This is a genomic window from Amycolatopsis tolypomycina (assembly GCF_900105945.1).
In the GTDB taxonomy this organism is placed as follows: domain Bacteria; phylum Actinomycetota; class Actinomycetes; order Mycobacteriales; family Pseudonocardiaceae; genus Amycolatopsis; species Amycolatopsis tolypomycina.
In genome coordinates, this window is record NZ_FNSO01000004.1 from 5118294 (window position 1) to 5232056 (window position 113763).

General features: G+C 72.0%; 105 protein-coding genes and 3 pseudogenes (1 of these 108 cut by a window edge). 54 read left to right on the forward strand and 54 right to left on the reverse strand.

Features of this window, described 5'->3' with window-relative positions; translation table 11 throughout:
• Positions 1–67: 67 nt before the first annotated feature.
• The 6 genes from BLW76_RS32920 (at position 68) to BLW76_RS32945 (ending at position 7893) form a co-directional block, all read left to right on the forward strand.
• Complete coding sequence (locus BLW76_RS32920) at positions 68–451, forward strand: STAS domain-containing protein (RefSeq protein WP_091314791.1); 384 nt, start codon at positions 68–70, stop codon at positions 449–451.
• Positions 448–2031: a PP2C family protein-serine/threonine phosphatase gene (locus BLW76_RS32925; protein WP_091314793.1), complete on the forward strand. Its 1584-nt coding sequence runs from the start codon at positions 448–450 to the stop codon at positions 2029–2031. Before BLW76_RS32920 ends, BLW76_RS32925 begins: the two co-directional genes overlap by 4 nt.
• On the forward strand, positions 2028–2453 hold the full coding sequence (locus BLW76_RS32930) for an ATP-binding protein (protein ID WP_091314795.1): 426 nt from the start codon (positions 2028–2030) through the stop codon (positions 2451–2453). Before BLW76_RS32925 ends, BLW76_RS32930 begins: the two co-directional genes overlap by 4 nt.
• Before the next feature lie 70 nt (positions 2454–2523).
• Positions 2524–6624 (forward strand): SpoIIE family protein phosphatase, encoded by a 4101-nt coding sequence (locus tag BLW76_RS32935; RefSeq protein WP_091314798.1) that lies wholly within the window; start codon positions 2524–2526, stop codon positions 6622–6624.
• Positions 6621–6923 (forward strand): STAS domain-containing protein, encoded by a 303-nt coding sequence (locus BLW76_RS32940; protein WP_091314800.1) that lies wholly within the window; start codon positions 6621–6623, stop codon positions 6921–6923. The genes BLW76_RS32935 and BLW76_RS32940 overlap by 4 nt, the downstream gene beginning before the upstream one ends.
• A gap of 241 nt (positions 6924–7164) precedes the next feature.
• Positions 7165–7893, forward strand: coding sequence for an ANTAR domain-containing response regulator (locus BLW76_RS32945; RefSeq protein ID WP_091314802.1), 729 nt, complete (start codon positions 7165–7167; stop codon positions 7891–7893).
• A gap of 7 nt (positions 7894–7900) precedes the next feature.
• Here BLW76_RS32945 and BLW76_RS32950 read toward each other — a convergent pair whose 3' ends face one another.
• Entirely contained in the window at positions 7901–8311 is a 411-nt protein-coding gene (locus BLW76_RS32950) for an ATP-binding protein (RefSeq protein WP_091314805.1), read from the reverse strand.
• Between the two features lie 124 nt (positions 8312–8435).
• On the opposite strand from BLW76_RS32950, the gene BLW76_RS32955 reads away from it, so the two are divergent.
• From BLW76_RS32955 to BLW76_RS48910, 5 genes are all read left to right on the forward strand, one after another.
• Positions 8436–11696 (forward strand): glucodextranase DOMON-like domain-containing protein, encoded by a 3261-nt coding sequence (locus BLW76_RS32955; protein WP_091314807.1) that lies wholly within the window; start codon positions 8436–8438, stop codon positions 11694–11696.
• 13 nt (positions 11697–11709) lie between these two features.
• Complete coding sequence (locus BLW76_RS32960) at positions 11710–12279, forward strand: DinB family protein (RefSeq protein WP_091314809.1); 570 nt, start codon at positions 11710–11712, stop codon at positions 12277–12279.
• A gap of 134 nt (positions 12280–12413) precedes the next feature.
• Positions 12414–12926 (forward strand): YbaB/EbfC family nucleoid-associated protein, encoded by a 513-nt coding sequence (locus tag BLW76_RS32965; RefSeq protein ID WP_091314811.1) that lies wholly within the window; start codon positions 12414–12416, stop codon positions 12924–12926.
• Entirely contained in the window at positions 12923–13234 is a 312-nt protein-coding gene (locus tag BLW76_RS32970) for a hypothetical protein (protein ID WP_091314813.1), read from the forward strand. Before BLW76_RS32965 ends, BLW76_RS32970 begins: the two co-directional genes overlap by 4 nt.
• Positions 13234–14778, forward strand: coding sequence for a hypothetical protein (locus BLW76_RS48910; RefSeq protein ID WP_167384811.1), 1545 nt, complete (start codon positions 13234–13236; stop codon positions 14776–14778). Before BLW76_RS32970 ends, BLW76_RS48910 begins: the two co-directional genes overlap by 1 nt.
• On the opposite strand, the gene BLW76_RS32980 is transcribed toward BLW76_RS48910, so the two are convergent.
• The 3 genes from BLW76_RS32980 to BLW76_RS32990 all read right to left on the reverse strand — a co-directional run bounded on the left by BLW76_RS32980 (position 14775) and on the right by BLW76_RS32990 (position 17290).
• Positions 14775–15146 (reverse strand): Rossmann-fold NAD(P)-binding domain-containing protein, encoded by a 372-nt coding sequence (locus BLW76_RS32980; protein WP_341866521.1) that lies wholly within the window; start codon positions 15144–15146, stop codon positions 14775–14777. The genes BLW76_RS48910 and BLW76_RS32980 overlap by 4 nt on opposite strands.
• A gap of 203 nt (positions 15147–15349) precedes the next feature.
• Complete coding sequence (locus tag BLW76_RS32985; protein ID WP_091314815.1) at positions 15350–15721, reverse strand: DUF742 domain-containing protein; 372 nt, start codon at positions 15719–15721, stop codon at positions 15350–15352.
• A gap of 207 nt (positions 15722–15928) precedes the next feature.
• A complete protein-coding gene (locus BLW76_RS32990) occupies positions 15929–17290 on the reverse strand; it encodes an NAD-dependent succinate-semialdehyde dehydrogenase (protein ID WP_091314817.1) in 1362 nt (453 codons plus the stop codon).
• Between the two features lie 105 nt (positions 17291–17395).
• Here BLW76_RS32990 and BLW76_RS32995 point away from each other — a divergent pair, with 105 nt between their 5' ends.
• Together BLW76_RS32995 and BLW76_RS33000 are read left to right on the forward strand one after the other, a co-directional pair.
• Positions 17396–17830 (forward strand): hypothetical protein, encoded by a 435-nt coding sequence (locus tag BLW76_RS32995; RefSeq protein ID WP_091314820.1) that lies wholly within the window; start codon positions 17396–17398, stop codon positions 17828–17830.
• The gene (locus tag BLW76_RS33000; protein ID WP_244170434.1) at positions 17827–18270 is read left to right on the forward strand and encodes a hypothetical protein; all 444 of its coding nucleotides are present in this window, start codon (positions 17827–17829) and stop codon (positions 18268–18270) included. The genes BLW76_RS32995 and BLW76_RS33000 overlap by 4 nt, the downstream gene beginning before the upstream one ends.
• Here BLW76_RS33000 and BLW76_RS33005 read toward each other — a convergent pair.
• Positions 18225–18662, reverse strand: a complete 438-nt coding sequence (locus tag BLW76_RS33005; protein WP_091314822.1) for a L,D-transpeptidase — start codon at positions 18660–18662, stop codon at positions 18225–18227. The genes BLW76_RS33000 and BLW76_RS33005 overlap by 46 nt on opposite strands.
• A 66-nt stretch (positions 18663–18728) precedes the next feature.
• Positions 18729–19634, reverse strand: a complete 906-nt coding sequence (locus tag BLW76_RS33010; protein ID WP_091314825.1) for a hypothetical protein — start codon at positions 19632–19634, stop codon at positions 18729–18731.
• A gap of 122 nt (positions 19635–19756) precedes the next feature.
• Between BLW76_RS33010 and BLW76_RS33015 the strand changes: the two genes are divergently transcribed.
• On the forward strand, positions 19757–20062 hold the full coding sequence (locus BLW76_RS33015; RefSeq protein WP_091314827.1) for a hypothetical protein: 306 nt from the start codon (positions 19757–19759) through the stop codon (positions 20060–20062).
• A 162-nt stretch (positions 20063–20224) separates the two neighbouring features.
• Here the strand turns inward: BLW76_RS33015 and BLW76_RS33020 are convergent, their stop codons facing one another.
• Positions 20225–20659, reverse strand: coding sequence for a hypothetical protein (locus tag BLW76_RS33020; protein ID WP_091314830.1), 435 nt, complete (start codon positions 20657–20659; stop codon positions 20225–20227).
• Between the two features lie 315 nt (positions 20660–20974).
• Between BLW76_RS33020 and BLW76_RS33025 the strand changes: the two genes are divergently transcribed.
• Positions 20975–21850 carry a helix-turn-helix domain-containing protein gene (locus BLW76_RS33025; RefSeq protein WP_091314832.1) on the forward strand — a complete coding sequence of 292 codons (876 nt, stop codon included), beginning with the start codon at positions 20975–20977 and terminating at the stop codon, positions 21848–21850.
• 29 nt (positions 21851–21879) lie between these two features.
• Positions 21880–22584, forward strand: coding sequence for a 2OG-Fe dioxygenase family protein (locus BLW76_RS33030; RefSeq protein ID WP_091314834.1), 705 nt, complete (start codon positions 21880–21882; stop codon positions 22582–22584).
• A gap of 3 nt (positions 22585–22587) precedes the next feature.
• On the opposite strand, the gene BLW76_RS33035 is transcribed toward BLW76_RS33030, so the two are convergent.
• Positions 22588–23037 carry a nuclear transport factor 2 family protein gene (locus tag BLW76_RS33035; protein WP_091314837.1) on the reverse strand — a complete coding sequence of 150 codons (450 nt, stop codon included), beginning with the start codon at positions 23035–23037 and terminating at the stop codon, positions 22588–22590.
• A gap of 112 nt (positions 23038–23149) precedes the next feature.
• On the opposite strand from BLW76_RS33035, the gene BLW76_RS33040 reads away from it, so the two are divergent.
• Positions 23150–24016 (forward strand): LysR family transcriptional regulator, encoded by an 867-nt coding sequence (locus BLW76_RS33040; protein WP_091314838.1) that lies wholly within the window; start codon positions 23150–23152, stop codon positions 24014–24016.
• Positions 24017–24019: 3 nt separating this feature from the next.
• Here the strand turns inward: BLW76_RS33040 and BLW76_RS33045 are convergent, their stop codons facing one another.
• Positions 24020–24397, reverse strand: a complete 378-nt coding sequence (locus tag BLW76_RS33045) for an STAS domain-containing protein (protein WP_091314841.1) — start codon at positions 24395–24397, stop codon at positions 24020–24022.
• A gap of 140 nt (positions 24398–24537) precedes the next feature.
• Here BLW76_RS33045 and msrA point away from each other — a divergent pair, with 140 nt between their 5' ends.
• From msrA to BLW76_RS33070, 5 genes are all read left to right on the forward strand, one after another.
• The gene (gene msrA, locus BLW76_RS33050; RefSeq protein WP_091314843.1) at positions 24538–25053 is read left to right on the forward strand and encodes a peptide-methionine (S)-S-oxide reductase MsrA; all 516 of its coding nucleotides are present in this window, start codon (positions 24538–24540) and stop codon (positions 25051–25053) included.
• 322 nt (positions 25054–25375) lie between these two features.
• On the forward strand, positions 25376–27652 hold the full coding sequence (locus BLW76_RS33055; protein ID WP_091314845.1) for a M4 family metallopeptidase: 2277 nt from the start codon (positions 25376–25378) through the stop codon (positions 27650–27652).
• Positions 27653–27720: 68 nt separating this feature from the next.
• Complete coding sequence (locus BLW76_RS33060; RefSeq protein ID WP_091314847.1) at positions 27721–28236, forward strand: OsmC family protein; 516 nt, start codon at positions 27721–27723, stop codon at positions 28234–28236.
• Positions 28237–28299: 63 nt separating this feature from the next.
• Complete coding sequence (locus tag BLW76_RS33065) at positions 28300–29268, forward strand: ATP-binding cassette domain-containing protein (protein WP_167384812.1); 969 nt, start codon at positions 28300–28302, stop codon at positions 29266–29268.
• Positions 29265–30068: an ABC transporter permease gene (locus tag BLW76_RS33070; protein ID WP_091314849.1), complete on the forward strand. Its 804-nt coding sequence runs from the start codon at positions 29265–29267 to the stop codon at positions 30066–30068. Before BLW76_RS33065 ends, BLW76_RS33070 begins: the two co-directional genes overlap by 4 nt.
• A gap of 21 nt (positions 30069–30089) precedes the next feature.
• Here BLW76_RS33070 and BLW76_RS33075 read toward each other — a convergent pair whose 3' ends face one another.
• Both BLW76_RS33075 and BLW76_RS33080 read right to left on the reverse strand, forming a co-directional pair.
• Positions 30090–30530 carry a nitroreductase/quinone reductase family protein gene (locus tag BLW76_RS33075; RefSeq protein ID WP_244170435.1) on the reverse strand — a complete coding sequence of 147 codons (441 nt, stop codon included), beginning with the start codon at positions 30528–30530 and terminating at the stop codon, positions 30090–30092.
• Entirely contained in the window at positions 30527–31072 is a 546-nt protein-coding gene (locus tag BLW76_RS33080) for a DUF6069 family protein (protein ID WP_091314851.1), read from the reverse strand. Before BLW76_RS33080 ends, BLW76_RS33075 begins: the two co-directional genes overlap by 4 nt.
• Positions 31073–31174: 102 nt before the next feature.
• Between BLW76_RS33080 and BLW76_RS33085 the strand changes: the two genes are divergently transcribed.
• From BLW76_RS33085 to BLW76_RS33100, 4 genes are all read left to right on the forward strand, one after another.
• Positions 31175–32140, forward strand: coding sequence for an SDR family NAD(P)-dependent oxidoreductase (locus tag BLW76_RS33085; RefSeq protein ID WP_091314853.1), 966 nt, complete (start codon positions 31175–31177; stop codon positions 32138–32140).
• A gap of 37 nt (positions 32141–32177) precedes the next feature.
• Positions 32178–33677: a serine/threonine-protein kinase gene (locus tag BLW76_RS33090; protein WP_244170436.1), complete on the forward strand. Its 1500-nt coding sequence runs from the start codon at positions 32178–32180 to the stop codon at positions 33675–33677.
• A gap of 212 nt (positions 33678–33889) precedes the next feature.
• Positions 33890–34165, forward strand: coding sequence for a hypothetical protein (locus tag BLW76_RS33095; protein ID WP_091314855.1), 276 nt, complete (start codon positions 33890–33892; stop codon positions 34163–34165).
• 20 nt (positions 34166–34185) lie between these two features.
• Complete coding sequence (locus BLW76_RS33100; RefSeq protein WP_091314857.1) at positions 34186–34737, forward strand: YciI family protein; 552 nt, start codon at positions 34186–34188, stop codon at positions 34735–34737.
• On the opposite strand, the gene BLW76_RS33105 is transcribed toward BLW76_RS33100, so the two are convergent.
• The gene (locus tag BLW76_RS33105; protein WP_167384813.1) at positions 34715–35200 is read right to left on the reverse strand and encodes a GNAT family N-acetyltransferase; all 486 of its coding nucleotides are present in this window, start codon (positions 35198–35200) and stop codon (positions 34715–34717) included. The two genes, BLW76_RS33100 and BLW76_RS33105, sit on opposite strands and share 23 nt — an antisense overlap.
• Positions 35197–35940, reverse strand: a complete 744-nt coding sequence (locus tag BLW76_RS33110) for an SIR2 family NAD-dependent protein deacylase (protein WP_091314862.1) — start codon at positions 35938–35940, stop codon at positions 35197–35199. The genes BLW76_RS33105 and BLW76_RS33110 overlap by 4 nt, the downstream gene beginning before the upstream one ends.
• Before the next feature lie 610 nt (positions 35941–36550).
• On the opposite strand from BLW76_RS33110, the gene BLW76_RS33115 reads away from it, so the two are divergent.
• Genes BLW76_RS33115 through BLW76_RS33125 form a run of 3 tightly spaced genes read left to right on the forward strand, consistent with a single transcriptional unit; the run spans position 36551 to position 39631 of the window.
• The gene (locus tag BLW76_RS33115; protein ID WP_091314864.1) at positions 36551–37417 is read left to right on the forward strand and encodes an alkaline phosphatase family protein; all 867 of its coding nucleotides are present in this window, start codon (positions 36551–36553) and stop codon (positions 37415–37417) included.
• Positions 37418–37421: 4 nt separating this feature from the next.
• On the forward strand, positions 37422–38660 hold the full coding sequence (locus BLW76_RS33120) for an MFS transporter (protein ID WP_167384814.1): 1239 nt from the start codon (positions 37422–37424) through the stop codon (positions 38658–38660).
• Complete coding sequence (locus tag BLW76_RS33125; protein WP_091314866.1) at positions 38657–39631, forward strand: TolB-like translocation protein; 975 nt, start codon at positions 38657–38659, stop codon at positions 39629–39631. The genes BLW76_RS33120 and BLW76_RS33125 overlap by 4 nt, the downstream gene beginning before the upstream one ends.
• On the opposite strand, the gene BLW76_RS33130 is transcribed toward BLW76_RS33125, so the two are convergent.
• Positions 39632–39976 carry a MerR family transcriptional regulator gene (locus tag BLW76_RS33130; protein ID WP_091314868.1) on the reverse strand — a complete coding sequence of 115 codons (345 nt, stop codon included), beginning with the start codon at positions 39974–39976 and terminating at the stop codon, positions 39632–39634. It abuts the gene before it with no gap.
• 58 nt (positions 39977–40034) lie between these two features.
• On the opposite strand from BLW76_RS33130, the gene BLW76_RS33135 reads away from it, so the two are divergent.
• Positions 40035–40829: an aminotransferase class IV family protein gene (locus BLW76_RS33135; protein ID WP_091314870.1), complete on the forward strand. Its 795-nt coding sequence runs from the start codon at positions 40035–40037 to the stop codon at positions 40827–40829.
• 3 nt (positions 40830–40832) lie between these two features.
• On the opposite strand, the gene BLW76_RS33140 is transcribed toward BLW76_RS33135, so the two are convergent.
• Positions 40833–41246 (reverse strand): hypothetical protein, encoded by a 414-nt coding sequence (locus BLW76_RS33140; RefSeq protein WP_091314873.1) that lies wholly within the window; start codon positions 41244–41246, stop codon positions 40833–40835.
• Positions 41247–41555: 309 nt separating this feature from the next.
• On the opposite strand from BLW76_RS33140, the gene BLW76_RS33145 reads away from it, so the two are divergent.
• Entirely contained in the window at positions 41556–42518 is a 963-nt protein-coding gene (locus BLW76_RS33145) for a glycoside hydrolase family 6 protein (RefSeq protein ID WP_091314875.1), read from the forward strand.
• Here the strand turns inward: BLW76_RS33145 and BLW76_RS33150 are convergent.
• Complete coding sequence (locus BLW76_RS33150; RefSeq protein ID WP_244170437.1) at positions 42505–43860, reverse strand: alpha/beta hydrolase family protein; 1356 nt, start codon at positions 43858–43860, stop codon at positions 42505–42507. The two genes, BLW76_RS33145 and BLW76_RS33150, sit on opposite strands and share 14 nt — an antisense overlap.
• Positions 43861–44034: 174 nt before the next feature.
• On the opposite strand from BLW76_RS33150, the gene BLW76_RS33155 reads away from it, so the two are divergent.
• Positions 44035–45216: an extracellular catalytic domain type 1 short-chain-length polyhydroxyalkanoate depolymerase gene (locus BLW76_RS33155; protein ID WP_091314877.1), complete on the forward strand. Its 1182-nt coding sequence runs from the start codon at positions 44035–44037 to the stop codon at positions 45214–45216.
• Positions 45217–45495: 279 nt separating this feature from the next.
• On the opposite strand, the pseudogene BLW76_RS50060 reads toward BLW76_RS33155, so the two are convergent.
• From BLW76_RS50060 to BLW76_RS50695, 3 genes and pseudogenes are all read right to left on the reverse strand, one after another.
• Positions 45496–45696 (reverse strand): annotated as a pseudogene (locus tag BLW76_RS50060) (HNH endonuclease signature motif containing protein); the annotation flags it as partial.
• A 109-nt stretch (positions 45697–45805) separates the two neighbouring features.
• The gene (gene ltrA, locus BLW76_RS33165) at positions 45806–47263 is read right to left on the reverse strand and encodes a group II intron reverse transcriptase/maturase (RefSeq protein ID WP_167384815.1); all 1458 of its coding nucleotides are present in this window, start codon (positions 47261–47263) and stop codon (positions 45806–45808) included.
• Positions 47264–47850: 587 nt separating this feature from the next.
• Positions 47851–48877 (reverse strand): annotated as a pseudogene (locus BLW76_RS50695) (HNH endonuclease signature motif containing protein); the annotation flags it as partial.
• Positions 48878–49184: 307 nt separating this feature from the next.
• Between BLW76_RS50695 and BLW76_RS33175 the strand changes: the two are divergent.
• Positions 49185–49388 (forward strand): annotated as a pseudogene (locus BLW76_RS33175) (pyridoxamine 5'-phosphate oxidase family protein); the annotation flags it as partial.
• 218 nt (positions 49389–49606) lie between these two features.
• Here the strand turns inward: BLW76_RS33175 and BLW76_RS33180 are convergent.
• From BLW76_RS33180 to BLW76_RS33195, 4 genes are all read right to left on the reverse strand, one after another.
• Positions 49607–51457, reverse strand: a complete 1851-nt coding sequence (locus BLW76_RS33180) for a helix-turn-helix domain-containing protein (RefSeq protein WP_091314885.1) — start codon at positions 51455–51457, stop codon at positions 49607–49609.
• A 1-nt stretch (position 51458) separates the two neighbouring features.
• On the reverse strand, positions 51459–52784 hold the full coding sequence (locus BLW76_RS33185; RefSeq protein ID WP_091314887.1) for an MFS transporter: 1326 nt from the start codon (positions 52782–52784) through the stop codon (positions 51459–51461).
• A gap of 47 nt (positions 52785–52831) precedes the next feature.
• On the reverse strand, positions 52832–53581 hold the full coding sequence (locus tag BLW76_RS33190) for a 3-hydroxybutyrate dehydrogenase (protein WP_091314889.1): 750 nt from the start codon (positions 53579–53581) through the stop codon (positions 52832–52834).
• Between the two features lie 87 nt (positions 53582–53668).
• Positions 53669–54061, reverse strand: a complete 393-nt coding sequence (locus BLW76_RS33195) for a VOC family protein (protein WP_091314891.1) — start codon at positions 54059–54061, stop codon at positions 53669–53671.
• A gap of 111 nt (positions 54062–54172) precedes the next feature.
• Here BLW76_RS33195 and BLW76_RS33200 point away from each other — a divergent pair, with 111 nt between their 5' ends.
• The 3 genes from BLW76_RS33200 to BLW76_RS33210 all read left to right on the forward strand — a co-directional run bounded on the left by BLW76_RS33200 (position 54173) and on the right by BLW76_RS33210 (position 58097).
• Positions 54173–54727: a toll/interleukin-1 receptor domain-containing protein gene (locus BLW76_RS33200; RefSeq protein WP_091314893.1), complete on the forward strand. Its 555-nt coding sequence runs from the start codon at positions 54173–54175 to the stop codon at positions 54725–54727.
• A 72-nt stretch (positions 54728–54799) separates the two neighbouring features.
• Positions 54800–55738 (forward strand): helix-turn-helix transcriptional regulator, encoded by a 939-nt coding sequence (locus tag BLW76_RS33205; RefSeq protein ID WP_091314895.1) that lies wholly within the window; start codon positions 54800–54802, stop codon positions 55736–55738.
• A gap of 292 nt (positions 55739–56030) precedes the next feature.
• Entirely contained in the window at positions 56031–58097 is a 2067-nt protein-coding gene (locus BLW76_RS33210) for an AMP-binding protein (RefSeq protein WP_091314898.1), read from the forward strand.
• Positions 58098–58114: 17 nt separating this feature from the next.
• Here BLW76_RS33210 and BLW76_RS33215 read toward each other — a convergent pair whose 3' ends face one another.
• From BLW76_RS33215 to BLW76_RS33225, 3 genes are all read right to left on the reverse strand, one after another.
• Positions 58115–59506: an SH3 domain-containing protein gene (locus BLW76_RS33215; RefSeq protein WP_143060731.1), complete on the reverse strand. Its 1392-nt coding sequence runs from the start codon at positions 59504–59506 to the stop codon at positions 58115–58117.
• 156 nt (positions 59507–59662) lie between these two features.
• Positions 59663–60265: a GyrI-like domain-containing protein gene (locus BLW76_RS33220; protein WP_091314903.1), complete on the reverse strand. Its 603-nt coding sequence runs from the start codon at positions 60263–60265 to the stop codon at positions 59663–59665.
• The gene (locus tag BLW76_RS33225; RefSeq protein ID WP_091314906.1) at positions 60262–60771 is read right to left on the reverse strand and encodes a PadR family transcriptional regulator; all 510 of its coding nucleotides are present in this window, start codon (positions 60769–60771) and stop codon (positions 60262–60264) included. The genes BLW76_RS33220 and BLW76_RS33225 overlap by 4 nt, the downstream gene beginning before the upstream one ends.
• A 107-nt stretch (positions 60772–60878) precedes the next feature.
• On the opposite strand from BLW76_RS33225, the gene BLW76_RS33230 reads away from it, so the two are divergent.
• From BLW76_RS33230 to rpmJ, 6 genes are all read left to right on the forward strand, one after another.
• Positions 60879–62183 (forward strand): SWIM zinc finger family protein, encoded by a 1305-nt coding sequence (locus BLW76_RS33230; RefSeq protein WP_244170438.1) that lies wholly within the window; start codon positions 60879–60881, stop codon positions 62181–62183.
• A gap of 43 nt (positions 62184–62226) precedes the next feature.
• Positions 62227–63612: a DUF5691 domain-containing protein gene (locus BLW76_RS33235; RefSeq protein ID WP_091314911.1), complete on the forward strand. Its 1386-nt coding sequence runs from the start codon at positions 62227–62229 to the stop codon at positions 63610–63612.
• A complete protein-coding gene (locus tag BLW76_RS33240; protein ID WP_091314914.1) occupies positions 63609–64694 on the forward strand; it encodes an ATP-binding protein in 1086 nt (361 codons plus the stop codon). Before BLW76_RS33235 ends, BLW76_RS33240 begins: the two co-directional genes overlap by 4 nt.
• On the forward strand, positions 64691–66871 hold the full coding sequence (locus tag BLW76_RS33245; RefSeq protein WP_091314917.1) for a DUF5682 family protein: 2181 nt from the start codon (positions 64691–64693) through the stop codon (positions 66869–66871). Before BLW76_RS33240 ends, BLW76_RS33245 begins: the two co-directional genes overlap by 4 nt.
• Entirely contained in the window at positions 66868–68031 is a 1164-nt protein-coding gene (locus BLW76_RS33250) for a VWA domain-containing protein (protein WP_091314919.1), read from the forward strand. Before BLW76_RS33245 ends, BLW76_RS33250 begins: the two co-directional genes overlap by 4 nt.
• 72 nt (positions 68032–68103) lie before the next feature.
• Entirely contained in the window at positions 68104–68226 is a 123-nt protein-coding gene (gene rpmJ / locus BLW76_RS33255; protein ID WP_043775060.1) for a 50S ribosomal protein L36, read from the forward strand.
• A 119-nt stretch (positions 68227–68345) separates the two neighbouring features.
• Here the strand turns inward: rpmJ and BLW76_RS33260 are convergent, their stop codons facing one another.
• The 8 genes from BLW76_RS33260 to BLW76_RS33295 all read right to left on the reverse strand — a co-directional run bounded on the left by BLW76_RS33260 (position 68346) and on the right by BLW76_RS33295 (position 79343).
• Positions 68346–68780 carry a DUF6294 family protein gene (locus tag BLW76_RS33260; RefSeq protein WP_143060732.1) on the reverse strand — a complete coding sequence of 145 codons (435 nt, stop codon included), beginning with the start codon at positions 68778–68780 and terminating at the stop codon, positions 68346–68348.
• A 127-nt stretch (positions 68781–68907) separates the two neighbouring features.
• Positions 68908–70350 (reverse strand): flavin-containing monooxygenase, encoded by a 1443-nt coding sequence (locus BLW76_RS33265; RefSeq protein ID WP_091314923.1) that lies wholly within the window; start codon positions 70348–70350, stop codon positions 68908–68910.
• A 65-nt stretch (positions 70351–70415) separates the two neighbouring features.
• Positions 70416–72797: a polysaccharide lyase 8 family protein gene (locus tag BLW76_RS33270; protein WP_208613443.1), complete on the reverse strand. Its 2382-nt coding sequence runs from the start codon at positions 72795–72797 to the stop codon at positions 70416–70418.
• Positions 72798–72985: 188 nt separating this feature from the next.
• The gene (locus BLW76_RS33275; protein WP_091314927.1) at positions 72986–74440 is read right to left on the reverse strand and encodes an aldehyde dehydrogenase (NADP(+)); all 1455 of its coding nucleotides are present in this window, start codon (positions 74438–74440) and stop codon (positions 72986–72988) included.
• 15 nt (positions 74441–74455) lie between these two features.
• Positions 74456–75586: a hypothetical protein gene (locus tag BLW76_RS33280; RefSeq protein WP_091314930.1), complete on the reverse strand. Its 1131-nt coding sequence runs from the start codon at positions 75584–75586 to the stop codon at positions 74456–74458.
• A 4-nt stretch (positions 75587–75590) separates the two neighbouring features.
• Positions 75591–76847 carry a glucarate dehydratase family protein gene (locus tag BLW76_RS33285; RefSeq protein WP_091314933.1) on the reverse strand — a complete coding sequence of 419 codons (1257 nt, stop codon included), beginning with the start codon at positions 76845–76847 and terminating at the stop codon, positions 75591–75593.
• Entirely contained in the window at positions 76847–77782 is a 936-nt protein-coding gene (locus tag BLW76_RS33290; protein ID WP_091314936.1) for a 5-dehydro-4-deoxyglucarate dehydratase, read from the reverse strand. The genes BLW76_RS33285 and BLW76_RS33290 overlap by 1 nt, the downstream gene beginning before the upstream one ends.
• 52 nt (positions 77783–77834) lie before the next feature.
• Positions 77835–79343: a sodium:solute symporter family protein gene (locus BLW76_RS33295; RefSeq protein ID WP_091314938.1), complete on the reverse strand. Its 1509-nt coding sequence runs from the start codon at positions 79341–79343 to the stop codon at positions 77835–77837.
• A 153-nt stretch (positions 79344–79496) separates the two neighbouring features.
• Between BLW76_RS33295 and BLW76_RS33300 the strand changes: the two genes are divergently transcribed.
• Entirely contained in the window at positions 79497–80300 is an 804-nt protein-coding gene (locus BLW76_RS33300; RefSeq protein WP_091314941.1) for an IclR family transcriptional regulator, read from the forward strand.
• Positions 80301–80323: 23 nt separating this feature from the next.
• Positions 80324–81130 (forward strand): NAD-dependent epimerase/dehydratase family protein, encoded by an 807-nt coding sequence (locus BLW76_RS33305; RefSeq protein ID WP_091314943.1) that lies wholly within the window; start codon positions 80324–80326, stop codon positions 81128–81130.
• 127 nt (positions 81131–81257) lie between these two features.
• Here BLW76_RS33305 and BLW76_RS33310 read toward each other — a convergent pair whose 3' ends face one another.
• Positions 81258–81920: a Clp protease N-terminal domain-containing protein gene (locus tag BLW76_RS33310; RefSeq protein WP_091314946.1), complete on the reverse strand. Its 663-nt coding sequence runs from the start codon at positions 81918–81920 to the stop codon at positions 81258–81260.
• The gene (locus tag BLW76_RS33315) at positions 81920–82129 is read right to left on the reverse strand and encodes a helix-turn-helix domain-containing protein (protein ID WP_091314948.1); all 210 of its coding nucleotides are present in this window, start codon (positions 82127–82129) and stop codon (positions 81920–81922) included. The genes BLW76_RS33310 and BLW76_RS33315 overlap by 1 nt, the downstream gene beginning before the upstream one ends.
• 111 nt (positions 82130–82240) lie before the next feature.
• On the opposite strand from BLW76_RS33315, the gene BLW76_RS33320 reads away from it, so the two are divergent.
• The gene (locus BLW76_RS33320) at positions 82241–82972 is read left to right on the forward strand and encodes a polysaccharide deacetylase family protein (RefSeq protein ID WP_167384816.1); all 732 of its coding nucleotides are present in this window, start codon (positions 82241–82243) and stop codon (positions 82970–82972) included.
• Here BLW76_RS33320 and BLW76_RS33325 read toward each other — a convergent pair.
• Entirely contained in the window at positions 82914–83903 is a 990-nt protein-coding gene (locus BLW76_RS33325) for a sensor histidine kinase (protein WP_091314950.1), read from the reverse strand. The two genes, BLW76_RS33320 and BLW76_RS33325, sit on opposite strands and share 59 nt — an antisense overlap.
• A 22-nt stretch (positions 83904–83925) precedes the next feature.
• On the opposite strand from BLW76_RS33325, the gene BLW76_RS33330 reads away from it, so the two are divergent.
• Positions 83926–84504 (forward strand): LuxR C-terminal-related transcriptional regulator, encoded by a 579-nt coding sequence (locus BLW76_RS33330; protein ID WP_091314952.1) that lies wholly within the window; start codon positions 83926–83928, stop codon positions 84502–84504.
• A 93-nt stretch (positions 84505–84597) separates the two neighbouring features.
• Positions 84598–85074, forward strand: coding sequence for a hypothetical protein (locus BLW76_RS33335; protein ID WP_091314955.1), 477 nt, complete (start codon positions 84598–84600; stop codon positions 85072–85074).
• Positions 85075–85116: 42 nt separating this feature from the next.
• Here the strand turns inward: BLW76_RS33335 and BLW76_RS50570 are convergent, their stop codons facing one another.
• A complete protein-coding gene (locus BLW76_RS50570; protein WP_091314958.1) occupies positions 85117–87207 on the reverse strand; it encodes an AfsR/SARP family transcriptional regulator in 2091 nt (696 codons plus the stop codon).
• A 79-nt stretch (positions 87208–87286) separates the two neighbouring features.
• Here BLW76_RS50570 and BLW76_RS33345 point away from each other — a divergent pair, with 79 nt between their 5' ends.
• Positions 87287–88558, forward strand: coding sequence for a chondroitinase-B domain-containing protein (locus BLW76_RS33345; RefSeq protein WP_091314960.1), 1272 nt, complete (start codon positions 87287–87289; stop codon positions 88556–88558).
• On the opposite strand, the gene BLW76_RS33350 is transcribed toward BLW76_RS33345, so the two are convergent.
• Positions 88548–89165 (reverse strand): TetR/AcrR family transcriptional regulator, encoded by a 618-nt coding sequence (locus tag BLW76_RS33350; protein ID WP_208613444.1) that lies wholly within the window; start codon positions 89163–89165, stop codon positions 88548–88550. The two genes, BLW76_RS33345 and BLW76_RS33350, sit on opposite strands and share 11 nt — an antisense overlap.
• 56 nt (positions 89166–89221) lie before the next feature.
• Here BLW76_RS33350 and BLW76_RS33355 point away from each other — a divergent pair, with 56 nt between their 5' ends.
• Positions 89222–89842 carry an MSMEG_1061 family FMN-dependent PPOX-type flavoprotein gene (locus BLW76_RS33355; RefSeq protein ID WP_167384817.1) on the forward strand — a complete coding sequence of 207 codons (621 nt, stop codon included), beginning with the start codon at positions 89222–89224 and terminating at the stop codon, positions 89840–89842.
• Positions 89843–89852: 10 nt separating this feature from the next.
• Positions 89853–90719 (forward strand): PDR/VanB family oxidoreductase, encoded by an 867-nt coding sequence (locus BLW76_RS33360; protein ID WP_208613592.1) that lies wholly within the window; start codon positions 89853–89855, stop codon positions 90717–90719.
• Positions 90720–90802: 83 nt separating this feature from the next.
• Here BLW76_RS33360 and BLW76_RS33365 read toward each other — a convergent pair whose 3' ends face one another.
• The 9 genes from BLW76_RS33365 to BLW76_RS33405 all read right to left on the reverse strand — a co-directional run bounded on the left by BLW76_RS33365 (position 90803) and on the right by BLW76_RS33405 (position 105828).
• Positions 90803–91657, reverse strand: coding sequence for a peptidylprolyl isomerase (locus BLW76_RS33365; RefSeq protein ID WP_091314970.1), 855 nt, complete (start codon positions 91655–91657; stop codon positions 90803–90805).
• A gap of 58 nt (positions 91658–91715) precedes the next feature.
• Positions 91716–93980, reverse strand: coding sequence for a glycosyl hydrolase family 95 catalytic domain-containing protein (locus BLW76_RS33370; protein ID WP_091314974.1), 2265 nt, complete (start codon positions 93978–93980; stop codon positions 91716–91718).
• A 26-nt stretch (positions 93981–94006) separates the two neighbouring features.
• Positions 94007–96298, reverse strand: coding sequence for a glycosyl hydrolase family 95 catalytic domain-containing protein (locus BLW76_RS33375; RefSeq protein WP_091314977.1), 2292 nt, complete (start codon positions 96296–96298; stop codon positions 94007–94009).
• A 125-nt stretch (positions 96299–96423) separates the two neighbouring features.
• Complete coding sequence (locus BLW76_RS33380; RefSeq protein ID WP_091314980.1) at positions 96424–97827, reverse strand: M1 family metallopeptidase; 1404 nt, start codon at positions 97825–97827, stop codon at positions 96424–96426.
• Between the two features lie 80 nt (positions 97828–97907).
• On the reverse strand, positions 97908–101792 hold the full coding sequence (locus BLW76_RS33385) for a Pls/PosA family non-ribosomal peptide synthetase (RefSeq protein ID WP_091314982.1): 3885 nt from the start codon (positions 101790–101792) through the stop codon (positions 97908–97910).
• A gap of 327 nt (positions 101793–102119) precedes the next feature.
• Complete coding sequence (der, locus tag BLW76_RS33390; RefSeq protein WP_091314985.1) at positions 102120–103580, reverse strand: ribosome biogenesis GTPase Der; 1461 nt, start codon at positions 103578–103580, stop codon at positions 102120–102122.
• 16 nt (positions 103581–103596) lie between these two features.
• Positions 103597–104256, reverse strand: a complete 660-nt coding sequence (locus BLW76_RS33395; protein ID WP_208613445.1) for a lysophospholipid acyltransferase family protein — start codon at positions 104254–104256, stop codon at positions 103597–103599.
• Positions 104253–104957, reverse strand: a complete 705-nt coding sequence (cmk, locus tag BLW76_RS33400) for a (d)CMP kinase (protein WP_091314990.1) — start codon at positions 104955–104957, stop codon at positions 104253–104255. The genes BLW76_RS33395 and cmk overlap by 4 nt, the downstream gene beginning before the upstream one ends.
• 277 nt (positions 104958–105234) lie before the next feature.
• A complete protein-coding gene (locus BLW76_RS33405; protein WP_091314993.1) occupies positions 105235–105828 on the reverse strand; it encodes a TetR/AcrR family transcriptional regulator in 594 nt (197 codons plus the stop codon).
• Between the two features lie 92 nt (positions 105829–105920).
• Here BLW76_RS33405 and BLW76_RS33410 point away from each other — a divergent pair, with 92 nt between their 5' ends.
• Genes BLW76_RS33410 through BLW76_RS33425 form a run of 4 tightly spaced genes read left to right on the forward strand, consistent with a single transcriptional unit; the run spans position 105921 to position 108738 of the window.
• On the forward strand, positions 105921–106289 hold the full coding sequence (locus BLW76_RS33410) for a DUF4267 domain-containing protein (protein ID WP_091314996.1): 369 nt from the start codon (positions 105921–105923) through the stop codon (positions 106287–106289).
• Positions 106290–106324: 35 nt separating this feature from the next.
• Positions 106325–106807 carry a cation:proton antiporter regulatory subunit gene (locus BLW76_RS33415; RefSeq protein WP_167384818.1) on the forward strand — a complete coding sequence of 161 codons (483 nt, stop codon included), beginning with the start codon at positions 106325–106327 and terminating at the stop codon, positions 106805–106807.
• Between the two features lie 7 nt (positions 106808–106814).
• Positions 106815–108008 (forward strand): cation:proton antiporter, encoded by a 1194-nt coding sequence (locus tag BLW76_RS33420; RefSeq protein ID WP_091315002.1) that lies wholly within the window; start codon positions 106815–106817, stop codon positions 108006–108008.
• Between the two features lie 4 nt (positions 108009–108012).
• Positions 108013–108738, forward strand: a complete 726-nt coding sequence (locus BLW76_RS33425) for a hypothetical protein (RefSeq protein ID WP_091315005.1) — start codon at positions 108013–108015, stop codon at positions 108736–108738.
• On the opposite strand, the gene BLW76_RS33430 is transcribed toward BLW76_RS33425, so the two are convergent.
• The 6 genes from BLW76_RS33430 to BLW76_RS33455 all read right to left on the reverse strand — a co-directional run.
• Positions 108735–110576 (reverse strand): Xaa-Pro dipeptidyl-peptidase, encoded by a 1842-nt coding sequence (locus BLW76_RS33430; protein WP_091315007.1) that lies wholly within the window; start codon positions 110574–110576, stop codon positions 108735–108737. The genes BLW76_RS33425 and BLW76_RS33430 overlap by 4 nt on opposite strands.
• A gap of 114 nt (positions 110577–110690) precedes the next feature.
• Positions 110691–111443, reverse strand: a complete 753-nt coding sequence (locus tag BLW76_RS33435) for a pseudouridine synthase (RefSeq protein ID WP_091315010.1) — start codon at positions 111441–111443, stop codon at positions 110691–110693.
• Positions 111430–112266 (reverse strand): SMC-Scp complex subunit ScpB, encoded by an 837-nt coding sequence (scpB, locus tag BLW76_RS33440; protein WP_091315012.1) that lies wholly within the window; start codon positions 112264–112266, stop codon positions 111430–111432. Before scpB ends, BLW76_RS33435 begins: the two co-directional genes overlap by 14 nt.
• Positions 112263–113159, reverse strand: coding sequence for a segregation and condensation protein A (locus tag BLW76_RS33445; RefSeq protein WP_091315015.1), 897 nt, complete (start codon positions 113157–113159; stop codon positions 112263–112265). Before BLW76_RS33445 ends, scpB begins: the two co-directional genes overlap by 4 nt.
• Positions 113159–113569 (reverse strand): cobyrinic acid a,c-diamide synthase, encoded by a 411-nt coding sequence (locus BLW76_RS33450; protein WP_091315017.1) that lies wholly within the window; start codon positions 113567–113569, stop codon positions 113159–113161. Before BLW76_RS33450 ends, BLW76_RS33445 begins: the two co-directional genes overlap by 1 nt.
• On the reverse strand, positions 113566–113763 hold the final stretch of the coding sequence (locus BLW76_RS33455) for a ParA family protein (RefSeq protein WP_091315020.1). The gene runs 774 nt beyond the window's last position; the window shows 198 of its 972 coding nt (coding positions 775–972); its start codon lies off the right edge, out of view; its stop codon occupies positions 113566–113568. Before BLW76_RS33455 ends, BLW76_RS33450 begins: the two co-directional genes overlap by 4 nt.

Sequence of the window (113763 nt, forward strand, 5' to 3'; positions counted from 1 at the left end):
CGACACGCCGCCGCGTCAGCACCCCTCGCGCTTCCCGCCGCGCCCGCGAGCAGGCAGGATGGGCGCCATGGGTGAACGGGACGTGACCGGGGACTCACTCGAAGACGCCGCCAGTTCCGCCGGATCGGTGGCGTTGGAGAACCGGGACGGCGTGGCGGTGCTGCGCGTCGACGGCGCCCTCGACCTCGCGCTCGCCCCGAAACTGCGCCGATTGGCCGAACGGGCGGGCCGCCTGCGGCCCGCCCTGCTCGTCATCGACCTCACCGGCGTCACCTTCCTGGCCTCGGCGGGCATGGCCGAGCTCGTCCGGGCGCACCGCGGGCCCGCCGCCGTGGCGCCGCTGCGGGTGGTGGCCACCGGCCGGATCACCCTGCGGCCGCTGGAGCTGACCCGGCTGGTCGACGAGCTCGCCATCTACCCGTCGCTGTCGGAAGCACTGGCTCCCCGATGACGTCCCCGCCGGAGTTCGACGCCGTCCTCGCCGCCGTGCGCGGGACTTTCGTCGACGGCGCCGGGATTCCGGCGGCCACGGAGGTCCGGCCGCTCGGCCCGGCCGAGGTGCGGGCGACGCTCGGCGACCACGTCGCGGTCGCCGTGACCGACCCCGCGGTGCTCGCGGAACTGGTGCCCGGCAAGGAGATCACCCGCGCGATCGCCGTCGCGGCCGACGGCGGCGAGCGCGGCACTTTGGTCTATACCACCGAGAAGGTCGCCGCGCTGCCCGTGGACGTCGCCGCCGCCATCGACGCCGCCACCGCCGGCCTGGCCGCCACCGTCCGGCGGCTGCGCGGCGAAGCCGTCGTCCTGGACGCGCTGCACTCCACCGGCCGCGAGCTGACCGCGCAGCTCGACATCGACCGGATCGTGCAGGACGCGACCGACGCGGCCACGGAAGCGACCGGCGCCGGCTTCGGCGCGTTCTTCTACAACCTCGTCGACGAGTTCGGCGAGTCGTACACGCTGTATACGATCTCGGGTGTCCCGCGCGAGGCGTTCGCCGCGTTCCCGATGCCGCGCAACACCGAGGTGTTCGCGCCGACCTTCGACGGCGCCGGCACCGTCCGCAGCCCCGACATCACGAAGGACCACCGGTTCGGGAAGAACGCGCCGCACCACGGGATGCCGGAAGGGCACCTGCCGGTGTGCAGCTACCTGGCCGTCCCGGTGCTCAGCCCGACCTCCGGCGAGGTGCTGGGCGGGTTCTTCTTCGGCCACCCCGAACCGGACCGGTTCACCGCGCGGCACGAGTACCTGGCCGAGGGCATCGCCGCCTACTCGGCCATCGCGCTGGACAACGCCCGGCTCTACGAACGCGAACGCACCCTCGCCTCGGAGCTGTCCCGCAGCATGCTGCCGGTCGCCCCGCCCACCCCGGGCCTCGACGTGTTCACCCGGTACCTGCCCGCGGCCACCGGGAGCAAGGTCGGCGGCGACTGGTTCGACGTGATCCGGCTGCCCTCGGGCGCCACCGCGTTCGTCATCGGGGACGTCGTCGGCCACGGCGTCACCGCCGCGACCGTGATGGGCCAGGTCCGGACGGCCATCCGCAGCTACGCCCTGCTGGAGCTGCCGCCGTCGGAGGTCCTGCGCAACGTCTCCGAGCTGGCCGTCGGGCTGTTCGGCGAGAGCTTCGTGACCTGCTTCTACGCGGTCCACCGGCCGGCCGACGGGACGCTCGCCTACGCGAACGCCGGCCACCTGCCGGCCATCCTGATCCGGCCGGGCGAGCCGCCCGAGCAGATCGGCGAGGCGCTGGCCCAGCCGCTGGGCGTCGGCTCGGTCTTCCCGCAGCGCACCGCGGGCTTCCCGGTGGGCGCGGACCTGGTCCTCTACACCGACGGGCTCGTCGAAAGCCGCACCCGCGACCTCACCCTGGGCGTCGAATGGCTCCTGGCGGGTATCCCGGGGCTGCTGACCGCGACCGACCTCGAGACGGCGTGGGACAAGCTCGTCGACGAACTGACGCGCGGCCGGCACGACGACGACATCGCCGTGATCCACGTGCGCCACCGCGGAGAGGACGCCCCATGACGGACTCGCACCCGCCGGGCGCGCCCGCTCCCCCGGCCTCGTTCCACCGGCGCACGGCCGCGGTGGCCGGCCGGCTGCCGGAACTGCGGGAAGCGCTGGCCCGGTGGCTGGCCGCGCTCGGCCTGGATCTCGAACGACGGGAGGACATCGTCCTCGCGGGCTACGAGGCGATGGCCAACTCGGCCGAGCACGCCTACCCCGGCGGGGCGGAGGGTCCGATCGACGTCCGGGCCGAAGCGCTGCCCGGGCGGGTGATCGTGACGGTCACCGACTACGGCACCTGGCGGCCCCCGGCGGCCTCGAACGGGCTGCGCGGCCGCGGCCTGCTGCTCATCGACACCCTCGCCGACCACTGCGCGCAGGTGCACCGCGACGACGGCACCACCGTCACCATGACGTGGCTGACTCACCCGGGCGCGTGAAGCTCGCGCGCCCGGCGGGGCCGTGCCCGGTCGAGTAGGCTCGGCCGGGGCCGCGTGAACCTGGAGTGTGATGAGCGTCGGGGAAGAGGCCGGCCAGCGTGCCGTGTTTCCCGGGACCAGCAGGATGGCCGCCCGGATGCGGGACTTCGACTGGGCGTCGTCCCCGCTCGGCGAGCCGCGGGACTGGCCGGCCAGCCTGACGACGGCGGTCCGGATCTGCCTCACCTCCCGCTTCCCGATGATCGTCTGGTGGGGCCCGGAGCTGCGGTTCCTCTACAACGACGCCTACCTGCCGCTGCTGGGCACCAAGCACCCGGCCCTGGACAAGCCGGGCGCGGAGGTCTGGAGCGAGATCTGGCACATCATCGGGCCGATGCTCGACAGCGTGATGACCACCGGCGAGGCGACCTGGTCGGAGGACCTGCTGCTGCCGATGAATCGGCACGGCTACTGGGAAGAGACCTACTGGACGTACTCCTACAGCCCGGTGCACGACGACGAAGGCACCGTGCGGGCGGTGTTCACCGCGGTCTCCGACACGACCGAGCGTGTGATCGGCGAACGCCGGCTGGCGACGCTGCGCGAGCTCGGCGCCCGAGCCGGCGTCGCCCGCACCGTCGACGAGGCCTGCGAGCTGGTCGCGGGCGTGCTGGGCCAGGCCGGCGCCGACGTCCCCTACGCCACGATCCACATCCGCGACGGCGACGGCGCGCTCACGCTCGCGGCCGTCACCCCCGGCGGCGAAGGCGCGGCCGACGCGGCCGCCTGGCCGCTGAAGGACGTGCTCGCCGACGGCGTCGCGCGGACGGTGTCGGGCGAGGCGCTGGGCGAGCTGCCGTCGGGTGGCTGGTCCACCCCACCCGCCGAGGCGGTGGTGCTGCCGCTGCGCGGTGACGCCGGGGACGCGGCCACCGGCGTGATCGTGCTGGCCGCGAGCGCCGGGCGCGCGCTCGACGAGTCCTACCGGACCTTCCTCGGCCTGGTCGCCCAGCAGACGGCGGCGCTGGTCAACGGCGCCATCGCCTACCAGGTCCAGCAGCGGCGCGCCGAGGAGCTGACCGCGCTGGACGCGGCGAAGACCACGTTCTTCGCCAACATCAGCCACGAGTTCCGGACCCCGCTCACGCTGATCCTGGGCCCGGCCGCCGAGCTGCGGGAAACCCTCGACGGCGCCGGCGAGCGGGTGCGCGAAGAGGTCGACGTCATCCAGCGCAACGCACTGCGGCTCGGGCGGCTGGTCAACAACCTGCTCGACTTCTCCCGGATCGAAGCCGGCCGGATGCAGGCGCGCTTCGAACCGGTGGACCTCGGGACGTTCACCGGAGAGCTGGCGAGTGTCTTCCGGGCCGCCGTCGAACGGGCCGGTCTCGTGTTCGAGGTCGACTGCCGCCCGTCGGCCGAGCCGGTGCACGTCGACCGCGGGATGTGGGAGAAGGTCGTCTTCAACCTGCTGTCCAACGCGGTCAAGTTCACCTTCGACGGCGCGATCCGGGTGACGAGCACGGTCGACGGCGGAGACGCCGTGGTCGCCGTGTCCGACACCGGGATCGGCATCGACGCCGCCGAACTGCCGCGCCTGTTCGAGCGGTTCCACCGGATCCCGTCGGCCCGGGCGCGGTCGAACGAGGGCAGCGGCATCGGCCTGGCGCTGGTGCGCGAGCTCGTCGGCATGCACGGCGGCAGCGTCGCCGTGGAGAGCGCGCCGGGCGCCGGGACGACGTTCCGGGTCCGGCTGCCGGTGGGCACCCGGCACCTGCCCGCCGAGCACGTCGTCACCGAACCCACCGTCACCGAGCCCACGGCAGGCGGGCTCGGCAGTGGCGTGCCTTACGGCGAGGCCGCGGAACCGTACGTGCAGGAGGCCCTGCGCTGGCTGCCGGACGAGGAGCAGGCCGCGCGGCCCGCGCCCGCGGGCACCCGCGTGCTGGTCGCCGACGACAACGCCGACATGCGCGACTACCTCGTCCGGCTGCTGCGCGACGACTACGCGGTGACCGCGGTGCGCGACGGCGTCGAAGCGTTCGCCGCCGCCTGCGCCGACCCGCCCGAACTGATCATCAGCGACGTCATGATGCCGCGGCTGGACGGCCTCGGCCTGCTCGCCGAGCTGCGCGCCGACCCGCGCACCGCCGCCGTGCCCGTGCTGCTGCTGTCGGCGCGGGCCGGGCAGGAGGCCGCCGTCGACGGGCTGGCCGCCGGCGCCGACGACTACCTCGTGAAGCCGTTCTCGGCGCGGGAGCTGCTCGCCCGCGTCCGCACGACCGTCCAGCTGGCGCGACTGCGGACGCAGCATTCCCGGTGGCGCACGGCGATGATCGAATCCCTGCAGGAAGGGTTCTTCGTCTGCGACGACGAGGGCCGGGTCGTCGAGGTCAACGCGGCGTTCGGCGAACTGCTGGGCTTCGGCACCGGCGGGCTGCCCTACGCCCCGCCGTTCCCGTGGTGGCCGGACCCCGAGACCGACGCCGTCGCCCACCGCCAGGTCACCGAGGCGTCCGAGCGTGCGTGGGGCGAGCCCACCGGCAGCCTGGTCCTGCCGATGCGGCACCGGGACGGGCACCGGGTGTGGATCGCGCTCTCCTACAACCAGCTGCGCGACGACGAGGGCAGCCGCCGGGTGGTGGGCACGATCCGCGACGTCACGGCCGAGCGGTACGCCGTGCAGCGCGAAAGCGCGCTCGCCGCGATGAACCAGAGCCTGGCCGGCATCAGCGGCGTCCCCGAGGTGCTGCGCACCGGGCTGGAGCTGCTGCGCGAACTGTGGGACGGCCGGCGTGCGCTCGCGGTGACCTGGCCGCGGGACGGCGAACCGGAGCTCGCGTCCACCGATCCCGCCGACCGGCGCTGGGCGGACCTCGCCGCGCCGCTGCGCGCGACCCTCGACCACGTCCGCTCGCTCCCGGCGTTGCACGCGGCCCCGGCCGACGGCGGCGCGGGCACCACCGTCGACCACCCCGGCGGCCGGCTGACGCTGTGGGTCGAGCCCGCGCCGGGCCGTCCGCTCGGCACCGAAGACCGGACGCTGCTGGCGCTGCTGGCCGGGACGCTCGCACACGCCCTGCGCCGCGCCCACCGCGACGACCGGCAGCGGGAGGTGGCTCTCGCGCTGCAGCGCTCGATCCTCGGCCCGGCCCGGCTCCCCCACGGCTTCGCGGTGCGCTACGAGCCGGCGAACCCCCCGCTGGAAGTCGGTGGCGACTGGTACGACGTCGTCCCGCTGGCCGGCGACCGGATCGGCATCGTCGTCGGCGACTGCGTCGGCCGGGGGCTCGCCGCGGCCGCGGTGATGGGCCAGCTGCGCAGCGCCTGCCGGGCGTTGCTGCTGGAAGCCAGCAGCCCGGCGCAGACGCTCCGCGCGCTCGACCGCTTCGCCGGACGGCTGCCGGGTGCCTTGTGCACCACCGTGTTCTGCGGGGTGCTCGACCCGGCGACCGGCACGCTCACCTACAGCAGCGCCGGGCACCCACCCGCCACCCTCGTGCACCGCGACGGCACGGCGGAGTTCCTCGACTCCGGCGGCAGCCTGCCGCTCGCCGTCCGCGCCTCGGAACCGCGGCCGGAGGCCACCGCGGTCGTGCCGATCGGTTCCCTGCTGATGCTCTACACCGACGGGCTCGTCGAACGCCGCCGCGAAGCCCTCGACGACGGCATGGACCGGGCCACCTCCGTCGCCCACGACACGCGGGACGCCGAGCTCGGCGAGCTGGCGGCGGCCCTGATGAACCGGCTCCGCCCCGCCGACGGCTACGAGGACGACGTCGCGCTGCTGCTCTACCGCCGGTCGATCCCGCCGCTGGACTTCGAGTTCGCGGCGCACCCGGACCACCTCGCCTCGACCCGCCGCTGGCTGCGCGGGTGGCTGGAGAACGCGGCCCTCGACCCCGACCTCGCCCAGGACGTGCTCGTCGCCGCGGGCGAGGCCTGCGCCAACGCCGTCGAACACGCCTACCGCGACGGCTCCGGGGCGACCGCGCACCTGGCGGCCCGGCTCACCGGCGCGCACCTGGTGGTCACGGTGACCGACCGGGGCCACTGGAAGCAGCCGCCGCCGGACAACCACGTGCTGCGCGGCCGCGGCGTGCCGATGATGGAAGCGCTGGCCGACGCGGTCGACATCCGGCGCGACGCGGCCGGGACCACCGTCACGCTGGAATGGAGGATCGGTTCGTGACGACGGCACTCACGCTGGTCAGCGGCCCGGGCGACGACGGCGCCCGGGTCCTGTCCGTCACGGGTGAAATCGACATGAGCAACGCCGCCGAGTTCGGCGCCGCGCTGGACCGCGAGCTGGCGGCGGGCCCCGCCGTCACCGTGGACCTCACCGGGGTGGCCTACCTCGACAGCGCGGGCGTCGCGGTGCTGTTCGACCGCGCGGGCGAACGCGACCTGCGGCTGGTCGCGCCCCGGCTGCTCGAGCGGGTCCTGCGGGTGTCCGGGCTCACCCAGGTCACGAAGGTCGTGATCCGCTGAACGGTTGACCCGGGGTACACCGGGTAAGCGGGCCGCAGCGACGGTGCGTCGGGTGGGTTGTGCTGCCGTCCGTCGCCAGGTGGCCCCGGCGCCCAACCCACGACGTTCAACAGCGAGCGCCGGGCCGGAGCCACCGCCCTGGTGTTGCGGAAGACGCCCTGGACGCGAGTAAGGTTTTGCCGTTCCGTTGAAGCAGCAGCGGTTCGGCACGAGCCGCAGCGTCCGGGACGGAGATGACCGAGTGACCGGTGAGCCGATCCTGCCCGAGCACCTCGACGAGCTGACCGCCGCGATGGCGGACCTCACGGGTGCCCTGGAGACCGAACCAGCCGAAGCGGAGATCCTCGACGCCGTCTGCGCCGAAGCCGTCCGGGCCGTGCCGGGCGCCGACATGGCGAGCATCACGGCGATCCGCGACGGCGAGCCGACGACGGCGGCCTGCACGGACGAGCGCGCCGTCGAGATCGACCGGGCCCAGTACGCGGCGGGCGCCGGTCCTTGCCTGGAGGCCGCGCGGACCGGCGAGATCGTCCGGGTGCCGCTGGCGACGGCCGGGGCGGCCTGGCCCGAATTCACCGCCCGCGCCCAGGAACTCGGCGTCGGCAGCTACCTGGCCGCGCCGCTGCGCGTCGACGGCCACCTGTCCGGCGCGCTGAACCTCTTCGGCTACGGCGACCACGGCTTCGCGGAAACCGATTCGCAGCTGCTGAAGCTGTACACCACGGTCGTCTCGTTCGGGCTGCGCACCACGCGGCGCTACCACCAGGCCCGGCAGCGCACCGTCGAACTCGAGACGGCGATGCGGTCGCGGGCGGTGATCGAGCAGGCCAAGGGCATCCTGATGGCGGTGCACCGGATCAGCGCCGACGACGCCATGAAGAAGCTGGTCACGGAATCGCAGCGGACCAACGTGAAGCTGCGGGACGTCGCGACCCGGTTCGTCGAGGAGCTGTCCTCGACGAGGCCCTGAGGACCGCTCAGGCGGTGTGGCGGGCCGGGAACGGCCAGGTGAGCGTGATGACCGTGCCGCCGTCGGTCGAGCGGAGGTCGAGGCCGTCGACGAGGGCCTGGATCAGGCGCAGCCCGCGGCCGCCGTCGGCGCGCTCGGCCAGCGTCGCCCAGCGGCCCTGGTCGGCGACCGTGACGATCAGCACCTCCTGGTCGATCCGGGCGCGGACGTCGATCAGCCCCGGCCGGCCGTGGTAGGCGTGGTCGAGCACGTTGGCCATCGCTTCCCAGCAGGCCAGCACGACGTCGTCGGCCTGCCGCCCGACCTCGTCACCGGCACGCCGCCGCAACCAGGACACCAGGTGCCGGCGCAGGCTCGGCAGCGTCCGTGGCGAAATCGTGCCGCGGTACCGCCATCCGTCCGATCCCAGCTCTTCCACGTTCACCTCCTCGGGGGACATCAGGTTTGCTACCCACGGGTTCGGATTCTCAATCACCGGTAATGACATCCCTGGCGCCGTTCGGACCTGGTGCACCCCCGGGCGGCCGTGATCGGATGGGCGGATGATTCGGTCGACGTCGTCCGTGGTGCTGTGCGCGGTGCTCGCCGCGACCCTCCTGCCCGCTCCTTCGGCTGCCGCGGCGCCGGCACCGGGGCCGGGCGCCGTCTCGCACTTCGGCCTGGCCCGCAAGGACTGCCTGGGCACCGCCCGGAACACCACCAGCAAGGCGTGGTTCACCGTGGCGGACGGCGTGCTGTCCGACGTCTACGCGCCGGTGATCGACAACACGAACGTCGAGACGCTGCAGTTCGCCGTCACGGACGGCCGCAGCTTCACCGACCTGCAGGCGCGGGACATGACCTACACGGTCCGCACGAGCGCGGGCGGGATGGCCTGCGAGGTGACGTCGACCGCGCGCAGCGGCAAGTACCGGCTGGTCACCGAGTACCTGGCCGACCCGGCCCGGACCGGCGTGCTCATCCGCACCCGGCTGGAACCGCTGAAGGACTCCGGCCGTGACTTGAAGGTGTACGTGCGGTTCGACGCGAGCGTCAACGGCAACGGCGGGGGCGGCCCGGCCAACGGCGGCGGCGACACGGCCACCGTCGACGCGGCGACGTCGGCGCTGGTCAGCAGCGACAGCAACACGGTGTCGAGCGCGCCGGCCCGCGACTACGGCACCCCGCTGGCCGCCGCGCTGCGCGCCGACCGCCGGTTCCTGGCCACCGGCAGCGGCTTCGTGGGCACGCCGGGCGACGGGCTGGCCCAGCTGGACCGCGACCACCGGCTCACCGACACGACGCCGACGGCGGTGAACGGCAACGTCGTCCAGACCGCGCAGCTGGACCTCCAGCCGCGCCGGCCCGCGGTACTGGCGCTCGGGTTCGGCGCGGACGCGCGGGCCGCCGTCGCCACGGCCGGCGCGAGCCTGCGCACGCCGTTCGAGGTGAGCCACCGCCAGTACGCGCGCGAGTGGCGTGACTACGACAACGGGCTGATCCCGGTGCGGGGCAAGGACTCGGACGCGTACTACCAGTCGGTCAACGTGCTCAAGGCCAGTGAGGACAAGACGTTCCCGGGCGCGGTCGTCGCCTCACTCGGCAGCCCGTGGGGCCAGGCGGTCTCGGCGGGTGACGCACCCGGCGGCAAGCCGGTCTACTTCGGCTCCTACCGCGAGATCTTCGCCCGCGACCTCTACGAAAGCTTCTCCGGCCTGCTGGCCGCCGGCGACCGCGAGACAGCACGGGCGAGCGTCCGCTGGCTGTTCACCCGTCAGCAGCAGCCGGACGGCCGCTTCCCACGGAACTCGCTGCTCAACGGCAAGAAGGCCCCCGACTCCGGCGGTGACCAGCTCGACGAGAGCGCGTACCCGATCCTGATGGCGCTGCAGGCCGGCCTGGACCGCGACCGCGCGCTCTACACCGGCCACATCCGGGCGGCCGCGGACTTCGTCGTCGCGCACGGGCCCGCGTTCGGCTCGGAGCGCTGGGAGGAACAGGGCGGCTACTCCCCCTCGACGATCGCCGCGGAGATCGCCGGGCTCGTCGCCGCGGGCGTGACCGCGGACCGCAACGGCGACCGGGCGCGCGCGAACATCTACCGCGCCACCGCCGACCACTTCCAGCGCAGCATCAAGGGCTGGACGGTGACGCAGAACGGGCCGTACGGCGGCCGGTACTTCCTTCGGCTGACCAAGAACGGCGACCCGAACTCCGAGTGGTTCTACAACCTGGGCAACGGCTCGGTCGACGCCGACCAGCGCGCGGTCGTCGACGCCGGGTTCCTCGAGCTGACCCGCCTGGGCGTGCTGCCCGCGAACGACCCGGACGTCGCCGCGTCGCTCGCCGTGGTCGATCGCGTGATCAAGCGGGACACCCCTGCCGGGCCGGGCTGGTACCGCTACGGCACCTCGGCACCGGGCAGCGAGGACGGCTACGGCGACTGCTACGAACCGGACCCGACTAACTGCGGTCCCACGGGCGCGCCGTGGCCGTCGACGAACAGCGGGTCCGGGCACCTGTGGCCGGTGCTCGCCGGCGAACGCGGCGAGCAGGCGGTGCAGACGGGCGACCGGGCCGGCGCGGCGGCGCTGCTGCGCGCGATGCGGGCCCAGACGAACGGCACCGGCCTGATCCCGGAGCAGATCTGGGAGAACCCGGCGCTGCCGGCGTCGCCGTACGGGTCGGACCCGAAGACGGCGTCGATCGGCTTCACCCCGGGTCAGTCGGTGGGCTCGGTGGCGCCGCTGAGCTGGGCGCAGGCGCAGTCGGTCCGGCTGGCCCGTGCCCTGGACGACGGACGGCTGCCCGAGCAGCCCGCCGAGGTCCGTGCGCGGTACGCCGCCGCCCCGCCTGCCCTGGCGGTCACGCTCGACGCGCCCGCGTCGGTGTCCACGACGACCGCCGAGGTCACCGGCACCGCGCCCGCCGGCAGCCGGGTCGACATCGCGGTCTCGGCCACCGACGCGGGCACGACCACGGTGCTGTCGACGCGGGCGTCGGCGGCGGGGACGTTCGGCGCCACCGTCCCGACGCCGTTGGGCGCGAACGTCGTCACCGCGGCCGCGACCGGCACGGGAACCGGGTACGCGCAGAAGACGATCAGCTCGGACTTCGTCACGGGCACGGTCCTGCTGGACACGACCGACCCGGACGGCGACGACAACGGCCCGGGCACGTACACGTACCCGACGGCGGGCGACTTCCACGCGGGCGCGTTCGACCTGCAGCGCTTCCAGCTCATCGACTCCGGCACCACCCTGGTCTTCCGGGCGCAGGTCCGCGACCTGTCGCCGACCTTCGGCTCCCCGCTGGGTGCCCAGCTGCTGACGGTCTACGGCCACGACCCGGCCGCGACGGCGACCTCGACGGCGGCGCCGTTCCCGAGCCGCGCGTACACGATCGCGCCGCAGGACGCGTGGAGCCGGCGCATCGAGGTCCAGGGCTTCGCCGAGCCGGCGCTGGTCGACGCTTCGGGAGCTTCGCTGGCAACGCCGTCCGTGCAGGCGTCGCAGGCAACGCGGTACATCACGGTCAGCGTGCCCAAGGCCGCGTTCGGGACGCCGGGGCCGGGCTGGACGTTCGCCGTGGTGCTGACGGGCCAGGACGGCAACTCGCCGGACCAGGCCCGCCCGTTCACGCCGACGGCGGGCCAGTACACGTTCGGCCTCTGCGCGGCGGGCGGGACGGCCCCGATCTGCACGGCGGACCCGGCCACCGCCCCGAAGGCGTTCGACGTGCTGACTCCGTCCGGAGTGGACCAGAAGCTGGAGCTGGACCCGACGCTCGGACCGGTTCGGGTGCGCGGGGTGCCCCTGGGCTGACACCCTGGAGGCCATGATCGACGAGTTCGCGAAGCAGTATCTGCACGGCGACCTGCGCGAGGTCCGCGAGGAAATGGTCGGGAAGCTGGACGGCCTCGGCGAGTACGACATCCGCCGTCCGCTGACGGCCACCGGCACCAACCTGCTCGGCCTGGTCAAGCACCTGACGCTGACCGAGGCCCGGTACTTCGGCGAGATCTTCGGCCGCCCGTACCCCGAGCCGCTGCTCCGCTGGGACGACCTCTCGGTGCGCGGCACGGACATGTGGGCGACCGAGCACGAGACCCGCGAGGACATCGTCGCGGCCTACCGGCGGGCGTGGGAGCACGCCGACGCGACGATCACCGAGCTGGCGGTGGACGCACCGGGCCACGTGCCCTGGTGGCCGCGTCCGGACGTGAAGCTGTTCAACATCCTGGTCCACGTCCTGACCGAGACGAACCGCCACGCGGGGCACGCCGACATCCTGCGCGAGCAGCTCGACGGCGCCGTGGCCACCGATGGTCACCGCGACGCGGAGTTCTGGGCGGTGCGACGCGCGGCGGTCGAGCGCGCGGCGAAGGCCGTGGCGGATCCACAGTAGACATCCGCCGTGGGTGTCCGAGGGCAGCTTCGGGGAGACAACCAGGCACATTCCCGGCTCTCGCCGAACCGCCGCCTCGCGTGCGCTAACCTGCCGCTCAGGGGAGCGGACCACCACGTCGAGGAGTCGATTTCGTGCAACCGAACCTGGGGCCAGGCGAAGACTTCCAGCTCCTGCTCGAACGGCAGGTCCGGGAGATGCAGTCGAAGGCCGCGGCGCTGAACGAGGCCATCTCGGCGGCCGGGGCGACGGTCCGCACCCGCGACGGCTCGGTCACGGTGACGCTCGCCCCGAACGGCGCGCTCACGAACCTCGAGCTCGGGCACCGGGCGTGCGAGCTGGGCCCGGCGCGGCTGACCGCGGCGATCATGGGCGCGGTGCGCGACGCGCAGCGGCAGACCGCCCGCGCCGTCGCGGATTCCTTCGCGACCATCAACGGCGACGGCGAGTCGACCGAAATGGTCCGGTCCTTCCTGCCGCCGGACCCGCCGCCGGACGGGGACTTCGCGGCCCCGGAGAGCGCCGAGCCCACGCCGCCGCCTCCGTCCACCCGGCCCGCGCCGCCCGCTCCCCCGGCGCCGCCGTCCGCGCCGCGCCGCCGTCCGGTGGCCGACGACCGGCCCGACGACGAATCGAACCCCTGGTGAGCGGCGGCTTCCGCGTCTCTTCGGAGCCGCTGGCGAACTTCGGCAAGCACCTCGACGAGCTGCAGAAGAACCTGCAGAGCACCGCGGACCTCGTCGGCGGCATGGTCTGCGACCCCGGCATGTTCGGCATCAACCCGGCGTGCCAGCTGATGGCCGCCGGCGCGAGCACCTGGACGGACAAGGCGCACCACCAGTTCGGGGAGTACGCCAAGACCGTCGGCGACCTCGCCGACAAGGTCGCGGAGGCCGCGAAGCGTTACCAGTCGGGCGAGGAAGACGCCGTGAACTCGATCGTGAGGTTCGAATAGTGGGCGACGACTACAAGAGCAAGGACGTCAGCCTCCACGGTTCGGAACTGTTCAACAGCGACAACGCGTCCGCCGGCGCGGGCTTCTTCGAGGCCGCGATCGGCCTGGACAAGGCCGTCAAGGAGAACGACAAGGTCGCCATCGGCATCGGCTCCGCGGGCATGGCGCTGGAGACGATCGGGCTCGTGCTGGACCCGATCGGCAGCCTGCTCACGGCCGGGATCGGCTGGCTCATCGAGCACATCACGATCCTGCGGTGGCCGCTGGACATCCTGATGGGCGACCCGATCGGCATCGCGGCGGCCAGCGAGGCGCTCACGGCGGAGAAGAAGAAACTGGAGCAGTGGTCGGCCGACCACCAGGGTGCGCTCGACACGCTGCTGAAGGAGTGGAGCGGGAGCGCCGCGGACCAGTTCAAGAAGGACATGGACGCGGTCACCGAGCAGCTGGCCTCCCTCGGCGGCTACCTCGACCAGGCCGGCAAGAACATGAAGATCGCCGGCGGCATCGTGGGCGCGTTCCGCGGCATCCTCCGCGACCTGATCGCGATGCTCCTGGCCACGATCGTGAAGGGCGCCCTGATCGCGGCGGCCCTGGCCCCGGTGACGTTCGGCGCCTCGATCGCGATCTTCATCGGCACGACGATCGGCACGGTGGCCACGGCACTGGGCAAGATCGGCGCCAAGCTGGCCCAGCTGGCGAAGAAGCTCGGCGACCTGCTCCAGGCCCTGACGAAGATGGGCAAAGCGGGCGACGACCTGGTGGCAGCCAAGCCCTCGACGAGCAGCCTGACACCGACGCCCACCCCGAAGCCGGCACCCAAACCCGAGCCGGCACCGGCGCCGAAGCCGGACACCACGCCTTCGTCGGCCACCCCGGAGCCCAAGCCGGACACGACCCCGGACCCCAAGCCCGAGCCGAAACCGGAACCGACGCCCTCGTCCTCCACCCCGGACCCCAAGCCGGACACCACACCTTCCTCGGCCACCCCGGAACCGAAACCCGAGCCCAAGCCGGACACCACTCCCGAGCCCAAGCCCGAGCCGAAACCGGAACCGGCACCCTCGTCCTCGTCGAGCACCCCGGACCCCAAGCCCGAGCCCAAACCGGACACCACCCCCGAGCCCAAGCCGGACGCCGCGCCCTCGTCGGCGACCCCGGAGCCCAAGCCGGACACCACCCCGGAACCCAAGCCCGACACCACGCCCGACCCGAAGCCGGACACCACCCAGTCCACTCCGGATCCCAAGCCGCACAAGCCGTTCACCGATCAGATGACCGACGTCATCAAGACCAAGCTGTCCCAGGTCGACGGTGTGACGCCCGAGATCATGCAGAAGTTCGACAAGATCAGCAACTTCTCCGTGCACGAGCTCGGCAAGCTCTTCGGCAAGGAGGGCGCCGAAAAGTTCGAGTCGGCGATCAAGGTCATGACGGACCCGTGGTTCGGCAAGTCGGGACTGGCGGGCAAGACGGTCGTCGACATGATCAAGGGCGTGCCGGCCAGCGTCGGCAACGTCACCGGCGGGGAGGACGAGAACTAGCCGAGCGGGTCCAGCCCGGCCAGCGCCACGCTGTCCGGCCACAGCCGCGCGGCGGCCGCGTCGTCGGTCAGGTTCGCCCACCGGGCCTCGAGCCGCGGCCGGCCGCGCAGGCCGAACACGCGCGGACCCGCCACACGCAGCCGCCGGTCGAGTTCGAGCGCGAAGAGCGTCTGGGCCAGCTTGGACCGCTCGTAGGCACGCTTCGGGGCGTATTTGCGCGAGCTCTGGAGGTCGGCGAAGTCGAGGTGAGCCGACTTCGCCGCGAAGCTGCCGGTGGTGACGATCCGCGCGGTCGGCGCCAGCACCGGCATGAGCCGCGGCGGGGCGTCGAGCGCGACACCGGCGTTGCACAGGACGGCGTCCAGCACGCCCACGTCCGTTCGAGCGAGCGCGGGTCGGCCAGGTCCAGCTGGGTGTGCCCCACCTTCGCCCCGGGAACCCGCGAGCGGATCGACGCGGTCGCAGCCTCCGCCTTCGCGGGATCCCGCCTGTACCCGATCCCGCGTTGCCCCGGTCACCCCGTACCCGCATCGCCGCCCTCCCCGTTCGGGGACACGCTACGGCCAGGTGATCAGAGCCGGCTGAGGCCGTGCAGGATGCGCTTCATCAGGTCCATGCTCGGCCGGTTGCCGTTGCTCTTCTTGGTGGTGTGCACGGCGACGAGCCCCCGGTCGGCCAGGTCGGAGAGCAGGACGCGCGCCACCCCGAGCGGCAGCCGCCGCCGCGCGGCGACCTCGGCCACCGACTGCGACGTGCAGCACAGCACGCAGATTTCCGACTCTTCCGCCGTGCTGTTGCGTGTCATGGCCCGGCCGCGCGGAGTGGTGGAGACGAGCGTCTCGACGGGAAGGTCACGCGTCGGACGCGTCCGGCCGTGGGTACGGAAGTACGGCCGCACGAGCCCAGCCGCCCCTCCGTCTTCGAGCGCGGTCCCCCAGTGCACAGCCAGCTCCTCACGGCGATTAATCCTTGTAGGCGATTATTCGACACCGTGATCGACTCCACCGCAATCGACCGAACAGGCTAACGGACGGTAAACTCCAGGTCAGAGCGGCGCCGTTGAACGACACCACCCCGAGGCAGGAAGGTCATCCAGCCGGATTATCAGAGTTCTGACAAACCGGCCGGTCACCGAGCCGCCCGGACGGGCTCAGAGGCGGATGGGCTTCTTGTTCATGAACTCCTCGATCCCCAGCGCCCCCAGCTCCCGCCCGATCCCCGACCGCTTGATCCCGCCGAACGGCAGGTCCGCCTCCGAACCGCCCGCCTTGTTCACGTACACCATCCCCGCCTCGATCCCCCGGGCTACGCGGGCCGCTCTGGTTCGGTCGGTGGCGAACACGCTTGCGCCCAAGCCGAACGGCGTGTCGTTCGCCAGCTTCACCGCCTCTGCTTCCGATGATGCCCGGAACACCAACGCCACCGGGCCGAAGATCTCCTCGTGGTACGCCGCCATGTCCGGTGTCACGTCCGTCAGGACCGTGGCCTCCACGTACGCCCCCGGGCCCGGGACCCGGTGTCCGCCCGCGCGCAGCGTTGCGCCCGCCCGGATCGCCGTCTCTATCTGGGTCGCCACCTCGTCCGCCGCCGCTTTCGAGGCCAGTGGGGGCAGTGTTGTCGCCGGGTTCGCCGGGTCGCCTGGGACGTAGTACTCCGTCACGCGCTTGGCGAACCGGTCGACGAACTCCTCGTACAGCTCGGCCAGCACGATGATGCGCTTCGGCGCGTTGCACGACTGGCCGCAGTTGCGCATCCGGGCCGTGGCCGTCACCTTGACCGTCTCGTCCAGGTCGTCGGTGTCCAGGACGATCAGCGGGTCGGAACCGCCCAGCTCCAGGACGCACTTCTTCAGGTTGCGGCCGGCTTCGGCCGCCACCGCCACACCCGCCTGCTCGCTGCCCGTCAGCGACACCCCGACCAGCCGCGGGTCCGCCAGCATCCACGGCACCTGCCTGCTCGAGGCGAACACGTTCACGTAGGCGTCCGACGGCACGCCGGCGTCGTGCAGCACCCCCTCGATCGCCGCCGCCGAACGGGGGCAGATCGAGGCGTGCTTGAGGAGGATCGTGTTGCCCAGCACCAGGTTCGGCGCCACGAACCGGGCCACCTGGTAGCACGGGAAGTTCCACGGCATCACCCCCAGCAGCGCCCCGATCGGCTCCTTCGTCAGCACCGCCTCGCCGCCGCGGATCGCCAGGGGCTCGTCGGCCAGCAGGTCCGGGCCGCGCTCGCCGTAGTAGCGAAAGATGTCGGCCACGACGCCGACCTCGCCGCGGCCTTCGTTGATCCGCTTCCCCATCTCCAGGGTCATGATCGCCGCGAGCTCGCCGGCGCGCTCGGCGAACAGCTCCGCCGCGCGCAGCACGATCGCCGCGCGTTCGGCGACCGGCCGGGAGCGCCATGCCGCGTACCCGCGGTGCACCCGCTCGATCGCCGCCCGGACCTCCTCGTCGGCCGCGTTCGGGATTTCGTCGACCAGCTCACCCGTCGCCGGGTTGGTGACTGTATACAAAGCGGCCTCCTCTGCCAGCCTACTGGATACTGTATACACTATGTCGGCTATGATCGGCACCCGCGCGGCGGTACCCCTCGCCGCTTGATCGACTATCGTTCCCCCATGACGCTGGAACTCACCGGCGGACCCGATTTCGCCGCGCAGGCACCAGAAACCGCCCGCTGGACCCGGCAGTACACCGTCGGTGCGGTCACCTTCGGCTGCCCCGCCCGCACGTCGGAACGCACTCCGCGAGTCTGGAGCGGACGCGGTCTCGGCCTGCCCGAGGCCGAGCTGACGGACTTCGCCGAGCAGCTGCGTCGCGTCATGAAACACAAGGCCTACTGGCTCGCCCGCGACCCCCGAGCGGGTGATGCGGCGATCTGGTCACCCGGCCGCTACGACGACGAAGACGGCTTCGTCTATTTCGCCGGCCCGTGCACCCACGGCGGCCCGTGGCCCGGCTACCGGCCGACGCCGGCGTTCACCGTCGCGCTCCCCCACGTCCGCGGCCTGCGGATCCGGGTGGCGGCGTACCTGTTCCCCCGAAACGGGTGAAACCGGCGCGGGCGGGCGTCGTCGCCGCCGTGGTCAGCGGGATACCGTCGACTGCACACGCTCTGCTCACCGGCGGTGACGTCCTGGCGGCCACCCGCGCGGCGGGCACGCTGCTGCCGGGACGACGCGACCGGCCCGGCGTCGCCGCCGGGCTGCTCGCGCACGTCGTCGTTTCCGCCGTGTGGACCGGCGTGCTCGCCGCGGTCTCGCGGCGTCACCGGCTCGGCGCCGGCGGCGGCGCGGTCGCCGGGCTGGTCATCGCGGCGCTGGACCTCGGGATCGCGGCCCGCGCGTACCCCGCCGTGCGGGCGTTGCCGCGCGGGCCGCAGATCCTGGACCACCTGGTGTTCGGCGCCGTCACCGGCGCGCTCCTCGACCGTCCACAAGAGACAGATCAGCGCACGACCTCGACGACGTCACCGGGGTGGAGCGAGTTATAGAACTTCACCGCGGCGGCCTTCGAAAGGTGCACGCACCCGTGCGACTTGACCTTCAGGCTGCCCTGGTGGAACGCGACTCCGGTGGTGGTGAAGAACACCGAGTACGGCATCGGCCCGTTGTACTGCTTGCTGTAGTGGTCGATGTCCTTGTACTGCACGTGGAACTTGCCCAGCGGAGTCGGGTACTTCGGCAGCCCCACGGTGATCGGGACGCCGCCGTAGGTGACGTTCCCGGCGCCGTCGGTCAGCCACGCGGTATTCGAACTGCGCTGGACGCAGGCCTTCGCTTCGGCACTGCACGGCGTCGACGCCGCTTCGGCCGGTCCCGCGAACGCCACGGTCCCCGCCATCGCGGCGACCCCGCCCAGAACTGCGATCATCCTCCGGTTCATCGTGTGCCTCCCGTTGTCGTTCGGCTACCCAAAGAGAGTGCCCAGCCGGGCGATCTTCGAACCGGGTCAGTTCTGCGGCTGCGAAAGCCCGAAGAACTCGGCCTGCTCGCGGTCGTAGCGGCGGGTCAGGCCGTTGCCGTAGCGGTCCCACCAGTTCTGCGTGTGCCCGCCCTGGGTGGTCGTCGTGCCGCCGTAGACCTGGCGGTCGTACTCGATGCGCGCGTCCCGGAACTCCTGCTGGAACTGCTCCGGAGTCAGCCCCTGGACGTGCTGGACGGCCGCGTCGCTCAGCGTGCGCGAACTGCGCACGATGTCCTCGCCCGCCATGTGGTTGAGGATCGCGCGGACGCCGCCGGCGCCGCGCATGTGGGCGCCGGACATGATCGCCGCCTGCGTGCCGGGATCGGTGAAGTTGAGCGCGCCGGCGGTGCGCGCGTTCGCGGTCATCAGGTCGGCGACGACCGCGCGTTCTTCGGCGCTGCCGATGCCGTACTGCTCGCGCGCGGCGATGATCCGGTCGTAGCCGTTGTGCATGTTCTGCCGGAAACCGTAGGCCTCGGGCACCCCGCCCTGCTCGCCGGTCGCGCCTTCGGAGCGCATGATCGAGTCGACGACCCGCGGGTCGAGCTGCTGCGGCGCGGCGGCCGCGGCGCCACCCCCGCCGCCCTGCCCGCCGCCATACGCCTGCGCGACGTCGGAGTCGGCGGCGCGGTAGCCGTCCGCGGCCGTCTGGACGTTCTGGTTCACGTTCACCAGCAGGCGCAGGAGTTTCTGCAGCGCGCTGCCCAGCGTCGAGTGCAGCGCGGCGTTCGCGGCCGCGACGCCGCTGCCGATCCCGGCGAACGACATCGCGTCGAGCACCAGGCCTTCCAGGTCGCGCGTGGCCGACAGGAAGGACGACCCGACGTCTTCGACCGTCCTGACGACCGTTCCCATCTCCGCCGTTTCGGCGCGGTAGGCCCCGGCACTCATGGTCTGCTCCCTCCGGACACCGGCTGTGCGCGTCGAGAATTCCCCACGGCGACAGCCGGGCCCACGGCCGAATTACCCACTGGTCGCGGCCGGAGTGCCCACAACGGCGCTAAGGTCGGGAGATGAGCAAACCCGACGGCGACCCGAACGTGGTCGAGGGCGAGATCGTCGACGACACCCCCACCGCGGCGCCGGCGATTCCGACGCCGCCGCTGCCGGAGGCGGACTACAGCGAAGGCGGCGTGCCCAGCTTCGACTTCGTCCGCGACAAGATCGAGAACCGGTACACGACGTCGCTCGGTTCGGTCGACGTCGCCGGCCTCGGCACCGAGAACACGGCCGAGGCCCTCGACAAGAAGATCGCCGACCGCGACCAGGCGGCCAAGGACAGGCTGGCCGAGATCCGCCGCTCGATGCGCGGCGAGTAGGGCCGCTCGCAAGCCTCGGCACGAGCCGGGGTAGGCGGGTTCGCGGGAAGCGAGCGTCCGCTGGTCACGGCGAGCGAGGCCCGCCCGCACGCCCGCAACAAGCGAGCCCCCGGCGAGCCACGCCGCCGGCGCGGCCACGATCCCGCCACGCCGCAACGAACGTCACGTCCGGCGCGCCGCGCTCGTCCCGCACTCCGGCACCCCATCGCCGCGCAGAAAATGCCCGGCCGCGTAGCCGGTGCGCCCCGCGGCACTGCCGCGCAGCCACCGGTCGTCCCCGGAGGCCGGTGTGCCGTGCGTCCAGCACTCCGCCTGGAAGGTCCCGCCCTCGGCGACCCAGCCGACCCGGCGGCACGTGGCAGCCGCGCACGACCGGATGTTGAGACCGCTCTTGCCCGTCCCGGCGACGACGTACGGCGCCGGCGCCGTGCGGGCGAGCGGGTCGCCACCGCCCCCGGCAGACGATGGCGGTGACGTGCCCGATGTGCCCGCCGGGCCCGAGGCGAGGCCGCCGAGCAGCAGGAAGAGCAGGACGGCCGCGAAGGCGGTGGCGGCCAGCACCCGGACGAGCACACCCGGTCTCAGCACGACGAACATGGCGGTTCCTTCCCCTCGCTGCCGTCCTCCGGGCCGGGTCCGGTGCTGCTCGTCGTCCTCGCGCGTCCTCACAGTCTCTCGGTCTCCGGCCTTGCCCTGCAAGTGTCACTCCGGGACAGCCTGTTTTGCAATTCCCACGGAGAGATCCCAGGATGCTGTACCCGTTCGGCGCAACACGCCGCCGACCAGCGAAAATCAAGACTTGAGGGGTGGCATCACCACGAGCGGAGCCGAAAGGAGTATGGTCGCGGCGCGATGGGAAACCCACGAAACACGTTCCCATCCCCCACGGCCCACCGCCAGAACGAAGGTCCCATGGCCACCACGCAAGGTCCGATCGTGCCGCGCCGGCGGATCGCGGACACGCTCCGGAGCCTGCGTGACGAATCCGGCCGGACTCTCGAAGAGGTCGCCGAAGCGCTGCTGATCTCGACGTCGAAGCTGTCCCGCCTCGAGAACGCCCAGGGCAGCCCGCAGGCCAGGGACGTCCGGGACCTGATCCGCTTCTACGGCATCGAGAACACGCAGCTGGCCGAGCAGCTGATGCGCTGGGTGAAAGCGTCCGGGCGGCAGGGCTGGTGGACCGACTACTCGCAGACCACGGCGACCCCGGGGCTCGACGCCCACCTCGCGTACGAGTCCGAAGCGACCGTGGCCCGGATCTACACGATCCCGCTGCTGCCGGTGCTCCTGCAGACCCCGGACTACGCCCGCGCCCAGTACTCGACGCACGAGCCGTGGTGGTCGGCCGAGGAGGTCGACCGGCTCGTCGACCTGCGCGAGCACCGCAAGCACGTCCTCGCCGAGCGCGAGGACATGGAGCCGCTGCGGCTGGTCGCGGTCACCCACGAGTCCGCGCTGCGGCAGTTCGTCGGCTCGCGCGAGATCATGCACGCCCAGCTCGACCACCTGGTCGAACGCTCCACCGCGCCGAACATCGAGCTGCGCGTCTTCCCGTTCGCCCATCCCCCGCTGTTCTCGATGAGCTGCATGTACGCCTACTTCGAGTTCGAAAACGAGCTCGACCGCGACATCGTCCACATCGAAACCCACGCCGGGTTCCGGCACATCGAGACCGCCAAGACGGTCGAGTACTACCGCGGCTACCACGACGCCCTCGTCGCCGCGTCCCTCGAACCCGACCAGAGCCGTGCCCTGATCCGCGAGATCCAGGCCGCGCAGTTCGGCTGATCCCCTTCCCTCCACGTTGGGACCCACGCATGGCCTTCGATTTTCCCGTTCCCGAAGAACTCCGCCTGCACCGGAAGCGGCTCGACACCGACGGCTACCTCGTGGTGTCCGACGACGAACTGGGCCTGCCCGGCGCGCGCCTGCGCGAGCACCTCCTGCGCACGTACTTCACCCCGCAGGTGCTCCGCTGCTACCCCGGCGACATCCCCGCCGACCGGGAACGGGCCCGGGACGTCGTCGAATACCGGTGGCACGGCGAGGAAGTGGCACTGGCCGAGCACCCCGAGATCGCCATCGAAGACCGCGGTGGCCGCCCCGAGCGCCGCGAGTACGCCCGCACCCCGGTCGCCGGCGACCCGCTGTTCGCGGCCTGGATCCGCGCCGCGCTCGGCCTGCTGCCCGAACACCGCCGCCGGTCGCGGGGCACGTTCGGCGTCAACATCTTCCGCACCTTCACCAACGTCGTGACGCGCCCGCATGCCGACGGCGAGGAATTCGTCTTCGTCTACGTCGTGGACCGCGACGGCACCGGCGCCCAGACGACGCTCTTCCGCCCGGACGCCCCGGACACCGCGGTCCACCGGCAGCGGCTGGAACCGGGGCAGCTCATCGTGTTCGAGGACGCCCGGTTCCTGCACACGGCCAGCCCGCTGATCGCCCCGCCCGGCGGCCGCGCCCGCCGCGACGCGCTCGTGTGCACGGTGGACTACCCGCAGACCTACGGGCTCGGCTGACGCTCACCCGAAGATGGCCACCGGATCGCCGGTGAACCAGGCGTTGTCGATGACGACGCGGCGCATCACCCAGCGGTCGCCGTCGCGGACCAGGTCGACGTCGTAGCGGTTCTTCAGCAGCGCGTGCGTGCGGTGGTGCGGGCTCAGCAGGTGCTGGGCTTCGACCAGCGCCGTCAGGTGGGCCGTGTCGCCGTCGACCGTCACCCGCGGGTTGGTCACCTGGTGGGTGGTGTCGACGCGGCCGGTGAACATCCCCAGGATCGTGTCCACGATGCCGTCGCGCCCGGTCAGCACCGGCGGCGACGCGCCCCACCGCGCGGCCGCGGGCCGGAAGTCCACCTCGGCGTCGGCGGCGAACGACGACGCGAACAGCTCGCGGTCCTTGAGGTCCTGGCCGAGCGCGAAGCGGTACAGCGCGTCGACGATCTCCAGGCGGTCGTGCAGGTCCGGCATCGGGGCTCCCTTTCGAGGTGGCTTGTGCGCTCCAGCCTGCTGAGCCCTGGGAAGCCGATCAACGCGCTTCTGTGCCACGATCGTTAAGCACGAGTTGACGATGGGGGCGGGCATGCCGGACTGGCGGGAGCTCGAAACGTTCCTGACGCTGGCCGAGGAACTGCACTTCGGCCGCACGGCCGAGCGCCTGCACGTCTCCACCGCGCAGGTCAGCCAGACGATCCGCAAGCTCGAACGCCGGATCGGCGTGCCCCTGTTCACCCGGACCAGCCGCCGCGTCGAGCTGACGCCGTCGGGGCGGCGGTTCCGCGCCGACCTGGAGCCGGCCTTCACGGCGGTCGGGGCGGCGGTGGCGAAGGCGGTGGAGGCCGGCCGCGGGGTCACCGGCACGCTGCGCGTGGCGTTCGGCGACGCGGCGGGCGGGCAGCTGCTCGCCGGGGTGGCCGAACGGTTCCGGCGGCGCGACCCCGGCTGCACTGTCGAGTTCCGGGAGGTGCGCCCGGCCGAGGTCCTGCCCTGGCTGCGCGCAGGCGAGGTCGACGTCGTGCTCACCGGGCTCCCGCTGCCCGCCCCGGACCTCGTCGCCGGCCCGGTCCTCGTGCGAGAGCTGCGGTTCCTCGCCGTCGCGCCCACGCACCCGTTCGCCCGCCGGGACGCGGTGCCGGTCGCCGACCTGGCCCGGGTCACCGTGCTGCGCTGCGCGCTGCCGGACCTGTGGCTCGACGAACACGCGCCCGGCGCCGAGCCGCGGCCGCGAGCCGGCCTGCAGGAGCTGCTCACCCTGGCCGGCGCCGGCGAGGGTGTGCTGCCGGTCGGCGCCCACATCCGCCGCTACTACCCGCGGCCCGACGTCGCGTACGTGCCGCTCAGCGGCGCTCCGCTCCTCGAATGGGGGCTCGTGTGGCCGTCCGGAACGGCGTCCGCGCGGGTGCGGGCCTTCGCCGAGGCCGCGGCGGACCTCGTCCGCGAGCCCGCCTGACGCTCAGCACGGCAGCCAGCGCACCTCGAGCGGCTGGTAGGCGACGATCGTCGCCAGGCGGTCCGGGAACACCGGCACGCGGTCGCCGAGCCGGGTGCGGCGGACCACCCGTTCCACGCCGGTGCCGGGCGGGGCGACCAGGCACCCCGGCAGGTCGCGGTCCCGGCAGCGCTCGAGCGCCTCGCACAGGCGGCGGACGCCGTGTTCGGACAGGAAGTCGAGCCGGCCGAGGTCGATCACCAGCAGCCGTGGCCACGGCAGCTCGCACAGGGCTGTCTCGAGGACCGACGCCCAGCGCAGCACCGTCGAGATGCCCGGCTCGCCGAGCATCTCCACGACGAGCACGCCAGGCCGTTCCGAGGCGACGTCGTCGTCGCGCATCGCGCCTCCCGGGAGTCATCCCGTCCCGGGCCTCATCGTCCCACGTCACGTCAGGCTTCCGTAATACCCGCGTGGAATCATCGAGGGGCCGGAGCAGTTGTAACGGGCGGTAGCACCGCACGAGGAGAAGGAGTGACGCCGTGACCACGTCAACCGAAAGGGCCGTCCTGGCCGGCGGCTGCTTCTGGGGCATGCAGGAGCTGTTCCGCCGTCAGCCCGGGGTGATCTCGACCCGGGTCGGTTACAGCGGCGGCGACGTCGCAGGCGCCACCTACCGCAACCACGGCACACACGCCGAGGCGATCGAGGTGATCTACGACCCCGCGCAGACGACGTTCCGCGACCTGCTCGAGTTCTTCTTCCAGGTGCACGACCCGACGACGAAGAACCGCCAGGGCAACGACATCGGCCTGAGCTACCGCTCGGCGATCTTCTTCGAGAACGACGAGCAGAAGCGGGTCGCCGAGGACACGATCGCCGACGTCGACGCGTCGGGGCTGTGGCCGGGCAAGGTCGTCACCGAGGTCGCCCCGGTGGGTGACTTCTGGGAGGCCGAGCCGGAGCACCAGGACTACCTCCAGCGCATCCCGAACGGGTACACGTGCCACTTCGTGCGCCCGGGCTGGAAGCTCCCGAAGCGTGAGAAGACCGCCTGACCGCAGTACCACCGAAGGGCCCCTTCGCCGATCTCCGGCGAAGGGGCCCTTCGTCGTCTCGGACGCACTGAAGATCGACCGAACGGCGGTGACCCCCATCAAGTCCTCAATGGACAGTGCATAATCCGGGTCCCAATAGCGTCGAATGTCCTATTTGGCATGTATTGCGACATGCAGATAAGACCGTACGTTCGTCGCTTGTTCACGAGGCTTCGACCCCGGATCCTGATTTCCGCTAAGCCGCACCATTTTTCCCCGTCGTCCCCGTTCTCGGCCCGGCTCGACCCCGGGCCGGTTCGCCCTGCCCGGAGGAGATCCTTCGATGCACCTGAGACGTCCATTCGTCTTGGCCGCGAGCGGCGCGCTCATCGCCGCGGTGTGCACGACCACCACCGCCCAGGCCCAGCCCACGACCCCGAACGCCGTCCCGGACGCCCAGACCCTGGCCGTGTCGGCGGCGGCCGGGCTCGTGGCGAGCAGGCCCGCCGCGCTGCACGCGAGCGCGGACGACGTTTTCCTGGCCCAGAAGGCGATTTCCGCCACCAACGGCCTGAAGTACATCCCGTACGAGCGCAGCTACAAGGGCCTGGCCGTGGTGGGCGGCGACTTCGTGGTCGCCACCGACTCGACGGGCCAGGTGCTCGGCACCTCCGTCGCGCAGGACCAGACGATCAACCTGGCCACCACCACGGCGAAGGTCTCGAAGGACGCGGCCGAGACGACCGCGCGGCAGCAGCTGTCCGCGGTGGAGAGCATCAGCCCCGCCCAGCAGGTCGTCTACGCGCTCGGCACGCCGACGCTGGCGTGGAAGACCACCGTCGTCGGCCGCGACGCCGAGGGCCCGAGCCGGCTCGACGTCATCGTCGACGCCGCCACCGGCAAGGTGCTCCGCACGCAGGAGCACGTCATGAACGGTGACGGCACCAGCGCGTACAACCGCCCGAACCCGGTGCACCTCGACACGACCGTGTCCGGCAGCACGTACTCGCTGAAGGACCCGAACCTCACCAACGTCTCCTGCCAGGACGCGGCCAACAACACCACGTTCAGCGGCCCGGACGACCTGTGGGGCAACGGCAACGCCACCAGCCGCGAGACCGGCTGCGTCGACGCCCTGTTCGCCGCGCAGACCGAGAAGAAGATGCTCACGCAGTGGCTGGGCCGCAACGGCTTCGACGGCAGCGGCGGCGGCTGGCCGATCCGCGTCGGCCTGAACGACCAGAACGCCTACTACGACGGCAGCCAGGTCCAGATCGGCAAGAACACCGCCGGCCAGTGGATCAGCTCGCTGGACGTCGTCGCGCACGAGCTCGGCCACGGCATCGACGACCACACCCCGGGCGGCATCTCCGGTGCGGGCACGCAGGAGTTCGTCGCGGACGTCTTCGGCGCCTCGACCGAGTGGTTCGCCAACGAGCCTTCGGGCGGCGACGTCCCGGACTTCCTCGTCGGCGAGACGATCAACCTCGTCGGCTCCGGCCCGATCCGCAACATGTACAACCCGTCGGCACTGGGCGACAAGAACTGCTACGACAGCAGCGTTCCCAACGGTGAGGTGCACGCGGCCGCCGGCCCCGGCAACCACTGGTTCTACCTGCTGGCCGAAGGCACCAACCCGACCAACGGGCAGCCCACCAGCACCACGTGCAACAGCTCCACCATCACAGGCCTCGGCGTGCAGAGCGCGCTGAAGATCTTCTACAACGCGATGCTGCTCAAGACCTCCAGCAGCTCGTACCTGAAGTACCGCACCTGGACGCTGACCGCGGCGAAGAACCTGTTCCCGGGCAGCTGCACCGAGTTCAACACCGTCAAGGCGGCGTGGGACGCGATCAGCGTGCCGGCCCAGTCGGCCGACCCGACCTGCTCGGCGACCGGCACGGTCACCGTTTCGAACCCGGGCAACCAGTCGACGGTCACGGGCGCTTCGGTGAACCTGCCGCTGTCGGCTTCCGGCGGCACCGCGCCCTACACGTGGTCGGCCACCGGGCTGCCGGCCGGCCTGTCGATCAGCTCGTCCACCGGCACGATCTCGGGCACCGCGACCACCGCGGGCACCTCGAACGTCACCGTGACGGCGACCGACAGCGCGGGCAAGCCGGGCACGGCGTCGTTCTCCTGGACGGTCGGCACGACCGGCGGCTGCTCCGGCCAGAAGATCGCCAACGGCGGCTTCGAATCGGGCGCGACGAGCTGGACCGGCACCACCGGCTCGATCGGCCAGTGGGGCTCGCAGGGCCAGGCCGCGCACGGCGGCACGTACTCGTCCTGGCTGGACGGCTACGGCACCACGCACACCGAGTCGATCGCGCAGTCGGTGAGCATCCCGGCGGGCTGCCACGCCAGCCTGACGTTCTACCTGCACATCGACACCGCGGAGACGACCACCTCCACCGCCTACGACAAGCTGACCGTGACCAACGGCAGCGCGACGCTGGGCAGCTACTCCAACCTGAACAAGGCATCGGGTTACGTGCTCAAGACGATCGACGTCTCGTCGGCCGCCGGCGGCACCCTCGCGCTGAAGTTCACCGGCACCGAGGACAGCTCCCTGCAGACCTCGTTCGTCATCGACGACGTGGCTGTCACCCTGAGCTGAACGTGAATCACTGAAGCGGGGAGGCCACGGTCTCCCCGCTTCGGTGTTTTCCGGAGCAGAATCAGCGGATGGACACCGAAGAACTGCGGGCGACCCAGGCGCCCCTGAAGGAGAAGTACCGGGAGCAGCCGGAAAGCGCGCTCGTCACGCTGCACGCCGACGCCGAGCTGGACGGCCTCGGCATCTCCTGCAAGGTCGAGACCGGCCGCGCGATCGTCGAAGCGGGCCTGCACCCGGCCACCGGCGGCGACGGCACCCTCGCCTGTTCGGGGGACATGCTGCTCGAAGCGCTCGTCGCGTGCGCGGGCGTGACGCTGCGGGCCGTGGCGACGTCGCTCGGGCTGACCGTCCGCGGCGGACGCGTCCGGGCCGAGGGCGACCTCGACTTCCGCGGCACGCTCGCCGTCGCGAAGGACGCGCCGGTGGGCTTCCGCGCCATCCGGCTGTCGTTCGCCCTCGACACCGATGCTTCGGAGGAGCAGCTCGCCACGCTGAAGAAGCTGACCGAGCGCTACTGCGTCGTGTTCCAGTCGCTGCGCACGCCGCCGGAGTTCGGCGTCACGCTTTCGGCGAACCAGGGTTAAACCCGGAGGACAAATCGAGCCGCTTGGCCTAGCTTGTCGGGGTCACCTGAAGGGGGAGCCGACATGCCACAGCCGGAGCCGGACACCGCCGTCCGGGTACGCGGGCTCGTGAAGACCTATGGTTCGACGCGCGCGCTCGACGGCGTCGACCTCGACATCCCGGCCGGGCAGGTGCTCGGCCTGCTCGGCCCGAACGGCGCCGGGAAGACCACCACCGTGCGCATCCTGACCACGCTGCTGCGCCCGGACTCGGGGTCGGCGCACGTGGCAGGCTACGACGTGCTCGCCGAGCCGGACGAGGTGCGGCGGCGGATCGGGCTGTCCGGCCAGTACGCGGCCGTCGACGAGAACCTGACCGGGTTCGAGAACCTCTACATGGTCGGGCGGCTCTACGGCCGGAAGAAGGCCGCGGCCCGCTCGCGGGCCCGGGAGCTGCTCACGCGGTTCCGGCTCGAAGAGGCCGCCGACCGGCCGGCGAAGGGCTACTCCGGGGGCATGCGCCGCCGGCTCGACCTCGCGGGCGCGCTGGTCGCCGAGCCGACCGTCGTCGTGCTGGACGAGCCCACCACCGGCCTCGACCCGGGCGGGCGGCTCGACACCTGGGAGGTCATCAAGGAGCTGGTGGCCGACGGCACCACCGTGCTGCTGACCACCCAGTACCTCGAAGAGGCCGACCAGCTCGCCGACTCGATCGTGGTGATCGACCACGGCCGGGTGATCGCCCGCGGCACGGCGGACGAGCTGAAGGCGCAGACCGGTGGCGAGCGCCTCGAGCTCGTCGTCGCCTCGGCCGCGGACCTGCCGGCCACTTTGGACGTGCTGCGCGCGGTCGGCACCGGCGAGCCGTCCGGCGACGACCACACGCGGCGCGCCGAGATCCTCGTCGACACCGGGCCGAAGGCCCTGATCGAGGCGCTGCGGCGGCTCGACTCCCAAGGCATCACGGTCCAGGACGTCGGCCTGCACCGGCCGACCCTCGACGACGTCTTCCTGTCCCTGACCGGCCACGGCGCTTCGGAGGCTGCCCAGTGAACGCGCTCGCGAAGGGCATTTCCGACGGCGGCATCGTCACGTGGCGCAACCTGATGAACGTCCGCCGCAACCCCGACTGGCTGATGGCGGCCACCCTGCAGCCGATCATGTTCGTGTTGTTGTTCGCGTACGTCTTCGGCAACGCGATCGGCGGCGAAGCGGGCGGCGCGGCGTACCGCGAGTTCCTCATCGCCGGGATCTTCGCCCAGACGGTGGCGTTCAACTCGGCGTTCACGGTCATCGGCTTCGCCAACGACCTGCAGAAGGGCATCATCGACCGGTTCCGCTCGCTGCCGATGTCCCGGATCGCGGTGGTCCTCGGCCGCACGACGTCGGACCTGGTGGTCAGCGTGGTGGCGCTGGTCGTGATGTCGGCGTGCGGGCTGCTGGTGGGCTGGCGCATCCGCGGCAGTTTCTGGGACGCGCTGCTCGGCTACCTGGTGATGCTGATGTTCGCGTGGGCCCTGTCGTGGGTGGGCGCGCTCATCGGCCTGGCGGCGCGCAGCGTGGAGGTCGCGCAGAGCGCGGGGCTGATCTGGATGTTCCCGCTGAGCTTCATCTCCTCGGCGTTCGTCCCGACGGACACGCTCCCGGCGTTCCTGAAGGCGATCGCGGACTGGAACCCGTTCACGGCGGTGATCAACGCGACGCGGGACCTGTTCGGCAACCGGTTCGGCGCCCCGCCGACGGGCTGGCCGGCGGAGAACGCGGCGCTGTACGCGATCCTGTGCTGCATCGCGATCATCGCGGTCTTCGCACCGCTGGCGACGGCGCGGTACCGCCGGGTGGCGAGCAAGTAGGACAGTCCGAAGAGGACTGGTTCAGTCCTCTTCGGACAGCTCCACGACCGGGATCACCCGTTTCGCCTGCCGGGCCTTCGCCTGGTGGTCCGCCAGGAACGGGTACTCCCGCTCCAGCACCGTCCAGGTCCGCACGTAGTCCGCGCCGAGCAGCGGCAGCGCCTCCGCGTCGAAGGCACGCCCGTCCACCTCGACGTGCACCCGCGCGTCGGCTTCCAGGTTCAGGTACCAGTCCGGGTGCCGGGGCGCGCCCACGTTCGACGCCACCACCAGCCACCGGTCCCCGTCGCGGTGGACCATCATCGGGGTCGTGTGGGCCTCGCCCGAAACCCGGCCCGTCGTCGTCAGCAGGGCCAGGCGCTCGCGGTGCATGCCGTCGACCTCGCCGCCCGCGCGGAACTGCTCGATCACCCGGCGGTTGGTCTCCCGGATGTCCCCCTCCCGGGCGTTCACCGCGGTCACCGGTCGTAGTACCGGGTCGGCGGATCCTGCTGGGTCCACTGCTGCCGGGTCGGCGGCGGCGGTGCCGCGCTCTGCTGGCTGCGGCGCCGGTGCAGGGTGCGGGCGCTGGCCGCCATGCTGTTGACCACCGCGGCGATGACGAGCCCGATGACGAGGTTGATGACGGCCGTGGCGATCTTCGCGCTCGGCGCGACCGTCAGGGTCAGCGGCAGCACCACCGCGATCAGCGTAACCAGCACCATGATCCAGCCGAAGAACTGGGACGGCGCCGGCGTCGCCACGCTCAGCAGGTGCATCAGCCCGGTGGCGAGCAGGGCCACCGCGGCGGCGACCAGCGCGTACGTCGTGGTGCTCGCGTTGCCCCAGACGCCCTCGCCTTTTGGGGCCAGCACTTCGACCTCGAAGATCCCGCGGGCGATCAGCAGCCCGACGACCGCGAGCAGGGCCGCGACCACCGCCGTGGCCACGCCGCCCGCCCACAGGCGGCGCGCGTCGATCCCCGGGCGGACGTCCTGGGGCTGGTTCCCGTAGTAGTCGGACATCAGAGCCTTCCTGGGTCGGCTGCCTCTCCCCCCGATTGTCCCCCGTTTCGGCCCCGGCCGCGATTTGCGCTGGAGCGCACTCCAGCTCGTAGCGTCGGGGACATGACCACCGCACAGCACAAGATCGGATCGGGCTTCGGCGCCACCACCACCGCCGCCGAGGCCGTCGCAGGCGTCGACCTCACCGGGAAGCTCGCCGTCGTCACCGGCGGGTACTCCGGGATCGGCCTCGAAACCACCCGCGCGCTGACCGGCGCCGGCGCCCACGTCGTCGTCCCGGCCCGCCGCCGCGAGACCGCCCAGGAAGCGCTCGCCGGCATCGACGACGTCGAGGTCGGCGAGCTGGACCTGGGCGACCTCGAGAGCGTCCGCGCGTTCGCCGAACGCTTCCTCGCCACCGGACGGCGGATCGACCTCCTCATCGCCAACGCCGGCATCATGGCCTGCCCGGAGACCCGCGTCGGGCCGGGCTGGGAGGCCCAGTTCGCCACCAACCACCTCGGCCACTTCGCGCTGGTCAACCGGCTGTGGCCGGCGGTCACCGAGGGTGCCCGCGTGGTTTCGCTGTCCTCGCGCGGCCACCACTACTCGCCGATCCGCTGGGACGACGTCCACTTCGAGCGCGGCTACGAGAAGTGGCAGGCCTACGGCCAGGCGAAGACGGCGAACGTGCTCTTCGCGGTCCGGCTCGACGAGCTGGGCGCCGAGAAGGACGTCCACGCGTTCGCGCTGCACCCCGGCGGCATCATGACGCCGCTGCAGCGGCACCTGCCGCGGGAAGAAATGATCGAACGCGGCTGGATCGACGAGGCCGGCAACTACCTGATGGAGTTCAAGACGCCCGAGCAGGGCGCGGCGACCACCGTGTGGGCCGCCACCTCGCCCCAGCTGGCCGGGCTCGGCGGGCTGTACCTGGAGGACTGCGACGTCGCCGAGCTCGCGCCGGAGGACGCCGAGGGCCTGGCCGACTCCGGGGTCCGCCGGTACGCCGTCGACCGCGCGCAGGCCGAGCGCCTCTGGACGCTGTCGGCGCAGCTCACCGGCGTGGACGCCTTCGCGCGGCCCTGACTGTCACACCGGCGGGCGCCCGGACGATACTTTCTTCGTGATCTTCCGACGTTTGCCGGGCGCGGGGCCGGGGTACCTGGCGCCCGTGGCCGACGAAGCCGGGAGAACGGGGCGCCCGCCGACGGACGACGGGGCGGGGGTCACGTGCGGCCGTTACGCACTCGGCGAATTCGCCATCACCCCGCGCCGGGCCCTCGACGACGAGCGCCCGCCGGGTCTGCTGGGCGGCCGCTACGAGGTCGGCAGGCTGATCGGCAGCGGCGGCACGGCCCGCGTCTACCGGGCCTACGACACCCGGCTGAACCGCGAGGTCGCCGTCAAGATCTACGACCGTGACGCGGTCGCCGTGGACCAGCGGCGCCGGCTGCGCGAGATGACGATCCAGGGCAGCATCAGCCATCCCGGCGTGGTGGCGCTGCTCGACAGCGGCACCGAGCACGGCCGCACGTACCTGGTGATGCAGCTCGTCGAGGGCGAGAACCTCGCGGAGCGGCTGCTGGGCGGCCCGCTGCCGGTGGCGGAGGTGCTGGCGCTGGCCGACGGCCTCGCCGAGGCGCTCGCCCACGTCCACGCGCGGCGCATAGTGCACCGCGACCTGAAGCCGGCCAACGTGTTCCTGTCCGTGAACGGCCCGCTGATCGGCGACTTCGGCATCGCCCACGCCCTCGACGCCACCCACATCACGGGCACCGGCCTGATCCCGGGCACGGCGGCGTACCTGGCGCCCGAGCAGGTGTCCGGCGAGCCCGCCGGGCCCCCGGCGGACGTGTACGCGCTGGGCCTGATCCTGCTGGAGTGCCTGACGGGCGAACGGGAGTACCCGGGCACGATGGTCGAGGCGGCGATGGCCCGGCTGACCCGGCCGCCCCGCGTCCCGGAGGACCTGCCCGCCGCCTTGGCGTACACGCTGCGCCGGATGACGCAGCGCGAACCGGCCGACCGGCCCGCGGCCGCGAAGGTGCCGGACATGCTGCACGCCCCGCCGCCGACGCTGCCGTGGAGCAGGCCGGGCCGCAGCCCGCGGTGGCGTCGCCGTCCGGTCTCCGGCCTGCCGGCGGCCGCCGGTCCGGCCCGTCCGCCGGTCGAGGGCGCGGCGCGCCACGACTCGACCCCGGTCCCTGTCGCGGGCTCCCACGACGTCGCCGCCGCGGCGCCCGTTGACAGCCGGAAGCGCCGCCGGCTGGCCGCCGCGGCCGGGCTGACCGCCGCCGCGGTGGCCGCCGCGGCCGCCGTCCTGCTGGTCGAGCAGGAGACGAGCTCCAGCACACCGGCGCAGCCGCCGGCCGCCGACTCGTCGGTCGCCCCGGCCACGACGTCGTCGTCGACCCCGCCCACCGCCACCGGCACCCTCCTGCCGCGCTCCGGCTCCGGCGGCTCGGATCCGCAGCCGACGACCAGCGGGCCGGCGTCGCTCGAACCCGCCGCCGTCACCGACGAGACCTCGGTCCCGCCGAGCGAGCAGTCGAAGCCGGGGAAGCCGGAAAAGACCGAAAACCCGGGCAAGGGCAAAGGCAAGGGCCCCGGTCACGACTCCTGAGCGGGACCTCCGGCGCGCGGATCCGGGTCCAATGGCCCTGGTGCGGAAAAGCCGTCGGAATGGCGCCCGGCGCATTTCCGGAAATCGGGACTCGAACCCATAACGACGAGTAACCGCAGCAAGATCCGGGCCGACACATCCCACGTGCCGCGGATCGGCACCGCGGCCGGAAATCGGTACCGGCCGGTTCGGCGACATTTTCGGAGGTCTGGATGAGTGTCCACGCTGCCCTCGCGCGGCCGGTTTTCCCCACCCCGCGCGGCCGGCACGCCAAGCCCCGTCCCGCGTGGCCGCGGGTCGCCGGCCGGGCAGTCGTCCTGATCACGGCGCCGGCCTGCGGGCTCGCCATCGGCGGCTTCGGGTGGCTGCCGCTGCTGCTCGTGGTGCTCGTCGCGGGCATCGCGGTCGTCGCGAATGTGCGGACCGCGAGCCGGAAGATCGACGCGATCTTCGCCGAAGAACTGCCGGACCCGCCGAAAACGCCCTGACTTCCGGAATACTCGGGCGCATGGAGTTCTTCTGCTACCACCGCGACCGCCCCGGTTCGGCGGCGTTGCGGCAGGAAACGCTCGAAGCGCACTGGTCCTATATGGACCGGTACGCGGCCCGGATGATCGCCCGCGGCCCGACCCTGGCCGCCGACGGCACCCCGACCGGCAGCGTGCACGTCCTCGACCTGCCGGACCCGGCCGCGGCCCGGGCGTTCGCCTTCGACGAGCCCACCTACCAGGCCGGCGGGTACCGGGACGTCCTGCTGCGCCGGTGGCGGAACGTCCTCGGGACGACCATGGGGGACTCCCCCGGCGAGCCGGCCGGCTACCTGGTCCTCGGCCTCGGCGAAGGTGCGCCCGCCGACGTCGACCGCCCGGACGGCCATGACCTCGTCGCGTACGGGCCGCTCCTGTCCGACGACGGCGCCACCTGGCTCGGCACGGCCGCGCTGGTCCGGGCGGCCACCCCGGCCGCGGCCCGCGCGCTCCTCACCGAGGACCGCTACGCCGCCGTCGAAGTGCACACCTGGCGGTTCGGCGGGCGGGTCACCGCAGGTCCAGCCACATGATCCGCAGCCCGACATCCCCGGCGTCCGGGTGGCGGAAGGCGCCGGGCGCCGTTCCGAGCGTCACGAACCCCAGGCTCTCGTACAACCGGACCGCCGCCACGTTCACGTCGACGACCGCGTTGAACTGGATCGCCGCGAAGCCGCTTCGCCGGGCCCAGTCGATCATGTCCGTCGTGAGCGCCCGGCCCACTCCGGTGCCGCGCGCCTCCTTCGCCACCATCAAGCTGCCGGACGCGACATGGCTGCCGGGCCCCGGCCGGTTGGCGTACATGTTCGCCGTCCCCGTGACCCGGTCGCCGTCGAGGGCGACGACCACCCGGGCGGGCGGGGCGAGCAGCCACATCCGCCGCGCGGCGTCCTCGGTCATCGCCGGGTCGTAGGCGAACGTCCGCTGCTCGGTGACGACGTCGTGGATGATCGGCCAGAGCGCGGGCCAGTCGCCGGCGCGGGCTTCGCGGATCACCGCGTCACCGCCGCGCAGAGTTCCGGCACGACGGCCTCGATGTCTTCCCGCAGCACGAAGGCGGCGTCGTCGTCATAAGGCGTCGGGTCGCGGTTGACGACGACCAGCGTCGCCCCGGCCCGCACGGCGACCGTGCACAGCGACGCCGCCGGCTCCACCTGCAGCGAACTGCCGATCGCCAGGAAGAGCCCGCTGGCCGCCGCGATGGTCCGGGCCTGACCGAGGACATCGCCGTCGAGCAACTGTCCGAAGAGGACAACGTCGAGCTTGAGAATCCCGCCACATCGCGGGCACGCCGGGTCTTCGTCGTCCGCCGCGAGGATCTCCGTGGTCGGGAACCCGGCCGCGCACCCGGTGCACCGCGTGGTGTGCATGCTGCCGTGCAGTTCGAGGACCTTGCGCGCGGCGAGCCCGGCCCGCTGGTGCAGGCCGTCGACGTTCTGGGTGAGCACGCGGACGGCGACGCCCGCGGTGTCCAGCTCCGCCAGCGCGCGGTGGGCCGCGTTCGGTTCGGCCCGCCAGGCGGCATGGTCGGCGTACGCGCGCCAGAATTCGCGGCGCACCGCGGAGCCGGCCATGAAGTTCTCGAGCGTGAAGGCGTTGACGGCGCTCGGCGTGCGCGTCCAGACGCCTTCGGGACCGCGGTAGTCGGGAATCCCGGACGCGGTGGAGATGCCCGCCCCGGTCAGCGCGGCGATCCGCCGGGCGCCGCGGATCCGGTCGATGAGTTTGCCGTCCATGGGCCGGACAGTAACGGCTTCGCCGTGGGGAAACGACCGGATTACCCGCCGCTCGGTCCGACCGCAGCCGCAGCAGTGGGTGGTGCGGCCCCATCGGCACCACCGCGGCCGGCTGCGCCAGCGTGTCCACATCGGACACCAGGGCCGGCCGCGCGTCACCCGGCGTCAGGGAGCGGACGAGCGCCGGGCTGCCCGCGTGCACGCACAGGACCGGTGAGCAGCGCCAGGTTCGTGCGGCGTTCCGGTCACCGGCAACCTCGACCCGGTCACCGGCAACGAAAGCGAGATCACACTCGCACCTCAGTGCCGTCAGCCGGGCCGCCGGGTGCGGCCGCGAAATCTCCGGGTCCGGCCGCACGCCACGTCGAGCGTCGCCGGCTCCTCGCATAGCTCCATGGCACCCGAGTGTCGGCGCCGTTCCTTCGAACGAGCTGGGAACCGCCCGGATCTCCCCCACCAAAGGAGGTTGACACCGGAAAGTCATTCACCCACTCTTTCCGTTGTCCGCCGGAGGTTTCCTGGAGTTCACGAACCGGACCACAGCAGCTCACGAACCGGCCCCCTGCCGTGGGCACCATGAGGCGCCCACCCCCTCAGTGCTGGAGGACCCATGATCCGCAAGCGGATCTTCGCCGCGGCCACGCTGGCCGCCGCCGTCACCGTCACCGCGGCCGTCCTCTCCGGGACGGACGAGCCCGCCGCCGTGCGGCCGGCCGCGGCCGCCGTGCCGGCGTTCGACCACGTCGTCCTGGTCATGTTCGAGAACAAGAAGTACTCCTCGATCAACGGCAGTTCCAGCGCGCCCTACTTCAACACCCTCGCCGCGCAGAGCGCGAAGTTCACGAGCTCCTTCGCGATCACCCACCCCAGCCAGCCCAACTACGTCGCCCTCTTCTCCGGCGCGACGCAGGGCGTCACCGACGACAGCTGCCCCGCCAACCTCGGCGCGAAGCCCAACCTCGGCCGCCAGCTGATCGACGCCGGCAAGACGTTCAAGGGCTACTCCGAAGCCATGCCCTCGGACGGCTACACCGGCTGCTCCAGCGGCACCTACCGGCGCAAGCACAACAGCTGGGTCGACTTCTCGAACGTCCCCGCCGCGAGCAACGTCCGGTTCTCCGGCTTCCCCTCGGACTTCACCCAGCTGCCGACCGTCGCCTTCGTGACTCCTGACATGTGCTCTGACATGCACGACTGCAGCATCGGCACCGGCGACACCTGGCTGAAGAAGAACCTCGACGCCTACGCCCAGTGGGCCAAGACGCACAACAGCCTGCTGATCACGACGTTCGACGAGGACAGCAACACCTCGGTCAACCAGATCTTCACGACCTTCACCGGCGCGCACGTCAAGGTCGGCAGCTACAGCGAAACGATCAACCACTACACCGTGCTGCGCACCATCGAGGCGGCCTACGGCCTGCCCGGCATCGGCAACGCCGCGAGCAAGTCGCCGATCCTCGACGTCTGGCAGTAACCGCGTGTACCTCGCCACCATCGGCCGCCGAGAGCACGCCGCGAAGGGCAGGCTCTCGGCGGTCGGCGCGAACGTCTTCGCGCTCGGTGCCGTCAGCCTGGTCACCGACGTCTCGTCGGAGATGGTCACCGCGGTCCTGCCCGTGTACCTGGTCCTCGGGCTGCACCTCGGCCCCGCCGCATACGGGCTCGTCGACGGCCTCTACACCGGCGCGACGGCGCTGCTGCGGGTCGTCGGCGGGTACGTCGCCGACCGCGTCCGGCGGCGCAAGACCGTGGCCGGTGCCGGCTACGCGCTGTCCGCGGTGGCGAAGCTCGGCCTGCTCGCGGCCGGGGCGTCGGCGGCCGCGATCGGCGCGGTGATCACGCTCGACCGCACCGGCAAGGGCCTGCGCACGGCGCCGCGGGACGCGCTGATCACGCTGTCGGCCCCCGAACCGCTGCTCGGCCGGGCGTTCGGCGTGCACCGGGCGATGGACAGCGTGGGCGCGTTCGCCGGGCCGCTGGTCGCGCTCGCCGTGCTGGCCGCGGTCGGCGCGGCCGACCCCGAGGCGTTCGACGCCGTGTTCGTCGTCAGCTTCTGCATCGCCGCGATCGGCGTGCTGCTGCTGGTGCTGTTCGTCCGCGACCGCCGGACGCCGAAACCGGCCGCGAACCCGGTTTCGCCCCGGGCGGCGGCCGCGTTGCTGCGCGGCGCCGGCGTGCGACGGCTGCTGGTGGCCGCCTGCGTGCTCGGGCTGGCCACGGTCGGCGACGGGTTCGTCTACCTGCTGCTGCAGCACAAGGAGGACATTGCCACCGGCTGGTTCCCGCTGCTCGCCGTCGGCACGAACCTCGGCTACCTGCTGCTCGCCGCCCCGCTGGGCGTGCTCGCCGACCGGATCGGCAGGCTGCCGGTGGTGCTCGGCGGCTACGGCGCGCTGGCGCTGGTCTACCTGCTGCTGGCCGGGCCGGTGTCCGGGTGGCCGCTGATCGTCCTGTCGCTCGCGCTGTACGGCGCGTTCTACGCGGCGACCGACGGCGTCCTCATGGCGCTGGCCGGCCCGCTGCTGCCGGAGTCGTTGCGCACCACGGGGATCTCCCTGGTCCAGACCGCGCAGGCGCTGGCGTACTTCGCCTCGTCCGTCCTGTTCGGACTCGCCTGGCAGCTCTGGGGCGCCGACCTCGCCATCGCCGTCGCCGCGGGCGGGGCCGTGGTCGCGATCGCCGCGACTTTCGCGGTGCTGCGAAAGGCGACGGCGTGAAGACCCGGATCCTGATCGCCGTCGTCGGCGTGCTCGTGCTGGCCGGGGCCGCGGTCGCGTACGTCGGCTTCGCGAGCGCCCGTAATCACGGTGTCACCGCGACCGGCGCGGTCAGCCTCGCGCCCGGTCCGCGGCTGCTGTTCCGCAGCACCGCCGACGCCGACCGCGGGCACGTCGCCACGGTGTCCGCCGGCGACCCCGGTGGCCCGCGCACGGTGTCGCCGCTGTCGTGCGCGCGGGTGTACGCCGCCGGTGGCACCGGGCTGTGCCTGCGCCAGGACGGCGACCTGACCACCTACCAGCTGGCGGTGCTCGACCGGACCCTGGCGGTGCAGCGGGAGCTCCCGCTGGTCGGGCTGCCGAACCGGGCGCGGGTGTCGGCGAGCGGCCGGATGCTCGCGTGGACGGTGTTCGTCACCGGCGACTCCTACAACGGCGGCCTGTTCTCCACCCGCGCCGGCATCCTCGACACGGCGACCGGCGACCTCGCGGGCACCCTGGAGGACTACGCGGTGACCCGCGACGGCAGGCCCTACCAGGCGGCCGACGCCAACTTCTGGGGCGTGACGTTCACCCGCGACGACCGCCACTTCTACGCGACCATGTCGACGGCGGGCCACCGCTACCTGGTCGCGGGCGACTTCGCCGCGCACACGATCCGCACGCTGCGCGAGAACGTCGAATGCCCGTCGCTGTCCCCGGACGGGACGCGGGTGGCCTTCAAGTCCGCTGTGGACGGTGACCCCGCGAAGGGCTGGCGGCTGTCGGTGCTGGACCTCGCGGCCGCGAAGGTGACACCGCTGGCGGAGACCCGCAGCGTCGACGACCAGCCCGCCTGGCTCGACGACCACACGATCGGCTACGGCCTGCCCCGCGGCCCCGGCCACGCGGACGTCTGGTCGGTCCCGGCCGACGGCTCGGGCGCGCCGCGGCTGCTGATCCCGGACGCCGAGTCCCCGGCGGCCCTGTGATCAGCGTTCGGTGGCCGAAAGCAGTCCGGCGAGGGCGGTCCGCGCGCTCTGGAGCGTCGCGATCCTGCGGTCGATGCCGCGCAGCTGCTCCCGGAGCACCGGCGCCGCGCAGTGCTCCAGCTCGAGGCCCGGCCCCTCGACGCAGGGCAGGACCTCGCGGATGACGGCGGTGGGCAGGCCGGCGGCGAGCAGGGCCCGGATGTCCCCGACGATCGCCGGAGCGTCCTCGGCGTACCGGCGATGGCCCCGCCCGGCCCGCTGCGACATGAGCAGCCCCTGCTCCTCGTAGTAGCGCAGCAGCCGCGGGCTGACGCCGGTCAGGCGCGCCAGCTCCCCGATCTTCATGTGATCTCCCCCATCCGCGGTTGAACCTCACACCGGTGTCAGATTCTAGGGTGCCGGTATGGCTCTCTACGTGGCACAACGAAACGGGCGGGCGGCGACGGCCGAGGAGCTGGCGCCGCTCGCGTTCGCCGGGTACGCCCACTTCACCGCCATGCAGGTGCGCGGCGGCCGGGTGCGTGGCCTCGACCTGCACCTGGACCGGCTGCGGTCGGCGTCGCTGGAGCTGTTCGGCCGGGCAGTGCCCGACGACCGGGTGCGTTCCTTCCTGCGGTCGGCGCTGGCCGGCAGCCCCGGTGACGTCTCGCTGGTCGCGACGGTGTCTTCCGGCGAGTTCACCGCGGACGCGGCCGCGGAGCCGGACGTGCTGGTCCGCACCGGGTCCCCGGCCGACGGGCCGGCCGGGCCGCTGGCGCTCGCGATCAGCGAGCACGAACGCTTCCTCCCGCACGTGAAGCAGGTCGGCGAGGCGGCCAAGACGTACCTGCTGCGCCAGGCCGCCGAGGCCGGTGCCGACGACGCGGCGTTCGTCGACCGCCGGGGCCGGTTCAGCGAAGGCACCATCTGGAACCTCGCCTTCTGGGACGGCGCCGCGGTCGTGTGGCCGGATGCCCCGATGCTGCGCGGCACCACCATGGGCATCGTGCGCAGGCAGCTCGACCGCCTCGGCGTGCCCCAGCACGTCCGGGAGATCACCCAGGCGGACCTGCCGGACCTGGCCGGGGCCGCGGTGCTGAACTCGTGGACACCGGGGGTCGCGGTCCACCGGATCGGTTCCGTGCCCCTGCCCGAGGCACCGTCCTTCCTGGCCTTGCTGCACCGGGCGTACCGGGAAGAGCCGCTCACCGCGCCCTGAGGATCAGTCCAGTTTGCGCAGTCCGTCGAGGATGCGGCGCATCAGATCCGTGTCCGGTGGGGCGAAGGCGAACCGCGGCGCCGGAGCCCCCGCGGTCGCCGGGCGCGGGGGCGGGAGGACACCGGCCACCCGGGACGGCAGCCGGGCCATGGCGGGTTCGCGGCGGGTCTGGGCCGGGATCGGCAACGTCGGCAGGGCCACCGTGCCCGCTTCGGCCAGCTGCCGCGTCACCAGCTCGCGGCGCAGACGCGACTGGATCCCGGCCACGGTGAAGTCCGGCTCCGCGCCGAATTCGGGTTCGGCCGGGGGCCGGCGTGGCCGCCGCCGCCGTTCCAGGGAGATCGCCCAGGCGGCGGCGGTGAACGCCGGAAGCAGCAGCCCGGCGACGATCGCGAGGCCCGGCAGGTCCACGGCCATCAGGCGGCCCCGGGCACAGGTAGGAGCATGACGTTCACTTCCGGACGGACGGTTCTTCCGCAGCATGGCCGACACCTGGATATTCGACTTTAACGAATTTTCGCGGACCCCGAAGCCCATCATGAATGACGGTCGACGCGCCCGCAAGCGGCCGAACGGGGTCGACCGTCCGGACGGTAAAACCGCAGCTCGGCATGGGTTCCGCGGCAGGTACACCGCGGCCCTCACCCAGTAGTACGGACACGGGTTCGATCCGGTTCACCCGCGTTTTTGTACGATTCGTGTACACCGCGTCGGCAATCTGGGGAAATGCGTATCCAGACCTGGCTCGTGGCCGCCACGCTGGCGCTCACCGGGCTCGCACCCGCGTCCCCGGCCCTCGCCGCGGACGGCAATCCGCTCGAGAAGACCAACGGCTTCTACGTCGACCCGGACTCGAACCCGGCGACGTGGGTCCGCGACCACCCCGGCGACAGCCGCGCCGGCGCGATCCGGACGTCGATCGCCACCAAGCCCGGCGCCCGCTGGTTCGGCAACTGGAGCGGGGACATCCGCGCGGCGGTCGACTCCTACACCTACGCCGCCGACGTCGCCGACAAGCTGCCCGTCCTGGTCGCCTACAACATCCCGGGCCGCGACTGCGGCGGCGAGTCCACCGGCGGCGCCGGCAGCCCGCAGGCCTACCGCGACTGGATCTCCGCGTTCGCCGACGGCATCGGCGGCAAGCCGGCCGTCGTGATCATCGAGCCGGACGCGCTCGCCCAGCTCGACTGCCTGCCCGGCGACGCCCGCCAGACCCGCGTCGACCTGCTGAAGTTCGCCGCGACGCAGTTCGCGCAGAAGGCCCCGAACACCTGGGCGTACATGGACGGCGGCAACGCCACCTGGATCCCGGCCGCCACGATGGCTTCGCGGCTGAAGTCGGTCGGCGTGCAGTCCGTCCACGGCTTCGTGCTGAACGTGTCCAACTTCTACACCACGGCCGAGTCGACGGCCTACGGCAAGGCCGTCGGCTCGGCACTGGGGTACGCGGCGCCGTTCGTGGTCGACACCAGCCGCAACGGCAACGGCCACGGCACCCCCGACGACAAGCTGTGGTGCAACCCGCCGAAGCGCAAGCTCGGCGCGACGGCCCAGCTCGGCGGCGGCCCGGAGATGCAGCTGTGGATCAAGGTCCCCGGCGACTCCGACGGCAGCTGCGGCTACGGCCAGGGCGTCCCGGCGGGCACGTTCAGCCCGGAACTGGCCGAGCACCTCATCAAGGGCGACTGACCAGGTCGCACGTCGTCGCCAGCTCCGCCGGGGTCGCCCCGGCGGGGCGGGCGATCGTCGCCGAGGCCGGCGGGCGCACCCCGCGCAGCCACCCGCCGAGCGCGTCGAACGCCGTCCGGAAGCACGGGCCGAGCGGGCGCAGGCGGTCCGGGAAGGCGTCGACGAGCCCGTCGACGTGGTTGCCGCCCTCGATCCGGTAGTACCGGTGCAGCGCCCCGCGCCCCGCGTCGCGGATCATCCGGTCGTAGACGTCGGAGTCGCGCGTGATCGGCAGCAGCGTGTCGAGGGTGCCGTGCAGGGTCAGCAGCGGCTTGCCGATCCGCCCGGTCAGGGAGATCCGGTCCACGGCCCGCGCCACCGAAGGCGGCCGTGTGACGTAGGCGTAGTCGGCGTCGCAGGCCGGCGTCCCACTGGCGCAGAACGGAGTGCCCGCCTCGAGTGAGCCGTCGAAGGACGGGTCGACCTCTTCGCGGTAGATCCGCTGGGTCAGGTCCCAGTAGACGCGGTAGTGGTAGTCCCACAGGAACTCCGACCCCGGCGCGAACCCGGCGTCCAAAATGGACTGGTGTGCCGCCGCGGACCCCGCCGCGTACGCCGGGTAGGCGCGCAGGGCCGGCGGCAGGAACGTGAGCAGGTTCGGCCCGTCCGCCCGCCACAGCGTCCCTTCCCAGTCGACACCGCCGTCGTAGAGCCACGGCCGGTTCTCCAGCTGCCACCGCACGAGGTACCCGCCGTTGGACAGCCCGGCGGCGAGGGTCCTGGTGACCGGACGGCCGTAGTGCCGGGCCGCGGCGGCGCGGGCGGCGAGCGTCAGCTGCGTGACACGCGAGTTCCACTCCGCGAGCGCGTCGCCCGGGCGGACGCCGTCGGTGAAGAACGCCGCGCCGGTGTTGCCCTTGTCGGTCGCGGCGAACGCGTAGCCTTCGGCGAGCGCCTGGTCACCGATGGCGCGGTCGTTCGCGTACTGCCGCCGCACGCCGGGCGAGCCGGCGACGACCAGGCCGCCGTTCCACCGGTCCGGCAGCCGCAGCACGAACTGCGCGTCGTGGTTCCAGCCGTGGTTGGTGTTCGCCGTCGAGGAGTCCGGGAAGTAGCCGTCGACCTGGACGCCGGGCACCGCGCCGAACGTGGGCAGCCCGGCCGACGTCAGCCCGGCCCAGTCGGCCTCGACGGTGTGCCCGGACGCGAGCGTGCCGGTCGTCGTCAGGTCGTCCAGGCACGCGACGACCTGCTGTTGCGCCCCGGGCACGGCCACCGCGCAGCGCCCGGCCGCAGCCGACGCCGTCGCGGGCAGCGCCGCCGTGAGCGCGCCCGCCAGAACCCAAGCCAGCCAACCCCGCACGGTTCACCTCCACCTCGTCCGATTCCTCGAACCCAACCGCGCGCGGCGTCCGGGAGCCATCCCGCCGGCCACCATGAATCGCCGAGCCGTTGTGGTGGAGGGACACATGGTCTTCCCCGGCACGGCCGCCTTAGCGTCACTCGGGACCCTCTCAACGACGAGAAGGAACCCACCATGCGCAAGCTCGCCTTCGCGGGACTCGCCGCGATCACCGCGGCCGTGCTCACCACCGTCGGAGTGGCGGCCGCCGATCCGCCGCCGTCGTCCCTCGTGCAGATCTCCTCCTTCGGCGCCAACCCGGGCGCGCTGGCGATGTACACCTACACCCCGGCCGGGCTCGCGACCGGCCGTCCGGTGGTCGTCGCGCTGCACGGCTGCACGCAGAGCGCCGCGGACTACTACGCCCATTCGGGCTGGCCCGAGCTGGCCGACCGCTGGCGGTTCGCGGTCGTGTTCCCCCAGCAGTCCACCGCGAACAACTCGCTGAAGTGCTTCAACTGGTTCTCCACAGCCGACGACACCCGCGGCAACGGCGAGGCCGCGTCGATCAGGTCGATGGTGGACAAGGCGGTCGCCGACCACGGCTCGGACCGCTCCCGCGTGTTCGTCACGGGCTTGTCGGCCGGCGGCGGGATGACCGCCGACCTGCTCGCGGCGTACCCGGACGTCTTCGCCGCGGGCGGCATCAACGCCGGGCTACCGGCCCAGTGCGCGACAAGCGTCGTCGAAGCGACGAACTGCCAGCAGAACGACCAGGGCCTGACACCGGCCCAGTGGGCAGCGAAGGTGAAGGCGCAGTACCCCGGCTACGGCGGCCCGTGGCCGCGCGTCGCGATCTGGCAGGGCACGGCCGACTACACGGTTTATCCGGTCAACGGCACCGAGCTGCGCGACCAGTGGACCGCGGTGCACGGCGTCTCCCAGACCCCGACGAGCACGCAGTCCCTGCCCGGCGGCACGACGCTGACGAACTACGCCGGCAAGGTGCAGCTGTATTCGATCGCGGGCATGGGTCACGGCACGGCGGTCGACCCGGGCACCGGCACCACGCAGTGCGGCAGCACCGGCGCGTACTTCCTCGCCGGCATCTGTTCCAGCTACTACACGGGCGTGTTCTTCGGGCTGGACAACGGTTCCGGCACCACCACGCCACCGACGACGACCAGTTCTCCGTCCGGAGTGTGCGTGAGCGCGAGCAACTACGCGCACACGCAGGCGGGCCGCGCGCACCAGAGCGGCGGGCAGACGTACGCGAACGGTTCGAACCAGGCCATGGGGCTGTGGAACACCTTCACGGTCCACGCGCTGCGGGAGACGTCCCCGGGGTACTGGGTCCTCGCCGACGGGCAGTGCTAGGGGTACTGAGCTGTGGGTTGAACCGCGCCACCCTCGCCATTGGTTTGGTCTGCGGTCACCAGGTCACCAGGTCACCGGGCGCGCCGTGCTCGTAGCGGCGGACCGGCCTGCAGGATCCGGTGCACCGTGGACGGGTGGAGACCGAGGCGCGCCTGGGCTCGGCTGGGTGAGCGTGAGCACCGGAGACCGGCTGGCCGACGAATCGCGGTGTCAACGAAGCCTTGTGGTGCGCTCGTGGGTGTAGGCCCGTAGCCGTGTGGCTGCGGGCCGTTCCCGTGTTCAGGCTGCGAATGGGAGTGGTTCGTGGAGGTTGTTGCGTCGGGGTTGTCGGCGCCGGTCGATGAACACCGGTGGCAGGAACTCCGGGAGGCCATCAGGGGCGATGCGGACTTCCCAGCCGGAGCGGTGCAGCAGCCGGTGGTGGTGGGCGCACGTCAGCACCAGGTTGTTCAGGTCGGTGGGGCCGCCGTCTGCCCAGTGAGAGTCGGCAGGGGGCGTGGTGTCCGGATTTCGCCGGGTCGTTTCCCCCTGCCGCTCTCCCGAACCCGGCGTACCCGTTTCCGAGTACCGGGCTCTCCACGAGTCGCCGTCAGGCAGGCGAGACGCCTGGTTTGTCCCATGGTGTCGGTATCCGGTGGCCCCGGTAGCGATAACGCTGAATGGTCATCGTGGCGGGTTGCCAGAGTGCGACACTGTTGTATTCCGGCCACCGCCGGTTGTAGTAGCGGCGGATGATCCACCGTCTGCTGGTGCGGGGGTGTTTGTTCTTCAGCCATTCCCAGACCCGCCACCACAGGTAGTGCTGGAGATGGTGGTAGGCCTTGCTGGAGGAACTGTGCCGGAAGTACTGGGCCCATCCGCGGGTCATCGTCCCGAGTTGCCGGAACAGTCGGTCCGCGTCCTGATGGGTGATCCGCTTGGTCGCTGCCTTCACCTTCCGTTTGATGGAAGTCATCGACTTCTTCGACGGATAGGTGTAGATCAGTTTCCGGTCGCTTCCGTATTGAGTGTGCCGCTGGATGCGGAATCCCAGGAAGTCGAATCCCTCGTCGATGTGCACGATCTGTGTCTTTTCCGGGGCGAGCCGAAGCCCGATCCGGTCCAGGATCGCACCGATCTCATCCCATAGTTTCTCCGCGTGGTCTCGGGTTCCGTTGACCAGGACGACGAAGTCGTCGGCATAACGGGTCAGCCGGAATGTTGCGCCGCCGCGTTGGCGATGGCGCGCCCGGGTCCAGGAGTTCCTGTGGTTCTCCCAGATCTGGTGGAAATAGTCGTCCAGTTCGGAGAGAGTGATGTTGGCCAGCAGCGGCGACAGAATGCCGCCCTGAGGGGTTCCGGAATGGGTGTCCCGGTCGGCGTCGTCCTCGCTGAGGATTCCCGCGCGCAGGAACGCCTTGATCAGCTCCAGGATCCGCTTGTCCTTGATCCGTTTCCGCACCAGCCCGAGCAGGGCGGTGTGGTCGATCTCGTCGAAACAGGCGGCGATGTCGCCCTCGAAGACCCACTCATAGCCCTGCTGGGCATAGTGGCGGATCTCCTCGACGGCGTCCTGGGCCCGGCGTCTGGGCCGGAAACCATAACTGGAGTCCCGGAACCCGGTCTCGAAGATCGGTTCCAGGACCAGCTTCAGCGAGGCTTGAACGACCCGATCGGTCACGGTCGGTATCCCCAGCCGGCGCGTCTTCCCGCCGGTTCTGGGAATGTGCCGTTCCCGGACCGGGAGCGGACGGAACGCCCGAGCCTTCAGATCAGCCCGGATTTCCTCCAACAACCCGACAACACCCAGCTTCGATTCGGTGATCGAGCGGACAGTCCGCCGATCGACACCCGCGCTGCGTGCTCCGGTGTTCCCCGACACCCGTTCCCACGCCGTGACGAGGAATGCGGGGTCGGCCACGAGGTTATAGAGATCATCAAACCGGCGGCCGGGATCGGCCGCCGCCCAACGGTGCAGCTTCGTTTGCATTCCCAGTACCCGCTGCCCTGCGGTGAACGGCACCAACAGCAGATCACCGATGTTCACCGGTGAGGCTTCTTCTGGCATTACCTCAAGTTCCCTGCTTCGTCTCGCTGTCGCCCTTCCCCATGTGGACGGCTTTCCCGTCCTCGGAGTACTACGGCGACTCCGCCCCATCGCAAGCCTCTCGGCAGGCAATGCGCCTATCCGTCATCAGACCACCGGCTGTGACCCGTTTATGGAAGGCTTGCGGTGGTTCCCATGTTCACGTGTTCCCGATCGACGAGTGAGGCACCCAGCTTTACCCCGGCAGTCCCTGTGAATACGCCACAGACTTTCTCCACAGGCTGCCCGAGAACAATTCCCGGGCGGACGCTACCCCTACCACTTGGTTCACGCGCACTGCACTACCGACCCATATCCGCCAGGTTCGAGTCGGCTCCACATAACGAGGCTTCAGACACTGATTCCTATTCGTATACCTTCTCGTCTCGCTCACCGAGCCCGCACCATCTGGCGATACTGGCACGACTCGACTTCGTCAGGGCCGCTTGCCACCTCAACCTGCCCATTCCCGCAGGTCAGGCTGCCCTCAGCTTCACCGAACCGCTGTGACGATCCAGCGTCGGAGGTCTTGCACCTCCGATCGGATAAACACGCGCCTCATGGCGCACGTGGCGGATGTGGTGACCTTGGCAATGCCGGGGTGGCCGATGACAGCCGGGGAAAGCGCAACCCCGATCCCGGAGGAAGAGGGCTCGGCGGAGGCCTGCGGAGATCAGGCGACGGAGGCGGCCGAGGTTGAGTGGTTCGCTCTTCTCACCGAGGACCGCAGGGATGATCATGGCGTCGCAGGCGTGGACCCGGGCCTCAGCAGCAGTCATCGTCCCGGTGTCGCCGAGGGTGGCCTTCCCGACCCCGGACTTCAAGTCTTTCAGGGAGACCGCGACCATCACGTGGGCTCGTTCCCCGGCCTGCATGGGCAGGTTCGGGGAGTTGAGAGCAAGGTCGACGGCATCGGAGAAGGCGTCGCCGTAGCGGGGTGGTGCGGAAGTCGGGGCCGTCGTCGCCGGTGCGACGCTCAGCCAGGGCGTCCAGCAACGCGCTGGCGCGGGTGCCGGTTTCGTCGTCGAACCGGCCGCTCAGCTCCCACACCCCGGTTCTTTTCCGGCGCAGGAACAACTCCCGAGCCGGAACCACAGGTTCGGTGTCGTCGGGGGCGGTTCCGTCGGGAGCCAGGTGGGCGAGGATGCGGGCACCGAGGGCGGCGACCTGCTTGTGCCCGGCCTCCTCCGCGAACGTCAGCAGGTTGGCCTCGGCACTCAGGCGATGCTCGGGCGGAACTTGAGTCAGGACATCGGTGATCACATCGATCATCGGGTCACTCAACCGCCCCGCCCGCGCGGCAGCGCCGGTGCCGGGAGCCAGCGCAGGAATCGGGGAGCCATCAAGGTTCCGGCCCGGGTTCACCAACCGAGCCCGTTTCACCGCCCGCTCGGCAACCGGCTTCGGCACATCGGCGAGATGCTCCAGAAGCCGTGCCACAGAACGATAGCCGAACAGCTCCATCACCCCACGCTGCTCGATCTCCACCAGCAGCGCACCAATTTCGGCGTCGGCAGAGCGCTTGGCCGCGAGCAGCTCACCGAGGCGGTCGGCAAGAGCCACCGCGTCGGGCGAGGGAGTCGCGTTACTGGCCATACCTTCAAACTACCGACGATCGAACACACCGGCATCACACGAAACGGTGAGAACACAAGGTAAAGAAAGGCAACCGACGCGCGGGAGATCGGCGCTGCCGACACCCACCCATCGCCCGCGGCCAGCCGCAGGCCGCAGGCCGCGGCCCGAGCAACACGGGGCCCACAGCCCCCGCAACCCCGATCCGAAGCCAGAACACGGCCGGCGGCGCCGGGTCAAGGCACGCTTTCCCGCCTTGACCCGGCGCCGCCGGCCGTAGTCACAATGAAGGCTTCGGGGTGGCGGAGAAACCAACCTCTGGCTCTGCACCCTCCGCCCCAACGGCTCACCACACGTGACCCCGGTCTGGTTCACCTACCTGGACAACACGTTCTGGATCAGCAGCGGCGAGCGAAACACCAAGGTACGCAACATCCTGAACGACCCCCGGGTCAGGCTCGCCCCCTTCGGCCCCCGAGTCCTCCTCGAAGTGCCAGCCGGCCGGTGGCTGCTCCAGGGAACCGCCCAATGACCACAGCGACATCACGTTCACCGGCAACGCCGGGTTCGCACTGAAGTCCAGCGGCGCCGTCGACCCAGCGCGCCACCGCCGGTTGCCGTTCTGGTCGCCCACCCGGGTACGGCAGGCCGAGCACGCGCGCGACCTAGTCGTACACCTCCCCCCGCCGCGTCGTCCACTGTGGACCCCAGGTCGGTGATCGACGACGCCATGTCGTCCACCCGCAGCAATCACCGCGATCCGAGCCGCAGCAAGCGCAGGGCCAGCTGGATCTCCAGGGCACGGTCCGGGGCCTGCCAGTCCTCCCCCAGCAACGACGCCACCCGCTCCAGCCGCTGCACCACCGTGTTCACGTGGACGTGCAGCACGTCCTTCGTCCGCGCCAGCTGCGCACCGTTCGCGAAGTACGCCCGCAGCGTCGCGACCAGCTCCGTGCCGCGGCGCTCGTCGTAGTCCAGTACCGGGCCCAGGGTGCGGCGGACGAACGCGTCCAGGTCCGCGCGGTCGCCGAGCAGCTGGCCGAGGAAGCCCAGCCCGGCCATCGCCGCGCCTTCGCCCGCGCGGCCGAGGGCCAGCAGCGCCCGGACGCAGCGGGCCGCCTCCGCGTGGGCGTCCGCGATCGCCGACGGGCCGCTCGCCGGGCCCGCCGCGCCCACCGTGACCGGGCGGCCCGTCGCCGAGCCGAGGTCGGCCGCCACGCGGCGGGCCAGCTCGTCCGGGTCGCCCGGTGCGAGCAGCACGACCTCCTCCGCGTGCACCCCGACCAGCGTCGCGTGCCGGGCCGCCGCGCTCGCGGCGCGCCGCCGCGAGCCGCCGTCGGCGTGGGCGACCAGGACCGCGTGCGGGGCCGAGAGGTCGATGCCCAGCCGGCGGCCGCGGGCCAGCAGGGCCCGGGGGTTGCGGCCGGGGGCGGTGAGCAGGTCGGTCAACAGCTCGCCGCGGACCTCGTCCTCCGCGCGCACCACCGACCGCCGCAGCATCAGCAGCAACGCCGTCACGACGCCGGCGCGCTCGAACAGCCGCCGGTCGGGGTCGGACAGGTCACGCCGGCCGGCCAGCACCAGGCTGCCGAGCAGCTCGGGGCCCGCCTGCACCGCGCACACCCAGTTGTCCTTTGTGGACACCGCGCGGCCGCTCGCGCGGGCCGCGGCGAGGGCGTCCGGGTCGAGCGCCACCGGCTCCGCCGAACTGGCCAGGAGCGTGCCGTCGGCGTCGTACACCGTGAGGTTCCCGTGCAGCACGCCGGCGACGGCGTCGGCGACGTCCGGCAGGTCGCCGCCGCGCAGCACCAGGTCGGTCAGCCGGTCGTGCGCGTCCTCGGCGCGTTCCATCGTCGCGTTGGCCTCGTTGAGCTCCGCGACCGCGCGGCGGGTCTGGTCGAGGAGGTTCGCGCTGTCCAGTGCGATCGCCGCGTGGTCGGCCAGCGACGACAGCAGCGCGACCTCGTCGGCGGAGAACTCCCGGGTGGCGCGGTCGGACGCGAACAGCACGCCGAGCACCTTCGGCCCGATCGCCAGCGGGACGCCGAGGATCGCGGTCAGGCCTTCGTCTTCGACGCCGGAGTCGATGTGGCGGGTGTGCTTGAACCGGTCGTCGTTGAAGTAGTCCGACGTCGCGTACGGCCGCGCGGTCTGCGCCACCAGCCCGCCGAGGCCCTCCCCCATGCCCAGCACGATCTGCTGGAACTCCGCCGACACCGAGCCGTCGCTGACCCGGATGTAGGTCTTCCCCTCGGCTTCGTTGTTCAGGCTCAGATAGGAGACGTCGACGCCGAGCAGCGCCCGTGCCCGCCGGACGATCGAGCGCAGCACGGTGTCCGGGTCGGACAGCGCGGCGAGCTCGCTCGCAGTCTCGAACAATGCGGTGAGCTGGGCTTCGCGCCGCCGGTGCTCGGCCAGTGTCTCGCGGATCCGCAGGGCCAGCTCGCCCGCGCTGGCCAGCGCGGCCAGGTCGGCCGCGTCGAGGGCGCCCTCGGCACGGGCGGCCACGACGACGTGCGCCAGCTGCTCGGTGCTCGCCCCGGAGGCGAGCAGGTCGAGCAGCCGGCGCAGCGCGTCCGAAGGTGCGGTCACGGCGGTCATGCTAGGGCGAAACGGCCGCCTTCTCCGCCTCGACGTCGTCGTGCAGCGATTCGCCGCGGGTCTCGCGGGCGGCGAGCAGCGCGATCACCGTGATCAGGCACATCGCCGCGACGTACAGCGACACCGGCACGGTGCTGCCCCAGGCCGAGAACAGCGCGACGGCGATCAGCGGGGCGACGGCCCCCGCGGCGATCGACGACAGCTGCCCGCCGACCGAGAGGCCGGTGTAGCGCACCCGGGTCGGGAACTGCTCGGCGAAGAAGGCGGCCTGCGGGCCGTACATCGCGCCGTGCAGCACCAGCCCGACGGTCGCGGCCAGCACGATCACCGCCGACGACTTCGTGTCGAGCAGCGCGAAGAACGCGAAGCCCCACACGGCCATCCCGATCGCGCCGAACAGGTAAACCGGACGGCGGCCGACGCGGTCGGACAGCGCGCCCCACACCGGGATCGTCACGAAGTGCACGGCCGAGCCGATGAGCACCGCGGTCAGGCCGACGCCCTTCGGCAGGTGCAGCCCGGTCGTGACGTAGACCAGGATGAACGCGGTGATCACGTAGTACGAGACGTTCTCGGCCATCCGCGCGCCGATCGTGATCAGCACCTGGCGCCAGCTGTTGCGGAAGACGTCGACGACCGGGACGTGCTTTTCCGCGCGCGCCTCGGCCTGCCGCTGGGCGGCGAGGAACACCGGCGACTCGGCGACGGCCAGCCGGATCCACAGCCCGATCAGCAGCAGCGCGCCCGAGAGCAGGAACGGAACGCGCCAGCCCCAGGACATGAAGGTCGCGTCGGACTGCGTCGCGGACAGGATCGCCAGGACGGCGGTCGCGAGGAGGTTGCCGCCGGGCGCGCCGCACTGCGGCCAGCTCGCCCAGAACCCGCGGCGGCGGTCGTCACCGTGTTCGGAGACGATCAGGACGGCGCCGCCCCACTCGCCGCCGAGCGCGAAGCCCTGGACGAGCCGCAGCAGCGTGAGCAGCAGCGGCGCCACGACCCCCGCGGTGGCGTACGTCGGCAGGACGCCCATCAGGCAGGTCGAGCCGCCCATCAGCACCAGGCTGACGACCAGCAGCTTCTTCCGGCCGAGCCGGTCGCCGAAATGGCCGAAGACCAGGCCGCCGATCGGGCGGGCCAGGAACCCGACGGCGTAGGTCAGGAACGCCAGCAGCGTGCCGGTGAGCGGGCTCGCCGTCGGGAAGAACAGCTTGTTGAAGACGAGGGCGGCGGCGGAGGTGTAGAGGAAGAAGTCGTACCACTCGATGGTGGTGCCGATCAGGCTCGCGCCGACGATCTTGGCGATCGCCGACCGGTGGGGTTGGCTCACTGCGGGCTCCACTTCCTTGTGGTTGTGCGGCGTTGTCGTGCAGCGGGTCAGGCGGCGGTCCAGCCGCCGTCGAGGGGGATCGAGGCGCCGGTGACGTGACCGGCGTGCGGCGAGCACAGCCACACCACCAGGGAGGCGACGTCCGCGGGTTCGATGAGTTTCTTGATGGCGGCGCGCTTGAGGAGGACCTCGGCCACGACGTCCTCGCGCGGGATGTCGTGCTCGGCCGCCTGGGCGTCGATCTGGCCGTCGACGAGCGGCGTGCGGACGTATCCGGGATTCACGCAGTTGCTGGTGACACCGTGTTCGGCGCCTTCGAGCGCGGCGACCTTCGAAAGGCCTTCGAGCCCGTGCTTGGCGGCGACGTAGGCGGACTTGTACGCGGAGGCGCGCAGCCCGTGGACGCTCGACATGTTGACGATCCGGCCCCACCCGCGCGCGTACATCGACGGAAGCGTGTGCCGCATCAGGAGGAACGGCGCGGTGACCATCAGGCTCTGGATGTGGGTGAACCGCTCGGGCGGGAAGTCCTGGATCGGCGCGACGTGCTGGACGCCGGCGTTGTTGACCAGGACGTCGACCTCGGCGGGCAGCCCGCCGATCGAGGCGGGGTCGCTGAGGTCGGCGGCGTGCGCCCAGCCGCCGACCTCGGTGGCGGCGGCTTCGGCACGGGCGAGGTCCAAGTCGACGACGTGCACCTTGGCCCCGGCCGCGGCGAGGGCGCGGACGCAGGCGAGGCCGATGCCGCCGGCCCCGCCGGTGACGAGGGCGGTGCGCCCGTCCAGATCGCTGGTCATGGAGGGGAACGGTAAGCGTGACCCCGGTCGCTCACCATGTGCGTGGCCGCTACACCTCGGGAAGATCCAGTGGTGTGCGGCCACACGTCAGGAGCGTTCCGCCAGCATCGCCAGGTAGTGCGCGTTCGTCATGATCCCGAGGACGTTCCCGAACGGGTCGACGACCGACGCCGTCACGAACCCGGGGCCGCGTTCGATGATCGGCTCGTACTCCTTCGCGCCCAGCTCCAGCAGGCGCGCGAACGTCGCCTCGAGGTCGTCGACGTGCCAGCGGACGATCTCCCCGCCCGGCTCGGTGTGCGTGAAGGGGGCGAACCGGCGGTCGATGATGCCGAGTTCGTGCTGGTGGTCGCCGATCCGGAACTCGAAGTACCCCGGGACCTCGAAGTACGGCTCGACGCCGAGGAATTCCGTGTACCAGGCCTTCGCGGCCTCGTGGTCTTCGGCGTAGTAGGTGACGGTGGCCATCCCTCGCAGCATGTCCTGCTCCTCTCAACTGGTCTGCAGCCATCATGCGGGGGCAAAGTGCTCACCAAGCGAGCACTTTTACGGCCGCCCATTCTTTTGGGCCGGAAATGCTATTGTCCCCGGATGCCGAGAACCGACCCGGTGCGCGTCTTCGTGTCATACACACACGATTCACCCGAACACCGGGAGCACGTCCTCGCGCTCAGCGATTTCCTCGTGCGGCACGGCCTCGACGTGACGCTGGACCAGTGGCAGCCGGTCGCTCGCCAGGACTGGTACACGTGGGCCATCGCGGGTATCGAAACCGCCGATCACGTCATCGTCGTCGCCTCGGCGCGGTACCGCGAAGTCGCGGACGGCTACGCCTCGGCGGAAAGCAACCGCGGCCTGCAGTCCGAAGCCGCGTTGCTGCGCGAGAAACTGCACAGCGACCGGCCGGCGTGGACGCGCAAGATCCTCCCGGTGGTCCTGCCGGGCCACACACCGGCGGAGATCCCGGCGTTCCTGCAGCCGCAGACGGCCGACCACTACCTCGTCACCGGTTTCACCGTCGCCGGCTGCGAACCCCTGCTGCGGGTGCTGACCGGACAGGCGCCGTACGTCAAGCCGGCTCCGGGGCGGGTGCCCGTCCTGCCGCCGCGGCCCATCAAGCCGTCCGGGATTCATCCCCGGAATTGACCCCGGAACTGCCGGCGAATTGCCGGGTCCGCCGGAAACCGTGGCACGCGAGCGAGGTGCGACACTGCGTCCATGCGCGCCGACCGCCTCGTGGCCACCCTGCTGCTGATGCAGGCACGCGGCCGCGTCACGGCCGCCGAACTGGCGGCCGAGCTGGAGATCTCGGTGGCGACGGCCCGCCGCGACCTCGCAGCGCTCTCGTCGGCGGGCGTGCCGGTCTACCCCCAGCCGGGCCGCGGCGGCGGCTGGCAGCTCGTCGGCGGCGCCCGCACGGACCTCTCCGGCCTGAGCGCGAGCGAGGCGCAGGCGCTGTTCCTGCTGGCCGGCCCGGCGGCGGCGAGCGCCCCGGAGGTGAAGTCGGCGCTGCGAAAGCTGATGGGCGCCCTGCCGGGCACGTTCCGCGCGGACGCCGAGGCGGCGGCGGACGCGATCGTGGTCGACCAGGCGGGCTGGGGCGAGCGGCCGAAGGAGCGCCCGCCGATGGTCTCGCGGCTGCAGGACGCCGTCATCGCCCGCCGCCGCGTCCGCCTGGCCTACGCCGGGCGTGAGAAGTCGTCGCGGCTGGTGGACCCGTGGGGCCTGGTGGACAAGGACGACGTCTGGTACCTGGTCGCCGGGACGGCGAAGGGCCGCCGCACGTTCCGCGTCGACCGGATCGTCTCGGCGGTGGTGACCGACGAGCCCGCGGACCGCCCGTCGGACCTGGAGCTGGCGGAGGTGTGGCGGGAGGTCGTCGAGGAGGTGGAGAAGCGCCGGTCGTTGCTGAGCGCGGACGTGGTCCTCGACCGGCGGCACTTCGGGGTGCTGCAGGGCCGGTTCGGGCGGCACTGCGAGCTGGTCGCGGAGCTGCCCGGGGAGCGGGTCCGCGCCCGGGTCGCCGCGCCGGTGCCGGTGATGATCGCGCAGGAGCTCGCCGGGTGGGGCGGGCTGGTGGAGGTGGAAGGGCCGGAGCCGGTCAAGGCGGAGCTCGCGCGGATCGGGGCGGAACTCGTCGCCCGCTACGCAAAGTGACCAGCCGCCCGCTGTCCGCTCTACGCCAGATGTCGTAAATATCCCGATCGCCCGCCGAACCCGCCGGAGATCGCCGCGAAACCCGCCGTCGATCACGTCGAAGGACCCGATCGCCGCTGTCCTCGGTGAACGCCGTTAATCGGTCTACAATGGACACCCGGAGGCCCACTGCGAGTGTCCGTTACCCGCCGGTATCTGGCCGTTCGGAGTATCCCTGATCACCCGTTTGCTGCTAATGTGACGCCTCCGTGACCTGAACGTGCGTTCGGTGACACTTCGGTGAGGGCAGACAATGCGTGACGATGTGGTCGAGGCGAGTGCGGTGGTCGAGCACTCCCCCGATGTGGTGTGGCAGATCGTCGGATCGCCGGAGTGGTACTCGCGGTTCGTGCCGGAGATCAGCTGGTGCGAGATCCAGGAGCCGGCCGCCCGCGGGCGCGGCCCGAAGGGCGTCATCCGGATCGTCCCCGCGCGGGGACCGATGCTCGAAACGCAGATGCAGGCCGTCGTCTACCGGCCGGGCGAGCACGTCGTGTGGTGCGGCGTCCCGGACGAGGGCACCTGGGTCTCCCTGGAGCTCAGACCGCTGGCCGGTGGCCGGACCGAGCTGTTCGTGCGGATGATGCTGCCGCCGGCGCACGTCGACCTGGTGTCGTCGATCAAGAAGGACGTCCGCGCGCTCGGCCGTCGCCTCGACCTGCACCTGGCCGGCGAGCACGACCCGGAAACCGACGGCGAGACCAACAAGGCCACCAAGCTGCGCACCACGAGCATCCTGCTGCGCGCCGGCGTGCTCAGCGCCGGCCGGCCGGACAAGCTCGCGCGCCAGCTGAACTCCCTCGCGCAGTGGGGCGCCACGGTCGCGGGCGGCTACCAGGCCGCGGCGGCCCGCGTCCCGGACGAGCTCGCCCTGCACGACGAGCGCAGCGTCCGCACCTTCCGCCAGGTCCAGGAGCGCAGCGACCGGCTCGCCAACGCGCTCAGCGAGCTCGGCGTCGTCGAGCGCGACCGGATCGCGCTGATGTGCCGCAACCACTCCGCGATGATCGAGTCGTTCGTCGCGGCCAGCAAGCTCGGCGCCGACGTCATCCTCCTGAACACCGGCCTGTCCGCCGCCTCGGTCAAGGACGTCATCGCCGAGCACCAGCCGTCCGCCGTGCTCGCCGACGACGAGTTCGCGCAGACCATCGCGAACGTGCCGGGCGACTTCGCCCGGATCAGCACCTGGCCGGACGCCGACGCCGGCTACCCCACGGTCGACGAGCTGATCCACGCCGCGCCCGCCGACCGCCCGAAGCCGGTCGAGCGGCCAGGCCGGCTGATCGTGCTCACCTCCGGCACCACCGGGACGCCGAAGGGCGCGCGCCGCCCGACACCGAAGGGACTCGGCACCGCCGCGGCGATCCTCGACCGGATCCCGCTGCGCGCCGGCGACCGGCTGCTCGTGGCCGCGCCGCTGTTCCACACCTGGGGCCTCGCCGCGATGCAGATCGGCATGGCGCTGCGGGCGTCGCTGGCGCTGATCCGCAAGTTCGACGCCGAAGAGACGTTGCGGACGATCGCCGAGCAGAAGTGCGACGCGCTGTTCGCGGTGCCGATCATGCTGCAGCGCATCATGGACCTGCCCGAGCGGGTCCGCGCGCGCTACGACCTGTCCTCGCTGCGGATCGTGGCCAGCAGCGGCTCGGCGTTGTCCGGCTCGTTCGTCACGCAGTTCATGGACACTTTCGGCGACATCCTCTACAACTTCTACGGCTCGACCGAGGTGTCCTGGGCGAGCATCGCCGACCCGGCCGACCTGCGCGCGGCGCCGACGACGGCGGGCCGCTGCCCGCTCGGCACGCGGCTGGCGATCCTGGACGAGGACCGCAAGCCGGCGCCGCCGGGCGGCGAGGGCCAGATCTTCGTCGGCAACGACATGCTGTTCGAGGGCTACACGAGCGGCACCGACCCGGCCCGCGCGGCGGACATGATGGCCAGCGGCGACGTCGGCTACCTCGACGCGGCGGGCCGGCTGTTCGTCACCGGCCGCGCCGACGAGATGATCGTCTCCGGCGGCGAGAACGTGTTCCCGCGCCCGGTCGAAGAGGCGCTGGTGGCGCTGCCGGGCGTGCACGACGCGGCGGTGGTCGGCGTCGCGGACGCGGAGTGGGGCCAGCGCCTGGCCGCGTACGTCGTCCCCCGGCGGGGCGCGTCCCTGCACGCGGAGGACATCCGGCAGTACATCCACCACCGCCTGGCCCGGTTCGCGGTGCCGCGTGACGTGTACTTCGTGCCCGACCTGCCGCGCAACGCGACGGGCAAGATCCTCAAGCGCCTCCTGCACGACGACACCTGGCCGGCGACCAGCGAATACTGAACCCGGCTGCCGGCGAGCTATCGCGCGGAGCGTTCGCTCTCGTCGAAGGTGACGTAGCGGTCGGAGACGTAACCGCCCTCGATCTTGTCCCAGACGTCGTTGCCGTCCACACGATCGCCGTGGACCTGGGACTCCACCTGAATCGGCGTGGCCTTGTGCTCGATCAGCCGTAGCGCCGGGAATCCCAACCCGGGACCGGTTCGGACGCGCAGGAGGGTTCCGGTCGTCTTCGCGGGGCCGGACCGCGGAAAGCCCTTGTCCGGTTTCGGAACGGGACCCGGCGGCGGGCCGATCTTGGGCACCACGGAGAACGATTCTTGGCGGGGCTCGAGGTCGTAGTCGATGGTGATCGGCACATCGCGGGTGAGGCCCTCGGCCTCGAGCTTGCTCAAGGGAATGGTGATCGATCGCTGTGCGGGATTGCCGAGGTTGCCCGGACAGAAGTCGACAGTGTCCTTGACGTGCACGTGTGGTACCCACCGCAGTTCGCCCGACACCGCGCCGGTCACCGGGTCGATGTTCCGCACCTCGATCACCACGGTGCCTTGCATTTCGCGATCGTCGTCGCCGAAGATGTCGCTGCCTTGGCCGTTCTTCCCGGCATCACCGGCGATGTTGGCCGCCGCGTTGAACGGGTCGTTGTAGGTGATCAGCGGGTGCAGGAAGAGGTGGAAGCGCGAGGCGACCGCCTGGGCCAGCGGGATGCGCAGGACGGCTACCGGGCCGCCCAGGTCGACCGGGCCGGGCCGCACGTCCCGCACCAAAGCGGGAAGATTCTCCTTGATGCCCTTGAACAGCTGGATCGCCGCCGTTTCCGCTTGCGCCGCAGCCGTCGGATCCCTCTTCGCCGCCGCGACGACGCAACTGCTGGGCGAATCGAACGAGAACGCCGCGGAGGTTCCCTTGAAGTACTCGTCCCAGACCCCTTTCACCTCCAGGCAACGCAGTACGCCGGCGAGTTGCAGTGGTAGTGACGCGCTCTGCGCCGCCCACACGTTCAGTGCGTGAGAGTGGTCGGCGAACGGCTTGCAGGGTGTCTCGTCGGTCGGGATCGGCAGGCAGAACGGATTGCTCGTGCCGGGGCCACACGGCTCGGGTGGCCCCGGCGGGCCCACCCGCTGCGCCACCGGTTTCAGCACTTCGGTGCCGGTTTCCGAGGTCGCCTCGCGATCCTCGGCGTCGGCATCATGACATGGGCACTGATCAGGCGGTGTGTCGCCACACCGCTGCACCGCCAGGTACCGGCCGACCGCTTGGTTGCCGGCCAGCCTCGCCAGGGTGGTGATCGAATCCACCGTCGGCGCAGGCAAGGGCCGGCGTCCGGGTGCGGCCGGGTGCCGGCGCACGAGTTGCGGTGTCCGTCGATCCGGCCGACCGGCCGGCTCGGCGCAGGTGTGCCTGTCCTGCATCGTCTACCCCTCGTGTGGGAAGCCGCGCCCGTTGCTGCCCTGTATAGCGGCCGCCGCGCCGAGGGGGAACGTCCATCCGGGCAGACCTTCGATCCGCACCCGGGTTCCGCCACGAAGGCGCCCGAGCACGAGCCGGGTGGCGAGCCAGCCCCGTCCTCAGCCGACCGGCTGCCGCAGCACCGTCCGCAGCTTCGCGGGTTCGACGCGCCGGGGGTCGCCGAGGTACACCTCGTGGTGCAGGCCGGTCGGCTTCAGGCCCTGTGCCGGCAGGAACTCGTCGTGCAGGCGGGCCAGCAGCGGGCCTTCGTCGTCGTAGGAGCCGACGTGGAGCGCCTGCGCGCACCGGCCTTCGTGCAGCTTCTCGAGCCGGACCGGCGCGTCGAGCTTCTTCTTGCGCCGCACCGTTTCCCGGGCCTCCTCGACGGCGTCCTCGCCGATCCACTCCGGTTGCGCGATGAGCATCGTCCACTGCCAGGAGTCCTTGGCGCGCACGGTGAACGCGGTGTAGTCCTCGGCCCACCACAGGCCTTCGAGCGGACCCACGACGAAGTCCTCGCCGCGCTGCTTCGCCGCCATCTTGATCGTGTAGGCGAAGGTGTAGAGCGCTTCGACGGCCTTCTTGTAGCTCTCCGCCGTGTTCGGGTTGCCCCGGCCGTCGATCGCGAGGAACTGCTGTTCGGGGACGTCGAGCAGCGCCCAGCCGGTGTTCTTGGGCGCGTAGAGCTGCTTGAGGTCCTTCTTGATGTCGTACGGCGTCACAACATTCCTTCCAGCCAGCGGGCTTCCGCGTCGAGTTGCGCGAGGGAGTAGTCGAAGATCGCCCGGACGAACGGCGGCGCGTGCTCCTGGGCGGTCGCGGCGCGCCGGACCTCGGCCAGCCGGTCCTGCACGGCTTCCGCGCGCTTGGCGAGCGCGGCCGCGAGCCGTTCGGGCGGGACGGCCGGGCTGTTGGCCAAGCCGACGAGCACCGGCGGGTGCACCGGACGCAGCTCGGCGATGGCGGCTTCGGCGGCGGCCGCGCACGCCTTCCGCCCCGCTTCGGTGGCCGTGAACGTCTTCTTGGCCTTGGGGTGCGCGCGTTCGCCTTCGACCTCGGCGACCAGGCCTTTGTCGCGGAGTTTGCCCAGGACGTAGTAGATCGAGCTGAAGCCGAGCGCCGTCCAGTCGCGCATGCCGCGCTCCGAGACCACTTCGTCCAGCTCGTAGCCGTGCCTCGGGCGTTCGGCCACCAGGCCGAGCACCGTCAGTTCCGCGTCGGTCAGCACGCTCGTACTCTAGCACTAGAATAGTCGGCTTCCGGAAATTGTCGGTGGGTCCTGGCATGCTTCAGCTCGTACCGGAAAGCGAGGGGAGAACAGTGGGGGGACAGGTGGTGACGGCAGTGCCGTGGACCGCGGATCGCGTGGCCGGGCTGGCGCCGGATCCCGCTTCGGAGAAGGCGGGCCGGGCGCTCGCCACGCCGGCGAAGTGGTCGGGCGCGGGTGCGTCCGAAGACGCCGTGTGGGGCTTCTGCCAAGGCAGTGGCAAGAAGCCGTACCAGACGTGCGTCGAGCTCGCCGAGCCCGCGTTCCGGTGTTCCTGTCCCAGTCGGAAGTTCCCGTGCAAGCACGCACTGGGGCTGCTGATGCTGTGGGCGGCCGGGCGGGTCGACGCCGCGGAACCACCCGAGTGGGTGCACACGTGGCTGGCCGAACGCGCCGACCGCGCGCGGCGGGCGGAGAAGCGGGCCGAGGCGGCAGGGCCGAAGGACGAGGAAGCGGCCGCCCGGCGCGCTTCCGAGCGGGCGGCCCGTGTCGAGAGCGGCGTCGCGGAGCTGAAGGTCTGGCTCACCGACCGCATCGGCGCCGGGTTCGCGGGCTTCGAGCGCACCGGCGGCGAAGAGCTGCGCACGGTCGCGGCGCGGATGGTCGACGCGCAGGCGTCCGGCCTCGCGGGCGGCCTGCGCCGGGCGGCGGGGATCGTCGGCAGGCGCGACTGGCCGGAGGCGTTGCTGGCCGAGCTGTCCCAGTTGTACCTGCTCGCCGACGCGGCCACGCGAACGGAGTCACTGCCGCCGGCGCTGGCGGAGACGGTCCGCACGCGGCTCGGGTTCTCGGTGGAGACGGCGCGGGTCCTGGAGAGCGGCGAGCGCGTCGCGGACGAGTGGCTGATCACGGGCGCGGCGGACGAGGAGAACGACCGGTTGCTGACCCGCCGCACGTGGTTGCGCGGCCTCGCCACGGGCCGCGACGCGCTGGTGCTGTCGTTCGCGCCACCGGGCCGTCCCCTCGACACCTCCTTGCCACCGGGCCACCGGCTCACCGCGGAGCTGGCGTTCTACCCGGGCGCGGCACCGCTGCGGGCGTTGGTGGCCGAGCGCGGGATCCCGTTGCCTGCCCCCACGGCCGAAGGCGGCTCGATCGCGGACGCACTGGCGGCGTACGCGCAGGCCATGGCGGCGGACCCGTGGCTGGAGCGCTGGCCGGTGCTGCTGTCGGCGGTGACCCCGGCCGAGCACGCGGGCGGCTGGTGTCTGTCCGAAAAGGACGGAACAGCGCTGCCACTGGTGCCGACGGCGTTCCCGTGGTCGTTGCTGGCCCTGTCGGCGGGCCGCCCGCTGACGGTGGCGGCCGAGTGGAGCCCGGCGGGGCTGCGGCCGCTGACGTGCTGGCACGAGAACCGGGCGGTGCGGCTGTGAACGTCCTTTCCCCGCACCACAACCGGAAACCGGAGGTCCGCCCGTGAAAGCCTGGGAAGATCTCGTCGGCACCGCCCTGCTCGGCACCCGGCGGCGCACCCTGGACCCCGCCGCCCAGCCACCGGCCGTCCAGGCGCTCGTCGCCGGCCGCCGGGATCCCGCCGAGCAGCTGCTCGCGGCCGCGGCCGTGCTCGCCACCTACCGCCGGGCGGGCCGGCCGCCGCTGCGGGACGTCCGGCCGCTTCCGGTGGCCGCCGAAGACGAGCGTCCCTTCGTTCCCCCGCTCGCGCGGGAACGGCTCGGGCGCCTCCTCGCCGCCAGCCATCCCGACCTCCTGCTCGAATGGCTCGGCATCGTCGCCGGCACCGGCTACCGGGTCCCGCCGGAGACCCTGCCGCTGCTCGCCGAGGCCGCCCGCACCAAAGCCGCGCTGCGGAGCCCGCTGGCCGCCGTCGCCGGGCCGACCGGCGCCTGGCTGGGCCGGCGCAACCCCGACTGGGCCTTCCTCGCGGCACCCGCCGAAGAGCAGGCCGACGTCTGGCAGTACGGCAGCCTCGCCCAGCGTCGCCGCTGGCTGGCGGCCAAGCTCGCCGAAGAACCCGACGCCGCGCGGGAAGCCCTCGCCGCTTCCTGGAAGAGCGAGCCGGCCGACGTCCGGGCCGACTTCCTCGGCGTACTCGCCGGGCACGTCCGAGCCGCCGACGAAGCCTTCCTCGAAGCCGCGCTGACCGACCGCGCGGCCGGCGTCCGGGAACAGGCCGCCGACCTGCTCGGCCGGCTGCCCGGCACGCGCTACGGCCGCGGCATGGCCGAACGGCTCAAGCCGCTGGTCCACCGCCGGAACCGGGTCCTCACCGTCACGCTCCCCCAGGGCGAACGCGGCGACGGCACCGTCCGGCTGCGCACCCTCGTCGCGGCCGCTCCGCTGTCCTTCTGGACCGAGTTCGGCCCACCCGCCGAGGTCGTGCGGATGACCGTCGAAGGCTGCCCGGCCGCCGTGCTGCGCGACTCCTGGGCCACCGCCGCCCTGCGGCAGCGCGACGAAACCTGGGCGCAGGCGCTCATCGGCGCCGACCCCGGCGGGCGCGCCACGCCGCCGCTGCTCGGCGTGCTGAGCCCGGCGAGCCAGGCCGCCACCGTCGGGCACCTGATCAGCAGGCTGCCCGTCGAATCGTTCGCACGCCTGGTGCACGAACTGCCCCGGCCGTGGACGAAGGAGCTCGGCACCGCGCTGCTCGACTGGATCGCCCGCCAGGACGACCATCGCCTGGTCTCGCACGCCGCCGTCGTGATCGCCCGCGCGGTCCCGGCGGAGTGCCTGCGCCACCCGCTCGCCACCACCCGACTGACCATGGACGCCGGGCCCTGGCGCCGGGCGCTCACCGAAACCCTGAACTTCCGCCGCGAAATGTACGAGGAGCTCGCATGACCGCCCCCACCGTCCTCCGGCCGCACGCCGAACAGGACCACGCCGCCGAGCTGGCCGCCCTGGCCGCCGCCGACGACCGGGCGAAGCCGCCCAACTGGAACCTCTCGCCGTGGGCCGTCGTCGAGTACCTGCTCGGCGGCACCCTGGCCGACGGCACCGTGATCACCCCGAAGTACGTCGGCCCGCGGCGGCTGATCGAGGTCGCCGTCGCCACGCTGGCCACCGACCGCGCGCTGCTGCTGCTCGGCGTGCCCGGCACGGCGAAGACGTGGGTGTCCGAACACCTCTCCGCCGCCATCAGCGGCGATTCGACGCTGCTGGTGCAGGGCACCGCGGGCACGTCCGAGGAGTCGATCCGCTACGGCTGGAACTACGCCCGGCTGATCGCCGAGGGCCCGAGCGCCGCCGCACTGGTCGAAAGCCCGGTGCTGCGCGCGATGCGCGACGGCAAGCTGGCCCGGCTCGAAGAGCTGACGCGCATCCCGGCCGACGTCCAGGACTCGCTGATCACCATCCTGTCCGAGAAGACGCTGCCGGTCCCCGAGCTGGGCACCGAGGTGCAGGCGCGCCCTGGCTTCAACCTGATCGCGACGGCGAACAACCGCGACAAGGGCGTCAACGAGCTGTCGAGCGCCCTGCGGCGGCGGTTCAACACCGTCGTGCTGCCGCTGCCGGACAGCGCCGAAGCCGAGGTCGAGATCGTCAGCAGGCGGGTCGCCGAGCTGGGCGCGTCGCTGAAGCTGCCCGCCGAAGCCGCCGAGCTGGCCGAGATCCGCCGCGTGGTCACGGTGTTCCGCGAGCTGCGCTCGGGCCGCACCGAAGACGGCCGCACGGCGGTGAAGTCGCCGTCCGGCACCCTGTCGACCGCCGAGGCGATCAGCGTGCTCACCGGCGGGCTCGCCCTGGCCGCCCACTTCGGCGACGGCGTGCTGCGCCCGCACGACGTCGCGGCGGGCATCCACGGCGCCGTCGTCAAGGACCCGGTGGCCGACCGCGCGATCTGGATCGAGTACCTGGAAACCGTGGTCCGCGAACGTGACGGCTGGGCCGACTTCTACCGGGCGGGCCAGGAGATCTCTTGACCACACACCTGCTCGGCATCCGCCACCACGGCCCGGGGTCCGCCCGGGCCGTGGCGACGCGGCTCGCCGAACTCGAACCCGACGTCGTCCTCATCGAGGGGCCACCCGAGGCCGATGCACTGGTCGAGCTCACCGAAGACCCGGCCATGCAGCCGCCGGTCGCACTGCTGGCCTACGCGCCCGACGACGTCTCGCGCGCCGCGTTCTGGCCGTTCGCGGTCTTCAGCCCCGAATGGCAGGCGCTCACCTACGCCCGCGCGGCCGGGATCCCGGTCCGGTTCTGCGACCTCCCGGCCGCGCACACGTTCGCCGCGCCGCCGGGCGAGCACACCGGCCCGCCGGTCGATCCGCTGGCCCTGCTGGCCTCGGCCGGCGGCTACGACGACCCGGAACGCTGGTGGGACGACGTCGTCGAGTCGCGGCGGGACAGCGAAAACCCGTTCGAGGTGATCGCCGACGCGATGACGGCGGTGCGCGAGGACGAGAAGCCGCCGCAGGGCAACGAAGCCCGGCGCGAGGCCTACATGCGCTCGGTGCTGCGGCGCACCCGCAAGGACGGCTTCGAGAACATCGCCGTCGTCTGCGGCGCGTGGCACGTGCCCGCGCTGGCCGACCCGCTGCCGCCGGCGTCGCACGACCAGGCCGTCCTCAAAGGACTCCCGAAGCGGAAGGTCGCGTGCACCTGGGTGCCGTGGACGCACGGGCGCCTCGCCACGGCCAGCGGCTACGGCGCGGGCGTCCGGTCGCCGGGCTGGTACCACCACCTCTTCACCACGGCCGACGACGTCACCACGCGCTGGCTGGCCGGCGTCGCCGCGGTGCTGCGGGAGGAGGACCTGCCCGTCTCGACCGCGCACGTCATCGAGGCGGTCCGCCTGGCCGAAACTCTGGCCACGCTGCGGGGCCGGTCGTCGGCCGGGCTCGCCGAGGTCACCGAAGCGACCCGGTCCGTGCTGTGCGGCGGCGACGAGGTGCAGGTCGAGCTCGTCACGCGGCGGCTGGTGGTCGGCGAACGGCTGGGCGAGGTACCCGACCGGGTGCCGCAGCCACCGCTGGCCGCGGACCTGACCGCGACCGCCAAGCGCCTGCGGCTCAAGAAGGACCCGGTCGTCAAGGAGCTCGACCTCGACCTGCGGACGCCGGGCGGGCTCGACCGCTCGAAGCTGCTGCACCGGCTGCGGATCCTCGGCATCGAGTGGGGCAACCGGGAGGCGTCGGCGCGGCGGAACCGGGGCACGTTCCGCGAGACGTGGGCGCTGTGCTGGGAACCGTCGTTCGAGGTCGACCTGGTCGCGGCGGCGGTGTACGGCACCACCGTGCCGTCGGCGGCCACCGCCGCGGTCCGGGGCACGGTCGAAGGCACGCCCCCGCTCGACGAGGTCACCACGGCCGTCGAAAACTGCCTCCTCGCCGACCTGCCGGAGGCGCTGCCCGAGGCGCTCGCGGCGCTCGACGCCCGGGCGGCGGCGGACGCGGACGTCGCCCGGCTGATGTCGGCCCTGCCCGCGCTGGCCAGGGCGACCCGCTACGGCAACGTCCGCGGCACCGACACCGGCGCGCTGCGGGCGGTCGCCGACCGGATGCTGGACCGGATCTGCGCCGGCCTGCCCCCGGCCGCACACGGCATCGACGACGACGCCGCGGCCCGGCTGGCCCAGCTGGTCGACGGCGTGCACGACGCGACCTCCCTGCTCGGCGACGAGCCGAAGGAGCGCTGGCTGGCGGCGCTGGCCCGGCTGGCCGAACGGCCGTCCCTGCCCCCGCTGCTGGCCGGGCGGCTCACCCGGATCCTGCACGACGCCGGGCTGTTCGACGCGCTCGACGTCGAACTGCGGCTGGGCCGGGCGCTGACGCCGGGCGTGGTGCCGTCGGCGGGCGCGGCGTACGTCGAAGGCTTCGTCGACGGCGGGGCACTGCTGCTGGTGCACGACGAAGGCCTGCTGCGGGTGATCGACGCGTGGCTGGCGGCGATCGGCTCCGACGTCTTCACCGAGGTGCTTCCGTTGCTGCGCCGCACTTTCGGCGCGTTCAGCGGGCCCGAGAAGCGGGCGATCGGGCAGCGCGCGGCCGGGCTCACCGGCGCCGCGCGGGCCGTGGCGCCGGCCGACGCACTGGACGAGGACCGGGCCGAGCTCGTGCTGCCGGTCCTGGCGACGCTCTTGGGGGTGGGAGCATGACGGACACCGATCGGTTGCGGCGCTGGCGGCTGGTGCTGGGCGGGGACGGCGCCGGCCCGGGGTCCGGTCTGGATGGTCAATTGTCCGATGAGGACAGTGGGGTGGACGCCGTGCTGGCCGCGCTCTACGACAAGCCCGACGAGGAGGCCGCGGGCGGGCCGCGCAGCGCGAGCCTGGGCGCGTCGGCGCCGCGGGTCGCGCGCTGGCTGGGCGACATCCGGCGGTACTTCCCGAGCACCGTCGTGCAGGTCATGCAGCGCGACGCCGTCGACCGGCTCGGGCTCACCCGGATGCTGCTGGAGAAGGAGCTGCTGTCGGCGGTCGAGCCGGACGTCCACCTGGTCGGCACCCTGCTGTCGCTGAACAGCGTGCTGCCCGAGGAGACCAAGGAGACCGCGCGGGAGGTCGTCCGCAAGGTCGTCACCGAGCTGGAGGAACGGCTCGCCGAGCGCACCCGCGCGGCGATCCGGGGCGCGCTGGACAAGGCGTCGCGCACGCACCGCCCGCGGCCCGGCGACGTCGACTGGGCGCGCACGATCCACGCGAACCTCAGGCACTACTCCCCCGACCTGCGCACGATCGTCCCGGAGAAGCTGATCGGCTTCGGCCGCCGTCAGCAGGCGGTGCAGCGGGACGTGATCCTGGCCGTCGACCAGTCGGGGTCGATGGCGGAGTCGGTGGTGTACTCGGGGCTGTTCGGCGCGGTGCTGGCGTCGATGCGGGCGCTGAAGACGTCGTTCGTCGCGTTCGACACGGAGGTCGCGGACCTCACCGAGCACCTCGCCGACCCGGTCGACGTCCTGTTCGGCACCCAGCTGGGCGGCGGCACGGACATCAACCGGGCGATCGCGTACTGCCAGGGCCTGGTCGAGCGCCCGGAGCGGACGCTGCTGGTACTGATCAGCGACCTCTACGAGGGCGGCGACGAAGAGGAGCTGCTGCACCGCATCGCCGAGCTGGCCGGCGCGGGGGTCCAGGTGGTGACGCTGCTGGCGCTGTCGGACTCGGGCGCCCCGTCGTACGACCACGAGAACGCGGCAGCACTGGCCGAGCTGGGCATCCCGGCCTTCGCGTGCACCCCCGACCAGTTCCCCGAGCTGCTGGCCGCGGCCGTACGCGGCGACGACCTGCAGGGGTGGGTGGCCCGCGAGAGCAGCTGAGTTGCGGAATGAAACCAACCCTGCGGCGGTTGACGAGGGTGTGGGCCGGTGCCCACGGGAAGGACGCTCACCATGAAGGTCCGCAGCTCGATCCGTTCGCTCGCCCGCCAGCCGGGCGCCCAGGTCATCCGGCGCGGCAACCGCGTCTTCGTGATCAACAAGGACAACCCGCGCTCGAAGGCCCGCCAAGGCTGACGCAAGCGGGCCCCGGAACCCCCGGTTCCGGGGCCCGCTCACGCGCGTGTCGACTCCCCGATCACGCGTGATGCCCCTTCAATCACGCGTGATGCCTCCCGGATCACGCGTGATACCCCTCAGCAGTGGTACTCGAGCCGCAACTGGCCGATCAGGCCGTACCACGAGGCCGGGAAGTGGCCCGTCGCCAGGAAGCGGTACTGCAGGCTGCTGTCCGGCATGTTCTGGGCGAACTTGTTCGGGTCCGGCGTGTTCGGGAAGGTGTTGCCCACCAGGCCCAGCTCGGCGCCGTTGCGGTCCATCACGTGCGCCCACATCAGCCACGCGTCGTTGTCGTCGCTGCTGGTGACCGTGCCGTCGAACGAGGCCGTCCCGTCCGAATTCAGGATCCAGGTCGCGCCGTGGAACAGCGTGCAGTCACCGGAGTGCAGGTCACTGCCTGTCCGGAAAGTGATACCGGTCGTCGTGGCCGACGCCGGTGCGGTGACGGCGACGCCGCCGGCCAGCACGGCCAGCGCGACCGCCACCGCTTTCACCAGAGATCCCATTCGCATCAGTGTTTCCTCCCTGATCACGTGATGACTTGTGTTCACCCACCGTGACAGACGAGAAAATCGATCACCAGCAGCCAACGGACATCGAACGCCACCCACAAAGGCCGTCTTTCCGCTGCCCGGAAAGTCAGCGGCCGAACCGCAGCACGCCGTCGGCGAGGCGGTTGAACCGCATGTCCGCCAGGTCCAGCAGGTAGTTCTGGCGCATCATCCAGGGCCGTCGCCCACCCTGCTTCGGCAGGTCGGCGGCGGCCCGCTTGATGTACCCCGACTGCAGGTCCACGATCGGCCGCGGCCGGCCCGCGCCCGCCGCCGACGTCGCGTCCGGTACGCAGAACGCGAACCCGCGCCGGTCCAGGTACGCCAGCAGGCGGCACACGTACTGCGACGCCAGGTCCGCTCGCAGCGTCCACGAGCTGTTCGTGTACCCCACGCACCACGCCAGGTTGGGCACCCCGCCGAACATCGTGCCCTTGTACGCCCGCTGCTCGCCCGGCTCGATGTCGCGGCCGTCGACCGTCAGCGCGATCCCGCCGAACGCCACCAGCCGGAGTCCCGTTGCCGTCACGATGACGTCCGCCGGCAACGCGCGGCCCGATTCCAGCGCCACGCCGGAGGAGGTGAACCGCGCGATCCGGTCGGTCACGATGTCCGCCCGGCCCGAACGCAACGCCCGGAACAGGTCCGCGTCCGGCACCAGGCACAGCCGCTGGTCCCACGGGTCGTACGACGGCACGAAGTGCGGGTCGACCGGGATGGACGCCGGCAGCTGCGCCGCCACGCGCTTGCGCAGCACCAGCGACGTCCGGCGCGGCAGCCGCCGCATCAGCTGGAAGAACAGCGTGCCCATGACCACGTTCTTGCCGCGGACCAGCCGGTGCGCCGCCTTCTCCGGCAGCAGCGCCCGGAGCCGGTCGGCCAGCGCGTCCCGGCCCGGCCTCGCCACGACGTACGACGGCGACCGCTGCAGCATCGTCACGTGCGAAGCGCGCGAGGCGAGCGCCGGGACCAGCGTCACGGCCGTCGCGCCGCTGCCGATCACCACGACCCGCTTGTCCGTGTGGTCCAGCGAATCCGGCCAGTGCTGCGGGTGCACGATCTCGCCGCCGAACTCCTCCCGGCCGGGGAAGTCGACGACGTGCCCCGAGTCGTACGAGTAGTAACCGCTGCACAGGTACAGGAAGCGGCAGGTGAACGTGGCGCCGTGCGCGGTCGAAACGGTCCAGCGCGCGTCCGGCGTCGACCACGACGCCCGCGTCACCCGGTGGCCGAAGCGGATGTGCTCGGTGACCCCGAAGGACGACGCCGTCGAGCGGATGTAGCTGAGGATCGCCGGGCCGTCGGCGATCGCCTTCGGGTCCTTCCACGGCCGAAACGGGTAACCGAGGGTGAACATGTCCGAATCCGACCGGATGCCCGGGTACCGGAAGAGGTCCCAGGTGCCGCCGATCGTGTCACGCGCTTCCAGCACGGCGTACGTCTTGCCCGGCAACCGCTCCTGCAGCCGGCAGGCCGCGCCGATGCCGGACAGGCCGGCGCCCACGATCAGGACGTCCACGTGCTCGGTCATGCCGGCAGCCTACGAGGTGGGGACCCCGCCGGACCGGGTCGGGGCACCGGCCCGGCGGGGAGGTCTCACACCAGGACGACCTTCGTCGCGCCGAAGGTGCCCGCCATCGGCACCACGACGGCGCGACCACGCACCGTCACCGTGACGCTGTCCTGCAGCTGCGTCGGATCCGCCACCGCGAGCTGGGTCCGGGCCCCGCAGCGCCCGATCGCCACCGACGCCGGCCCGGACACGGTCAGCTCGCCGGCCGAGCCGGCCGCGAAGAAGTTCGCGAGCACCGTGCCGCCCACCCGGATGGCCTGCACCACCGAGGTGTTCGCCAGCACGCGCCACGATCGGGACGCTGTGAGCGTGTCGATCACCGACGCCCCCGGCAGCACCGCGTACGCGTACTTCGCGTCCGTCGGCTTCACGCCGTGTTCCAGGACGAGCTTCTGGTACCGGCGCGTGTTCGGCGTCGTCGTGCCCTTGGTGTTGGCGCCCGTGTCGATGTCGCGCCACGCGCCGGTCCGGTCTTCGCGCAGTGCCGTCACCGAAGCGTCGTCGAGGAGCAGGTACCCGCCGACGTTCTCCAGGTGCACCCAGCGCGGCCGCCGCAGCGCCGAGCTCTTCCCGAGCTCGGTCGCGACGCGCCGGCCGTCGGCCAGCAGCGCGCCGCGGCCGCCCTCGCCGAGGTTGCGGTTTTCGATCGTGGTGCGGACCGCGGACGGGGACGTGCTGGTGATCCCGGCGCCGAGGCAGACGATCCCGTCCGGGGTGAAGAACCACGACTTCTTCGCGACCAGCGAGCCGTCCCAGTTCGTGAAGCCGAAGGCGTGGGCGCCGTGCCGGGCGTCCCACCGGACGCCGCCGGTGTGCGCGTTCGGGCCCACCGGGACCCCGCCGAACCTGGGGTCGACCGGGCCGTCGTGCTCGGTCGTGCCCGGCAGCAGCAGCGGGTCGACCGTCGGCCAGTAGGCGTCGGTGTAGTGGCCCTTGGCGTTCGGCAGGAACGTGTAGAGCACGCCGTCGCCGACGTGGTAGCCCTTGAGGTTCTGGCCGTTGATGGCTTCGTAGCGCGAGATCCGCGTCGAGCTGACGCCGAGCGAGGCCGACCAGCCGTCGGTGACGTGGACCAGCCTGTCCTGCTGGCCGAAGATCCGGTGCGTCGCCTCGACCCGCGCCGGGCGCGCGCCGGCGGCCAGCATGTCCTGCGCGAACTCGATGCCCGGCGTCGCCACCAGGTCGGGGCCGGGCGCGAACCGCTCCGGGTCCGGGATCTTCAGGAACGGCGCGTACTCGCCTTCCTTGATCCACTTCGCGGCGAGGGCGTTCAGGTCGGTCTTCGTCCTGCCCGACGCCGTCCGGGCGAGCACCAGCGTGGCGACGGTGAGCTGGTGGCCGATGTCGTGGCCGGTCTCCCCCTGCCGCGAGAGCATCCGCCCGCGCACCGGCTCCATCAGCGCGCCCGCGTAGACGAAGGGCGCGAAGCTGTCCGCGACGAGCGCGTAGATCTTGTCCTTCAACGGCTGCGGGAGCGCGTATTCGGTGCCCTGCGTGACGTGGATGGCGCCGGCGAGCGCGCTGAGCAGCACGATGCCGTAGTGGCCGGGGTACGGGATCGTGTCGTGCTGGATGAACGAGCCGTCGACGTGGAAGCCGTCACCTGCCGCGCGGTCCAGTTTCGCGACGACGCTCGCCGCGCCCCCGCCCGCGACGTCGGTGAGCGCGTCGATGCCGGTCTTGATCCACGCCGTGTCGCCGAGCATCGCGCCCGCGACGATCGAGATGAGCGCCTTGTCCGCGCGGTTGGCGCCGGTTTCGACGACCGACGGGTTGTTCGCGCGCAGGTTCGGGTTGCCGACGAACCGCTTGACCGGCTTGAGGTACCGCGCGAGCTGCTCGGCGGTCAGTTCGTCCGCGACGACCGACAGCGTGTGCAGCAGGTAGTACGGGATGCCGATTTCGTAGGTGTACCAGTTGCCGATTTCGCCGACGTTTTCGTTGTACTGGCTGGCGTAGAGGAGTTCCAGCGCGGCCTTGATGCGATCGAGCACGATCGGGTCGCCGGACAGTGCACTGCCCGGCGTCCCCCAGTCGACGGCGATCGCCCGCAGCCGCGCGTACATCGACGTCGTGTAGTCACTGCCCGGGCCGAGCGGCAGATCAGTCCACAGTGGAGCCCCGCCCCCGGCCACGGACAGGGTCGAGTTGTAGGCCTTGGCGACGCGGCCGAGGTTGACGAGTGCCTCGGCCCGTTCCGGCGACGGCCGGTTGATCCCGGTCTGCAACTGCCGATAGGCGGCGACGATCGGCGCGGTCGCGGCGGTTTTTGTGGCTGTGGCTGTGGCTGCGGCTGCGGCTGCGGGTGCGGGTGCGGCCGCGGCGAAGGCCGGGCGGGTCAGGAGCACGGTGGAAGCGGCCGCCAGGGCACCACCGCGCAGGGCGTTTCTCCGGTTCACGGGCATGACAATGCCTCCCAGGATCAAGACATCCTTGGCTTGCGGGGAACGGAATTCAGTTGTGCGGCGGCGGATTCGTTTTCCGGAGGTCACCTTCGGGAAAGCTGGTGGCCCTGTGGGTGACCTCCGGAGCTCTCGGCACCGGAAACTGTCGGTGCCGAGCGATAGAGTGGAACCGGGGGCGCCCCCGCGGGTCAGCGGGAGCCGTCGGTGCGGCGGGGCAGTTGCCAGGGGTTGGCCTCCTGCAGGGGTTCGGGCAGCAACGCGTCCGGGAAGCCCTGCCAGGCGATCGGGCGCAGGAACCGCTCGATCGCCGCCGTGCCGACCGATGTCGTCGTCGGGGCCGTTGTGGCCGGGTACGGGCCGCCGTGCTGCTGGGCCCAGCTCACCGTCACTCCGGTGGGCCAGTCGTTCCACAGCAGCCGACCGGCGATGCGGGCCAGTGACGGCAGCACCGGCCGGAGCCAGTCCACATCGGACTCCTCGCCGTGGATCGTGGCGGTGAGCCCCGGTTCGATCACCTCCAGCAGGCGCAGCAGCTCCGCCTGGTCGGCGTACGTGACGATCAGCGACGCCGGCCCGAAGCACTCCTCGTGCACCGTGGCGCCGCCCTCGAGGAACTGCTTGCCGGTCGTGGCCAGCAGTGTCGGGGAGAACGCCGGCGCGGACGAAGGAGACGAAGACACGACCTCGACGCCCGGGACCTCTTGCAGCTCGGACAACCGGGACGAAAACCCGGAGGCGATCCGGTCGTTCAGCATCGGCTGCGCCGGCGCCCCGTCGAGGGCCGCGCGCAACGCGTCCGTCAGGCCGTGGTCCTCCGGGAGAAACAGCAGGCCCGGCTTGGTGCAGAACTGGCCGGCTCCGAGGGTGAACGACGCGGCGTAGCCCTTCGCCACGGCCTCCCCGCGCGCGGCCACCGCGGCCTCCGTCACCACGACCGGGTTGACACTGCCCAGCTCGCCGTAGAACGGGATCGGCCGCGGCCGCGCCGCCGCGATGTCGAACAGGGCCCGCCCGCCGGGGATCGAGCCGGTGAACGACGCCGCCGCGATCCGCGGGTCCTTGAGCGCCGTGACGCCCTCGTCCTGGCCGAAGATCACGTTGAACAGCGCGGCCGGCGCACCGGCCTTGATCAGCGCCTCCCGCACGATCGAGCCGGTCTGCGCCGAGAGCTCCGGGTGCCCGGGGTGGGCCTTGAGGACCACCGGGCAGCCCGCGGCCAGCGCGGACGCCGTGTCGCCACCCGCGACGCTGAACGCGAACGGGAAGTTGCCGGCCGCGAACACCAGCACGGGCCCGATCGCGGTCTTGACGCGGCGGATGTCCGGACGCGGGCCCATCGGCCAGTCCGGGTCGGCGTGGTCGACCGTCGCGCCGAGGTACTCACCGTCGGCGAGGACCTCGGCGAACAGGCGCAGCTGGAACGTCGTGCGCTTCAGCTCGCCGGCCAGCCGCGGCGACTCCGGCAGGTGCGTCTCGGCGTGCGCCAGCGGGACCAGCTCGTCCGCGGCGGCGTCGAGGGCGTCGGCGACGGCGGTCAGCCAGCCGGCGCGTTCGGCCGGGGTCGCCTCGGCGGCGGGGCGGGCCGCGTCGGCGGCTCCCGCCAGGATCTTCTCGAGCGTGGCGGCGTCGGTGGCCTGGCTCATCGGGGGAACAGCTCCTCAGTTGTCATGGGCGGCGGCGGTGGCCGTTTCCAGGTCGCCCCAGCGACCCGGACCGGCCAGGCCGAGGTGGTACAGGTGCAGCTCGGCGGCACCCGCCTTGGCCAGCTCGCCGACGTACCCGGCGATGTCCGGCACCGGCGCGGCGGCGACCGCCGTGATGTAACTCGCGATCGCCACGCGTTCGGGCAGGGCGTCCCGGGCCGCCGCGACGGCCTCGGCTCCCGTGGCGGGGGCCCACCCGAACAATACGACCGCGTCGACGTCGTCGGGTGCCGACGGCGTCAGCCCGGGCAGCGCGCCGGTGACCCACGGGTCGAGCGCGCCGTGCAGCACGGCCCGGGTGCCCGGCGGCAGCGTGGCCAAAACCGCGGCTCGCAACGCGTCGGTGGCGACCTGGCGGACCCGCAACAGCATCGAGGTCAACGAAGGCGGCAAGCCGTCGGCCGTCACCCCGAGGTCACCGGTGGCGATCAGCCGCCGCACCTCGTTGGCCAGCTGGGCCCGGACGGTGTCCGCGTCGACGTCCCAGGCCGCGGCGCAGGCGTCGCAGCAGCAGATCGACAGCAGCCGGGCCACCGCGGGCGCCCACACGCCGTCGGTCTTCTCGTGCTGGTGCTGGTGCACCGCGCCGAGCGGCCCGCAGGCCTCGAGGATCACCGACGACAGCTCCAGCCCGGCGACAGCCCCCGCGGTCACCGCAGCGGCGTACTCGCGCACAGCGGGCTGAGAAGGGCACAGCGCCCACGGGTAGGCCTCGCCGAAGCAGTTCCGCACGACGACGTCCGGGTGCTCGTAGCCGAGCTGCGAGTTGTGGGTCAGCACGATCCACGCGGCGGCCGGGACCCCGGCCTCGTTCAGCAGCCGGACGGCATCACCCCCGGAGTCCTCCGAAATCACCCAGTCCGGAGTGGACGGACGCAGCGCACCCCACGCCGCCGGAAGCACCGGCCGGTAGAACGCCGCGTGCCGCGCGACCACGGCGGTCGTCGACGCCGACCACGGTGTCGCCGCACGGGCGCTGTGGTAGGACAGCGCCACGGCCACCTCGTCGACGCCGAGCGCCTGAACCCGGGGAACGAACCCGGCCTCCAGGACGTCCCAGGGGTAGGCGTATCCGGTCACCTTCACCCGCTCACCACCTCGCCGTGTTCGGCTCGAACCCCGGCACGAAGTTCCGCATGTACGTCACGTCGTCCCGCTTCTTCAGTCCACATCGGACGTAGTTCTCGTGCAGGCGGGCCAGCGCGTCCTCGTCGAGGGTGATCCCGAGGCCCGGGGTCGCCGGCACCGCGACGGCCCCCTCGCGGAACTCCAGCACGCCCGGCTCGATGACGTCCTCGACCTTCCACGGCCAGTGCGTGTCGCAGGCGTAGGTCAGGTGCGGCGTGGCCGCGGCGACCTGCACCATCGCGGCCAGGCTGATCCCGAGGTGGCTGTTGGAGTGCATCGACAGGCCGACGCCGAAGCTCTCGCACGTCACCGACAACGCCTGCGTCGCCCGCAGGCCGCCCCAGAAGTGGTGGTCCGACAGCAGCACGCCGATCGCCCGCGCCCGGAAGCCCGGCTCGACGTCACCGAAGTTGACCACGCACATGTTGGTGGCCAGCGGCATCGACGCCTCGGCGGCGACCTGTGCCATGCCGTCGATGCCCGGCGTCGGGTCTTCGAGGTACTCCAGGACACCGTCGAGCTCACGGGCGACGCGGATGCCCGTCTCGACCGTCCAGGCGCCGTTCGGGTCGATCCGCAGCGGGTGCCCGGGGAACGCCTCGGCCAGCGCGCGGATCCCGTCGATCTCCTGCGCGGGCTCGAACACCCCGCCCTTCAGCTTGATCGACTTGAACCCGTACTCGCCGGCCATCCGCTTCGCCGACCCGACCAGCGTCTCCGGCGTGGTGATCTCGCCCCAGGAGTCCTCGCGGCCGTCGGCGTGCTTGCCGTACTTGTAGAACAGGTAGGCGGAGAACTCGACGGCGTCGCGCGCCCTGCCGCCGAGCAGGTCGGTCACCGGACGGCCCAGGTAGTGCCCCTGCGCGTCCAGGCAGGCGACCTCGAACAGCGAGTACACGCTGCCGATGGTCTTGCGGATGGAGAACCCGCCGATCAGGCCGTGCGCGTCGGTCAGCACGGTGTCCGACAGCGCCTCCGCGACCAGCCGCTGCAGGCCGGGCAGGTCGAACACGTCGTGGCCGCGCAGCCGCGGCAGCACCTTGCGCACCTCGCCGAGGAACGCCTCGTCGCCGTAGGACTCGCCGAGCCCGACGACGCCGTCCTCGCACTTGACCTGGACGACGCTGCGCAGCGCGAACGGCTCGTGCACGCCCATGACGTTGAGCAGTGGCGGGTCCGCGAACGCGACCGGGGTCAGCACCACGTCGAGGATCTGCATCAGCCGAGCCCCTTCAGCGTCACGAAGCCGTCCTCGACGACCTTCTCCAGCCGGCGGATCTGCTCCGGGGTCGGCTCGACCAGCGGCGGCCGGACCGGGCCGACCTTGTCGCCGCGCAGCCGGGCGGCCGCCTTCACCAGCGAGACGGCGAAGCCGGGCGTCTCGTCCCGCAACGCCACCAGCGGCAGGTAGAAGCCGGTGAGCAGGGCGTCCATCACCCGCGTGTCGCCCTCGCCGAGCGCGCGGTGGAAGCGGTGCGCGATCTCCGGGGCGAAGCAGTGCACGGCCGAGGAGTACCGGGCGACCCCGATCGCCGCGTACGCCTTGGCCGAGACCTCCGCGGTCGGCAACCCGTTGAAGAACAGGAAGTTCCGTGCCCGCTCGGTGTCTTGCGACCGGATCGTGGTGACGATCCGGGTCATGCACTCGACGTCGCCGTAGCCGTCCTTGAGGCCGACGACCGACGGGATGTCGAGCAGCGCGGCCGCGGCCGGCGCGGTGAACACGCCGGTGCCGCGGTGGTAGACGATGACCGGCACCGTCGAGTCGCCGACGGCGTACCGGACGAAATCGACCAGCCCCGAAGACGGCCCGGTCACCAGGTACGGCGGTAGCAGCAGGACGCCGTCCGCGCCCGCCGCCTGTGCCGCCGCGATCCCGGCCCGCGCCGACGCCGCGCCGCCCCCGGCGCCCACCCAGACCGGAACGCGGCCGGCGGCCACCTCCCGGGCCCGGGTGAGCACCGAGGTGACCTCGGCGGGCGAGAGCGAGCTGAACTCGCCGGTGCCGCACGCGACGAACAGCGCACCGGCGCCCGCCGCGATGTGGCTCTCCACGTTCTCCGCGAGCGCGTCGAGGTTGACCTCGAGGTCCTCGGTGAACGGGGTGAGGGGGAACGCCAGCAGGCCGTCCAGCTCGATCTCGTTCTGTGCCATCTGTTTTCTGCTCTCTCGTCCTTATTCGGGTTCGGCCGGGTGAGGCCTCTCGTCAGGCGGGCACGGCCGTGCCTTCCTGCTTCCGGTCGACGTCGTCGTCGGCATGGTTCACGGTGTCGACGATCTCATCGGCGGCCGCGCTGCGCTCGGGGGCGAGCAGGCCGAGACCGACGTAGAGCGCGAGCGAGACCAGGATCGGGGTCGCGACCAGCACCGTCTGGTTCGCCTTGAAGACGTAGTACACCAGCGCGTAGTCGATCAGGCCGCCCGCCCAGGAGATCAGCGCCGCGCGCGGGCCGCACTTGCGGAACCACGGCAGCATGCCCAGCAGCAGCGGGATCGAGATCGGGCCCATCAGCGCGGCGACCCAGTTGACGACGATCTGCAGCACGCCGCCGAGGTTCTGCGCCTGGGTGGCCACCAGCATGGTCAGCGCGACGAACACGACCGTGGTGATCCGGGCCGCCTTGAGGCCCTGGGTGTCGGTCCACTGACGGGCGCGGCGGAACATCGCCGGGATCATGTCGCGGGTGATCACCGCGGAGATCGCGTTGGCGTCGGAGGAGACCATCGCCATGGTGTGCGAGAAGATGCCGGCCAGCACCAGCCCGATCAGGCCCGGCGGCAGGAACGTCGTGGTCATGATCGCGTAGGACTGCGTCGGGTCCTTGATGCCCGGGATGAGCAGCGGCGCGGCGAACATCGGGAACATCAGCACCAGCGGCCACAGCAGGTACAGCGCGGACGAAAGCCGCGCGCCGCGCTTGGCCTCGTGGGTGTTCGGCGCGGCCATGTACCGCTGCGCCAGGTTCCACATGCCTCCGTTGTACTCCAGCGTCTTCACCAGCACGTAGACGAGCAAGAAGATGGTGGTGTACTTGGACGTCACCGGGTTGACGTGGCCTTCGGGGAGTTTGTCCCACATCGTCCAGAGCGCGGAGATCCCGCCCAGCTTGGCGAGCACCACGACGATCATCACGATCGCGGCGATGGCCTGGATGACGAACTGGCCGAAGTCGGTGAGCGCGTCGGCCCACAGGCCGCCGATGGTGCAGTAGACCAGGGTGACCGCGCCGGTGATGAGGATGCCGAGGTTGTAGTCCAGGCCGGCGAAGACGTGCAGCAGCGTCGCGACGGCGAACCACTTGGCCGCGATGTCGAAGATCTTCAGCAGGCTGCCGCTCCAGGCCAGGGCCTGCTGCGTCGGCACGTTGTACCGCTTGGCCAGGTACTCCAGCGGCGAGGCGACGCCCAGCTTCGAGCGCAGCCGGTTCCAGCGGGCGGCGAAGAGCCAGCTGCCGATGCCCACGCCGATGCCGATGCTGGCGAAGCCCCAGAAGTAGACGGTGACGCCGCTGGTGTACGCGACGCCCGCGTACGCGACGAAGAGCACGGCGCTGTAGCCGGACATGTGGTGCGAGATGCCGGCCAGCCACCACGGCATTCGGCCGCCGGCGGTGAAGAAGTCCTTCACGTCGCTGATTCTCTTGTGCGACCACCAGCCGATCACGATCATCAGCGCGAAGTACGCGCAGATCATCGTCCAGTCGAGTGCGTGCACCGCAGGCTCCCTTCCGCGTCCACGTCGATGCGGCCTAGCTGTTCACATCTATGAACGGAGTCTGTTATAGTGATTATGTTCATCCATAAGAACGTTGTTCGGGACGCTAATATGGCCGGGGTCACAAGTCAACGGCCGGACGGAGGAGCACAAATGCCGCAGAAGGTGGACAACGCGGCCGAGAGCGCCCCGGCCGAGTCGTCGGGGGTGAAGTCCGCGCGCCGGGCCGTCGACCTCATCGAGACGTTCGCGGCGAACGACGTCTGGCTGTCGCTGTCGGACCTGCACGCCCGCACCGGCTTCCCGCGCTCGTCGCTGCACGGCCTGCTGCGGACGCTGCTCGAGGCCGGCTGGCTGGAAGCCGACACGAACACCGCCCGCTACCGCCTCGGCGTCCGCGCGCTGATCTGCGGCACGGCGTACCTCGACCGCGACGCCGTGGTCCCGTTCGCCACCGAGGCGCTGGAGCGCATCCGGGAAAAGACGGGCTTCACCGCGCACTTCGCGCGCCGCAACGGCACCGAAGTCGTCTACCTGGAGACGCGGGAGTCGCAGCGCTCGACCCACCTGGTCTCGCGCGTCGGGCGCACGCTGCCCGCGCACGCGACCGCGCTGGGCAAGGCGCTGCTGGCCGAGCTGACGCACGACGAGATCGAGGCGCTGATGCCGGCGACGCTGACCGCGCTGACCCCGAACACCATCACCTCGCTCGAAGCCCTGCACGCCGAGTTCGCCGCCACCCGCGAGCGCGGGTACGCCGCCGAGGTCGAGGAAGGCACGCTCGGCGTCCGGTGCGTCGCCGCGGTGATCCCCTACCGCATCCCGGGCACCGACGCGATCAGCTGCTCGATGCCGATCGCCCAGGTGACCGACGACGACGCCCGCCGCGTCGGCGAGCTGCTCGCCGAGACCACCGCCGAGCTCGGGCAGCAGCTGCGCCGGGCCGGCATCCGTTAACCCTTCTGTGTGAAAGGAACCCCATGACGGACCAGCGCGTGCTCATCACCGGGTCGGCGGGTGTCGTCGGCACCCTGATGCGCCCCCGCCTGCGTCGCCCCGGCCGGGTGCTGCGCCTGCTCGACGTGGCCCCGCAGACGGCCTCTTCCGAAGGCGAAGAGATCGTGACGGCGTCGGTGACCGACGCGGCGGCGATGGCGGAAGCGTGCGAAGGCGTCGACGCGCTGATCCACCTGGGCGGCCACAGCCGCGAGAACACCTGGGAAGCCACCCTCGACGTCAACATCAACGGGACGCAGACGGTCCTGGAGGCCGCGCGGGCCGCGGGGATCCAGCGGGTGATCCTGGCCTCGAGCAACCACGCGGTGGGCTTCCGCAGGGTGGACTCCGACCTGCCCGCGGACAGCTCACCGCGCCCGGACACGTACTACGGCGTCTCCAAGGCGGCGATCGAGGCCCTCGGCAGCCTGTACCACTCCCGCTTCGGCATGGACGTGATCGTGATCCGCATCGGCTCGTGCTTCGAGACCCCGCTGAAGCTGGGCCCCCGCGGCCTGACGACCTGGCTGTCCCCCGACGACGGCGCGCGGCTGTTCGAGGCCTGCCTGTCGGCGCCTTCGCCGGGCTACCGGCTGATCTGGGGCGTCTCGGACAACACGCGCCGGATCTACTCGCTGGCGGAGGCGGAGGCCCTGGGCTACAAGTCCCTGGACGACGCGGAGGTGTACGCGGACCAGCTGGCGGCCAAGCCCGCACCGACCGGCCCGGCGGCCGAGTACGTCGGCGGCCCGTTCTGCACCGCGCCGCTGGGCGTGTTCAACCCCCTCTGACGCCCCTGCCCCAAGCGCCCCAATGTGGCGTTGGTTGCGTCCAACGCACCCAATGTGGCGTTCGGTGCGTCCAACGCACCGAACGCCACATTGGGGCGCTGGCGACCGGACAACAAGCCGGCCGGCGTCAGTGCACCAGGGCGGCCAACGCCGACGGTGCCACCGCCGTCCGGCCCGTCGTGTGCTGGTAGCGCCGCACGATGTCGCCGCACCGGGACCGGCGGCCCACCCGGCGCTCGGCCCGCAGCAGCCGGTTCCGCCGCGGCGGCGGGAAGGCCGCAGCGAGCCGGGACAGCAGCTCGCCGCGGTCGACGCCGGTCGTCCGCATGACCCACTCGGCGCCGGGGTCGAGCGCGACCAGCGCCAGCGCCAGGTGCTCGACGCGGTGCCGGCGCTCCCGGCGGGCGAGCGCGAGCCGCAGGGACGCGGCGTAGACGGCTTGGACGTCCAGGCCGACCGGTGGCACCGCCCGGGCGCACCGCCGCCGGGCTTTCCCCACCCCCAGAGGGAACAAGGGCTCCTTGGCCGGCGGCCGGTCCGCGAGGGCTCCCGGCAGCGTCCCGAGGTCGACGCCGAGCGCGGCCAGCGCTTCCCGGTCGGCCGCCACGCCCGCGCCGTCCGGGGCCGCCCGGCACACCGCCTGCTCGATGCCGCCGAGCCCGGACAAGGGCCCCTCGGTCAGCGCGAGCAGCAGGTGTTCGCTGCCGACCCGGGGGTGCCCGAGCTCGTGCGCCAGCCGGCACGCCCGGCGCATCACCTGCCCCACCGCGGGATGGTCGCCCTGGAACATCAGCCCTCCCGGCCGCGGTGCTTGCGGTGCACGGTCTGCTTGGTGACGCCGAGCCGCTCGGCGATGTCCTGCCACGACCAGCCGGCCCGCCGCGCGGCCGCCACCCGGTCGGCCTCGAGCTGTTCGGTCAGCCGCCGCAACCGGGCGACGGCGCGCAGTGCGACGTCGGGATCGGTGCTGCGCACCGCGTGGTCGAGATCGGTCGTCAAGCTCACCTCGTCAGCATAAGCTGACACGACCCCGAGCGTCAACATATGCTGACGAGGTACTAGTACCTTCGCCGCTTCCCCGCCCCACCACCCACCACCAGGCTGACGGCCATGATCATGAAATCCCGCCGCGCCCGGAGGTGGACCATCACCGCGGCCACCGCGCTGGTGGTCGTCATCGCCGGCGCCTACACGCTCCTCCAGATCGCCGATTCCCGCACGTTCCAGTTCTTCGGCACCCTGGTGAACCGCGTCGAGACCGGCGAAAAGCTGGTCGCCCTCACCTTCGACGACGGCCCCGACCCCGCCGGGACGGAACCCGTCCTCGACACCCTGAAGACCCGCCAGGTCCCGGCGACCTTCTTCCTCATCGGCCGCGACATCGCCGCGCATCCCGACCTGGCGAAGGACATCGCCGCCGCCGGGCACGAGCTCGGCAACCACAGCTTCAGCCACGACCGGATGATCGGCGTGACGCCGTCCTGGGTCGCCGACGAGGTCGAAGCCACCGACGCCCTCATCCGCGCCACCGGCTACACCGGCGACATCCACTTCCGGCCGCCGAACGGCAAGAAGCTCTTCGCCCTCCCCCGCTACCTCGCGTCGCACGGCCGCACGACGATCACCTGGGACGTCGAGCCGGACTCCGCGGGCACGCCCGACGCGGCCACCATCGCGAAGACGACCGTCGACCAGGTGCGCCCCGGCTCGATCGTGCTGCTGCACCCGATGTACGCCGCCCGCGAGCCGACCCGGCAGGCGATCGGGCCGATCGTCGACGCGCTCAAGCAGCGCGGCTTCCGGTTCGTGACCGTGTCGCAGCTGCTGGCAGCTCGACGCTGACGACCCACTCGCCGTCGCGCGGGCCGTGGGTCAGCGCGCCGCCGGCCGCTGTCGCCTGCTCCGCGAGCCCGGCCAGCCCGTAGCCGCTGCTCGCGCCCGGCGTTCCCTTGAGCGTGTTCCGCGCCGTGATCGTCACCCGCTCGCCGGCCCGGACGTCGAGGCGCAGCCGGACGCCGGGACCGTTGTGCCGCAAGGCGTTCACCGCGGCTTCCGCGACGAACCGCTCGGCCAGCTCCCGCACCGGGCGAGGCAGGTCCGGCAGCACCGGGTCGCGGTCGAGGACCAGGCCCGCGGTGCGGAGCCGGGCCAGCACTCCGGCGAGGTCCGGGGCACGCTCGGCGTCGTCGCGCAGGTCGTCCAGCGTGCGGCGGACGAGCGTGAGCGCGCCCCGGCCGGCCGCCAGCAGGGTGTCGAGGCGTTCGCGGTCGGCGGCGGTCAGGTCGCCGACCGCGCGCAGCGTCTCGGCCTGCACGAGCATGACGGCCGTGGTCTGGGCGAGCGTATCGTGCAGCCGCCGGGCCGCCCGCTCGGCCCGGTCGGCGAGCGCCCGGCGGCGTTCGGCGCCGAGCAGCCAGGCCACCGCGGCGATCGCCACCGCCAGTACCGTGCCGTCGAGCGGGCCCTTCGCCGGGAACACCGCCGCGCCGGTGGCCAGGGCCGCCGCGGCCGCGAGCCAGCGCTGCGGCGTGCTGTAGAGGGCGAGCAGCACCGGCACGTACATCGTGTTGCGCGGCTGGTCGAGCAGCAGGTGCCCGGCCGTCGCGAGGGTCACCACCACGAGCACGAGGGCCGGCGCCCGGCGGGCCCACAGCAGCGGGACGAGCTGGGCCGCGCTGAGCCCGGCGGCGAGCCACCCCTGCTGCGGCGTCCACGCTCCGCTGGCGAAGAACACCGCGGCGACCGCGGCCGTCGTGACGAGAGACTGGCGCATGGGCCGACAGTAGAGTGCGGGCATGATCCGGGTGCAGGTCGTCGACGACCACGCGCTGGTGCGCGAGGGGATCGCGCTGATCCTGGGCGCGCAGCCGGACCTCGCCGTCGTCGCGCAGTACGCGAGCGGGCCGGAGCTGCTCGCCTCGTCCGTCGAGGCCGACGTCGTGCTGCTCGACGTGTACCTGCCGGGGATGGACGGCCTCGAGGTCCTGCGGCGGCTCGGTCCCTCGGCGCCCCGGGTGCTGATGCTGACGACGGTCGGCCGGCCCCGCGAGATCCGCGAAGCGCTCGGCGCGGGCGCGGCGGGGTTCGTGCTGAAGGACTCCTCGGGCGACGAGCTCGCGGCCGCGGTCCGCGCCGCCCACCAGGGCGTGACGGCACTGAGCCCGGCGGCGGCCTCGGCGTTGAGCGGCGGCGGTGAGCTGACGCCGCGTGAGCGGGACGTGCTGGAGCTGCTCGGCGAGGGACTGTCCAATCGCGACATCGCGGCCCGGCTGCGGCTGGCGGAGCGGACGGTGAAGGTGCACGTCGGCAACGTGCTGGCCAAGCTGGGCGTGACGAGCCGGACCCAGGCGGCGCTCGCGGCCAGGGACCGCTGAGCAGGGCGTTCCAGGAATTCCGCAAGGGCGGCACACGGTCGCCGACGCATCCTGGGAACGCGGCGACCGCCGCTCGAAGACGGGGAGGAACACATGCTCAAGAAGGTCATCGCGGCGCTGGGCTTGGCGGGGGCAGCGCTGGTTTCCGTGGCTCTGCCGGCCTCGGCGCAGACACAGGCCGCGCCGAACTGCCAGTTCGGCAGCAGCTACGGGGTCGTCGAAGGGTCGGCACCGGTGACCCCCATCACGGGCGGAGCCGCCGTCGGGAGCGCGCAAGTCTGCCGGGACAGCAACTACGACTACTGGGGTTTCGCGATCTACAACAGCCCGATGACGGTCAGCCAGTGGGCGCAGGTCTACCTCAACCGGTACCGCGACGGCATCCTGGTCGACACCATCACCTGCGACACGCCCGGCGGCAACGACCGCATCGGACCGGGGCAGACGCGGTGCTGGACGCCGAAGCTGACCGGTCTGAGCGGGCGCTGGACCTTCCAGACGTACTCGGAGAAGTACAGCAGTCACACCGGCTCGCTGCTGGCTGCCGGGCACACCACGATCGTCCGCTGACCGGCCCGGCCGCCTGCCCGCGGAACCGGGCAGGCGGCCGGCTCACCGGGGCACCCCGGCCGGCGTGCCGGGCTCGTCGCCGGTGGTTCCCGAAGCCGGCGGGGGCGGCACCGAGGCCCTCTCCCGGCGGTCCGGGTCGAAACCGCGGTCGAGCACGAAAGCGTCCTCGACGTGGCGCAAAGCCTCGGCATCCTCCCGGGCGCCCAGCAGGACGAGGAAGTCCGCCAGGTGCCCGGCGAGCGCGTCCCCGTCCCCCGCGACGGCTCGGCGCAGGGCGGCCGCCAGGCGGGTCCCGGCCGGGCGGGGCCGCCGGTCCGCGGCGTTGCTGCACGGGGCGCCGACGGCCGGGCGCCGGTGGCCGGGGTCGTCGTGCTCGCGGGCCTGCTCGGCCGCGTAGGCCCGCAGCAGGTCGTGGAACCGGTAGCGGCCGCCCGCGACGGGCTCGATGAGGTGCGCGTCGGCCAACGAGTGGAGCAGGACGTGCGTCTCGCGCGGCGAGAAACCCACGAGAGCCGCGGCGGTGGGCGGGGAGACGTCGGAGCCGGGGTGCAGGCCGAGCCGGCGGAACAGCAGCCGCTGCCGCGGGGGCAGGCGGTCGTAGGACCCGCCGAGTACCGTGCGGACCGCCGCCCTGGGGTCCCGCCCCCAGCTCAGCGCGTCGAGCCGGGAGCGGTCGTCGGCGAGTTCGGCGACGATGCCGTCGACTGTGGCGTGCTCGTGGGCCGCCGCCCGCCCGGCCGCGATCCGCAGCGCCAGCGGCCACCGCGCGCACCGCGCGATCAGCTCGGCCACCGCGTCACGTTCGGCTGCCGCCCGCGCCGCGCCGATGATGCCGGTGACCAGCCGCAGGGCCTCCGGCGGGGTGAGCGGGCCGACGGTCAGCCGATGCGCCGCTTCGGTGACCACGAGCCCGGTGAGCAGGTCCCGGCTGGTGGTCAGCACCATGCAGCCGGGTGTCCCGGGCAGCAGCGGCCGGACCTGCTCCTCGCTGCCGGCGTCGTCCAGCACCAAGAGCATCCGGCGCCCCGCCAGCAGGCTGCGGAACAGTCCTTCCCGGGCACCGGAACCGGCCGGCGCCGGCACCCCGAGGGCGGCGAGGAACCCGTCGAGGACGTCGTCGGTGCTCGCGGGACGGCCGGGACCGTACCCGCGCAGGTCGGCGTAGAGGGTGCCGTCGGGGAACCGGTGCCGCACGCGGTGGGCCCAGTGCACCGCGAGGGCGGTCTTGCCGATGCCGCCCGGTCCGTCGAGCGCGGCGATCACCACGGCGGGCCCACCGTTCCGGCCGGTGGGCGGGAGAAGGGCGTCTAGGGCGGCCAGGTGGCCGGCACGGCCGGTGAAGTCCCGGATCGCCGGGGGCAGCTGCCGCGGCACGGGCGGCGCGGAAGCCGTGGCCGCCGCGCTCGGGTCCGCGGCCAGGATCTGCCGGTGCAGGTGCTCGAGCGGGGCGGCCGGGTCGATGCCCAGCTCTTCGGCCAGCCGGGCGCGGATCTCCCGGTAGTGGGCGAGCGCGTCCGACGTCCGCCCCGCCTGGTGCAGGGCGGCCATGTAATGGCGGGCGATCTGTTCGTCGTAGGGGTGCGCGACGGCCAGGTCTGCGAGCTCGGCCACCAGCCGGCTGCCCTGACCGAGCCGCAGCCGCGTCTCGGTCAGTTCCAGCTGGGCCACCAGCCGTTCGTTTTCCAGCCGTTCCCGTTCGGCGTCGACCCATTCGCCTGCCGGACCGGTCAGCGGCCGCCCACCCCACAGCGCCAGCGCCTCGCTCAACCGCGCTGCCACCCGTTCGTCATCGGTGTCGGCACCGGCCTGGGCCCGCAGGTCCTGGAAGCGGTACAGGTCGACCACGGCGGGGGCGGTGTCCGCCGTGAGCGCGTACCCGCCTGGCCGCCGGACGATGGCCACCCCCTCGATCGGGTCGAGCGCCCGCCGGAGCCGGGACAGGTAGCTGTACACCGTCTCGAGACCGCGTCTCGGCGCGGTGCGGCCCCAGACGCGCTCGACAAGCCGCTCGACCGGCACCACCCGCCCGCGCTCCACGCCCAGCGCGGCCAGCACGCAGAGCTGCTTGGGATGGCCCAGGTCGACCCGCACGCCGTCGACGCAGGCACCCACCTCCCCCAGCAAGCGCAGCACCGCCCCACCCTCCCCGAAGCCATCCGGTCACGACTTCCTTATACGTCCCGTGTACGGCTCCGGTTTAGCCTCGCGGGCCATGTCGAACCAGTGGAAACTGCTCTCGCTCGGCGTGTTCGCCGCCCTCGCCGCCACCATGGTCACCGCCCCCGGGGCTGCCGCCGCGCCGAACACCTACTACGTCGACCAGGCCCTCGGCAACGACAGCGCGGCCGGGTCGCAGGATGCTCCGTGGAAGTCCCTCGCCAAGGTGGCCGCGACCGAACTGAAGCCCGGGGACTCCGTGCTGCTGCGGCGCGGGCGCACCTGGACCGGTGGCCTCTCCGTCTTCGGCAGCGGCTCGGATGCCGCGCCGGTGACGATCGGCGCCTACGGTGCCGGTGCCCGCCCGATCGTCCAGGGCAACGGCGAAGCCTGCATCAACCTGCCCGGCGACTACATCACCGTGCAGGACCTGCAGGTCGGCGTCGCGGCCGACGCCGGGCGGTGCTCGTGGGCCGGCGTCGAGGTCGGCGGGGATCACGACAAGGTGCTCTCGAACTACATCACCGGGGCCGGCGCGGGCGTCTACATCGCGCCGAGCGCCGACGGCACCGAGGTCACCCAGAACGACCTCGTCGACAACAACCACATGACCGTCGTGACGCCGGGCGGCAACGACGACTCCGGCGCGTTCGCGATCCTGGTGCAGGGCAACGGATCCGACATCGGCTGGAACCGGATCAGCGGCTCCATCGCGGCGAGCGAGGACTTCGGCGGTCTCGACGGTGCCGCCGTCGAGGTCTTCTGGGGCTCGGACAACGTCATCCACCACAACATTTCCGAGGACAACGAGTCGTTCACCGAGCTCGGCACCGACGCGAAGGACCCGGACGGCGTGTCCCGCAACAACGTCTACGAGTACAACGCCGTCTTCGGCGCCAAGACGCGCGGCGGCATCGTCACCCGCGGCGCCCAGGACGGCAACGGCCCGGTGACCGGCACGGTCTTCCGCAACAACTCCGTCCGGCTGAGCCACGCCGAATCCGAAGGGTTCGTCTGCTACGGCGGCTGCACCAACCAGACGCTGAAACTGACCCAGAACGTCATCCAGGCCGCGCTGAAGGTCGGGTACGCCGACACCGGCTGGACCGCGACCGACCACAACGTCTTCTACGGCGGGCAGCGGCAGTTCACCCCGGGCACCACGGACAAGGTCGCCGACCCGAAGTTCACGTCCGCGACGAACCTGATCCTCAAGACCGGCAGCCCGGCCATCGGCCTCGGTGTCAAGAAGTACGCGGACATCGACGTCGACGGCAACGCGATCGGCACCCGCGTCGACGCCGGCGCCTACCAGTTCACCCCGTGACGTACCGGGTCAGCATCGCGACCATCTCGTCCTCGAGCCGCCGGGCGTCGATCGGGTCGGGCTCGGCCAGCAGGTCGTGGACGCCCAGCTCGACCGTCGCGATGACCAGGCGGGCGGCCGTCGCGGTGTCGGCGACGCGGACCTCCGGGTGGCCCTCCAGCAGGGCGCGGGTGTGGCCGACCATCTCCTGCTTCACCCGGCCGACCCGCTCGAGCAGCTCGTTCGACCGCGGCGCGTGCTCGAGCAGCATGCGCAGCAGGTGGGGGTCGTCGCGGTGGGCCTCGACCGCGAGCCGGACGAAGACGCGGAAGACCTCTTCGATCGAGCCGGGCAGCGGGCCGGTCAGGAGCTTCGCCGCGGCCGCCGTGCCGCCGTCGAGGTGGCGGGTCAGCAGCTCGGCCAGGATCGCGTCCTTGTTCGGGAAGTACTGGTACAGCGAGCCGATCGAGAGGCCGGCGCGCTCGGCGATGCGGTTGGTGGTGCCGGCGGCGTAGCCGTGCTCGGCGAAAACGTGAGCAGCCGCGGTCAGGATCCGCTGCCGGGTCAGCTCGGCGCGCACCTGACGCGGCTGTTTACGTGGCTGGATGCGGCGCTGGTCCGACGGCACGGAACCCTCCGGGAAAGCGAGTAGTCAAGACCTGAATATTTGCTCATAATTGTGCCATGACCAGCACAAACACGCTGCGCCGCGTCTCCGCGGCCGAGGTGCGGGCCCGGCTGGGCGAGCCCGAGGCGATGATCAAGGCCAAGATCGGCGACCGCATCGACGCCCACGCCCGCCGCTTCATCGCGCACTCGCCGTTCCTGACGCTGGCCACCGCGGACGCCGCGGGCCGCGCCGACTGCTCGCCGCGCGGCGACTACCCGGGCTTCGTCAAGGTGCTCGACGAGCGCACGCTCGCCCTGCCCGACCGGCCCGGCAACAAGATCGCCGACTCCTTCCGCAACATCGCCGAGAACGACGGCGTCGGTCTGCTGTTCTTCGTCCCCGGCATGCGGGAAACGTTGCGGGTCAACGGAAGCGCGTACGTCACCGACGATCCGGACGTGCTCGCCCGGATGCGCACCGAGGCGAAGGCGCCGGAGCTGGCGATCGTCGTCGACGTCGCCGAGTGCTACTTCCACTGCGGCCGCGCGCTGATCCGGTCGCGCCTGTGGGACCCGGCGAGCCGGGCGCTGGCCGCGGAACTGCCGTCGGCGGGCGAGATCGCCGCCGAGAAGATGAACCTCGATCCGGCGCTGCTCGACCAGCTCCTCGAAGACGGCTACCGGAAGCTGTACTGACATGCCTGACATGCAGAAGACCATCCTGGAGCGCATCGAGCGCGTGACCGACGACGTCGTCTCGCTGGTCCTGCGCGGCGACGAAGGTCCGCTGGCGCCGTGGGAGCCGGGCGCGCACATCGACCTGGAGCTGCCGAACTGGCTGACGCGGCAGTATTCGCTGTGCGGCGATCCCGGCGACCTGTCGGAGTACCGCATCGCGGTCCGCCTCGACCCGCTCAGCCGCGGCGGCTCGGAGTACGTCCACCTGTTCCTGCAGCCGGGCCGGACGCTGCCGGTTTCGCTGCCCCGCAACCACTTCCCGCTGCTGCCCGCCCGCGAGTACCTGTTCGTGGCGGGCGGGATCGGGATCACCCCGATCATGCCGATGCTGCGCGCCGCCGTCGCGTCCGGGGCGGCGGTGACGCTGGCGTACACGGGCCGGCCGTTCGCCGCGGAACTCGCTGCCGCGTACGGCGAACGCGTGCGGCTCGGCCGCCCGGACCTCGCGGCACTGGCGGCGGAGTTCCCGGCCGCGGACGTCTACTGCTGCGGCCCGGCGACCATGGTCGACGCGGCGGAGGCGGTGTTCCCCGCCGTGCACACCGAGCGGTTCGAGCCCACCCGGCGGACGTTCGGGCCGGACACCGCGTTCGAGGTGGTCTGCGCCCGGTCCGGCGAGGTGGTCGGGGTCCCGGCGGACGAGTCGCTGCTGGACGCGCTGAACCACGCCGGCAAGCCGGTGCCGTCGGCGTGCCGGGAGGGCGTGTGCGGCAGCTGCGAGGTCACGGTACTGGCGGGCGAACCCGAGCACCGCGACGACATCGGCGCGGCGGCGGGCCGCATGTACCCGTGCGTGTCCCGCGCAACCTCGCCACGGCTGGTGCTGGACCTCTGACCGGACCTGCCGGCTCACGCGGGGCCGTGTCGACCCTTCAATCACGCGTGTCGACCTCCCAATCACGCGTGTCGACCGTTCCGTCACGGGGAGGCGGTGACGTGGGTGAGGGTGACCGGGGTCTTGGGCGGGCCGCTGCCGTCGCCGATGCCGGGCTTGGCCGGGTCGGTTCCGCGGCGGGCGACGCGGTCCAGGACTTCCAGGCCCGGGTCGTCGATGCTGCCGAACACCGTGTAGTCCGGCGGGATGGTGATGTCGCCGAAGACCAGGAAGAACTGGGAGCCGCCGGAGTCGGGGGCCTGCGTCTTCGCCATCGCGAGGACGCCGCGGCCGTACGTCAGCCCGGGGAACAGCTCGTCGCGGATCGTGTAGCCCGGGCCGCCGGTGCCGTCGCCGACCGGGTCGCCGCACTGGAGCATCTGCAGGCCGGCGGTCACCGACAGCCGGTGGCACGACGTCCCGTCGTAGAACCCCTGCCGGGCCAGGCTCAGGAAGTTGACCACGGTGCACGGCGCCAGCGCGCGGTCCAGGGTCAGCCCGATGTCGCCCGCGGTCGTCGCCAGCCGCACGTCCACCGTGCCCTTCGACGGCGCCGGGCCGTCGGGCGGCAGCTCGACCTTCTTCGGGGCCGGCGCGGCGGGGTCCGGGACGAACGCGCACGTCACCGGGTCGGCCAGCGGCTTGGCCCGCTTCGGCATCGGCGCCCGGCCGCCGGGGATCGCGGCCGGGGTGCCGGACACCGTTGTCGAAGGCGAGGCCGACGACGGCGTGGCTGCCCACAGCACGCCTTCGGCGGACCCGTCCGGCTTGCGCAGGAACCCCGGGTAGCCCCAGGCCAGGAACGCCAGCGCCATCACCACGACGACCACGACCGACCCGGTGACCAGCACGATCGCCGTGGTCGAAGACGGCCCGGGTCTGCCGGGCGGCTCGCTCATCCACGCTCCCCTCGTCGGGGAGCACCCTACTGCGGTCAGGACCGGGCGGACACGCCGATCACGGCAGTCCCCACGGCACACTCGCCCCGCCCGGCGCGACCGGCCGGACGCCGAAGTCCGGCCGGTCCCCCTTCCGGTACACGAACGCGTCTTCCCCGCACCCGAGCTCCACCTGGACGTCGCCGCCGGCCAGCCGCCGCCAGCGCCGCGCCCGGCCCCGCGCGTCCGTCACCGCGAGCTCGCCGTCGATGCCCGGCCGCAGCACGCACGGCGCCCCGGCCTCGCTGTGCACCTTCAGCCAGCGCGTCTTCCCGCCGGCGCGGGACGCGCTCAGCAGGAACGCGCCCTCGGTGCGGAAGTCCCGCAGCGCGACGTCACCCCAGGCCGCGGGCACCGCCGGGAACAGCCGCAGCACGCCACCCCAGCTCTGCACCAGCATGTCCTGCAGGGACTTCGCCGCCGACAGCGGCGTCTCGATGACCGGGCCGGACTCCTTGTACATCGTGTTCGGCTGGATGTACCGCCGCTGCAGCTCGCCGAGGTAGAACGCGGCCTGCTCGCCGCGCAGCATCTGCGCCGAGATCGACGCCGCCCCGGTGAAGGTGTAGCCCTGCAACGCACCTTCGAAGCCGACCCAGTGGTTCAGCGACGTCTCGATGATCGCCCGGTGCTCCGGCTGCTCCCAGGTGACGTCGTAGAGCGGGTAGATCTGCAGCAGGTGCGAGTAGTGCCGGTGCGACTTCGCGAACGGCACCCCGGCGCCGATCATGTAGCCGTTGCCGTCGGCCGGGTAGTCCACCAAGGACGCCAGGACGTTCCGCCAGCGCGGCGCCAGGGGGTCGCCGGGCGCGTGCTGCAGCAGCGTCTTGCAGCCCCAGCGGATCAGCGCGAGGTCGTAGTTGCAGTCGGGTGCGTTGACGCCGTACTCCGGCGAGAACGTCGGCGGCAGGTGCAGCTTCCCGTCCGGGCCGGGCGCAAGGAAGTGCAGGTAGTAGTTGATCGCCTTGCGCAGCAGGGGAACCAGCGTGCCCTGCAGCAGCTTGCGGTCCATGGTGTGCCGGTAGGACAACCACACGTTGTGCAGCGCCCACGTCAGGTTGCCGACCTCCGGCGTCGGCGTGTCCTGCCCGGGGATGCCGACCGGGAAGCCGCTGGTCGTGTTCGAGACGCCGTTGAGCAGCGTCATGTCCGTCGTCCGCGGAATACCGGCGGAGTCGGGCTGATAAGGAGAAGCGACCTGCGACGTCAGGTTGGCCCGGTACTTGTCCAGGGCGTAGCTGACCGCGTCCAGCTCCAGGTGGTTCGAGCCGTGGATCAGCCAGTACTCGAGCTGGACGTTGAGGTTCCACCACGTCGCCGGCCACGGCGTGTTCTCGAGCCACGGCCCGGACGTCGCCATCACCGGCGCCTCGCGCCGCGCCGCCGACGCGACCTTGTACAGCTGGATCCAGTAGAAGCTCTGGAGGCGGGTGTCCGGAATGGACAGGAAGCTCTGCCGGTAGTAGCCGTGCCACCAGCGCCGGTGGTCCGGGGTGAGCGCGGCGAACTCCCGCGCCCGGACCGTGCCCAGCGCCCGCGTCACCGCCGTCTTCTCCGGGTGCGACCAGGCCACGGAAGTGTACAGCGTCCGCGTGGCGCCGCGCGTGACCTCCCGCCACGCCGTCACGTGCTCGCCGCCGGCCAGCAGCGGCTGGACGGCCAGCCGCGTGTCACCGCTGGTCGACAGCTGCACCGGCGGGTTCGCGGTGTACCCGGCGGGCGGCGGCTTGTTCCACACCGGGTCGGCGCGCGGGCTGACCGCGACCGCCGGGTGGAACACCCACGCGAACCCGCGTTCCCCCTCGGAGGGCCGGACCTCGACCGCGAGCAGTGACTGTCCGGTGTGGACGATCGCGCGCAGGCTCAGGCTGCCCGCCGCCGTCGTGATCGTGCCGCTGAGCTCGGCGTTCCACAGGTCCAGCCGCCAGTCGACCGCGGTGATCGCGCCGACCGGTTCGAGCGTGAAGTACCCGATCGGCAGCCGGGCCAGTCCGAACAGCGAACCGAACTCCGGCCGGTGGTCCTGGACCTGGCTGTGCTGGACGTTGAACCGGATCGCGTTGCGCCCCGGCTCGGCGTAGATGCCGGAGCCGAGGAACCCGTTGCCCAGGAACGGGCCCTCGTACCAGGTCTTCGGCAGCCGCCGCCAGACCAGGTCCGCGGTGCCCAGGAACCCGGCCCAGCCGAAGTCGTCGCCGCCCGCTTCGGCGGACGCGGGGGTCAGGCCGGCCGTGGCCAGCCCGGCGAGCGCGCCGCCGAGCACGGTTCTGCGGGTGATGTCCATTCGACCTCCTCGTCGAAAGCTCCGGTTCAGCTCGGCAGGCCCCACGCCGGCGCGGGACCGAGCGCGGGGACGTCCCGCAGCGCGAAGTCCGCCCGGCCGCCCCGCGGGGTGACGACGGCGGTGCCGCCACGCCGCAGCCCGATCGCGATCCGCCCGGGCCCGGCCGCGCGCCACGGCAGCCGACGGCCGTGCTCGTCGCGGACGTCGACGTCCCCGGCGACGCCGTGTTGCAGCAACAGGGGCTCGCCGGCCTCGCTGTGCACGCGGACGAACTCGGTCGTGCCGCCGCGACGGGAGGCGTCCACGAGGAACGCGCCTTCCGCGCGCAGCCCGGCGATCGAGGCGTCGCGCCAGGTCGCCGACACCGACGGGAAGACCTTGAGCACGCCGCCGGAGCCCTGCATCAGCATGTCCACCACGGACTGGGCCGCGGTGATCGGGCTCTCGATCGCGAAGTTGGAGCCCTCGCGGTACATCGTGTTGGCGGTCAGCTCGGTGTCGGCGACGACGTTCCGGTCGAGGAAGAACTTCAGGTACCGCAACGCTTCTTCGGGCGCGTCCATCACCGAGTTCATCGACGACGCGGCCGCGTAGCTGTAGCCGTGCCACGCCGTCTGGTCGGCGGCCCAGTGGGTGAAGGTGCGGGTCATGACGTCCCGGTCGCCGGGTGCGTCCCAGACCTTCTCCCGCAGCGGGTACAGCCACAACAGGTGCGAGAAGTGCCGGTGCGACGCGGCGAGGGGGACGCCGTCGCCGATCAGCACGCCGTTCGCGGGATCCTCGTGGTATGGAACGAGTTTCGCGCTGATTTCCCGCCAGATCGGCACCCGCGGTTCGTCCAGGCGGAGGATCCGGGCGGTGTCGACGAGCGTGCGGGCCGCCCACCGGATCAGCGACAGGTCGTAGGTGCAGTCCGGCGCGTCGGCGTACTCCGGCGACCGGGTCAGCGGCAGGTGCAGGGCCCCGTCCGGGCCGGTGAACAGGAAGTGGCGGTAGAAGTTCAGCGCCTTGGCCAGCGTCGGGTACAGGACGTCGCGCAGCACGCGCTTGTCCATGTGGTGACGGTAGGCCAGCCAGACGTTGTGCAGGCCCCACAACAGGTTCCCGGTCTGGTCGGTCTTGGACGTCGTCCCCGGGACACCCACCGAGCGCGTGCCGCCGGGGCGCAGCCGCCAGTCGCCCGGGTGCGACAGGGCGTAGGTGTCGCCGTCGCGGTACGCGGGCGGGACGGACACCTCGAGGTTCGCGTGGTCGCGCCGGAAGGTCTCGGTGACGGCGTCGAGTTCGGGGTGGTTGGTGCTGTTGACGATCGGGTAGGTGACCTGGACGTTGAGGTTCCACCAGACGGCAGTCCAGCTGTTGCCGACCTCGGGGAACCACGGCCCCCATTCGGACACGACCGGCCCGTCCGCGCGGGTGGCGGCGGCGATCTTGTACAGCTGGATCCAGTAGAAGCGCTGCACCTGCTTGTCGGGCACGGAGACGAAGCTGCGCCGGTGGTAGTCGTTCCACCAGCGGCGGTGCCGGGCCAGCAGCGCGTCCGGGTTCGTGGCAAGCGCTTTCCGCACCGCGTTGCGCGCGTCGGAGGTGTGCGTGGTGCCCGGAAAGCTGTAGGCGACGGTGGCGGCGAACAGCCGTCGCGTGCCGATGGCGCGTTCCTGCCACGCGGTGGTGTACCCGCCACCGGCGAGCATGGGCTGCGCGCAGTAGCCGTCACCGGTCTCGGGCGCCGGGTTGGCAACGTACTCGGGCGGCTTGCGGACGGTCCGGGTGGTGGCGGATTCGAGCGGCTGGAACCCCCAGGCGGCTTGCGTTTCCCCCGCGCTCGGCGTCAGCGAGACGAGCAGGACACCGAGGTCGTTGTGCACGACGGCGGAGAAGGCGACCGAGCCCTGCGTGGTGGTGATGGTGCCACCGAGCTCGGCGTTGTAGAGGTCGAGCGTCCAGTCGACGGCGGTGATCGCGCCGGCCAGGGTGAGCGTCAGGTAGCCGATGGGCAGGCGGGACAGCCCGATGCCGGCTTCCCACTGGATGCGCTGGTCCTGCACCTGGGTGTGGCTCAGCATGAACTTGAGGGTTTCCGGCGTTTTGCCGGCGTAGACCTGGACGCCGAGGTAGCCGTTGGCGAGGAACGGACCGTCCCGCCAGCTCTTCGGCAGCCGCCGCCAGAGCATCCGAGCGTCTTGGGCGACCTCGCGGTGCGGCTTGGCGTTCGCGAGCGCGGGCGGGGCGGCTTGGGACCACAAACCCCCGAAGGCGGCGGCCCCGGCCAGGACCGAGGCAGAGCGAAGCACCGTCCGCCTGGACACAGAGTCCATGAAGCATCCTCCGAATTCATACTACGTTTCGGCGAGATCATGCGGCGGCGTCCGGCCATACTTGCAGAGGGCAGCCCAAAATGCCAGGGATGTTCACCCGGACAGCGGCAGAGACATCGGATGAATCAGGGAAGCGGCGGCAGCGCCGGTGTGTGCAGCCACCGAGTGAAGAACGCCCCCAGCGGCCGCCCGGCCTGCACCTCCGCGGCCGCCACGAACAGATCTGTCGTGACCAGCCCGTGCCGGTGCTCCCCCGCCCACGACTTCAGCAACGCGAAGAACGCCCGATCCCCGAGTTCCGCCCGCAGCGCGTGCAGCGTCAACCCACCACGCTTGTACACCCGCTCGTCGAACATCCGGGCCACCCCGGGGTCGGCGATCCGCACGTCCGCCGGCTTGGCCTTGATCCGCGCGTGCCAGCTCGCAGCCAGCGCGGACGCCGACGGCCCGCCGATCTCCTCCGACCACAGCCACTCCGCGTACGTTGCGAAGCCCTCGTTCAGCCAGATGTGGCGCCAGTCCGCCACCGTCAGGCTGTTGCCGAACCACTGGTGGGCCAGTTCGTGCAGCACGAGCCGCTCGTGGGTGCGGCGGCCGTCGACGTGGTTGGCGCCGAAAATCGCCATGCCCTGGGCCTCGATCGGGTCGTCGAGGTCGTCGTCCGTCACGACGATGGCGTACTCGGCGAACGGGTACGGGCCGAACAGGCGTTGCAGGAACTCCATCATCCGGCCCTGCCGGCCGAAATCCCGCTCGAACGCGCGGCGCAGCCGCGGGGGCACCGCCGCGTGCTGGGGCACGGTCGGCGTGACCGACTCGACGCGGCCCTGCCCGAAGCCGAGGCTCAGCAGGCGCGAACCCAGGCCGGTGGGCGAGCCCCAGCCGCGGCCGGTCAGCTCGATGTCGTCGTAGCGGCCGATCTGGACGCTCATCAGGTACGTCGCCGTCGGTTCCGGGCGCTCGAACACCCAGCGCGTCGTGCTCGCCGACGTCGAGCGCTCGACCAGGGTGCCGGTGACCGCGACCAGGTACGGCGACGCCGTCGTCACGCTCACCCGGTACGCCGCCTTGTCCGACGGGTGGTCGTTGCACGGGAACCACGACGGCGCCCCGACCGGCTGGCTGGCCACCAGCGCGCCGTCGGTCAGCTCGTCCCAGCCGACGTCACCCCAGCGGCTGCCCACCGGGCGCGGGTTGCCGACGTAGTGCACCTCGACGGTGAACGCCGCGCCCGCCGGGATCGACTTCGCCGGCTTGACGTGCAGCTTCACCCCGCGCTTGAGGTACTTGGCGGCCTTGCCGTCGACCAGCACCCGGTTGATCCGGAACTCGCCGAAGTCGAGGCTGACGCGGGAAAGCGCCTGTGTCGCCTCCGCGGTGATCACCGCCGACGCCGAAAGCCGGTTCGGCGCGACCTTGTAGTCGAGAGTCAGGTCGTAGTGCCGGGTCCGGTAGCCGCCGTTGCCGTGCGCGGGCAGGTAGGGGTCGCCGGAGGTGTCCGCGCCGGGAGCGGGAGCCTTCGAAATCACCCGTGGCGAACCTTTCGTCGTGCGTGCTGGAACCAGGCTCGCACGGACGGGTGAGTCCGGCGCGCCTGGTCCTGCTTTCGTTACTTACCGGGCCACGCGGAGATCGGGTTGCCCAGCCAGCGGGTGTCGGCGGGCACCTCGTCGCCGCGGGTCACCAGCGAGCCGGGGCCGACCGTCGTGCGCGCGCCGATGCCCGCGCCCGGCAGCACGATGCCGTGCGGGCCGAGCGTCGCGCCCTCGCCGAGGGTCACCCGCGACATGCTCATGATCCGGTCGTGGAACAGGTGCGTCTGCACGACGCAGCCGCGGTTGATCGTCGCGCCGTCGCCCAGCGACACCAGGTCCGCTTCGGGCAGCCAGTACGTCTCCAGCCAGACTCCGCGGCCGATCTTGACGCCCATCGTGCGCAGCCACGCGGTCAGCAGCGGGGTGCCGCCGATCGAGCCGATCAGCCACGGCACCGCGAGGGCCTCGACGAAGGTGTCGGCCAGTTCGTTGCGCCAGACGAAGGAGCTCCACAGCGGGTGGTCGATCTCGCGGAACTTGCCGACCAGCAGCCACTTCATCACCGTCGCCGTCAGCGCGGCGACGATCCCGGCGGCCAGCAGGGCCGGCCCGGCCAGCAGCGCGGCGACACCGAAGCCGAACGCCGACGCCGTCCACAGCAGGCCGAAGGCGACGACGACGGTCAGCGCGACGCCGCACATGACCGGGATGATCCGGCACAGCTCCACCAGCGCCCGCGCCGCCTTGAGGTGCAGCGCCGGGGTGTAGGTGCGGCTCGTGTCGGCCTCGCCGACCGCGCGGCGGACCGGCAGCGGCGGCATGCCGAGGTACGACGAGCCCTTCTTCGCCTTCAGCGGCGTCGACGACAGGACGCCGACGAGGCCGCGCTTCGGCACCGAACGGCCGGGCGCGGTCATCCCCGAGTTGCCGAGGAAGGCCTGCTTGCCGATCCGCGCCGGGGCGACGTGCAGCCAGCCGTGGCCGAGCTCGTAGGTGGCGACCATCGTGTCGTCGGCCAGGAACGCGCCGCTGTCGACCTTGGTCATCTTCGGCAGCGCCAGCACGGTCGACGCCTCGACGTTGCGGCCCACCTTCGCGCCGAGCAGCCGCAGCCACACCGGCGTGAACAGGCTGGCGTACAGCGGGAACAGGCCTTCGCGGGCCATGCTCATCAGCCGCTCGGTGGCCCAGACCTGCCAGGCGACGCGGCCGTGCACCGGGTGGTAGCCCTCGACCATGCCGATGCTCAGCGACCGGACCCCGGCCAGCACGAGCAGCATGTACGCGGCGAAGTACGCCACGGTCGCGACCGGGACGAAGATCATCGCGCGGGTGAAGGCATCCAGCAACGTCGGGGCGCCGGCGATCCCGTAGCCGAGCACGGCGACCCCGGCCAGCGCGGCCACGCCGGGCAGGAAGCCCAGCGCCAGGGAGGTCGCGCCGTAGACGGCAGCCCAGAAGTGCGACCGCGGCGGGCGGCTCGACGGCCACTTCAGCGCGTCGCGCTCGTCCTTGCCGACGCGGGTGGCGGGCGAACCGGCCCAGCGCTGCCCGGCCGGGACGGCGCCGCGGACGGTCGAGCCGGCCGCGATCTCCGCGCCCTTGCCGATGCGGACACCCGGGAACAGCGTGCTGCGCGCGCCGATGCGGGCTTCCGCGCCCACGCGGACCTTGCCGATGTGCACGACGTCGCCGTCGACCCAGTGGCCGGACAGGTCGACCTCGGGCTCGATCGCGGCGCCGCGGCCCAGCTTGAGGAAGCCGGTGACCGGCGGCGGCGAGTGCAGGTCGACACCCTTGCCGATCCGCGCGCCGAGCGCCTTCGCGTACGTCGTCATCCAGGACGCGCCGGCCACGCTGTCCGCACCGGAGAACTCGGCGAGCTTCTCGGCCGTCCACAGTCGCAAGTGGACACTGCCGCCGCGCGGGTAGGTGCCCGGACGCACACCTGAGAGCAGCACGCGCGCGCCACCGGCGGCGATCGCGATCCGGCCCGCCGGGCTGAACAGCACCATCCAGGCCAGGCCGATCCAGGCCCAGCCCAGCGTCGGCGCCCAGGCGAACCCAAGCAGGGACAGCACGTTCGACAGCGCGGCGGCGAGCGTCGCCCAGCGCAGGCCGACCAGGCCCATCAGCGGAGCCATCAGCAGCGTCTGGATGACACCGGCGCGGCGTTTCGTCGGCGCGATGTCCCGGCGTTCGGTGGCCTGCCCGCTCAGCGCGTCCAGCATCGCGGCGAGCGCGCCCAGCTTGGGGTGGGCGTAGATGTCGGCGACCGACACCTGCGGGTGCCGGGTGCGGATGCGGGCGACCACCTGCGCGGCGGTCAGGCTGCCGCCGCCGTGGGTGAAGAAGTCGGCCTTCGGGCTGTCGACCGACACGCCGAGGATCTCGGCCCAGCCTTCGGCGAGCCACGTCTCGGTCGGGGTCAGCCCGGACGCCTCCACTGTGGACAGTGGCCACGGGAGGGCGTTGCGGTCGACCTTGCCGGAGGTGCGCGTCGGCAGGTCGTCGACGACGGCGAGCAGCGGCACGAGCGCGGCGGGCAGCTGCTCACGCAGGCGCGTCGCGGCCTGGTCATGGTCGAAGCCCTCGCCCGAAGGGACGACGTACCCGACGAGGACCTGGTTGCCGGCCTTCGTGCGGCGGATCGCGGCGGCCGCGCCCTGCACGCCCGGCAGGGCCTGCAGCGCGGCGTCGACCTCGCCCAGCTCGATGCGGCGGCCGCCGAGCTTGACCTGCTCGTCGAGGCGGCCGAGGAACAGCAGGCCTTCCTCTTCGGCGCGGACCATGTCGCCGGAGCGGTAGGCGCGCTGCCAGCCCAGCGACGGCAGCGGCGCGAACTTCTCGGCGTCCTTGGCCGCGTCGAGGTAGCGGGCCAGGCCGACGCCGCCGATGACCAGCTCGCCGGTCTCGCCCATGGCGACCGGCTCGCCCTCGTCGTTGACCACGGCCAGCTGCCATCCGACGAGCGGCAGGCCGATGCGGACCGGGCCTTCGCCGGTCAGCTGCGCGGCGCAGGCGACGACGGTGGCTTCGGTCGGGCCGTAGGTGTTCCAGACTTCGCGGCCTTCGACGGCGACGCGCTCGGCCAGCTCCGGCGGGCAGGCCTCGCCGCCGAAGATGAGCAAACGGACGTCTTCCAGGGCGTCGGCGGGCCACAGCGCGGCCAGCGTCGGCACGGTGGAGACGACGGTGATGCGCTGCGCGACCAGCCACGGGCCGAGGTCGACGCCGGTGCGGACCAGCGCGCGGGGCGCGGGCACCAGGCAGGCGCCGTGGCGCCAGGCCAGCCACATCTCTTCGCAGGAGGCGTCGAAGGCGACGCTCAGCCCGGCCAGGACGCGGTCGCCGGGGCCGATGGGCTCGTCGGTGAGGAAGAGCTCGGCTTCGGCGTCGACGAAGGCGGCGGCACTCGCGTGGGTGACCGCGACACCCTTGGGCTTGCCGGTCGAGCCGGAGGTGAAGATGATCCACGCGTCGTCGGCCGGGCCGGGACGGCCTTCGCGGCCACCGGGCGTGGAGTGGACGTTGATCTTGCCGTCGGTGGCGACCGCCGCGACCTGGGCCTCTTCGAAGACCAGCTCGGCGCGCTCGTCCGGGTCGTCGGCGTCGACCGGCACGTACGCGGCCCCGACGGACAGGGTGGCGAGGATGGCGATGTACAGCTCGGCGGTGCCGGAGGAGATCCGGATGCCGACGCGGTCGCCGAGGCCGACGCCGTAGCCGCGGAGGCGGCGCCCGTAGCCGTCGATCTCGTCGAGCAGCCGGCGGTAGGTGAGGGTGGTGGTGCCGTCGTCGATCGCGGCGGCGTTCGGGTGCCGCTCGGCGGTGGCGGCGAGGACGTCGAGGAGGGTGCGCTCACCGGCGCCCAGGCCGGACCAGAACAGCGCGCGGTCGGCGACCGGGGCGAGCGTGACTTCGGGCGTGGCACCCGTGGGTTCGATCGTGACGGTCATCAGGCGTGCACCTCGACCGTGCCGAAGACGTGCAGGGACGAACCATGGGCGCGCAAGCCCACCACTCACCTTTCGGGAGCCTCAACCGGGCTAGCTCTCCGGTTGAGGCGCCCGCAACGACCTTCCACCATACCCGCGGATCACCAAAAGATATCCACAGGGTCACGCTCGCGTGTCGGACCTCACGATCATCGCCGTGACCAGCGTGATCCAGCTCGCACCTCGCGTGATTGAAGCCGGAACTCGCGTGATTGGGGCCGTAACTCGCCAGTTCCGGCCCCAATCACGCGAGTTACGTCCCTGATCACGCGAGTTACGGGGAATCGCTCACCGGGTCCGGGCGGCCTTCCCGCCGACCTTCGGCTTCGCCTTCTTCTCCCGGACCCGGACGTTCACCCGGACGGGGCTGCCGGTGAAGCCGAACTGCTCGCGGAACTTGCGCTCGATGAACCGGCGGTAACCCGCCTCGAGGAAGCCCGTGGTGAACAGCACCAGCGTCGGCGGGCGGATGCCGGCCTGGGTCGCGAACAGGACCTTCGGCTGCTTGCCCGAGCGGACCGGCGGCGGGGTGGCCGCGATCAGGTCGGACAGCCACGCGTTGAGCTGGCCGGTCGGCACTCGCTGGTCCCACGACTTCAACGCCGTCCGCAGGGCCGGCGCGAGCTTGCGCACCGAGCGGCCGGTCAGCGCCGAGATGTTGACCTTCTCCGCCCACGGCACGCGGACCAGGCCGCGGTCCAGTTCGCGGACCATCGCGTGGCGGCGGTCCTCGTCGACCAGGTCCCACTTGTTGAACGCCAGCACGCAGGCCCGGCCGGCCTCGACGACCATGGTCAGCACCCGCAGGTCCTGCTCGGACAGCGGCTCGGCCGCGTCCAGCAGCACGATCGCGACCTCGGCCGCGTCGATCGCGGTCTTGGTGCGCAGCGACGCGTAGTACTCGGCGCCCGCGGCGAAGTTGACGCGCTTGCGCAGGCCCGCGGTGTCCACGAACCGCCAGGTCTCGCCGTCCAGCTCGACCAGCGAGTCGACCGGGTCGACGGTGGTGCCTGCCACCGAGTCGACGACCGAGCGCTCCTCGCCGGACAGCTTGTTCAGCAGGCTCGACTTGCCGACGTTCGGCTTGCCGACCAGCGCGACGCGCCGCGGCCCCGACGTCACGGCGCCGCCCTCGCGCGGCGACTCCGGCAGGGCCTTGAGGATGGCGTCGAGCAGGTCGCCGGAGCTGCGGCCGTGCAGCGCGCTGACCGGGTGCGGCTCGCCGAGGCCGAGCGACCACAGCGACGCGGTGTCCGCGAGCAGCCGGTCGTCGTCGACCTTGTTCGCGGCCAGCAGCACCGGCTTCTTCGAGCGGCGCAGCACCTTGGAGACGGCTTCGTCGGTCGCGGTCGCGCCGACCGTGGCGTCGATGACGAGCAGCACGGCGTCCGCGGTCTGCATGGCCAGTTCAGCCTGGGCGGCGACGGAGGCCTGGAGCCCGGTCGCGTCCGGCTCCCAGCCGCCCGTGTCGACCAGGGTGAACCGCCGCCCGCCCCAGTAGGCGTCGTAGGCGACGCGGTCGCGGGTCACGCCGGGGACGTCCTGCACGACGGCTTCGCGCCGGCCGAGGATGCGGTTGACCAGCGTCGACTTGCCCACGTTGGGCCGGCCGACGACGGCGAGCACCGGCTGCCCGAGCGCGGCTTCCTCGGCCGCTTCCGCCGCCTCGATCTGCGCGTCGAGCGCGGCGAATTCGGTCTCGTCGGACCAGGTGCCGTCGACTTCGCCGACGCTGTCAAGCTCTTCCATGACTACCTAATTTCCCTTATACCGCGCCGAATCCGTGTTCGGCACGCCAGTCGTCCAAAGTCTTCACGAGCGCCGCGAGCTCACCGCGCAGCTCTTCGGTGCCCTGGTCGAGCCCGGTTTTCCCGGGTCCGACCTGTGGCGTGAACGGCTCGCCCACGAGGATGTCCACCCGTGGCCGGAACCGTCGCTTGCCGTCGGCAGGCTTGAGCGTGCCCCGCGTCGCGACCGGGAGCACGGTCGCGCCGGAGGCCCGGACCAGCCAGGCCGCGCCGCGTTCGGCCGCGCCGACGTCCCCTGTCCCGCGCGTGCCTTCGGGGAAGATCCCGACGACTCCGCCGTGTTTCAGGACGCCGACCGCGGTCAGCAGCGGCTTGCGGTCGATCTCGCCGCGCTTGAGCGGGATCTGCCCGATCGCCAGCATGAACTTGCCGACGATCCCGCCGAACATCTCGGCCTTGACCAGGAACGCCGAACGCCGCGGAAGCATTCCGAAGATCAGCTGCGGCTCGATCATGGAGCTGTGGTTGGCGATCACGAGCAGCGGCCCGGTGGCGGGGACGCGCTCGCGGCCGTGCACCCGGATGCGGAAGGCCGAGCGCAGATAGTACCGGGCGAAGACCCGCCCGGCGTCGTGGAGCCTGCCGACGGATCCCTCGGGGAGTCCGTCAGCGGTCATCGCGCGACTTCTTCTTTGCACCCCGCCAGCAGGCCGCGGTGGCTGGCCAGCTCGCTCAAGGCGACGATCACCTGGTCGATCGACAGCTCGGAGGTGTCGACGTCCACGGCGTCCTCGGCCGCGCGAAGCGGCGAGGTGGCACGGGTCGAGTCGAGGTGGTCACGGCGTTCGACGCTGGCCAGCGCATCGGCGACCGACGACTGCCGCCCGGCCGCGGTGTCCTGCGTGCTGCGACGGGAGGCGCGAACGTCGGCCGACGCGGTGAGGAAGACCTTGAGGGGCGAGTCCGGCGCGACGACGGTGCCGATGTCCCGGCCTTCGACGACGATCCCGCCACGGTGCCCGACGACCTCGTCGATGATCTCCCGCTGCCGGGCGACCAGCAGTTCCCGCACGTGCGGGACGGCCGAGACGGGCGAAACCGCCTTGGTGACCTCGGGCCCACGAATGTCGGCGGCGACGTCTTCGCCGGCCAGCCGGATCTCGGGCCGATCAGGGCTGGTCCCGATGGTGAACTCGGCCCGATCGGCAACGGCGGCAACACCGGCGGCATCGCCCGGATCGACACCGGCACGCAGCACGGCGAGGGTGACCATCCGGTACATGGCACCGGTGTCGAGGTAGCCGGCCCCGAGGCGCTGGGCGAGCTTGCGGGCGACGGTGGTCTTCCCGGTCCCCGACGGGCCGTCCAGCGCGACCACACCACGTAGGGCTCCCGTCACCGGCACTCTCCTCGCGTTCTCGTCCAGTCCTGACCGGGTCCATTCTGCCGGTTGGGGTAGGGAGGAGATCAGTCGGCCCGCACCCGGCGGCGATGGTCATGGAGGGGCGCGGGAACTGGTGGCCGGGAGGGCGCGGGAACCGGCGGCCGGCAGGGCCACGGCAACCGGCGGCGGCAGGTAGCGGAAATCGGCGGCCAACAACGCAAGCCGGGCACGAGATCACCAGGCCTCCCCCGCCCCTCGTCCTCGCCGCTCTTCAGTCGGCGGTTGGGCTTGTCAAGGAACGCTCTTGATGTGCTCCGAAGCGCGCCACCACCAGCGCGAGGCGCTCGTCACGGTTCTCCGGCGACAGCCGATGGCCCCGGTCCAGCGTCACCAGCCCGTGCAACGTGCTCCAGAACACCTCCGTCAGCACGCCCGCGTCCTGCCGACCCGCCACCGGCTCGATGACCCCGAGCAGCTCCGCGAAGTTCGCCTTCATCACCTCGGGGGTGTCGTCCTGGGCGAAGCGCAGCTCGGACGCGAGCGTGAACATCGCGTCGTAGAGCGCCGGTTTCGCCTCGGCGAAGGCGACGTACGCGGCCGCGATGCCGGCGATACCGCCTTCGCGCGCTTCGGCCAGTGCCGCGGCCAGTTCGGCGAAGCCCTCCAGGGCGGCGGCCGCCATGATTGCGTCCTTGCCGTCGGGGAAGTGGCTGTACAGCACCGGCTGGCTGTACTCGATCAGGGCGGCCAGCTTCCTCGTGGTGACCGCGTCCCAGCCCTCCGCCTCGGCCAGTTCCCGGGCCGCCGTGACGATCCGCTGCGCTCGCTCGGTCCGGTCGCGTACACGCCGTTGTCCCTGGGTCATGGGTCACATGCTAGCACCGCTAGACAAACTAGCGCCGCTAGGTTAGCGTTGCTAGCAATCCTAGCGATGCTAGAAATCTGGAGGGAACACCCATGCTCGTCACCGGCTACGTCCTCACCGCGATCGTCGCGCTCGGCATCATCTACATCGGCCTCAACTACCTCTTCGCGCCGGCGAAGATCGCCGCGGGCTTCGGGTTCACCGACGTTCCCGCGAACGCCGAGACCTTCTTGAACGTCAAGGGTGGCCGTGACATCGGGGCCGGCCTGATCCCGCTGGCGCTGATGATCTACGGCGATCCGCACGCGCTGGGCTGGGTCATGCTCGCCGGGGCCGTCTGGCCGCTCTTCGACATGCTGATCGTCCTGCGCCACCGGGGAAAGAAGGCCATCGCCTTCGGCGTCCACGGCCTCACCAGCGCTGTGATGGTCGTCGCCGCGCTGCTGCTCCTGCTCGGCTGACCGCGCGAATCGGACACGTGGGTTACGGTGGTTGGGTGAACGTCGAAGTAACTCCCCTGCCCGGAATCGGGGTCCGCAAGGACTTCGCCACCCGTACCGGCCGCCGCATCGGCGTCGTCACCCAGCGGGACGGCCACATCGAGCTGATCGTGTCCAAATCGGACGATCCCGATGCCTGCGCCGCCTCGATCCCGCTCACCGCGGACGAGGCAGGCGCGCTGGCCAACCTGCTCGGCGCGCCGCAGCTGGTCGCGCAGCTCACCGAGGAGCACCGCGACCTGCCGGGGATCAGCACGCGGCAGCTGCCGATCAAGCCGTCCGGCCCGTTCGACGGCCGGACGCTCGGCGACACCGCGATGCGCACCCGCACCGGCGTCTCCGTGGTCGCGGTGGCGCGGGCAGGCCAGGTGCACCCGTCGCCGACGCCGGACTTCACGTTCACCGGGGGCGACCTGCTGGTCGCGGTCGGCACGAGCGAGGGCCTCGAAGCCGCCGCCAAGATCCTCAAGTACGGCTGAGCGGCCGATGGACCACACCGCGCTGTCCCTGATCGAACTGGGGGCGGTCTTCTTCGGGCTGGGCGTGCTCGGGCGCCTGGCCGGCAAGATCGGCCTCTCCCCCATCCCGCTCTACCTGCTCGGCGGCCTCTGCTTCGGCCAGGGCGGCCTGATCCCGCTGACCGACATCGGCGGCTTCACGCACCTGGCCAGCGAGATCGGCGTCGTGCTGCTGCTGCTCCTGCTCGGCCTCGAGTACTCCGCCGCCGAGCTGTTCACCGGGCTGCGCCGCTCGTGGACGGCCGGCCTGCTCGACATCGTCCTCAACGCGGCCCCCGGCGCCGCCGTCGCGCTGCTGCTGGGCTGGGGCCCGGTCGGCGCGATGGTGATGGCCGGCGTCACGTACATCTCGTCGTCCGGCATCGTCGCCAAGGTGCTCGGCGACCTGGGCAGGCTCGGCAACCGCGAAACGCCGGTGGTGCTGTCGATCCTCGTGTTCGAGGACCTCGCGATGGCGCTCTACCTGCCGATCCTCACCGCGGTGCTGGGTGGTGTCTCCCTGCTCGGCGGCCTGGAGGCCGTCGGCATCTCGCTGCTGGTGATCACCGTGGTGCTGGTGGTCGCGCTCAAGTTCGGCCGGTACGTCTCCGCGGCGGTCGACAGCCCCGACCGCGAGGTGTTCCTGCTCAAGGTCCTCGGCGCGGCACTGCTGGTGGCCGGGCTGGCCTCGGCGATGCAGGTGTCGGCCGCGGTCGGCGCGTTCCTGCTCGGCATCGCGATCTCGGGCTCGACGGCGGAGAACGCGACGCACATGCTGGAGCCGTTGCGCGACCTGTTCGCCGCGGTGTTCTTCGTGGTCTTCGGGCTCAACACGAACCCCGCGTCGATCCCGCCGGTGCTCGGCTGGGCGGTGGTGCTCGCCGTGATCACGACGCTGACGAAGGTCGTCACCGGCTGGTGGGCGGCCCGCCGCCAGGGCATCGGGAAACTGGGCCGAGCGCGGGCGGGCGCGGCGTTGGTCGCCCGGGGCGAGTTCTCGATCGTCATCGCCGGACTGGCGGTGACGGCGGGCGCGGTCACCGGCGAGCTGGCCGCGCTGGCCACGGCGTACGTCCTGCTGATGGCGATCCTCGGCCCGACGGCGGCGCGGGTCGTGGAGCCGATCGCCCGGGCGTTGCAACGGAAAACGGCCGCGCGGACGGCACCGGCCGAGGCAAACTGACGCGATGACCGCGAACACGGCCTTGGCCGGCCTGCTCGACAGCTCCTCCGACGACCACGACGCCATGCTGGCGGCGTTGGCCGACCACGGCGTGTACGTCCCGGTGGCGGCGAACGGCTCGGTGGTGTTCCTGCAGAACGAGGACGGCAGCCCGGCCCTGCCGGGCTACGTCAGCGAGGAGTGCCGCGCGGACCTGCTGCCCGCGGCCGACGGCACCGTTCGCTGCGACGTGCTGCAGCTGCTGGACATCGCCACCCAGACGGAGGTCGAGATCCTGGTGCTGTTCTCGGCGGGCGGCTGGGCCCGCGTGCCGGTTGCGCTGCTGCGGCGGACGCTGCAGCAGCGCGGCCGGGACGCCGGCGGCGAACGGATGAAGCTCACCTGGTCGCGACACCCGGCAGCGGTGGCGTTGCGGGACGCCGCGGTCGAGCGGATCCGCGAGTTCCCGGCGGTGCGCACGGTGTGGGTCTCGCAGGCGCGGTGGCTCGACTCCGGGATCGAGCACCTGATGGTGCACATGGCGGTCGACGAGGAACTGCCTTCGCCGTCGGCGGACCGGCTGATGGCGGCCATGCTCCCGGCCGGGGACCGCCCGCAGGCAGGCCTGCTCGCCCTGAACACGAGCACGCACGCGGCCACCATCGCCGAGCTGGACCGGATGGGGCTGGACACCGTGCGGGCCGACCACGCCACCGGCCGCGTCGACGTGGTCTCCCGCGAGTACGACTAGCGCAGGTCCGCCCGGCCCGCCGACGGCACGAACGCGCTCGTGTCGAGCGCCGGGTGGGTCGTGGCCGCGGGCACCACGCCCGCGATCGGCACCGACGCCGACGTCCGGGCCAGGTCCAGCGTCACCCGGCCCGGCTGGGCGGGGCCGCGGATGAAGCTGCCGTCCGTGCCGCCGATGATCAGCGCCAAAGCGTGACCGCGGGGCACGATGTGGTCCGTCGAAGCCAGCCGGAACGTCATCGTGTACGCCGTCCCGGGTGTCAACGGCCGTTCCTGCGCAAGGGATGCGTAGTTCGCCAGGTCCGCCCAGCCGCGGCTGAGGATCGTGTAGCTCACCTTCTTCACGTCCGCGGAGGTGATCCGGTAGCAGGCGTCGTCGCCGGAGGTCGACGAGCCCCAGCAGTTTTCGGTCGTCCCCGTCTTGATGCCCTCGCCGCTGCCGGCGAAGTTGCGGATGGTCGCCGGGCCGAGGTCGACGAGCAGGGCCGAGACCCGCGCTGACGACGTGCCCGGCGTCGCCGTCACGGTCACCGAAGTCGTGCCGGAGACCTGCACGTCCGAGGTCAGCGCCCCGGTCGAGTAGCTCAGCGCGGCGCTTCCCGGGTTCGTCACCCAGGTGTCCTCGCCCAGGCTCGGGTTGTCGGTGAACGACGCCGTCCCGGACGTCGGAGCCGTGCCCAGGGTGCCGGACGGCCCGGGCCGCAGGGTCGTCGCGATCGCCCCGGCCGCCGGGTACGCGCTCTGGTCGGCCCACTGGTCCGGCTGCCGCTCGACGCTGGCCTGCGGCCCGTTCTGGACGCCGTTGTCGATGCCGAGCAGGTAGTGGTCGAACCACCGGTGCAGCAGGTCCACCCAGTCCGCCCGCCGGTAGTCGAACGGGTCGACGTGCCCGGTCTGCGCCAGCCAGATCTTCTTCTCGACGTTCAGCGCGTTCCACCACTGTCCGAAGTGGATGGTCTTGACGTTGAGGTCGTTGACGCCGTGGGACAGCAGCACGCTGGCCCGCACGTTGCCGGCCCTGGTGACGTAGTCCCGGTCCGCCCACAGCGGCCCGTAGTCGCCGTTCGCGGTCGCGCCGGCGGCCAGCGCCTGGTTCTGCGCGGTGCAGTTCTGCCCGCCGTTGCGCGCTTCGACCGTGCGCGCGAGCCCGTCCGGGTTGAAGCCGAAGGTGGCGCCGTCGGAGCGGTAGTAGTCGTACCAGGAGCTGATCGCCGCGATCGGGACGATGGTCTTGAGGCCCGCGACCCCGGTCGCCGCGACGCCGTTGGCGATCGTGCCGTCGTAGGACTTGCCGATCATGCCGACGTTCCCGGTGCTCCAGCTCGCGGTCACCGCGCTGCCGCCGGTCTTCGCGCTGTAGCCGGTGGCCCGGCCGTTCAGCCAGTCGACGACCTTGCGCGCGGAGCCGACGTCCGAGGCACCGCCGACGTCCGCGCAGCCGGCCGAGCGGTTCGTCCCGGCCAGGTCGACCAGCACCACGGCGTAGCCCCGCGGCACGAAGTAGTTGTCGTAGAACAGCGGGAACTTCACCGGTTTCCCGGCGCCGTCATAGGACTTCAGTTCGCTCTCGTTGCCGCGCCCGCAGCACGAGTAGTAGGGGCTGGCGTCCATGATCACCGGAACGCGTGACGTCGGTTCACTCGGCCGGACGATGTCGGCGGCGACCCGATCGGCGCGGCCGTCGCCGTCGCCGTCACGGCCGATGTCGACCCAGACGGTCTCGCGGACCGCCTTCGCGTAGTCGTAGACCGGTTCGCTGGCCCGGGGCGCCGCGTGGGCCGCCCCGGGCGCGAACGTCGGAAGGAGGATGAGCGCGAGCAGTACCAGACCGGTTCGCATACCCTCACGCTGGCAGCAGCGTGCCGGTCGCACCACGGCGGAAAGTCGGAACTGTGACAACCGTGGCTTCGCCCCGGGCCGGGGGCTTCGCCACCCGGACCCCCGAAAAGCGTCTCAGAGCTCGACGTTCCGGTAGAGCGCGCCCACCTCGGTCTTCGTCAGGCGGCGGATCGAGCCGACGCGCTGGTTGCCGAGCTGGACGTCGCCGACCGCGGTGCGGACCAGCTTGAGCACCGGGTGGCCGGTGTCCTTGAGCAGGCGGCGCACGATGTGCTTCTTGCCCTCGTGGATCACCAGCTCGACCAGCGACTTGCCGGAGTGCATGTCCTTGACCCGGAACTGGTCGACCTTGACGATGCCGTCCGGCAGCTCCCAGCCCTTGCGCAGCTCCTTGCCGAGCCCGCGCGGCACCAGGCCGTCGACCTCGGCGAGGTAGGTCTTGAGCACCCGGTACGACGGGTGCATCAGCCGGTGGCCGAGGTCGCCGTCGTTGGTCAGCAGCAGCAGGCCCTCGGTGTTCTCGTCGAGCCGGCCGACGTGCACGACGCCGGGCGTCTCCTCGTAGCGGCCGCGCAGGTAGTCGCCGACGCAGGGGCGGCCGCGGTCGTCCGACATCGTCGAGTGCACGCCCTTGGGCTTGTTCAGAGCGAGGTAGATGAGGTCGTCGCGCAGGTTCACCCGGGTGCCGTCGACGTGGATGATCGCGGAGTCCGGGTCGACGCGGCGGCCCAGCTCGGTGACGACCTCGCCGTCCACCTCGACCCGGCCGGCGACGATCAGGTCCTCCGCCGCGCGCCGGGAGGCGACCCCGGCCTGCGACAGCACCTTCTGCAGCCGGACGCCGTCGGGGTGTTCACTGGATGTCATCGATGGTGTCCACTTCGGGTAGCAACGGAGCGATGGGCGGCAGGTCGTTCAGTGACGACAGCCCCAGTCGCTCCAGGAACAGCTCGGTCGTCACGTACAGCGTGCCGGTCGTCTCGGGATCGGTCCCCATCTCTTCGATGAGGCCGCGCGCGAGCAGCGTCCGGATCACGCCGTCCACGTTCACGCCCCGCACCGCGGCAACCCGCGCGCGGGTCACCGGCTGCCGGTACGCGATCACGGCGAGGCTCTCCAGCGCGGCCCGGGTCAGCTTCGACCGCTGGCCGTCCAGCAGGAGCTTCTCCACGAACGGGGCATGGACGTCCCTAGTGTAGAACCGCCACCCTTCGCCGACGCGCCGCAGGTCGATCCCGGAGGTCCGGTCGGTGAACTTCTGCGCCATGGTCCGCAACGCGACGACGATCCGCGACTTGGGCTGGCCGAGGGTGTCGGACAGGAGTTCTTCGCTCGCGGGCGAGTCGACGACGAGGAGAAGCGCCTCGAGCGCGGCTTCGAGGGCCTCGTCGGAGGTGACGTCCGGCAGGGAGTCGGTGTCCCCGGTCGCGACCAGGTCGGAGGCGGGATCCTCCGGGCCAGGCTCGGGCTCGGGCTCGGCGGGCGCGCCGCTTTCACGTGAAAGCTCCGCCTCCGCACCGCCACTTTCACGTGAAAGTGCCCGGTCGGGCTCGGCGGGGGCATCTTCCGATGCGAGGGGCTCCACCGGGTCGCCGTCCTCGGTGACCGGCTCGCCGGACAGGGCCTCGTCCAGCGCCAGCTCCGCCGGCGGCACCGGGGCCTCGGCGGCTTCGTTGTTCTCCGGGCTCACCCGTACTCCTCTTCGTCTCCGAACGCGCGGTCCAGCTCGGCCGCCGCGGAGGCTTCCTCCTTCGTGCCGCCCGTCCAGCGGACGTGCAGCTCGGCCAGTGCCTCGCTCTGCTCGAACTGGACCGTCGCCTCGCGGTAGAGCTCCAGCAGCGCCAGGAAGCGCGCCACGATCTCCACCGTGTGCTCGCAGTCGTCGACCAGCTCGCCGAACGTCGCCTGGCCGCGTTCGGCCAGCATCACCCGCAGGATCGCCGCGTGCTCGCGCACCGAAATGCGGCCCATGTGGATGTGGGCGATCGACACCGTCGGCGGCGGCTTCGGGCGGAACACCGCCACCGCGATGTCGGCGAACTTCTGCGGTGTCACGCCCAGCATCACCTCGGGCAGCAGCCCGACGAACCGCTCCTCCAGGGCCACCGACCGCGGGTAGCGGCGCAGCGCGTTCTGTTCCAGCTCACCGAACAACGCCGCCACCTGCTTGTACGCGCGGTACTGCAGGATCCGCGCGAACAGCAGGTCGCGGGCTTCGAGCAGTGCGAGGTCGTCTTCGCTCTCCACCTCGGCCGACGGCAGCAGCCGCGCCGCCTTCAGGTCCAGCAACGTCGCCGCGATGACGAGGAACTCCGTCGTCTCGTCGAGGTTCCAGTCGGTGCCGAGCGCGCGCGTGTACGCGATGAAGTCGTCGGTGACCCGGTGCAACGCCACCTCGGTGACGTCGAGCTGGTGCTGCGAGATCAGCTGCAGCAGCAGGTCGAACGGACCCTCGAAGTTCGCCAGCCGCACCTTGAACTTCGACGTGCTCAGTTCCTCGGTGTTCACGCCTTCGGGGATCATCCCGCCGTGCACCGTCTGATGCGGCTCCGGGGCCTCCGGCGCGTCAGCCGGCTCGTCCATCAGCCCTCGGTTTCGCCGCCGTCTGAGCCGACCACGCGCAGCCGCTGGACCAGCACCGATTCCTCGCCGTGCTGGTCGAAGTCGGCCAGCAGCACCGCCACGGCCTCGCGCACCAGCCGGCCGCGGTCGACGACCAGGTCGTGCTTCGCGCGCAGCGTCAGCCGGGCCTGCTCCATGGCCACCAGCTCTTCGCCGGAGACGTACACGGTGATCTTCGCGTCGTGCTTGGTCCGGCCGGACCCGTGCGGGGCCGCGCTGCGGGCGAGCTGGTCGGTGCGGCCGTTGCCCGCGGGCTTGGCCTTCTCGGCGGGCTCGGGCTCGGGCGGGGCCTGGGGAGGGAGATCGAGAGCGGGGCTGGACGTGATGCGGAAAAGTTCCGACGCTCCGGGCAGGGAGGCGCGCCTGCTCACCGAGCGATCACCTCGCGGGCCAACTGGCGGTACGCCGCCGCGCCGGCCGACTTGGGCGCCCAGGTCGTGATCGGCTCACCCGCGACCGTCGTCTCGGGGAACCGCACGGTGCGGTTGATGACCGTGTCGAACACGGTCTCGCCGAATGCCTCCACCACGCGAGCCATGACCTCCTTCGAATGCAGGGTTCTCGG

Coding starts and splice junctions, on each gene's coding strand:
- BLW76_RS32920 (WP_091314791.1), top strand. CDS start 68: ATGGGTGAACGGGACGTGACCGGGGACTCACTCGAAGACGCCGCCAGT.
- BLW76_RS32925 (WP_091314793.1), top strand. CDS start 448: ATGACGTCCCCGCCGGAGTTCGACGCCGTCCTCGCCGCCGTGCGCGGG.
- BLW76_RS32930 (WP_091314795.1), top strand. CDS start 2,028: ATGACGGACTCGCACCCGCCGGGCGCGCCCGCTCCCCCGGCCTCGTTC.
- BLW76_RS32935 (WP_091314798.1), top strand. CDS start 2,524: ATGAGCGTCGGGGAAGAGGCCGGCCAGCGTGCCGTGTTTCCCGGGACC.
- BLW76_RS32955 (WP_091314807.1), top strand. CDS start 8,436: ATGATTCGGTCGACGTCGTCCGTGGTGCTGTGCGCGGTGCTCGCCGCG.
- BLW76_RS32960 (WP_091314809.1), top strand. CDS start 11,710: ATGATCGACGAGTTCGCGAAGCAGTATCTGCACGGCGACCTGCGCGAG.
- BLW76_RS32995 (WP_091314820.1), top strand. CDS start 17,396: ATGACGCTGGAACTCACCGGCGGACCCGATTTCGCCGCGCAGGCACCA.
- BLW76_RS33005 (WP_091314822.1), bottom strand. CDS start 18,662: ATGAACCGGAGGATGATCGCAGTTCTGGGCGGGGTCGCCGCGATGGCG.
- BLW76_RS33010 (WP_091314825.1), bottom strand. CDS start 19,634: ATGAGTGCCGGGGCCTACCGCGCCGAAACGGCGGAGATGGGAACGGTC.
- BLW76_RS33015 (WP_091314827.1), top strand. CDS start 19,757: ATGAGCAAACCCGACGGCGACCCGAACGTGGTCGAGGGCGAGATCGTC.
- BLW76_RS33020 (WP_091314830.1), bottom strand. CDS start 20,659: ATGTTCGTCGTGCTGAGACCGGGTGTGCTCGTCCGGGTGCTGGCCGCC.
- BLW76_RS33025 (WP_091314832.1), top strand. CDS start 20,975: ATGGCCACCACGCAAGGTCCGATCGTGCCGCGCCGGCGGATCGCGGAC.
- BLW76_RS33030 (WP_091314834.1), top strand. CDS start 21,880: ATGGCCTTCGATTTTCCCGTTCCCGAAGAACTCCGCCTGCACCGGAAG.
- BLW76_RS33035 (WP_091314837.1), bottom strand. CDS start 23,037: ATGCCGGACCTGCACGACCGCCTGGAGATCGTCGACGCGCTGTACCGC.
- BLW76_RS33040 (WP_091314838.1), top strand. CDS start 23,150: ATGCCGGACTGGCGGGAGCTCGAAACGTTCCTGACGCTGGCCGAGGAA.
- BLW76_RS33045 (WP_091314841.1), bottom strand. CDS start 24,397: ATGCGCGACGACGACGTCGCCTCGGAACGGCCTGGCGTGCTCGTCGTG.
- BLW76_RS33055 (WP_091314845.1), top strand. CDS start 25,376: ATGCACCTGAGACGTCCATTCGTCTTGGCCGCGAGCGGCGCGCTCATC.
- BLW76_RS33060 (WP_091314847.1), top strand. CDS start 27,721: ATGGACACCGAAGAACTGCGGGCGACCCAGGCGCCCCTGAAGGAGAAG.
- BLW76_RS33065 (WP_167384812.1), top strand. CDS start 28,300: ATGCCACAGCCGGAGCCGGACACCGCCGTCCGGGTACGCGGGCTCGTG.
- BLW76_RS33080 (WP_091314851.1), bottom strand. CDS start 31,072: ATGTCCGACTACTACGGGAACCAGCCCCAGGACGTCCGCCCGGGGATC.
- BLW76_RS33085 (WP_091314853.1), top strand. CDS start 31,175: ATGACCACCGCACAGCACAAGATCGGATCGGGCTTCGGCGCCACCACC.
- BLW76_RS33095 (WP_091314855.1), top strand. CDS start 33,890: ATGAGTGTCCACGCTGCCCTCGCGCGGCCGGTTTTCCCCACCCCGCGC.
- BLW76_RS33100 (WP_091314857.1), top strand. CDS start 34,186: ATGGAGTTCTTCTGCTACCACCGCGACCGCCCCGGTTCGGCGGCGTTG.
- BLW76_RS33110 (WP_091314862.1), bottom strand. CDS start 35,940: ATGGACGGCAAACTCATCGACCGGATCCGCGGCGCCCGGCGGATCGCC.
- BLW76_RS33115 (WP_091314864.1), top strand. CDS start 36,551: ATGATCCGCAAGCGGATCTTCGCCGCGGCCACGCTGGCCGCCGCCGTC.
- BLW76_RS33130 (WP_091314868.1), bottom strand. CDS start 39,976: ATGAAGATCGGGGAGCTGGCGCGCCTGACCGGCGTCAGCCCGCGGCTG.
- BLW76_RS33135 (WP_091314870.1), top strand. CDS start 40,035: ATGGCTCTCTACGTGGCACAACGAAACGGGCGGGCGGCGACGGCCGAG.
- BLW76_RS33140 (WP_091314873.1), bottom strand. CDS start 41,246: ATGGCCGTGGACCTGCCGGGCCTCGCGATCGTCGCCGGGCTGCTGCTT.
- BLW76_RS33145 (WP_091314875.1), top strand. CDS start 41,556: ATGCGTATCCAGACCTGGCTCGTGGCCGCCACGCTGGCGCTCACCGGG.
- BLW76_RS33155 (WP_091314877.1), top strand. CDS start 44,035: ATGCGCAAGCTCGCCTTCGCGGGACTCGCCGCGATCACCGCGGCCGTG.
- ltrA (WP_167384815.1), bottom strand. CDS start 47,263: ATGCCAGAAGAAGCCTCACCGGTGAACATCGGTGATCTGCTGTTGGTG.
- BLW76_RS33180 (WP_091314885.1), bottom strand. CDS start 51,457: ATGACCGCCGTGACCGCACCTTCGGACGCGCTGCGCCGGCTGCTCGAC.
- BLW76_RS33190 (WP_091314889.1), bottom strand. CDS start 53,581: ATGACCAGCGATCTGGACGGGCGCACCGCCCTCGTCACCGGCGGGGCC.
- BLW76_RS33195 (WP_091314891.1), bottom strand. CDS start 54,061: ATGCTGCGAGGGATGGCCACCGTCACCTACTACGCCGAAGACCACGAG.
- BLW76_RS33200 (WP_091314893.1), top strand. CDS start 54,173: ATGCCGAGAACCGACCCGGTGCGCGTCTTCGTGTCATACACACACGAT.
- BLW76_RS33205 (WP_091314895.1), top strand. CDS start 54,800: ATGCGCGCCGACCGCCTCGTGGCCACCCTGCTGCTGATGCAGGCACGC.
- BLW76_RS33210 (WP_091314898.1), top strand. CDS start 56,031: ATGCGTGACGATGTGGTCGAGGCGAGTGCGGTGGTCGAGCACTCCCCC.
- BLW76_RS33215 (WP_143060731.1), bottom strand. CDS start 59,506: ATGCAGGACAGGCACACCTGCGCCGAGCCGGCCGGTCGGCCGGATCGA.
- BLW76_RS33240 (WP_091314914.1), top strand. CDS start 63,609: ATGACCGCCCCCACCGTCCTCCGGCCGCACGCCGAACAGGACCACGCC.
- BLW76_RS33250 (WP_091314919.1), top strand. CDS start 66,868: ATGACGGACACCGATCGGTTGCGGCGCTGGCGGCTGGTGCTGGGCGGG.
- rpmJ (WP_043775060.1), top strand. CDS start 68,104: ATGAAGGTCCGCAGCTCGATCCGTTCGCTCGCCCGCCAGCCGGGCGCC.
- BLW76_RS33260 (WP_143060732.1), bottom strand. CDS start 68,780: ATGCGAATGGGATCTCTGGTGAAAGCGGTGGCGGTCGCGCTGGCCGTG.
- BLW76_RS33265 (WP_091314923.1), bottom strand. CDS start 70,350: ATGACCGAGCACGTGGACGTCCTGATCGTGGGCGCCGGCCTGTCCGGC.
- BLW76_RS33270 (WP_208613443.1), bottom strand. CDS start 72,797: ATGCCCGTGAACCGGAGAAACGCCCTGCGCGGTGGTGCCCTGGCGGCC.
- BLW76_RS33275 (WP_091314927.1), bottom strand. CDS start 74,440: ATGAGCCAGGCCACCGACGCCGCCACGCTCGAGAAGATCCTGGCGGGA.
- BLW76_RS33285 (WP_091314933.1), bottom strand. CDS start 76,847: ATGCAGATCCTCGACGTGGTGCTGACCCCGGTCGCGTTCGCGGACCCG.
- BLW76_RS33290 (WP_091314936.1), bottom strand. CDS start 77,782: ATGGCACAGAACGAGATCGAGCTGGACGGCCTGCTGGCGTTCCCCCTC.
- BLW76_RS33300 (WP_091314941.1), top strand. CDS start 79,497: ATGCCGCAGAAGGTGGACAACGCGGCCGAGAGCGCCCCGGCCGAGTCG.
- BLW76_RS33305 (WP_091314943.1), top strand. CDS start 80,324: ATGACGGACCAGCGCGTGCTCATCACCGGGTCGGCGGGTGTCGTCGGC.
- BLW76_RS33310 (WP_091314946.1), bottom strand. CDS start 81,920: ATGTTCCAGGGCGACCATCCCGCGGTGGGGCAGGTGATGCGCCGGGCG.
- BLW76_RS33320 (WP_167384816.1), top strand. CDS start 82,241: ATGATCATGAAATCCCGCCGCGCCCGGAGGTGGACCATCACCGCGGCC.
- BLW76_RS33325 (WP_091314950.1), bottom strand. CDS start 83,903: ATGCGCCAGTCTCTCGTCACGACGGCCGCGGTCGCCGCGGTGTTCTTC.
- BLW76_RS33330 (WP_091314952.1), top strand. CDS start 83,926: ATGATCCGGGTGCAGGTCGTCGACGACCACGCGCTGGTGCGCGAGGGG.
- BLW76_RS33335 (WP_091314955.1), top strand. CDS start 84,598: ATGCTCAAGAAGGTCATCGCGGCGCTGGGCTTGGCGGGGGCAGCGCTG.
- BLW76_RS33345 (WP_091314960.1), top strand. CDS start 87,287: ATGTCGAACCAGTGGAAACTGCTCTCGCTCGGCGTGTTCGCCGCCCTC.
- BLW76_RS33355 (WP_167384817.1), top strand. CDS start 89,222: ATGACCAGCACAAACACGCTGCGCCGCGTCTCCGCGGCCGAGGTGCGG.
- BLW76_RS33360 (WP_208613592.1), top strand. CDS start 89,853: ATGCAGAAGACCATCCTGGAGCGCATCGAGCGCGTGACCGACGACGTC.
- BLW76_RS33365 (WP_091314970.1), bottom strand. CDS start 91,657: ATGAGCGAGCCGCCCGGCAGACCCGGGCCGTCTTCGACCACGGCGATC.
- BLW76_RS33370 (WP_091314974.1), bottom strand. CDS start 93,980: ATGGACATCACCCGCAGAACCGTGCTCGGCGGCGCGCTCGCCGGGCTG.
- BLW76_RS33375 (WP_091314977.1), bottom strand. CDS start 96,298: ATGGACTCTGTGTCCAGGCGGACGGTGCTTCGCTCTGCCTCGGTCCTG.
- BLW76_RS33385 (WP_091314982.1), bottom strand. CDS start 101,792: ATGACCGTCACGATCGAACCCACGGGTGCCACGCCCGAAGTCACGCTC.
- der (WP_091314985.1), bottom strand. CDS start 103,580: ATGGAAGAGCTTGACAGCGTCGGCGAAGTCGACGGCACCTGGTCCGAC.
- BLW76_RS33395 (WP_208613445.1), bottom strand. CDS start 104,256: ATGACCGCTGACGGACTCCCCGAGGGATCCGTCGGCAGGCTCCACGAC.
- BLW76_RS33405 (WP_091314993.1), bottom strand. CDS start 105,828: ATGACCCAGGGACAACGGCGTGTACGCGACCGGACCGAGCGAGCGCAG.
- BLW76_RS33410 (WP_091314996.1), top strand. CDS start 105,921: ATGCTCGTCACCGGCTACGTCCTCACCGCGATCGTCGCGCTCGGCATC.
- BLW76_RS33420 (WP_091315002.1), top strand. CDS start 106,815: ATGGACCACACCGCGCTGTCCCTGATCGAACTGGGGGCGGTCTTCTTC.
- BLW76_RS33425 (WP_091315005.1), top strand. CDS start 108,013: ATGACCGCGAACACGGCCTTGGCCGGCCTGCTCGACAGCTCCTCCGAC.
- BLW76_RS33430 (WP_091315007.1), bottom strand. CDS start 110,576: ATGCGAACCGGTCTGGTACTGCTCGCGCTCATCCTCCTTCCGACGTTC.
- BLW76_RS33435 (WP_091315010.1), bottom strand. CDS start 111,443: ATGACATCCAGTGAACACCCCGACGGCGTCCGGCTGCAGAAGGTGCTG.
- BLW76_RS33445 (WP_091315015.1), bottom strand. CDS start 113,159: ATGGACGAGCCGGCTGACGCGCCGGAGGCCCCGGAGCCGCATCAGACG.